Annotated in this window: 80 protein-coding genes and 4 pseudogenes (1 of these 84 cut by a window edge); 44 read left to right on the top strand and 40 right to left on the bottom strand. The window is 40.3% G+C overall.

Annotated features, from left to right (window positions below; all coding sequences use genetic code 11):
* From H6G74_RS09280 to H6G74_RS09295, 4 genes are all read right to left on the bottom strand, one after another.
* On the bottom strand, positions 1-532 hold the 5' portion of the coding sequence (locus H6G74_RS09280; RefSeq protein WP_190967388.1) for a hypothetical protein. 122 nt of this gene lie to the left of the window's left edge; only the first 532 of its 654 coding nucleotides appear in the window; the start codon lies at positions 530-532; its stop codon lies off the left edge, out of view.
* 260 nt (positions 533-792) lie between these two features.
* Positions 793-1,122 carry an MgPME-cyclase complex family protein gene (locus tag H6G74_RS09285; RefSeq protein WP_190967389.1) on the bottom strand — a complete coding sequence of 110 codons (330 nt, stop codon included), beginning with the start codon at positions 1,120-1,122 and terminating at the stop codon, positions 793-795.
* Between the two features lie 62 nt (positions 1,123-1,184).
* Positions 1,185-1,904 carry an ester cyclase gene (locus tag H6G74_RS09290; RefSeq protein WP_190967390.1) on the bottom strand — a complete coding sequence of 240 codons (720 nt, stop codon included), beginning with the start codon at positions 1,902-1,904 and terminating at the stop codon, positions 1,185-1,187.
* Between the two features lie 188 nt (positions 1,905-2,092).
* Positions 2,093-2,815: a pyridoxine 5'-phosphate synthase gene (locus H6G74_RS09295; RefSeq protein WP_190690908.1), complete on the bottom strand. Its 723-nt coding sequence runs from the start codon at positions 2,813-2,815 to the stop codon at positions 2,093-2,095.
* A gap of 603 nt (positions 2,816-3,418) precedes the next feature.
* Between H6G74_RS09295 and hisC the strand changes: the two genes are divergently transcribed.
* The 7 genes from hisC (at position 3,419) to H6G74_RS09330 (ending at position 8,133) form a co-directional block, all read left to right on the top strand.
* The gene (hisC, locus tag H6G74_RS09300; protein WP_190967461.1) at positions 3,419-4,480 is read left to right on the top strand and encodes a histidinol-phosphate transaminase; all 1,062 of its coding nucleotides are present in this window, start codon (positions 3,419-3,421) and stop codon (positions 4,478-4,480) included.
* Between the two features lie 123 nt (positions 4,481-4,603).
* Positions 4,604-5,344: a class I SAM-dependent methyltransferase gene (locus H6G74_RS09305; RefSeq protein ID WP_190967391.1), complete on the top strand. Its 741-nt coding sequence runs from the start codon at positions 4,604-4,606 to the stop codon at positions 5,342-5,344.
* Positions 5,345-5,357: 13 nt separating this feature from the next.
* Complete coding sequence (locus tag H6G74_RS09310; protein WP_190967392.1) at positions 5,358-5,786, top strand: GNAT family N-acetyltransferase; 429 nt, start codon at positions 5,358-5,360, stop codon at positions 5,784-5,786.
* A gap of 1 nt (position 5,787) precedes the next feature.
* Entirely contained in the window at positions 5,788-6,252 is a 465-nt protein-coding gene (locus tag H6G74_RS09315; RefSeq protein ID WP_190967393.1) for a cupin domain-containing protein, read from the top strand.
* A gap of 77 nt (positions 6,253-6,329) precedes the next feature.
* Positions 6,330-6,929, top strand: coding sequence for a hypothetical protein (locus H6G74_RS09320; RefSeq protein WP_190967394.1), 600 nt, complete (start codon positions 6,330-6,332; stop codon positions 6,927-6,929).
* 176 nt (positions 6,930-7,105) lie between these two features.
* Positions 7,106-7,249, top strand: a complete 144-nt coding sequence (locus tag H6G74_RS09325) for a hypothetical protein (RefSeq protein ID WP_190967395.1) — start codon at positions 7,106-7,108, stop codon at positions 7,247-7,249.
* Between the two features lie 113 nt (positions 7,250-7,362).
* Positions 7,363-8,133 carry a pentapeptide repeat-containing protein gene (locus tag H6G74_RS09330; RefSeq protein WP_190967396.1) on the top strand — a complete coding sequence of 257 codons (771 nt, stop codon included), beginning with the start codon at positions 7,363-7,365 and terminating at the stop codon, positions 8,131-8,133.
* On the opposite strand, the gene H6G74_RS09335 is transcribed toward H6G74_RS09330, so the two are convergent.
* The 3 genes from H6G74_RS09335 to H6G74_RS09345 all read right to left on the bottom strand — a co-directional run bounded on the left by H6G74_RS09335 (position 8,122) and on the right by H6G74_RS09345 (position 10,722).
* Positions 8,122-9,873, bottom strand: a complete 1,752-nt coding sequence (locus H6G74_RS09335) for an FAD-dependent oxidoreductase (RefSeq protein WP_190967397.1) — start codon at positions 9,871-9,873, stop codon at positions 8,122-8,124. The genes H6G74_RS09330 and H6G74_RS09335 overlap by 12 nt on opposite strands.
* 109 nt (positions 9,874-9,982) lie before the next feature.
* Complete coding sequence (locus H6G74_RS09340; RefSeq protein WP_190967398.1) at positions 9,983-10,378, bottom strand: type II toxin-antitoxin system VapC family toxin; 396 nt, start codon at positions 10,376-10,378, stop codon at positions 9,983-9,985.
* A complete protein-coding gene (locus H6G74_RS09345) occupies positions 10,378-10,722 on the bottom strand; it encodes a ribbon-helix-helix domain-containing protein (RefSeq protein WP_190967399.1) in 345 nt (114 codons plus the stop codon). The genes H6G74_RS09340 and H6G74_RS09345 overlap by 1 nt, the downstream gene beginning before the upstream one ends.
* Positions 10,723-10,786: 64 nt before the next feature.
* Here H6G74_RS09345 and H6G74_RS09350 point away from each other — a divergent pair.
* A pseudogene (locus H6G74_RS09350) lies at positions 10,787-10,972 on the top strand (IS630 family transposase); the annotation flags it as partial.
* A 121-nt stretch (positions 10,973-11,093) separates the two neighbouring features.
* On the opposite strand, the gene vapC reads toward H6G74_RS09350, so the two are convergent.
* Together vapC and H6G74_RS09360 are read right to left on the bottom strand one after the other, a co-directional pair.
* A complete protein-coding gene (vapC, locus tag H6G74_RS09355) occupies positions 11,094-11,504 on the bottom strand; it encodes a type II toxin-antitoxin system VapC family toxin (RefSeq protein WP_190967400.1) in 411 nt (136 codons plus the stop codon).
* Positions 11,501-11,701, bottom strand: a complete 201-nt coding sequence (locus tag H6G74_RS09360; protein WP_190967401.1) for a type II toxin-antitoxin system VapB family antitoxin — start codon at positions 11,699-11,701, stop codon at positions 11,501-11,503. The genes vapC and H6G74_RS09360 overlap by 4 nt, the downstream gene beginning before the upstream one ends.
* A 340-nt stretch (positions 11,702-12,041) precedes the next feature.
* Between H6G74_RS09360 and gatB the strand changes: the two genes are divergently transcribed.
* The gene (gatB, locus tag H6G74_RS09365) at positions 12,042-13,517 is read left to right on the top strand and encodes an Asp-tRNA(Asn)/Glu-tRNA(Gln) amidotransferase subunit GatB (protein WP_190967402.1); all 1,476 of its coding nucleotides are present in this window, start codon (positions 12,042-12,044) and stop codon (positions 13,515-13,517) included.
* A 942-nt stretch (positions 13,518-14,459) separates the two neighbouring features.
* Here gatB and H6G74_RS09370 read toward each other — a convergent pair.
* The 3 genes from H6G74_RS09370 to H6G74_RS09380 form a co-directional block, all read right to left on the bottom strand.
* Positions 14,460-18,677, bottom strand: a complete 4,218-nt coding sequence (locus tag H6G74_RS09370) for a chemotaxis protein CheB (protein WP_190967403.1) — start codon at positions 18,675-18,677, stop codon at positions 14,460-14,462.
* Positions 18,678-18,759: 82 nt separating this feature from the next.
* Positions 18,760-19,014 carry an RNA recognition motif domain-containing protein gene (locus H6G74_RS09375; protein ID WP_190967404.1) on the bottom strand — a complete coding sequence of 85 codons (255 nt, stop codon included), beginning with the start codon at positions 19,012-19,014 and terminating at the stop codon, positions 18,760-18,762.
* Positions 19,015-19,278: 264 nt separating this feature from the next.
* Positions 19,279-19,833, bottom strand: a complete 555-nt coding sequence (locus H6G74_RS09380; RefSeq protein WP_190967405.1) for a pentapeptide repeat-containing protein — start codon at positions 19,831-19,833, stop codon at positions 19,279-19,281.
* Positions 19,834-20,493: 660 nt separating this feature from the next.
* On the opposite strand from H6G74_RS09380, the gene H6G74_RS09385 reads away from it, so the two are divergent.
* Both H6G74_RS09385 and argJ read left to right on the top strand, forming a co-directional pair.
* Positions 20,494-20,787, top strand: coding sequence for a hypothetical protein (locus tag H6G74_RS09385; RefSeq protein WP_190967464.1), 294 nt, complete (start codon positions 20,494-20,496; stop codon positions 20,785-20,787).
* 103 nt (positions 20,788-20,890) lie between these two features.
* Positions 20,891-22,201 carry a bifunctional ornithine acetyltransferase/N-acetylglutamate synthase gene (argJ, locus tag H6G74_RS09390; protein ID WP_190967406.1) on the top strand — a complete coding sequence of 437 codons (1,311 nt, stop codon included), beginning with the start codon at positions 20,891-20,893 and terminating at the stop codon, positions 22,199-22,201.
* A 302-nt stretch (positions 22,202-22,503) separates the two neighbouring features.
* On the opposite strand, the gene ndhO is transcribed toward argJ, so the two are convergent.
* The 4 genes from ndhO to H6G74_RS09410 all read right to left on the bottom strand — a co-directional run bounded on the left by ndhO (position 22,504) and on the right by H6G74_RS09410 (position 26,433).
* Positions 22,504-22,719: an NAD(P)H-quinone oxidoreductase subunit O gene (gene ndhO / locus H6G74_RS09395; protein WP_062289749.1), complete on the bottom strand. Its 216-nt coding sequence runs from the start codon at positions 22,717-22,719 to the stop codon at positions 22,504-22,506.
* Positions 22,720-23,084: 365 nt separating this feature from the next.
* On the bottom strand, positions 23,085-25,379 hold the full coding sequence (gene glgB / locus H6G74_RS09400) for a 1,4-alpha-glucan branching enzyme (protein WP_190967407.1): 2,295 nt from the start codon (positions 25,377-25,379) through the stop codon (positions 23,085-23,087).
* A gap of 265 nt (positions 25,380-25,644) precedes the next feature.
* A complete protein-coding gene (locus H6G74_RS09405) occupies positions 25,645-25,917 on the bottom strand; it encodes a hypothetical protein (RefSeq protein ID WP_390849420.1) in 273 nt (90 codons plus the stop codon).
* Positions 25,918-26,223: 306 nt separating this feature from the next.
* Positions 26,224-26,433: a hypothetical protein gene (locus H6G74_RS09410; protein WP_190967409.1), complete on the bottom strand. Its 210-nt coding sequence runs from the start codon at positions 26,431-26,433 to the stop codon at positions 26,224-26,226.
* A gap of 492 nt (positions 26,434-26,925) precedes the next feature.
* On the opposite strand from H6G74_RS09410, the gene H6G74_RS09415 reads away from it, so the two are divergent.
* The 5 genes from H6G74_RS09415 to H6G74_RS09435 all read left to right on the top strand — a co-directional run bounded on the left by H6G74_RS09415 (position 26,926) and on the right by H6G74_RS09435 (position 32,358).
* Positions 26,926-27,543, top strand: a complete 618-nt coding sequence (locus tag H6G74_RS09415; RefSeq protein WP_190967410.1) for a hypothetical protein — start codon at positions 26,926-26,928, stop codon at positions 27,541-27,543.
* Between the two features lie 59 nt (positions 27,544-27,602).
* A complete protein-coding gene (locus H6G74_RS09420) occupies positions 27,603-29,441 on the top strand; it encodes a peptidoglycan D,D-transpeptidase FtsI family protein (protein WP_190967411.1) in 1,839 nt (612 codons plus the stop codon).
* 256 nt (positions 29,442-29,697) lie between these two features.
* Positions 29,698-30,264, top strand: a complete 567-nt coding sequence (locus H6G74_RS09425; protein ID WP_190967412.1) for a Uma2 family endonuclease — start codon at positions 29,698-29,700, stop codon at positions 30,262-30,264.
* Between the two features lie 171 nt (positions 30,265-30,435).
* On the top strand, positions 30,436-31,533 hold the full coding sequence (locus H6G74_RS09430) for an iron-containing redox enzyme family protein (protein WP_190967413.1): 1,098 nt from the start codon (positions 30,436-30,438) through the stop codon (positions 31,531-31,533).
* Between the two features lie 129 nt (positions 31,534-31,662).
* The gene (locus tag H6G74_RS09435; RefSeq protein ID WP_190967414.1) at positions 31,663-32,358 is read left to right on the top strand and encodes an SAM-dependent methyltransferase; all 696 of its coding nucleotides are present in this window, start codon (positions 31,663-31,665) and stop codon (positions 32,356-32,358) included.
* A 174-nt stretch (positions 32,359-32,532) separates the two neighbouring features.
* On the opposite strand, the gene H6G74_RS09440 is transcribed toward H6G74_RS09435, so the two are convergent.
* A complete protein-coding gene (locus tag H6G74_RS09440) occupies positions 32,533-33,930 on the bottom strand; it encodes an AAA-like domain-containing protein (RefSeq protein WP_190967415.1) in 1,398 nt (465 codons plus the stop codon).
* A gap of 1,199 nt (positions 33,931-35,129) precedes the next feature.
* On the opposite strand from H6G74_RS09440, the gene H6G74_RS09445 reads away from it, so the two are divergent.
* The 8 genes from H6G74_RS09445 to H6G74_RS09480 all read left to right on the top strand — a co-directional run bounded on the left by H6G74_RS09445 (position 35,130) and on the right by H6G74_RS09480 (position 49,555).
* Positions 35,130-38,156, top strand: a complete 3,027-nt coding sequence (locus H6G74_RS09445) for a cysteine peptidase family C39 domain-containing protein (protein WP_190967416.1) — start codon at positions 35,130-35,132, stop codon at positions 38,154-38,156.
* 1,202 nt (positions 38,157-39,358) lie between these two features.
* On the top strand, positions 39,359-39,814 hold the full coding sequence (locus tag H6G74_RS09450; RefSeq protein ID WP_190967417.1) for a HetP family heterocyst commitment protein: 456 nt from the start codon (positions 39,359-39,361) through the stop codon (positions 39,812-39,814).
* A 979-nt stretch (positions 39,815-40,793) separates the two neighbouring features.
* Positions 40,794-41,528: a peptidylprolyl isomerase gene (locus tag H6G74_RS09455; protein ID WP_190967418.1), complete on the top strand. Its 735-nt coding sequence runs from the start codon at positions 40,794-40,796 to the stop codon at positions 41,526-41,528.
* Between the two features lie 941 nt (positions 41,529-42,469).
* Positions 42,470-43,069, top strand: coding sequence for a helix-turn-helix domain-containing protein (locus H6G74_RS09460; protein ID WP_190967419.1), 600 nt, complete (start codon positions 42,470-42,472; stop codon positions 43,067-43,069).
* Positions 43,070-43,084: 15 nt separating this feature from the next.
* Positions 43,085-43,249, top strand: coding sequence for a hypothetical protein (locus H6G74_RS09465; RefSeq protein ID WP_190967420.1), 165 nt, complete (start codon positions 43,085-43,087; stop codon positions 43,247-43,249).
* Positions 43,250-43,441: 192 nt separating this feature from the next.
* Positions 43,442-46,504, top strand: coding sequence for a peptidase domain-containing ABC transporter (locus H6G74_RS09470; protein WP_190967421.1), 3,063 nt, complete (start codon positions 43,442-43,444; stop codon positions 46,502-46,504).
* 371 nt (positions 46,505-46,875) lie between these two features.
* Entirely contained in the window at positions 46,876-48,426 is a 1,551-nt protein-coding gene (locus H6G74_RS09475) for an HlyD family efflux transporter periplasmic adaptor subunit (protein WP_190967422.1), read from the top strand.
* A 352-nt stretch (positions 48,427-48,778) separates the two neighbouring features.
* Positions 48,779-49,555, top strand: coding sequence for a peptidylprolyl isomerase (locus tag H6G74_RS09480; protein WP_190967423.1), 777 nt, complete (start codon positions 48,779-48,781; stop codon positions 49,553-49,555).
* A gap of 66 nt (positions 49,556-49,621) precedes the next feature.
* Here the strand turns inward: H6G74_RS09480 and H6G74_RS09485 are convergent, their stop codons facing one another.
* The 7 genes from H6G74_RS09485 to H6G74_RS09515 form a co-directional block, all read right to left on the bottom strand.
* On the bottom strand, positions 49,622-50,728 hold the full coding sequence (locus H6G74_RS09485) for a T3SS effector HopA1 family protein (protein WP_190967424.1): 1,107 nt from the start codon (positions 50,726-50,728) through the stop codon (positions 49,622-49,624).
* 269 nt (positions 50,729-50,997) lie between these two features.
* A complete protein-coding gene (locus H6G74_RS09490) occupies positions 50,998-52,170 on the bottom strand; it encodes a phosphotransferase (RefSeq protein WP_190967425.1) in 1,173 nt (390 codons plus the stop codon).
* A gap of 420 nt (positions 52,171-52,590) precedes the next feature.
* Positions 52,591-52,848, bottom strand: coding sequence for a hypothetical protein (locus H6G74_RS09495; RefSeq protein WP_190967462.1), 258 nt, complete (start codon positions 52,846-52,848; stop codon positions 52,591-52,593).
* Positions 52,849-53,082: 234 nt separating this feature from the next.
* On the bottom strand, positions 53,083-53,325 hold the full coding sequence (locus tag H6G74_RS09500) for a hypothetical protein (RefSeq protein ID WP_190967426.1): 243 nt from the start codon (positions 53,323-53,325) through the stop codon (positions 53,083-53,085).
* Positions 53,326-53,434: 109 nt separating this feature from the next.
* Positions 53,435-53,692 (bottom strand): hypothetical protein, encoded by a 258-nt coding sequence (locus tag H6G74_RS09505; protein WP_190967427.1) that lies wholly within the window; start codon positions 53,690-53,692, stop codon positions 53,435-53,437.
* Positions 53,693-53,804: 112 nt separating this feature from the next.
* Positions 53,805-54,056: a hypothetical protein gene (locus H6G74_RS09510; protein WP_190967428.1), complete on the bottom strand. Its 252-nt coding sequence runs from the start codon at positions 54,054-54,056 to the stop codon at positions 53,805-53,807.
* Between the two features lie 584 nt (positions 54,057-54,640).
* On the bottom strand, positions 54,641-54,925 hold the full coding sequence (locus tag H6G74_RS09515) for a hypothetical protein (RefSeq protein WP_062295178.1): 285 nt from the start codon (positions 54,923-54,925) through the stop codon (positions 54,641-54,643).
* Between the two features lie 198 nt (positions 54,926-55,123).
* Here H6G74_RS09515 and H6G74_RS31485 point away from each other — a divergent pair, with 198 nt between their 5' ends.
* Entirely contained in the window at positions 55,124-55,246 is a 123-nt protein-coding gene (locus H6G74_RS31485) for a hypothetical protein (protein ID WP_277927139.1), read from the top strand.
* Here the strand turns inward: H6G74_RS31485 and H6G74_RS09520 are convergent.
* Complete coding sequence (locus H6G74_RS09520; RefSeq protein WP_190967429.1) at positions 55,229-56,551, bottom strand: dihydroorotase; 1,323 nt, start codon at positions 56,549-56,551, stop codon at positions 55,229-55,231. The two genes, H6G74_RS31485 and H6G74_RS09520, sit on opposite strands and share 18 nt — an antisense overlap.
* Before the next feature lie 112 nt (positions 56,552-56,663).
* Positions 56,664-58,013 carry a histidine phosphatase family protein gene (locus tag H6G74_RS09525; RefSeq protein ID WP_190967430.1) on the bottom strand — a complete coding sequence of 450 codons (1,350 nt, stop codon included), beginning with the start codon at positions 58,011-58,013 and terminating at the stop codon, positions 56,664-56,666.
* A gap of 197 nt (positions 58,014-58,210) precedes the next feature.
* Between H6G74_RS09525 and H6G74_RS09530 the strand changes: the two genes are divergently transcribed.
* Positions 58,211-58,780: a DUF3611 family protein gene (locus tag H6G74_RS09530; protein ID WP_190967431.1), complete on the top strand. Its 570-nt coding sequence runs from the start codon at positions 58,211-58,213 to the stop codon at positions 58,778-58,780.
* Between the two features lie 111 nt (positions 58,781-58,891).
* On the opposite strand, the gene H6G74_RS09535 is transcribed toward H6G74_RS09530, so the two are convergent.
* Positions 58,892-60,418: a slipin family protein gene (locus tag H6G74_RS09535; RefSeq protein ID WP_190967432.1), complete on the bottom strand. Its 1,527-nt coding sequence runs from the start codon at positions 60,416-60,418 to the stop codon at positions 58,892-58,894.
* A 208-nt stretch (positions 60,419-60,626) separates the two neighbouring features.
* On the opposite strand from H6G74_RS09535, the pseudogene H6G74_RS31805 reads away from it, so the two are divergent.
* Positions 60,627-60,725 (top strand): annotated as a pseudogene (locus tag H6G74_RS31805) (DUF3891 family protein); the annotation flags it as partial.
* Between the two features lie 1,046 nt (positions 60,726-61,771).
* Positions 61,772-65,653, top strand: coding sequence for a PAS domain S-box protein (locus H6G74_RS09540; protein WP_190967433.1), 3,882 nt, complete (start codon positions 61,772-61,774; stop codon positions 65,651-65,653).
* A gap of 109 nt (positions 65,654-65,762) precedes the next feature.
* Here the strand turns inward: H6G74_RS09540 and H6G74_RS09545 are convergent, their stop codons facing one another.
* Positions 65,763-66,758: a heme-dependent oxidative N-demethylase family protein gene (locus H6G74_RS09545; RefSeq protein WP_190967434.1), complete on the bottom strand. Its 996-nt coding sequence runs from the start codon at positions 66,756-66,758 to the stop codon at positions 65,763-65,765.
* 317 nt (positions 66,759-67,075) lie between these two features.
* Positions 67,076-68,596, bottom strand: a complete 1,521-nt coding sequence (gene purH / locus H6G74_RS09550; protein ID WP_190967435.1) for a bifunctional phosphoribosylaminoimidazolecarboxamide formyltransferase/IMP cyclohydrolase — start codon at positions 68,594-68,596, stop codon at positions 67,076-67,078.
* Positions 68,597-68,822: 226 nt separating this feature from the next.
* Here purH and H6G74_RS09555 point away from each other — a divergent pair, with 226 nt between their 5' ends.
* Complete coding sequence (locus tag H6G74_RS09555; RefSeq protein ID WP_190967436.1) at positions 68,823-69,185, top strand: VOC family protein; 363 nt, start codon at positions 68,823-68,825, stop codon at positions 69,183-69,185.
* Positions 69,186-69,261: 76 nt separating this feature from the next.
* On the opposite strand, the gene H6G74_RS09560 is transcribed toward H6G74_RS09555, so the two are convergent.
* Positions 69,262-70,188 carry a DMT family transporter gene (locus H6G74_RS09560; protein WP_190967437.1) on the bottom strand — a complete coding sequence of 309 codons (927 nt, stop codon included), beginning with the start codon at positions 70,186-70,188 and terminating at the stop codon, positions 69,262-69,264.
* A 186-nt stretch (positions 70,189-70,374) separates the two neighbouring features.
* On the opposite strand from H6G74_RS09560, the pseudogene H6G74_RS09565 reads away from it, so the two are divergent.
* Positions 70,375-70,533: pseudogene (locus H6G74_RS09565) on the top strand (IS630 family transposase); the annotation flags it as partial.
* A 69-nt stretch (positions 70,534-70,602) separates the two neighbouring features.
* Here the strand turns inward: H6G74_RS09565 and H6G74_RS09570 are convergent.
* A complete protein-coding gene (locus H6G74_RS09570; protein ID WP_190967438.1) occupies positions 70,603-70,986 on the bottom strand; it encodes a response regulator in 384 nt (127 codons plus the stop codon).
* A 542-nt stretch (positions 70,987-71,528) separates the two neighbouring features.
* On the opposite strand from H6G74_RS09570, the gene kaiC reads away from it, so the two are divergent.
* The 4 genes from kaiC (at position 71,529) to H6G74_RS09590 (ending at position 77,167) form a co-directional block, all read left to right on the top strand.
* Positions 71,529-73,241 (top strand): circadian clock protein KaiC, encoded by a 1,713-nt coding sequence (gene kaiC / locus H6G74_RS09575; RefSeq protein WP_190967439.1) that lies wholly within the window; start codon positions 71,529-71,531, stop codon positions 73,239-73,241.
* 15 nt (positions 73,242-73,256) lie between these two features.
* Positions 73,257-73,583, top strand: a complete 327-nt coding sequence (locus tag H6G74_RS09580) for a circadian clock KaiB family protein (protein WP_242051193.1) — start codon at positions 73,257-73,259, stop codon at positions 73,581-73,583.
* A gap of 13 nt (positions 73,584-73,596) precedes the next feature.
* Positions 73,597-73,956 carry a circadian clock KaiB family protein gene (locus H6G74_RS09585; protein WP_190967440.1) on the top strand — a complete coding sequence of 120 codons (360 nt, stop codon included), beginning with the start codon at positions 73,597-73,599 and terminating at the stop codon, positions 73,954-73,956.
* Positions 73,957-74,221: 265 nt separating this feature from the next.
* Positions 74,222-77,167 carry a PAS domain S-box protein gene (locus tag H6G74_RS09590; RefSeq protein WP_190967441.1) on the top strand — a complete coding sequence of 982 codons (2,946 nt, stop codon included), beginning with the start codon at positions 74,222-74,224 and terminating at the stop codon, positions 77,165-77,167.
* 139 nt (positions 77,168-77,306) lie between these two features.
* On the opposite strand, the gene H6G74_RS09595 is transcribed toward H6G74_RS09590, so the two are convergent.
* The gene (locus H6G74_RS09595; RefSeq protein WP_190967442.1) at positions 77,307-77,510 is read right to left on the bottom strand and encodes a hypothetical protein; all 204 of its coding nucleotides are present in this window, start codon (positions 77,508-77,510) and stop codon (positions 77,307-77,309) included.
* A 469-nt stretch (positions 77,511-77,979) separates the two neighbouring features.
* Between H6G74_RS09595 and H6G74_RS09600 the strand changes: the two genes are divergently transcribed.
* The 3 genes from H6G74_RS09600 to H6G74_RS09610 all read left to right on the top strand — a co-directional run bounded on the left by H6G74_RS09600 (position 77,980) and on the right by H6G74_RS09610 (position 83,757).
* Complete coding sequence (locus tag H6G74_RS09600) at positions 77,980-80,898, top strand: zinc-dependent metalloprotease (RefSeq protein WP_190967443.1); 2,919 nt, start codon at positions 77,980-77,982, stop codon at positions 80,896-80,898.
* A 171-nt stretch (positions 80,899-81,069) separates the two neighbouring features.
* Complete coding sequence (gene gntT / locus H6G74_RS09605; protein ID WP_190967444.1) at positions 81,070-82,428, top strand: guanitoxin biosynthesis MATE family efflux transporter GntT; 1,359 nt, start codon at positions 81,070-81,072, stop codon at positions 82,426-82,428.
* A 66-nt stretch (positions 82,429-82,494) separates the two neighbouring features.
* Positions 82,495-83,757 (top strand): lipid-A-disaccharide synthase, encoded by a 1,263-nt coding sequence (locus tag H6G74_RS09610; RefSeq protein WP_190967445.1) that lies wholly within the window; start codon positions 82,495-82,497, stop codon positions 83,755-83,757.
* A gap of 121 nt (positions 83,758-83,878) precedes the next feature.
* On the opposite strand, the gene H6G74_RS09615 is transcribed toward H6G74_RS09610, so the two are convergent.
* Complete coding sequence (locus H6G74_RS09615; RefSeq protein WP_190967446.1) at positions 83,879-84,841, bottom strand: class I SAM-dependent methyltransferase; 963 nt, start codon at positions 84,839-84,841, stop codon at positions 83,879-83,881.
* 262 nt (positions 84,842-85,103) lie between these two features.
* Positions 85,104-85,487 (bottom strand): hypothetical protein, encoded by a 384-nt coding sequence (locus tag H6G74_RS09620; RefSeq protein ID WP_190591502.1) that lies wholly within the window; start codon positions 85,485-85,487, stop codon positions 85,104-85,106.
* A 730-nt stretch (positions 85,488-86,217) separates the two neighbouring features.
* Here H6G74_RS09620 and H6G74_RS09625 point away from each other — a divergent pair.
* From H6G74_RS09625 to H6G74_RS09635, 3 genes are all read left to right on the top strand, one after another.
* Positions 86,218-86,895, top strand: a complete 678-nt coding sequence (locus tag H6G74_RS09625) for a M23 family metallopeptidase (RefSeq protein WP_190967447.1) — start codon at positions 86,218-86,220, stop codon at positions 86,893-86,895.
* Between the two features lie 449 nt (positions 86,896-87,344).
* Positions 87,345-89,558, top strand: coding sequence for an alpha-glucan family phosphorylase (gene glgP / locus H6G74_RS09630; protein WP_190967448.1), 2,214 nt, complete (start codon positions 87,345-87,347; stop codon positions 89,556-89,558).
* An 83-nt stretch (positions 89,559-89,641) separates the two neighbouring features.
* Positions 89,642-90,433 carry a Tab2/Atab2 family RNA-binding protein gene (locus tag H6G74_RS09635; RefSeq protein ID WP_190967449.1) on the top strand — a complete coding sequence of 264 codons (792 nt, stop codon included), beginning with the start codon at positions 89,642-89,644 and terminating at the stop codon, positions 90,431-90,433.
* A 107-nt stretch (positions 90,434-90,540) separates the two neighbouring features.
* Here H6G74_RS09635 and H6G74_RS09640 read toward each other — a convergent pair whose 3' ends face one another.
* Positions 90,541-90,822, bottom strand: a complete 282-nt coding sequence (locus tag H6G74_RS09640; RefSeq protein WP_190967450.1) for a DUF2470 domain-containing protein — start codon at positions 90,820-90,822, stop codon at positions 90,541-90,543.
* A 193-nt stretch (positions 90,823-91,015) separates the two neighbouring features.
* Here H6G74_RS09640 and H6G74_RS09645 point away from each other — a divergent pair, with 193 nt between their 5' ends.
* Positions 91,016-91,774 (top strand): metallophosphoesterase family protein, encoded by a 759-nt coding sequence (locus H6G74_RS09645; RefSeq protein ID WP_190967451.1) that lies wholly within the window; start codon positions 91,016-91,018, stop codon positions 91,772-91,774.
* Between the two features lie 32 nt (positions 91,775-91,806).
* Here the strand turns inward: H6G74_RS09645 and H6G74_RS09650 are convergent, their stop codons facing one another.
* Positions 91,807-92,658: a M48 family metallopeptidase gene (locus H6G74_RS09650; protein ID WP_190967452.1), complete on the bottom strand. Its 852-nt coding sequence runs from the start codon at positions 92,656-92,658 to the stop codon at positions 91,807-91,809.
* Positions 92,659-93,190: 532 nt separating this feature from the next.
* Between H6G74_RS09650 and H6G74_RS09655 the strand changes: the two genes are divergently transcribed.
* The gene (locus tag H6G74_RS09655; protein WP_190594538.1) at positions 93,191-93,724 is read left to right on the top strand and encodes a DUF4330 domain-containing protein; all 534 of its coding nucleotides are present in this window, start codon (positions 93,191-93,193) and stop codon (positions 93,722-93,724) included.
* A 130-nt stretch (positions 93,725-93,854) separates the two neighbouring features.
* Here H6G74_RS09655 and H6G74_RS09660 read toward each other — a convergent pair whose 3' ends face one another.
* A complete protein-coding gene (locus tag H6G74_RS09660) occupies positions 93,855-94,757 on the bottom strand; it encodes an alpha/beta fold hydrolase (RefSeq protein ID WP_190967453.1) in 903 nt (300 codons plus the stop codon).
* Positions 94,758-95,305: 548 nt separating this feature from the next.
* Here H6G74_RS09660 and H6G74_RS09665 point away from each other — a divergent pair.
* Both H6G74_RS09665 and H6G74_RS09670 read left to right on the top strand, forming a co-directional pair.
* Positions 95,306-95,899: a hypothetical protein gene (locus H6G74_RS09665; protein WP_190967454.1), complete on the top strand. Its 594-nt coding sequence runs from the start codon at positions 95,306-95,308 to the stop codon at positions 95,897-95,899.
* 108 nt (positions 95,900-96,007) lie between these two features.
* Complete coding sequence (locus H6G74_RS09670; protein WP_190967455.1) at positions 96,008-96,787, top strand: hypothetical protein; 780 nt, start codon at positions 96,008-96,010, stop codon at positions 96,785-96,787.
* Position 96,788: 1 nt separating this feature from the next.
* Here H6G74_RS09670 and ftsE read toward each other — a convergent pair whose 3' ends face one another.
* The 3 genes and pseudogenes from ftsE to H6G74_RS31890 form a co-directional block, all read right to left on the bottom strand.
* Positions 96,789-97,526, bottom strand: coding sequence for a cell division ATP-binding protein FtsE (gene ftsE / locus H6G74_RS09675; protein ID WP_190967456.1), 738 nt, complete (start codon positions 97,524-97,526; stop codon positions 96,789-96,791).
* Between the two features lie 298 nt (positions 97,527-97,824).
* Entirely contained in the window at positions 97,825-98,577 is a 753-nt protein-coding gene (locus H6G74_RS09680) for a WecB/TagA/CpsF family glycosyltransferase (protein ID WP_190594543.1), read from the bottom strand.
* A 213-nt stretch (positions 98,578-98,790) separates the two neighbouring features.
* Positions 98,791-98,898, bottom strand: a pseudogene (locus tag H6G74_RS31890) (IS982 family transposase); the annotation flags it as partial.

A 98,898-nucleotide genomic window follows, 5' to 3' on the forward strand; every position in this document is an offset into this window, starting at 1 on the left:
GAGTTGCTAATAAATAAGGGCGTTGTCCGTAAGAGGCAAAACCAACATTACCACCCACAACTTGCTGGACGCTGTTCGCTAGCTCTGGACGGTTGTAGTAATCTACGAGTACGGCGTAGCCTTGTCCTAATGGTTGGGGGTTATAGCTAACTGTTGGTGTTGTTGCTGCTTGTTGAGCCACTTCGGCAGGCTTGGTTGTGATAATGGCAGATAAACCAACAATATTATTGATGTACCTAGCCCAACGATTTGCATCATCAATTTTGTTAAAACCACCAATTCGCGTGACTGTATCGGTGAGGTATTGACAGTTAGTAGTGGCAATTTCGTTGGGTAAAGCACTCCGCAATTGCCTTTGATACTCAGGCGTGGGTGTTATTACTAGTAATAAATATTCTCCAGGATTTGGCGGTTGGCAGACAGGCAGTTTTTGTTGCGCGTTAACAGAAATTGTAGTATTGATTAAACCTGCGATCGCAATTACCAATCCACCAGATATAACCTGAACTCTCTGCACGAAGTTGGGACGCATAAGCTGGATTTTTAAAAAAATTCTATTTTAGTAGTTTGTCAATAGTCAATGGTCATTTGTCTTTTGTCATTGGTCATTTGTAAATTAATCTTGTCTTACAGTCAGACAATCTAACATACTGTATAGCAGGTTACAGGTTAAAGGTTACAGATGACAGAGTTAAAAGTTTTTTGCTGTCTTTGATTTACTGATTTCCTAAACAACTTGGCTACTGCCATATCAAAACTAATGACTAATGACCAATGACTATTGACTCTTGCTTAAGAAACACTCGCAAGAGAAGCCAAAGGATCGGGAATTGTTACAGATGGTGCATTAAAATTACCAGTAACTACATACTCTAAGCGCAGTTTCAGCCAAGTGATAAACTGGGGATTCGTCGAAATAACCGCAGCTGCGGGTGTAGGACACTTAGCTTTAACTGCTGCCATTTCTGGCGCTTCTAAAAAGGCTGGTTGTTGTACTAACCAAAAGTCAATTTGCTTTTCATTTTCGTGATAATGGCGAGTGCGTTCTTTCAGCACTTCTTCTAAAGGTTCTTCGTGGACTAGAAAGCGTTGGCTGGCTAAAACGTAATAATATGTTTGCATTTTCATCCTTGGGTTACTAACGGTTTAAACAGGGTACAGAATTAACTCTGTACCCTATTTAACTAACTCTTCCGAAATCTTTGGAACCAAGAACTGAAGGGACAACGACTTCCTTTAGTTTCACTATTTGTTTGTTTACCACCAGCTGTCAGTTTTTCTAAAAACAGGGTGTTGTCAAAATAGTGTTCTACGGAAATAATCTTTAAATCATCGGTGACACGAGCTATACTCGTCCCGACAATTTCAACTGTCTCTCCAGTGGGCGCATAACCTTTGTATTCGCCTCTAAAATGTCCCCAGTGTCGCCACTTGAATGCTACATTTGGTGGCCCTGAGTACACTTCCAGCACTTCCCAAGGAAAACCTTGGGGAAATGTTGTGTGGAAGATTTTAGCTGATGATTCAAAGCTTTCTTCGGAAGCTTTGTAATGTTCAGAATCAGCCATGAATAAATTGTAAGTACCTTGGTTGCCTAGTTCTGCGGCGGTATATTCAGGGCCACCATTGGTACTAACGTGAAACTTGTCACTCACAACCGATAACCACTGCTGGGGGTTAGATTTGAATGATACCTCCATCTCGAAGGTTCTTACCAAGTTCTGCACGATCGCCTCTAACGATCCTTCAACATGATTACATAAACTTTCTTTGGCAAGATTTTCTTTTGAACGAGAATAATCAGGAGGTGTTTGATAACGCCACTCCGCATCAGTGCTGGCGGCGATAACTTTATCCCTATCCTGTACCCAAAGCGGTAAGTCTTGAGATTGTGTTGAGGTCATAAAAGTCTAAATTGAAAATTTAACCAACAAAGCTGAAGGTTGAAGGATAAAGGCTGAAAATACTTATTTCACACTTCACACTTCATACTTTTTTCTGGATTTCGCAGTTACAACCCCTCTAGTATCAGTTATCAGTTGTCAGTGACCAGTTATCAATAACAAACTGATAACTGTTAACTGTTAACTGTTCACTGATTTCCTTGTATGGCTTGTTTCATCTCCCGGACTGCTCTTTCTATCCCGACTAGGGCTGCCCGACTGATGATAGTATGACCGATGTTGAGTTCTTCCATTCCGGGTAGGGCGGCGACTGGATGAACGTTCCAGTACGTGAGTCCATGACCAGCATTTACCCGCAGTCCGGCTTTAATTGCTTGCTCGCACCCTGTAGCCAAAATCGCTAGTTCTTTGTGTCGGCTGGTTTCATCATGGGCTTCAGCATACTGGCCAGTGTGCAGTTCAATAAATTTTGCCTGCACCTTGACAGATGCTTCAATTTGTGCAGGTTCAGCATCGATAAACAAACTGACAGGAATGCCAGCACTCTGCAATTTATCGACAATCTCTCCTATTCTAGCAATTTGTCCAACAATATCGAGTCCGCCTTCGGTGGTGACTTCTTCGCGCTTTTCTGGAACTAGAGTGACATAATCTGGTTTAATGTCAAGTGCGATCGCCAGCATTTCTTCAGTAGCAGCCATCTCCAAATTAAGATGTGTTCTCACTGTTTGCCGCAGTAAACGCACATCTCGGTCTTGAATATGCCGCCTGTCTTCCCGCAAATGTACTGTAATTCCATCTGCACCCCCTAACTCTGCCAGCACAGCCGCCGCCACAGGGTCTGGTTCCACTGTCCGCCGCGCTTGTCGGATGGTGGCGATATGGTCAATGTTAACTCCAAGTGTAGGCAACCCTAGTCTCCCGATTCACAGTCCTCCGAACTTGATTTTAGCGGAAATCGGAGTTGTAAAGTGAGGCAGTGATGCGGAGGGCAGAGGAGAAATTACAATAATTTCCCCTTTTCCACCTTGTCTCCCTTGTCCTTTTGCCCTATCGGAAAAATTCTTCAAAAATCATTCTATAAGTATAAAAATATACGTTATTATACATTCGGCACGATAAAGGCGATCGCCTCATGGGGTACTAAGGGGGGTAATTCTACTTGTGTATACACTGTAGGGAGAAAAAATCCTCATTCACGAGTATTCAAGCTTGATTAATGCAGAAAAAATCCTCATTCATCTGGTTCAGACATTCATTCACAAGCTAAAATACTTGTCTACACAAATCTTGCACCTAGCCCCGACGAATGGAATTCACACGCCAGATGCTTCATGACTGCTGTTAGCGCAGCGTTAGCGACGCAGAAGCGTCACCCACCCTAAGAGTAGTCCGCGTAGGCGGACTAACAGAAAATTAAGGGTTTTGTCTGTGTGCAAGATGAACCGAGACTTCAGCCGCTTGGTGCAAGATGTGAATCTACCAATTTCTGCCCTGTTACCTTTCTCGCAGCTATGTCCAATTTCTTTCGCGCCAATGTTGATGCAATGGCTAGTTACGTTCCTGGTGAACAGCCGAAACGCGGTAGCCAAGTAATTAAACTCAACAGTAACGAAAATCCCTACCCTCCCTCACCAACTGCTTTAGCTGCACTACAAAATATTGATGGTGAGTGGTTGCGGCGTTACCCAGAACCTTTTGGCGACCAGTTTCGCCACGCTGCTAGTCAGGTTTTAGGAGTGCCGAGTGATTGGATTATTGTTGGTAATGGCAGTGATGAGATTTTAAATGTCTTAATACGAGCCTGTACAGAACCAGGACGGAAGGTAGTTTATCCGACACCGACTTATGTCTTGTATCGTACACTCACAGAGATGCAGGCGGCAGATGTTGTGGAAATTCCGTACGGTGAAGACTATAAGTTACCTGCTGCGGAATTAATTGCTGTGGATGGGGCTGTGACATTTATTGCTTCACCTAACAGTCCCTCTGGTCATGTTGTTCCTAGCGCAGACTTAGAAAAACTCGCCAGTCAGTTATCTGGAGTGTTAGTCATTGATGAAGCTTACGTAGATTTTGCGGAAGTTGATGCTTTAGATTTGGTCAAGAGATATGAGAATGTGATAATTATCCGCACCTTATCTAAAGGGTACTCGTTAGCGGGTTTGCGCTTGGGCTTTGGGATTGCTCAACCCAAGATATTGCAGGGATTATTTAAAGTTAAGGATAGTTATAACATTGATGCGATCGCCTGTACAGTTGCCACAGCAGCCATCACCGACCAAGCTTATAAAAATGCTTGCGTAGCCAAAATCAAAGCATCACGCACCCAACTCACCAGAGAATTTCAACAATTAGGCTTCCAGGTTTGGGAGTCGCACACCAATTTTTTACTTGTCCAGCCACCCCAAGGAAACGCCGTATATCTCTATCAAAAACTCAAAGAACAACAAATTCTCGTCCGCTACTTTCCCCATCCTGGACTGTTAGATAAACTCCGCATCACCATTGGTACAAATGAGCAAAATCAAATATTAGTCAATGCCATTAAGGCATTACTTTCAAAAACAATTTAGATATAACTGTAGTCGCATAGGATATCTTGAAAGCATGAATCACAGGACTAGTAAGATTTTACTTCCTGCCTCCTGCCTCCTGCCTCCTGCGATAAGATAAATTGCTGAAACTCAGTTCGATATATGAGTGAATGGTATAAAGAAGACCTCGCCTTTATCCATGATGATGGTTTTCGGGATTATGCGCTCAAATCAGCCCCCGGTATTTTAGAAATTTTACGGCAAAACAACATTAACTCAGGTTTAGTCGTAGACTTGGGTTGCGGGAGTGGGTTATGGGCAAATGAGCTGGTCAAGTCTAATTATCGGGTATTGGGAGTTGATATTTCAGAATCAATGATTGCGATCGCTCAAAAAAGAGTACCCCAGGCCAAATTTTATGTTGGTTCAGTCTTTAAAATTGCCATTCCCCCATGTCATGTTGTTACTTCCATTAGTGAATGTTTAAGTTACTTGTTTGATGCTGACAACAACCGCCAGACTTTAATTCAGCTTTTTCAGCGCATATATCAAGCTTTAGTTCCTGGTGGGGTTTTGATTTTTGATATTGTAGAAGCGGGACAAATTGCCGTCGGGAATAAGGCGAAAAATTTTACGGAAGGACAAGACTGGGTTGTTTTAGTTGAGAAAGAAGAAGTGCGATCGCAAAATATTTTAACCCGCCGCATCATCACTTTTCGCCAAGTCGGACAATACTACAGACGCGATGAAGAAATCCATCATGTCCAGTTATACCGAGCCACACAAATAGCCACAGACTTACGCAAGATTGGCTTTCGTGTCCAAACAACTCGCAATTATGGTAATTTCTATTTACCAAAAGGAAACGTGGCATTTATAGCACGTAAACCCTTTCCTGATTAAAGATAATTTTCCCATGACTTACAAATTTGTTGACACCCTCACAGAAAAGCAAATTCATCAATTAGTCGAGTTATATCAAAAAGAATTTTGGAGTCAGCAACGGACACATTCAAATGTTGTCAAAATGCTTAAAAATTCCAATATTATTGTAGGATTAATAGATAATGATGAACAATTAATTGGATTTACACGAGTTCTCACTGATTTTGTTTATCGAGCCACCATTTACGATGTCATCATTAAACCAGCCTACAGAAACCAAGGACTTGGTGCCAAGTTAATGGATGCAATTGTCCATCATCCCCAATTACATCAAGTCGAACAAATTGCACTTTACTGTTTGCCAGAAATGATGCCATTTTATCAACGTTGGGGTTTCACAACAGAAGTTGGTAATCTAAACTTAATGTATCGATATCACCACTCACATCAGGATAAATGACATGATTATTAATCCAGATAATGTTCCTAGCCGCACAACTTCAATTTATCCAGAAAAATTCCGACATCGCGTTGCTGGTAGAGTCAAAAAAGCATTAGGAAATGCCGCCGGATTAAAAAATTATGGCGTAAATTTAGTCACCCTAGCCCCAGGAAGTAGTTCTTCCTTAAGACATTGGCATACTCGGCAAGATGAGTTTATTTATATTATTGAAGGTGAAGTAACACTAGTCACCAACGAAGGAAAACAAATTCTCACACCAGGAATGATGGCAGGTTTTCCCGCAGGCGAAGAAGATGGACATCAGCTAGTAAATCGCTCTGAGAACATCGTAGTTTATTTAGAAGTTGGTGATAGAACACCTGATGATGAAGCTTACTATCCAGAGGATGATTTAATTGCTAAAAATGGTGTGAATGGTGAGCGAATTTTTACCACAAAAGATGGAACTTTGTATAAAAGTTAATAATGTAGCCATCTTATTTGATATGTAAACAAAGGAGACAAGGAAGAGAGACATTTATAAATTATCAGAAAACTCTCATGGCTTATAGTGATTTCAGCTTAACTAAGTTTAAAAAAGACTTCAATATTCATATTGATGAACAAAATGATTTGTTTTTTCATATTGAACCTAGCCAAATCAGCGAGCAACTAACAACTACCCTAGCTGAAACAACAGAGTTAGCATTAGCAATTAATACAGAAAAAGCTCGCTCGGAAATGATTATCACACCAATATTATTAGAAGTCAGACGCAGTGCTAATTATCAGATAAGCTTGTTTTCGGGAACAGATTTTAATGTTGATGCTGAAAAGGGTTTGAATGGTTATTGTGATTTTGTCATCAGCCGTTCCAAAGAACAGTTAACCATTAATGCACCTGTGGTCATTATTGTTGAAGCTAAGAATGAAAATATTAAAGGTGGATTAGGTCAATGTATGGCAGCAATGTTAGCAGCACAGATATTTAATGAACGGGAAGATAATAATATTAAAACGATTTATGGTGCAGTCACCACAGGAGATATTTGGAAATTTCTAAAGCTAGAAGGTAATAATTTATTGGTTGATTTAAATAACTATTATATTAAAGAGTTAAATAAAATTTTAGGGATTTTAATTCAAGGTGTTCAAGGTTAAAAGCAAGCGATCGCCTCGCTAGTGATTCTCCACCTATTATGTGATCAACATCACACAAAAACCAGATATAAATCATTGAGACTTAAGTAAGTCTAACATAGCCTTTGGGGTAATCATAATCTATACTTACTGTAAGTATAAGTTTCGATTATCTTGTGGATGTGGGGGAGAGGGTCATGCTAGAAAAACTCTTACTTGCAACTCTTTTAACTTTAGTTTTACGCTTAATTGCAGAGATAGGCTGGTCAGTTCCCAGTAATACAAGTCAAAAAGTAGATTTTTATCAGCCTGGAGATTTTGCTGTTATGCAAATTAATTAACTCATCTAGGCATCTACTGAGGGCAAATTGGTCAAACTCTTCATATCATAGGCTGAAGTATAAATTTATAGCCTAATTGTGAGTTTGAGCAGTAAATATTGCCACACCCAAGTATGAAAAGCCCAATTTTAGCCACAATTATATTTGTCGCCGCCATCAGTGCTGCTTCAACTGCCCAAGCAGCCAATCCCGAACATTTGACACAGTTATTAGCCACCAAACAATGTCAAAACTGTGATTTGACTGGTGCAGGTTTAGTTTTAACTGATTTATCTGGGGCAAATTTGAGTGGTGCAAATCTCACTGGTGCAAATCTCAGCCGCGCTAATTTAGCTGGTGCTGATTTACGTGGTGCAAATTTAGCTGGTGCAGGCTTGTTTGGTGCGAACTTAACAGAGGCGAAATTCAATGGGGCGAATCTTGCTGGTGCAGATTTAAGAAACTCTTATTTAGGGAATGCGGAATTTACTAAGGCTTACCTCCAGGGAACTAATTTTCAAGGTGCTATTGGTATCCCATTACAAATTGCTACCCCAGAAGAGTTTTATGCTTGGGGAATAGCAGAAGGGCAGAAAGGCAATCATCCGCAAGCAATTAGTTACTTTAGTCAAGCGATCGCCGCTAAACCAGAATACGCAGGTGCTTACTTGGCAAGGGGTATCGCTAAATACCAAATGTTTGACCGCCAAGGTGCTTTCGCTGATGCCCAAATTGCCGAAAAGCTCTTTGCTACCCAACAAAATGGCGATGGAACCCAAACAGCCCAAGCGTTTATCAAAGAATTGCAAACGCCTTATAAAGAAAATGTGACTACAGGTAAAGCAAGTTTCTTTGATTTTGTTGGTAGTGTTGGCTCAATTCTGCTTCAGTTCTTACCCTTTTAATCGATCAACTAATAACCAATTACCAGAGAAATTGAGCCTTCCCCACACAGTAATCAATTGTTCATTTACAGTAATTTGTAGCTGTTCGTTTATTTGCGATCGCAAAGTTACTAGTTTCCACGTCTGACCTTGATACGCTGATGGTTCAGTCACTAGCAGTTGATAGTTCTGCTGATCTATACGTTGGAAAATACCTGTCAAACAGTCACAATTTTGGGTTGATACTTCCTCAAGCAAAGATATTTTAGGGCAATTACCGCTTACAGGATAATCTTCGGGATGATCTAAATAATCTAGTTGCGTCGATAACCATTGTGAATGATTGGGAGAAAAATCTAAATTGAATAAAGGTGCGATCGCCGCAGGTGCTTGTTTATCCTGTAATAATGCTTCCTGTAAAGCCCTAATTGGTAAATCTCGCGGCTGTACACTCAACTCGACGCACATAGCAGCCGCCATACCAGCAGCTTGACCGATACCCATCACTACAGGTTGTAATCTTGTTGCACCATTAGCTATGTGCGATACAGAAATATTTTTTTCACACACTAATAAACCGTCTGTAGTCGCCGGAACTAGACAACGGTAAGGGATAGTAAACGGCGTTCCCGTCCAGCGTCCGCCCCAACGAATTGATTTTGGTTGTAGTGGTAAATCAAACCCTGGATAATGATGGTCGTTAGCATAGTTACCAATTGCAACTGCATCTGTAAATAAAGATGCAACTTTACCCCCAGCCACAGGTAAAATATCTTGTTCTCGAATTGTTGTGAGTCCTACTAAACGGCGACTTTCACGGTAATAGGGATGTAGCGCAAAAGCTGTGTCATTCCCAGGGAAAACCTTGTCAGCCAAACCATAGCGGCGACCTAACTGATTTTGGATGAAATGAGCGAAATTTTGACTATGCCAGCGACATTCCTGGAGAAAGTCAGCTTTATATGCTTCTGACTCTACCAAACGCCCGACACCTTCAGCATAATCATTACCTTTGATCGGCCAGTTAATCATAAAGCGATCGCCCGGCAAGCGTCCATAATTTAAAAACTTCTCAGCACCATAGTTTTCCCAAGCCCCCGCAAACATCGCCGCATTATAATTAGGCGCAACCGGAATTTCTGGTGCAACAGCATCACCAAAGTCTTGCATCACTACTACCCAAGTTGGTGACTGCACAGGATATTTCTCTGTTAGGGCATTATAACTAACTGGGGCGCTGGGTTCTCCCCATTCACTTTGCAACTCCCAACCCCAAAGGTAAGGAACTTCCGCCAACGCCAATAAATCACCCAATTCTGTACCATCAAGAATCACCTTGGCATGAACAGTAAAATCAGCAAACCGCACCCCAGTAACACAATTTCCCTCTTGTAAAACCTCTAGTGGGACTTGTCCAGCCATCCATTGCAGATTTGCCAACTCCTTTACCCAATCAGCAAAAATCGCCGCCCCCACAGCAGGATCATAACTAAAAAAACTCACCCAACTATTATCTAATCCTCCAGCTTGGCGATGTCTTAGTTCTCGTAAAAACGCCCCCCATAACCCAGTTTGCCAAGCAATTAATTCATTCCCATCGGGTGCAGAAACTCCGGCTGAAGTTAGCATTCCCCCCAACCAAGCAAACTCACTCACCAAAAGCGTTTTAACACCCCTTCTCGCTGCTTGAATCGCCGCCGCCGTTCCACCAGTTCCCCCGCCTACAACTAAGATATCTGTTGTATATATTTGATGAGTCATAGTTTATATTTGGATGTTGTTATAATTATTTTTTGCTACAAAGGGTAAAAGAGCAAGAAAATAAATCCTAAACAACATCAATATAAGTAAAAATATTGTTAATTTATTTCTAATTTTCTAACCAGTTTTCTAACTGTAAATTAGGAATATTAATAAAATCTTTGATGTTATTAGTTACAAGAATATCATCACGAGAACGAGCAACAGCAGCAATCAAAGCATCTACTTCGCCTGTAGGCTTCCCAATTGTTTTGAGTTCGCTTTGAATTTTACCAAATTCACAAGCTGCCTCTATGTCGAACGGTTCTATTATTAATAATTCCAGAAACTGCTGCAAAGTTTCTTGATTCTTGGTTAATTTTTGAGAATAATAAACACCTTTATAAAGTTCTGCAACTATAATTGTGGATAGATAACATTGACTAAAGTAGAGATTAAATTTCCTCACGGCTTGGGTATCTGCTTTGAGCAAAGCAATGCAAATGTTAGTGTCTAACAGATACATTAGCCGTTATCCTGATTATCAATTGAGTCTAGGCTTCTACCTTGGTAGGTATGACGTTGCTGGTCAATTTCTGCAAATATTTCTGTTAAGTCTGGTTGATTTTTCCAAGCCCCAAATAGTTTATTTAATTTAGCTAATTTCTCTTCTGCTGTTAACTCTAATTTCGGTTCAGCTATCGGCTTTTCAACATTTTGCAATTGATGTAAGCGTTTTTGCTTCCACTCGCGCAGTGCTTCACGAATTACCTCACTGCTACTAGCATATTCCCCTGAATCTACAGCATTACGAACCAAAGCTGCCATTTCTGGGGTCAGAGCTACACTGATTTTTTCGACGTTAGGCATAACGATACGTTCTTTTTGCTCTATAGTAGCAATTTTTCTTACTATAGAGCATATTGGCTACTTGCGATTTGCACCAAACGCACCACAGCAGAATCCTGTAGAAGATATTTGGTTGCACGCCAAACGATTCATCAGAGAGGTTTATTTTTTCTGTCATTCTTTTACTGTAGTTAAAGCATTATTTGAACTAGCAATTCACGGTCAAATTTTTGACTTCCCTAAACTCCATACCTATGGTCTTTTTTCATAAATGATTTAGGATTGCTATAGTTTATATTTGTATGTCGTTATAATTATTTTCTGTTTTGCCAGATAAGCGATCGCACTGAGGAAATTTTTCATGAGGATTTACTGGGAGCGATTGATGTTATCTAAGCATCAACGGGGAATAGAATAATTGGAATATGTGTCCGAAAAGTGTAAAAATCATTATCAGTAGTCAGGATGCTGTAGCTTCGACGATGAGCAACTGCACAAATCAAAAAATCAGTATTTGAACCCTGGATACCATTGCTGCGACAAGTATTGAAAAACTCTGCGGCGAGTTCGTAGTCTTCAGCTATGAGTTCTAAATCTCTTAAAGCTTGCAGGTAATCTCGCAGACGGGTAAACTGTTCAAAATTGCGGATTCCAGAAAGAATTTCTTGGCGAATTGCGCCCAGCATTGCAACTTGGTCATTAATGATTAAATTCTGCAATATTGCGATCGCTCTTGAAGAATCAGGTGGCGTTCTTCGACGCAGAGCCAGTGACCAAACAGAGGTATCAACAATTACACTCATGTTTGCTGACGTTGATGTTTATAGTCGTAGCCTGCATCATAATCAATAGTACCAAAGAGTTCTAACACTTTGAGCCGCTTGCGACGTTGAATATATTCGCGCAGTGCGGTTTCCACCAGAGAATCAATGCTCACTTGGTCGTCAAGTGCCAACGCCTCTTGTAGTAAGGCTTCGTTGATGTTGAGCGGTGTAGCCACAATTACTTCTGATCCAACAACTGACTAAATCGATAGTAGCGCACCCTGCTATGAGCGATCGCACTTTTCATGAGGATTTAGTGAGAGCGATCGCTTTATTTGGGGTTAAGATACTTTCATAGTTGAAAGGGTGCTGTTTTGTTGATGTCATTTGTTGGGTTGCGCTGCGCTTCACCCAACCTACATATGAGTCCATTTTTTGCTCTATAGTAGCAATTTTTCCTACCATATAGTATGTTTGCAGCCACAAGCCACAGAGCGTCTACGCACCACACAAAGAAGTTGTCAAGGCAAAGCTAAAATAGTAATTTACGTGTAAATTGGTCGAACTTTAAATCTTATGACTTCTGCTACTCCAGTCAAAACTGAGTACGAAGCGATTATTGGTCTAGAAACCCATTGTCAGCTCAGTACGAATACCAAAATTTTCTCTAGTAGCTCTACGGCGTTCGGTGCTGATCCAAATACTAACATTGACCCCGTGTGTATGGGATTACCAGGGGTTTTACCCGTACTCAACGAAAAAGTGCTAGAGTACGCGGTGAAAGCAGGTTTAGCGTTGAATTGCCAAATCGCTAAATATAGCAAATTTGACCGTAAACAGTATTTTTATCCTGATTTACCGAAAAACTACCAAATTTCTCAATATGACCTACCCATTGCGGAACATGGTTGGATTGAAATTGAGATGGTAGATGCTGAGGGTAATCCTGTGCGGAAGCGCATTGGAATTACCCGCCTGCACATGGAAGAAGATGCAGGGAAGTTGGTACATGCGGGGAGCGATCGCCTGTCTGGTTCCAGCTATTCTTTAGTAGACTACAATCGTGCAGGTGTACCCTTAGTAGAAATTGTTTCGGAACCGGATATTCGTTCGGGACAAGAAGCCGCAGAATACGCCCAAGAACTCCGCCGGATTATGCGTTATCTCGGTGTGAGTGATGGAAATATGCAAGAAGGATCATTGCGTTGCGACGTGAATATTTCTGTGCGTCCCGTCGGACAAAAAGAATTCGGGACAAAGGTAGAAATTAAAAATATGAACTCCTTCAACGCCATTCAACGGGCGATTGAATACGAAATTGAACGTCAAATTGCAGCTGTGGAAGCTGGAGAACGCATCATCCAAGAAACGCGGTTGTGGGAAGAAGGCACACAACGCACAATTAGTATGCGGACAAAGGAAGGTTCTAGCGATTATCGCTACTTCCCCGAACCAGATTTAGCACCCATTGAAGTTTCTGATAATCAATTAGAGAACTGGCGTAGCGAACTACCAGAACTCCCCGCCCAAAAGCGTCATCGCTACGAAACTGAATTAGGACTTTCGGCTTATGATGCAAGAGTCTTGACAGAAGAGCGTTACGTATCAGAATATTTTGAAGCAGCGATCGCATCTGGCGCAAGCCCCAAAGCCGCAGCTAACTGGATTACTCAAGATATCGCCGCATATCTCAACAAGCAAAAACTCAGCATTTCTGATATTGCTTTAACTCCAGCGAACTTGGCTGAAGTTATCACCCGCATCGAGACTGGCAAAATTAGCAACGCCCAAGCTAAAGAAAAATTGCCAGATTTACTCCAAGGTGTGACTCCAGAAAAAGCCTTTGCTGGTCAAGAGTTAATCACTGACCCCAGTGTACTAGAACCGATTGTCGATGAAGTGATTGCGGCTAACCCCAAAGAACTAGAAAAATATCGCAACGGTAACACCAATCTCAAAGGCTTCTTTGTGGGACAAGTGCTGAAAAAGACTAGCAAACGTGCTGATCCGAAATTAACTAACGAACTGGTAGAGAAGAAGCTCAATGCCTAATATGACCGGGAGTCAATACCCCCATATCAAGCATTCTGCCACGTTTTAGTTCAGTAATTTCTTTACAGGATATTTACTAAAAATACCATCTACTCAGTAATAGCCCTCACAATTAAAAGGCTATTCTATGGTTAGTAGATTCACCCTAATGCTTCGGAGAGTTGCCTCAGCTGCTCTCCTTATTTATTAATGAGAAAGTTATGTTTCTCTCACATAAGAAATCTTGATTTGGAATAGCTATATTGATGGCAGTGATAACAGTATTGATTGCTCAAAGTCTGGAATTGATTGGGTTTATCCTCGATACTGATCACGCAGCACCCAAAAGTTTGCAATCAGCATAACAGTTAGCTATGGGGTTGTTTTTCCCAAAACTCTTATTTAACCTAGAAAATAAATAATATTTTATCCAAGCTCATCAAACGGCCAATGTGCATTTTGAAATGTGACACAGGCTAGTAATAAAATTTACCATTTTCATTTAAAATTTTATATCTCAGTAATCTAAGGGTAAATTCTTAACAATATTTATACAAAAAAACAAATAATGGGTGATACTCCTCATGGCAAAAATGATATGCTGTGTTAAGTAGATGCACCCTGATGATCTGGAGAGCTGCTCAAGTGGCTCTCCTTTTTCAATCAAAAAGCTGAGTGCTGAGAAAGCGAACATACCGCCATCAAAGGCGTTTAATAATAAGAAGAAGGACTAAATTAAACTTAATATCGTGTCCGGTAAAAGACTTATCATAAAGACCACAGGGAGCAGGAGGAGAAAGAGTTTCGTCTTTCTGCACAAATATGCGTCAGTCATAACAGATTTGCCGGACATGATATAGCGTTAATCAGATATGTTAGGACAATTTGAAAGCTTGAATGCCAGTAATAGTAAGACTTTTTCTCCTGCCTCCTGCCTTCTGCCTCCTGCTATAGTTACTATCTTCAAGTATTTTTAGTTTGTCTAGCTAAGTTAGCAACCATAAATACCAATTGGGTTAGCTCGACAGGTTTAGGAATGTACATTTGAAAGCCTGCTTTCCTAGATTCTTGGATATCAATACTATTGGCATACCCTGTCATTGCTACTGCGGGAATTTGTCCCCCAGCCTCAGCACTAAGAGAACGCACTCGCCGAATCAAAGTATAGCCATCTTGGTTCGGCATTCCAATGTCAGACAATAGCAAGTCATACATCTGTGGTTGGCTTGTGAGTATTGAGAATGCTTCATCAGCAGATGTGACAGCAGTTACTTCAGCCCCGTAATCTTTTAGTATCATCTTCGTTAATTCACGTATATCGGCATCGTCATCTACGACCAGTACGTGCAAACCTTCCAGGGAAGGAATGTTATCAACGGATATTTCCGCATCGTCGGCAATATCTATCACCTCTGGATCAGCAGAGCTAACATCCTCCTCAAGATTACTGTTCAGTGGTAGCTTAACGATGATAGTTGTCCCTAAGCCTACACCTGGACTTTCTGCCTGAACTGTGCCGCCATGAAGTTCGACTAGATAACGGACAAGGGACAGCCCTATGCCCAGTCCTTGATTAGCACGAGTTTTGCTACTGTCAGCCTGGCGAAACCGATCAAAAACATAAGGGAGAAAGTCATTAGGTATGCCAATACCTGTGTCACTAACTCGAATCTGGGCTTGGGAATTAACTTCCTCCAGTGTGATCACCACACTTCCCTCAGCAGGTGTAAACTTGATGGCATTAGAAAGCAAATTCCAGATTACCTGCTGCAATCGCGCCCCATCGCCCAGTACTTTTCTAATCATGGGTTGCAGGTGGCATTCAATTTGAATATTTTTTGCTTCTGCCGATAATCTGACTATCTCAAGGGCTGCCTCAATCACAAAGCGGAGATCAATTGGATAAATATTCAGATGCAGTTTGCCAGTGGTAATCCGCGAGATATCGAGAAGATCCTCAATCATTTGGACTTGTGCTTTAGCACTACGCTGGATCATGTCAATTGCACGATTCATTTGAGCAGTATCAAAGTTTTGCTTCTGGAGTAGATCAGACCATCCCAGAATATTGTGGAGGGGGTTGCGAAGTTCGTGGGATAAAAGAGATAAAAACTCATCCTTAGTTCGGTTAGATGCCTCCGCTTCTAAGCGGGCTGACTGCTCTTGAGCTAATAACTGGGCGCGTTCTTCCTCAAACAACTTCTGCTGTGTAATGTCATGAAGTGCCAGCAAAATCATCTGCTGATTTCCTGGTTGTAAAATTTTATAGCCATTGAGCAATATAGTCTTTTGCCCAATTTTTTCAAAATCACAGCAAACCTCAAAACCTTCAATTTGAGTGTTATGAGTGAGAATTTCTTCCAGGATAGATTGCACTTGGGGAATATTCCAGTGACCATTTCCTAGCTCAAAAATTAATTGCTGTTCTGTCTGGGCGGGCGTTACCTGAAACATTCGATAAAAAGCCCGATTGCTTTTGATAACTTGTAAGTCAGCATTGAGAACTACTAAAGGTTCTGGCATAGTTTCTACCACAGCCTCAGCATAATCAAGGGCTTGTTGAAGCTTCTGTGTACTGCGTTTGAGGGCATCAATATCCATGAACACCATCACTACGCCATCAATTTGATTTTCTGTAGTTCTGTAAGGTCGAATTCGCAGATTGTACCAACGTCCCTCAGTGTCTTGCGCCTCTAATTCTTTGAGATTTAAGGTATCAATTACCTCTATAATCAACGACTCTAAATTAGGAACCTCAATAGTGGAGCGGATATCACTTAGTGGTCTTCCTACATCTGTGGGAATCAAATTCAGTAAACGCTGTGCGGTTGGTGTGAAACGCCGAATCCGTAAATCGTTGGTCAGTATGAGAATGGGAATATTCACACTACTGAGTAAATTCAACAGGTCATTATTGACATTGTGTAATTCGAGATTGCGACTTTGCAGTTCTTGATTAGTTGTATGTAATTCTTCGTTGGTTGCTTGTACCTCTTCTTTGGCGGTTTGCAACTCTTCATTAGTACTTTGTAGTTCCTCATTGCTGGAGAGGATTTCTTCATTTGCTACTTTCAGGTGTTGAGTGGTGGCTTCATGCTCCTGACTAATCAATTGCAAATATTCTTGAGTAGCGGCAAGTTCTTGTTTGGTGGTTGCCAGTTCTTGTTGGAGTTGGAGTATTTCCTCTGTACCCACTTGTTCTACATTTTCAGGTTTGATACTTAGTTGTGGATTTGTTAGGGCGGGTATATCTTCAAATAAAACAAGAAAGCCGCGAGTTTCCACTGAATCAGGCTGAAACGGAATTACCTCAACGTTGACTTTCCTAGATGGCTCACTTCCTTCTATCTGTATCTGTTCCTTTCTCACAGAAATATTCTGCCGTTTGGCCTGATGAATCGCAGTACGCAACTCTTCCAGCAGTCCTTTTCGGGCCATTTTGAACAAATTAAAACTGGGAACACCAGGGGCTGGTCTGAGATAGGGGCTGGTTTCTCCCCGAAATTGCAGAATATCCATATTGTCATTAATCATTACGCCCACTGGGACATAACGATTTAAAAGAATTTGGTCAGCTTGTTTATTTAAGTAAGTAATATCCCAAGTCTTATGACTCATGGTCTTATCAGCAGCTATTTTCGCTACAGGATAGTTGCTGGTTGCAAAGTTAAAGTTAAGTGGAGTGGGTATTAATTTTTTGGTATAAATATTGTTTTTTCTGTCTGCTAAAGTAAATAAATTGGAAAATTCTCCTGCACTCTCGGCAACACCTAACATCAAAAACCCAGTGGGCTTGAGACTGTAATGAAAAATGGGCATTACCTGCTTTTGCAAAACAGATTCAAAGTAAATCAGGACATTACGACAACTAATAAGATCCAGATTGGAAAACGGCGGTTCGCTGATCAGGTTTTGTTTAGCAAAAACACAAAGTTCCCGAATCGGCTTGCTGATTTGATAGCCGCTTTCTACTTGATTAAAGAAGCGTCTTAGCCGTTCTGCTGAGACATCAACTATTTGGCTTGGTTTGTAGATACCTAAGCGGGCTTTTTCAATCGCTGTCTCATTAATATCTGTGGCAAAAATTTGAATAGCAGGTTTGGGAAGCACATTTTCCAAAAATTCCATTAAAGAAATAGCAATGGAATAAACTTCCTCCCCAGTTGCACAGCCTGGTATCCAGATCCGAATCGGCTCATCAACTGATTTCCCCTGAGATATTACCGGAAAGACTCGCTCTTTCAAAGCTTGATAAGCGTCTGGATCACGAAAAAAACTGGTGACACTGATTAAGATTTCGTAGTACAGTGCTTGCACTTCATCTGGATGATTTTGCAGATATTCTACGTAATCTTCTAGACTTTCCAAGTTATACAGCATTATCCGCCGAGCAATTCGGCGCTTTACAGTCGTTTGTTTATAATGCGTAAAGTCAACACCAGTAGCGGTGAACAGCATTGCAAAGATTGCCGGCAAAGCAGTCTCACTTTTAGGCAGTGGCTCAACTGTTTGTGAAGAAATCAGACGGGTAACGTTGGGATGGCGAGCAATCTTGGCTAATTCTTCAGCAATTTTGTGCGGTGGTAGAATAAAGTCAACATCACCAGTAGCGATCGCAGTATTTGGCATATCACTGAATTGTGCCGATTCTTCACACTGAGCAAAGGTGATGCCGCCGGCGGCCTTAATTGCTTCTGATCCCTGTGCGCCGTCTCCATCACTCCCAGATAGGACAACACTGATGGCTTTGCTTCCTATTTCTGCCGCCAACGAAGCAAAAAAAGCATCAGCAGGCATATATTTCCCATGAATTTTCTCACGGGGCATGAGTTGCAATACCCCTTTAAGCAGCGTCATCTTCCTGTTCGGGGGAATGACATATACTTGGTTCGGCTCAACAAGCATCCCATTCTGCACTTCACGGACAGGCATCTGGGTTGTTTTCGCCAGAATCTCCGTCAGCAGGCTCTTCTGATTTGGATCTAAGTGCTGAATCAGTACAAACGCCATCCCAGTATCGATAGGTAAGCGATTCAGTAGCTGTGTAAATGCTTCTAATCCTCCCGCAGATGCGGCAATTCCGACTATAGGAAATAATTCATTACTTTTATCTTGCTGCTTCTGTGTCAATTGTTCAACAGCAGTAGAATCTGATGACGCAGAAGATTGGTTAGAGTTCATTGTATTAACGAATACAATACTAGAAAATTTAACTTTCTAGTGTATTCAATAGTTATATTTCTAGTGTAGCAAAGTTTTTCTCCTAACTTACATCTGCAATGGTTTTAGCTCTATTAACTTTCAGGCTATAACCCATCCACTCAGTGCCTCTTAACCCATGAATTGCTGCAATTTCTTCAGTGTCTGTTTCCATCTCTACAACTGCAAAGCCTCTCTTTTCACCCGTTTTCTGGTTAGTAGAAACTACAACTCTCTTAATAGAGCCATACTTTAAAAAAACTTGCCTAATATCATTATCTTCCACTTCATGCGATAAATTCCCAATGTAAACTGACATCAAATCTCTCCTATTTAAATAATGTTATTGAGGTAAATAATGCCACTTTTTCAAAACCAAATGCTGATGAAAATAACGGTTCCATCTAGAGCATTGACATACTGTTGATTATTGCTTTAATAAATGCAGAGATAAACAACATTATTTATTAGATGGCGATTATCTACAATTTGCTCCCTGATTAGTGAGTTGAAAGTGCTGAGTGCTGAGTGCTGAGTAAACATACTAGTCGTTCTTTCATGCTTGGCTATGCAATAAAGTCACTTAGTAGTGAACTGTTCCGTCAGGCATCTTTGTACCAGTCATTTCTGTTCTCCGCATATTTGCCCCATCAATATCTGCCCCATCTAAATCTGCCCCATCTAAATCTGCTCCATCTAAATCTGCCTGACTTAGCTTTGCTCCCTTTAAGTTAGCTCCACTCAAATCCGCTCCCCTCAAATCCGCTCCGGTTAGGTCTGTTTCAGCTAAGTTTACCCCGCTCAATTTAGCTCCACCTAGCTTGACATAGCTTAAGTCTGCTCCACTTAAATTTGCATTAGTCAAATCTGCTCCACTCAAGTCTGCACCCACCATTTCTGCACTAATTAGGCAGGCTTCAATCATTCGTGCATCAGCCAGGTTTGCCTGATTCAACTTAGCCTGACTAATATGTGCATCAGTTAAATCTGCCCCTCTTAAGTCTGCACTAATTAAGTGTGCGCCTATCAGGTGTACTCCAATCAGATTTGCGTTAGTCAGGCAAACCTGAATTAAGTTGACGTTACTAAAATCCCGTTCTCCTGCCGCATATCGGCTCAAAAATTCTTGAGTTTCCATAAAAAAAATAAATCTTTTGTTTTTTATCTATTAAGTAAATCTTATCTCTAAAAAAATAAGTTTACTGTTAACTAATGTAAATATTTCTCAGTTATGAGCAAGAGTTCTATAGCAATTCACCAAATGATTGAGACAAATATATAGACACAACCCAGATGCAGAAAGCATTTCCAATCCAAAATGGTATGGGCAGTTCTGTCTCATGGTAATTATTGGTAATCAATTAATTACTAAAAACCTCAAAAACTTTCACCAACATAATCTTCAAGAAAATGTTATGTTGGAATTAATGAGAAATATGTTCGGCGATGTGATAAGCCTGTGTCGCCTTCCCGGATCTAAATATTTTCAAGGTAATTAATTCGGGAAATTTTTACGTAAGTTTATGTCAATAATTAGACTAAAGAAAAAAATCTATGTAGGCGTATGCCATTAATTTTCATATATCAGGAATTTTATTATTAACAATGCTTCTGTTTTTACTGCCTAAGTCCCATTCATAGATGTTTTAAGAGTTCTTCTAGTTGACAGTAACTCGGACTGTGTTGAGTTAATTAGAATATTCCTTCAAGAGTTTTCAGTATCCGTAGAAATAGCAACTTCCGGATCAAGAGCCTTATCAATATTAGCAAATGGGCAAAATGATCAAGGAGACGAAGAATGCAGATTTTATCAAATAAATCGAGACAATTACTAAATCATACTATAACTGATGATAGCCAAGGAAATACAACTACATACACCTGGAATCAGATGTGGAGTCACCATATTTGTCCTTGCTGTTCATACGGTTTACTCCGTCATATGAGTAATAGTGGCATTTACTGGCGTTGTAGCCATTGTTATCAACAAATGCCAGATTGGGACTTGGGACATATCCACGCGCATAATCTAGTACAACAAGGCAAAAGTCAAAAGTTAAATGTTAAGAGAGAAACAACCAGCACCGCCTGAGCTAGAAAAATAAATCTTACTCAGCACTTAGCACTCAGCACTCAGCACTAGTTAATTGGTATAATCGCCAGTCAGGCCGCTAATTTTGTGGGGGAACGGAAAAATGGCAGACTGGCAAGAAATTACTGGTGGTGTGACTGCTCCTAAAGGATATCGAGCCGCAGGAATCACCGCAGGATTAAAACCATCGGGATTGCCAGATTTAGCTTTGATAATATCTGATGTAGAGGCGATCGCAGCTGGTGTATTTACCACATCTCAAGTTAAAGCGGCTTGTGTAGATTATTGTCGTCAACGCTTGCAAGCTAAAACCAGCGCCCGTGCTATTCTCTGCAACGCCGGACAAGCCAACGCCGCCACAGGTAGTCAAGGTGTGCGTGATGCCCAAGAAAGTGCAGAGTTGTTAGCGAAGGAATTGAATATTTCTCCCGAATTGATTTTGCTGGCTTCTACTGGTGTAATTGGTCAACGCATCAAGATGGATGCCCTACGCAGTGGGATTCCTAAGTTAGTAGCAGAACTGTCCGAAACAGGTTCCGATGCGGCGGCTGGGGCAATTATCACCACAGATTTAGTCACAAAATCCATTGCCCTAGAAACAACATTACATGATCGCCCAGTCCGTATTGGTGGGATTGCCAAAGGTTCCGGGATGATTCACCCCAACATGGCAACAATGCTGGCATTTGTCACCTGTGATGCAGCTGTTTCCCCCCACCTTTGGCAGCAAATGTTGAGTAGAGCCGCAGATAAAAGCTTTAATTCCATTACAGTAGATGGCGACACCAGCACCAACGATAGTTTAATCGCCTTGGCAAATGGTCAATCCCGCACCCCAGCCATTACCGAGATGAGTGCAGAAGCCGAAAAATTAGAGGCGATGCTAACAGCAGTATGCCAGCATTTAGCCAAAGCGATCGCACGGGATGGTGAAGGTGCAACCTGTCTGGTAGAAGTGCAAGTCACTGGTACTCATGATGACCTCGCCGCCAGACAAATCGCCAAAACCATTGCGGGTTCATCCCTAGTTAAATCAGCAATTTTCGGTCGTGACCCCAACTGGGGACGCATCGCCGCCGCCGCCGGACGTGCAGGTGTACCCTTTGAGCAAGAAAACTTGCAGATTAAGTTAGGAGATTTCTTGTTGTTAAAAAATGGTCAACCTCTGCAATTTGACCGCGCCGCCGCCAGTGCATATTTAAAACAAGCAGCCACCGATTATCCAGTTGTGGATGTAGTAGCTACTAATAATAGTAATGATTTATCAGGCGATCGTAGCAATATCAAAACGCAACGCTTAGATAATCCTGTAATTATTGCTGTTAGCGTTGGTAATGGTCATGGTACAGGTAAAGCTTGGGGTTGCGATTTAAGTTACGACTACGTGAAAATTAATGCCGAGTATACAACTTAACTGATAATAGAATTCAGGAGTCAGAAGTCAGAAGTCAGAAGTAAGGGATTTCCAAGAAATAAATTATCTAAATCTTGTGAGGTGGACATCTTGTCCGCCCCACAAGAAAAATTGTATGTTTTTTTATTTGGAAGTCCCTAATTATAAAAGGTGGGCATTGCCCACCTTTTATAATTAGCAGTCGAAGTATAAGTCAGGACATTTAAAAAGCACTAATTCAGGCATAGTAAGACTTTTACCTCCGGTTGGTGAGCGTAGCCGAACTACTGCCTCCTGCCTTCTGCCTCCTGTCTTCATAATGCCTACTTAAATTGTTCTAATTGGTCTAAGCGTAACCAAATATTGGGTGTTGGGACTTGTCCGAATTTCACAAAGGCATAATCACCTTTAATATCCACAACTTCACCTTGAGTCTCAAATAAATAAGCCGGAAAACGAGTATCGCTGGCTGTGGCTTCAACGCTATTTTCTAGCTTTTCGCGGATAGCGCGAACAATGTCTCCTTTTTTGACTGGCATATATTCCCCTCTGAAGTTAGCAGATTATCTCATAGAGGATTTTAGCTTGCGACATGATACTAAATCTCAGAGCGATCGCTTTGAGGTATTTAACTTATCCATGACATCTCAAACTATTTCTCTATTGAAAACAAGTAATCCCAGGACTTACCCACAAAGATTTTCTGTAGAGATTGGGTGAAGGGGTAAAAGGGTCTAGGGTGTAAGGGTTGTTGATACATACACCCCTTCACCCTTACACCCTTTTACCCTAAATCAAGGTTTTTGGGGCAGAACGTAAAAACCTACACCTGTCAGACCCTTGCACCCAGTCCCAACTGACAATCTGTGAAATCAAACAGTTGAAACTTTAACCACCGACAAAATTAAGCACCTAAAGCCGCCGCCGTTTTTTCCTTATCTAACTTGAACATCAACACACCCAAAGGTGGTAGACACAAATCTAAAGAATAAGGACGATTGTGCATTGACCAATCATCTGTCCATTTACCGCCCAAGTTGCCCATATTACTGCCGCCATACTGACGGGCATCACTATTAAACAATTCAGTATAAAATCCTTTGACTGGTACACCAATGCGGTAATGAGAATGGGGTTGGGGTGTAAAGTTACAAATCACTACCACAAAATCATCAGAATCTTTATCACGGCGGATAAAAGAAACTACACTGTGACGATTGTCGCTACAATCAATCCACTCAAACCCTTCTCTGGCAAAATCTTGGGTGTATAAAGATGGTTCAGAACGGTAGAGTTGGTTGAGTTCTTTAAAGAATTGCTTTAATTGTTGATGTGGCTCAAATTGTAGCAATTGCCATTCCAAATCAGCCCAAACATTCCACTCACTCCATTGCCCAAATTCCATGCTCATAAACATGGTTTTCTTACCTGGGTGAGCAAACATATAGGTAAACAAACAACGCACATTCGCCATTTTCTGCCATCTATCACCAGGCATTTTACCAATCATATTGCTCTTACCATGCACCACTTCATCGTGGGACAAGGCCAACATGAAGTTCTCGCTGTGGTTATACCACATACTAAAGGTGATGTTATTTTGGTGGAATTGGCGGAACCAAGGATCCATGCTGAAGTAATCCAACATGTCGTGCATCCAACCCATATTCCATTTCAAGTTAAAGCCCAAACCACCTGTGTAGGTAGGCCAAGAAACCATCGGCCAAGACGTTGATTCTTCCGCAATGGAAAGCACACCTGGGAAGTAACTAAAAATTAGGTGATTTACTTGACGTAAAAAATCCGCCGCTTCTAAGTTTTCTCTCCCACCGTATTGGTTAGTTACCCATTCACCTTCTTTACGGCAATAGTCAAGATACAACATCGAAGCTACAGCATCTACACGAATGCCATCGATGTGATATCTATCGAACCAAAACAAAGCATTTGCTACTAAGAAATTTCTAACTTCGTTGCGGTTGTAATTAAATACCAGCGTACCCCATTCTTTATGTTCACCTTTGCGGGGGTCTGCGTGTTCGTATAAGTGAGTACCATCAAAGAAAGCTAAACCATGTCCATCTTTGGGGAAGTGGCCAGGAACCCAATCGACAATTACGCCAATACCGTTTTGATGACATTGGTCAACAAAATACATGAAATCTTCGGGAGTGCCAAACCGAGAAGTAGGTGCATAATAGCCAGTAACTTGATAACCCCAAGACCCATCAAAAGGATGCTCGGCAATGGGTAATAGTTCTACATGGGTATAGCCTAAATCTTTGACGTAGGGAATCAAGCGGTCTGCCAATTCCCGATAAGTTAAAAATCGCGCCCCTGGTTTTAATTCCGAAACAATCACTACAGGCTCAGTTTCACCATTGGGTAATTTTGGCGCTTCGGCACTAGAAGCATGTAACCAAGAACCTATATGTACTTCGTAAACAGAGACTGGTTGAGTCAGGGGGTCAGTGTGACGACGCTTTTCCATCCAGCCTTCGTCATTCCATTGATAGGAATTTAAGTTAGTGACAATAGAAGCTGTTTTGGGACGGGGTTCTTGCTGAAAAGCGAAGGGGTCAGATTTTTCATAAATGTGTCCTTCTATATTTTTGATTTCATATTTGTAATGTTCCCCTACCCCGATTTCGGGAATGAATAATTCCCAAACGCCTGTGATGCCTTTACGCATTTGATGTTTGCGTCCATCCCAAAGGTTAAAATCTCCCAATACAGAAACGTTCCGCGCATTGGGAGCCCAAACCGCAAAATAAACACCCTTGACTCCATCGATTTCGGTGGGGTGCGCTCCGAGTTTTTCATAAATTCGGTGATGATTACCTTCCGCAAACAAGTGCAAGTCAAAGTCTGTTATGCGCGGAGAACGGAAAGCGTAGGGGTCATAAGTAACTCGCTCATGCTCTCCTTCTTGAATGCGTAACTGGTAGTTGGCAAGTTCTGGGGTTTCAATCGTACATTCAAAAAAATGGGGATGATGTACGGGTTGCATGGGGTATTCTTGACGTTCTTCGGGAACAACTACCCAGGCTGCACTGGCATTTGGTAGATAAGCACGTACAGCCCACACTTGTTTACCATTTTGTTCTACTGCATGAGAACCAAGTATTTCAAACGGGTCGTGATGCTGATTCCAAACTATACGGTTAACCTGTTCCTGAGCGATCGTGGCTATGGACATGAAGCTACCTATGTTGAATAAAGTGATTAACTAAATCGGCTTTTTTAATATCTATAATCTATTCTTTACATTTATTTGCAATTTATTGCCACCGTTATAGTACATCAGATGGGGACATAGGGGATAAGGGGTGATTAGGTTCTCAAGTTTTTATACCAGTTAGATAGTAAGCGTAGCGGTCGAAGGTCAAAAGGCAAAAGTTAAAAGTCAAAAATGAAAAATACTTTTGACTTCTCCAGCTTTGTCGGAGCGCCTTCTGCCATAACTACAAATCTAAAAAGGGGAATAACTTCAGCAAAGCATTACGTATCCGCAGTAGAAAGAGGGTTTGTCGTAGATTGGTGCTTAATTCTGGTAGCGGAACTTTTTGGAGTTGTGCTTGTAGTTCTGCATACTCAGCAGCACTGATTGGTTTGCCATCTATAGGCGATCGCGCATCTATAATGATTTCTGTTCGTAATATTTCTTCTGGGATGTCTTCTGGGGGTGGTAAAGCCATAACTGCTGATCCCCAATGGCTGATTAACCATACACCCATGCTAGAGAAAAGACTCAATACCCCCAATATGATTCGCTTGTGAGATTTTACTTTCCTCATCGCATCACCTTCAAGTCATACTGATTGAGCCAAAAATTTAAATGGACACTTGGTTGTGGCATTAACCTACATTACCAGTGTCCATTGACTGTTGCTTTAGCTTAACAGATGTATAAGTTGGGCTTGAGTTGGGTAGCCAATTTCTCAAGAATACTCTGATTCTTTTTTGCTAACCAAGCACTCAAGCCATTTTCGTAAACTCCTAGACCAAGTGCTTGTCTGGAAACAAAACTTCAGACTCAAGAACTAAGGTGTTGTAGTAGGGGTTGCGGTAGGAGTAGCAGTAGTAGCAGGAGTAGCAATAGGAGAAACTGTAGGAGCCGTAGTCCCAGTATCGGAGGGTTCACCTGTAGCGGCTGGTGAGGTTGTTGGATTAGGTGTATTACCACCCTCACATGCTCCTAAAACTGCCGCCAAACTTAACATGAGAGCTAAACCAAAGATTTTTGTTTTCATAACTCCTCTTTCACCAAATTATGGCCATCAAATGTTTGTGCCTTTTGACTAAGATAACCTAATTTATTGCGAATTGTTGCAATACCTATCTAGAAGATATTGAAAAACTTACTTAGGGCTGATTCTTGATGTTTGAGTTATGATGCCGCAGACTGATGACGATATCAAACGATGAGTAGGAGATCGCAATCATTGGCTTGTTTTTTGTCTTGTCTTGCCATACTCAGATGCACTACTTAAAATGTCAAGTGATCCAATGGCTAATTTTTGATGATATCTATTTAATTGATCAACTACTGATGGAGACAGGGAAAAAGAAACAAGAAACCAATAGTTGTGCGACTCCTCAACGGATTGTCATATCTCAAAAACATTTCAAAGATAGTTGACAGTTAACGCTATACTCATTCAAATCCCAGAAAAAGCTATTTTAACCTGAGCAAAATTCAATAAACAGACTAAAATACAGTATTTCCTATCCCAGAAAATTTTATGGCTGCTGTTCGTAAATCGGCTGTGTCTGCAACTAATACTTGGTTTGGACGCAATTCTAAACCAACTGTGCCAAGAAGGCGCTCCCCTGTTCGGGGTTCCGTCATCAGCAGTGTATCTCCACTATCAGAGCCATCTCCAGTGGTATCGCCGAAACATCGGCGACGAAATGCCAAAAGTTTATCGGTTCCTACAACCAAAGGATCACCAGAACTAACGGCATCCAAAGTCTCTCATGTGCCGACTGCGGAAGTTTTACCAAATTGGCTGTTACGGTTGTACACTGTTCATCGTTACTCATCTGTGGTGACGTTTTTATTAGTTGCAGTGGCGCTGGTTGTTTATGGTTGGACAGTTTATTCTCAAGAACGGTGGAATCAAGAGTTCCGCCGTTTACAAAATCTCCAACGTAACGAGCGACAATTAACCACAACCAACGCTATGTTAAAAAACAAAATGGCGGAAGAAGCAGAAAAACCAAGTGCAGGATTAGTATCCCCCACGCCAGATAAAACTATTTTCTTACCTTCAGCACCTGATTCAGCTAATTCTGCGCCATCAAATACAAGACCAAATTCTCCAGTACAACAGTCAACCTCTTCACCGTTGGGATATTAAAGGCAAGAGTCATTGGTCATTTTTCAAAGACAAATGACAAATAACAAAGGACGAAGCCGATGCAGAAGTCATCCAGTAGATTAAAATTTAGAAATTCTCGCAACCAAGCAGTTACAGGGCGGCAGAAAGTTTCCCGACAAAGGTTAATGGGGAAATTCACTTCCAACATTCCAGAACCTGTACAAAGTAGCAAAGTCAGGCTGTTAATTGTCTGGGCTATTTTAATATTCTCAGCATTAGGTTTAGCTTTTAACTTATATAATTTACAAATTCTCCAAGGCAAAAAACTCACCCAGAAGGCACGCAATCAACAAATTGTGAGTTTGCGGCCGTTTATGCCGCGTCGGTTGGTAATTGATCGCAATAATAATGTTTTGGCAGTTGACCGCCCTGTATATACTGTTTATGCCCATCCTAAACTTTTTGATAAGTCCAATGAAGAAATCGCCCAGAAATTAGCACCAATTATTGCTAAAGATCCGGCGGAGTTAGTGAAAACTTTTCAAAGTCGCAAAAGTGGAATTATCTTGATGCCGGCACTACCCGAAGAAGTAGCCGCTCGCGCGATTGCTCTGCGTTTAAATGGCTTAGAATTCATTTCCAAATACTCACGCTTATATCCGCAAGCTGATGTCACATCTGATGTGGTGGGCTACGTAGATTTGGAACGTCGTGGTCAAGCTGGTGTGGAATATAGTCAAGAAAAACTGCTAGAACGTTCTGTGCAGAAGGTACGGTTAATGCAGTCTGGAAGAGGTGAATTAAAGCCAGATGATGCACCGGAGGGCTTTCTCCATGCGGATGATTTGAAATTGCAACTCACCATTGATACACGCTTACAAAGGGCGGCTCGCTTGGCGCTAAAAGCCCAGGTAGACAAGTACCGCGCTAAACGTGGGGCTGTCATTGTCATGGATGCGTTGGATGGTTCTTTACTCGCACTGGTGTCTCAGCCGACTTATGACCCCAATGACTATGGTAAAGCGAAAATTGACTTATTTAAAAACTGGACAGTAGCGGATCTTTACGAACCAGGTTCAACATTCAAACCATTAAATGTAGCGATCGCATTAGAAAATGGTGTCATTCAACCCAATGATACTTTTAATGACCCAGGCTCGATTAGAGTCGCTGACCGTGTAATTAAAAATGCTCAAAATAATGCTTATGGGCGAATTAATATTGCTCAAATTCTGCAAAATTCCAGCAACATCGGGATGGTGCAAATCATCCAAAAAATGCGCCCCTCAATCTACTACACTTGGTTAGAACGTCTAGGCTTAGGGCAACCATTAGAAACTGATTTGCCTTTTGGAGTTAGCGGTTCGCTGAAAACTCAACCAAGATTTATTGCCTCACCCATTGAACCAGCAACCGCCTCCTTTGGACAAGGTTTTTCGCTCACTCCTCTCCAACTAGTACAACTGCACGGCGCTTTAGCTAATGGCGGTAAATTAGTCACACCCCATGTAGTCCGTGGACTGGTTGATAGCAGTGGCAAAATGCACTATTCACCCACGCTTCCTGCACCAAGACAAATTTTTTCCGCGAAAACCACTCAGCAAGTTGTGGAAATGATGGAAACAGTTGTTTCTGAAGGTACTGGTAGACCTTCTAAAATTTCTGGATATCGCATTGGTGGTAAAACAGGTACAGCCCAAAAAGCTAGTCCGAATGGTGGCTATATCCCTGGTGCAAGAATCACCAGCTTTGTCGCAGTTTTGCCTGTGGAATCTCCCCGTTATGTAATTTTGGCCATTGTCGATGAACCAAAGGGTGAAAGCGCCTACGGTTCTACTGTCGCTGCCCCAATTGTCAAATCAGTGATGGAAACCCTAATTCCCCTAGAACACCTACCACCAGAACAGTTCAATTCTCCAGCCGAAACACCAAGATGAGAGTTTTACAATGGTAGTATTGCGGTGGGTGAACGAAATTTTGTGTGGGATTTCTAGCTAATACCATTTTGGATTTTAGATTTTAGATTTTGGATTGAAAAAGTTTCTACTGGTAAGCTTTTGAGCAATCCATTTGTCGCAATCATTGTTCAATTTGGTATAAGTATCCAAAAAATTACCCTCCATACTCCCCACACTTCCCACACTCCCCACACCTTTTTTCTCTCACCCTATTGCGGTGGTAGCAAACAAACCAATGACTCAAACCAACTTCAATCCAGTGCGTTGGACAAGCGCCGATTTGCAACTGTTTCCTGAGAATGAATGGAAACGTTACGAAATTTTAGATGGAGAATTGTTTGTGACTCGCGCTCCACACTTGGGACATCAACGCACCATTGGCAAAATTCATTCACGGTTATTAAATTGGTCGGAAGAAACTGATATTGGAGAACCAATTATCAATCCAGGGGTAGTTTTTTCTGATGTAGATGATGTAACTCCTGATGTTGTGTGGGTGAAGAAAGAACGTCTCAATGACATTGTTGACGAATCTGGACATTTTATTGCTGCACCTGACTTAGTAATAGAAGTGTTATCTTTGGGTAGCCAAAATGAGCGTCGTGATCAAGAATTAAAACTACGTTTATATTCCCTAAAAGGTGTTTTGGAATATTGGATTGTTAATTGGCGACTCCAGCAAATTGAAGTCTATCGTCGGGATGAAGGGTTTCTTAAGTTGATAGGTACATTTCTGGCAGCAGATGAAATTACATCGCCACTATTACCAGGTTTTGCCTGCCAAGTTGCCCGATTTTTTTAGATTTTCACTGGCCAATCTATCACCTGTTACCTATCTCTGGCTGTAGTTATGTGTCTCTAGAGTTAATATTTCTTTATAACTCACGAAAGAGGTTAAGAAAGCTAAACTGTGGAACTTTAGATATTAGAGATGGAAATATTTTCACTCTTGAGCAAAGTTATCTAAGATTCCATGCAAAGCAATTTATTGACATTACCTAACTTCCAGACTGAAGCTAAGATAGCTAAAGATTATTACCAAGCCGAACAGATATTTTTAGAATTACTAACAATAGATGATTTAGATAATCAATTACATCAAGTATCACCGAAAGTTAGAGAATTTGAACAAACGCTTTTTGCGGCAATTGTAGCAGCTTATCAAAATGGTAGTGAGGATCATCGCGCTCATTTATTTCTGCAAAGAATTTTATATTGGATTAATCGCTTGAAGTTATTTTGGTATGACGATTTACGCCATTATACAAATGAGCGATCGCTTTATTTAAGTTGTTGCCGTAATCAAATTGAACTTGCTTGGCAAGCTTGGGAATTAGCGCAAATTGATGTGCCAGCATTACAAAAATTAGATGTCAAACAAGCATTAATTGCACGCACTACGGCTGATTTAAATCCGCCATTATCACCAGAAAGTCGCTACATTCGTGAACAAATGAGTGAAATTGGCTATCGTCATTTACTGGCGATCGCTTCATTTGATGGTTTAGTAGAAGGTAGTCGTTTATCGCGGATTTTAGGCGGTACAGCCAACGAAGTGCAATGTACTTTGGTGCGAGTGTTTTTAGAAGAATACGGCAATGGGCGGTTATCTCGCAAGCATTCAACATTTTTTGCCCAAATGTTAGCCGAGTTTGAGATGAATACCGAACCAGAAGGTTACTTTGATTTAGTACCTTGGGAAGTGTTAGCTTGCGCGAATCAAAACTTTTTAACCACCGAACGCAAACGTTATTTCCTCCGTTACAGTGGCGCGTTAACTTATTTTGAAGTAGCAGGGCCAGCAGCTTACAAAAATTATTTAACAGCAGCACAAAGATTGAAACTTTCAGATGCAGCAATGGGTTATTGGGAACTGCATATCCGTGAAGATGAACGCCACGGCCAATGGATGTTAGATAGTGTAGCTTTACCTTTAGCCGAGCAGTATCCTCATGATGCTTGGGAATTATTACTAGGATACGACCAAGAGAAACTTATGAGCGATCGCGCTGCTGGTGCTGTTGTCAAATCTATTCGTGTAGCCGAACAAGCAACTTTACCTACAAAATAACTTACCAAGCAAAAAATAGCATTTTTTTGCTAACTTGATTCTGCTGTATTGACAAATTACTCATTACAGCGCAATTCGATATGACCTTATACAAATCAAAACTCTACTTTCAGGAAGTATTACCATCAAATGAAAGACATATTTTTCTGCCCAGAAGAATCTAATTTCTATTCCAACTGCTTAGAAAATTTTGTGATGAGAGATTGCCAAAATCCGACCTCGATTGTGGAATTTGGTTCTGGTGATGGCAGCCCAGTAATCAACTCACTACTGCGAAATAAGTTTGAGGGATTAATTCAAGGCTATGAACTGAATAAATCTGCTTGGAAAGCGGCAAACTTAACCATAGATGAATATAATCTGACTAGTAAATATGTTATTCATAATTCTTGTTTATTTGATGCTGATAAACCTCAAGCCAATTATCTTGTAGCTAATCCACCATACCTACCTGCTCCAGATGATGATATCTATATGCCGTTATTATTTGGCGGTATAGATGGAGCAGCGATTACCAATGAGTTGTTATCTTTAGATTATGAAAATGTTTTGGTTTTAATTTCTAGCTATTCCAATCCTATTAGTACTATTAAAACAGCCCAAGAAAATGGTTATAGTGTAAATAAATTTGTGGTTTTGCCGTTACAGTTTGGTTATTATAGTTCTGAACCAAAAGTAAAAAAACATATAGAAGAATTAAAGAAAAATCATAAGGCATTTTACTCTGGAGATTATTATTTCTTGGCTGGAGTGCTATTTAAAAAATCCCAGGTATCAAATATTGATTTAGTTAATGAATTAACTCAAGTGATGACAAGTTTATAGATTGGTAATAGACAATGGTGTGTTATGACTTCAGCCTAACGCACCACTTGGTAAATGTTATTGTTGTTTAGGAATTTAAAGTGCTGTGAAAATTGATTTCACAGAGTTGATACTTGCTCAATGAGATGGTAACTAGGTAAGAATTGATTGCAGAAGTTTGATATCAAAAAAGTATTAGACAAGAACAGATAGTTGTTTTTGAAAGTAAGCACAGTAGAGTTTGCATCGCGGTAAGATGCGATCGCCATCAAAACAAATCAATCCTAGATTTTCGAGCTTATAAGCATCCACAGGATCAATCACTAGACCAACTTTGGCTTCGACAAGTTCAGCATATATCTTGATCAGATGAGGATAGGCTTGCAATTTTAACCAGTGTCGCCACAAGTGATGGCGGTAGATACCACCATTAACTATTGCTTCTTGAATCAATTCTTTAAGAGTCATCTTGCCAGAAACAAGATGAAATAAGGCTAGTTGAATTAAGGCTGGATGACCCCCAACCAAAGACATTAATTCCGCAGATTCTTGACCGACTCTCCAGTTTAACTCGTATTTATTCGCTAATTCTTCTACTTGTGACTGTGTAAATTCGCTTAGATATAAAGGCAGTCCGATATTAAATGGTGAACGGTTAATATCTAAAGAGATATATTGTTCCGTGGAGTATACCACTACTAATCTTAATTTCTGCCAACTATAATTTTGTCTGGCTTCTTCACACCAAGAACACAATAAAGCGAAAAATTCCTGAGCAATGTGAGGATATTCAAAAAAGCGATCAATATCACTTAAAACCAGCAATATGGGATTATTTATCTGTTTAAAAAGATATTTTTGCAAGTAAAAACTACAAACTAACTTATAACCAACTTCTTCATTCCACATTTCATCTAGGTTAGGCTCAATGTCTAATTGTTGAGCAATTTGCCAACAAAGACAACGCAAAAGCTTGTTTAAATTGGTTAAACAAGAATCATCGATTTGATAACAGTTGATATTAACAGTGTGATATCCTTGTCCTTGGGCAAAGGCTAAAATACGTAGTACTAAAGAAGTTTTTCCCATCTGTCTGGGAGAGCGAATCCGAATTACGCAGCCTGGTCGAGTAATTTCTCGATAAGCTAGTTTTTCTATAGGTGGACGCTCGATATATAAGGACGAGTCTAACGCTACAGGGCCATCGGGATAAGACCAACGACTTTCGATTTCGTAAGTCGAGAATCGGGGCGATTGTTCTAGTTTTGGATAGGAATTTCTAGGCAGAAATTCCAAGATTTCGCTTTCATTCTCTACACTCGAAACAGTGTAATCTGCTTCATTTAATTTGAGGTTAAATGCACTAAAACATAGTTTGAGAGTTTTTTGATCTACAGCTTTACTCAAAGACCACAACCGACTGAGAGTTTTTGTCGAGATATTCATCTGTGTGCTGAGTTCCTGTAGAGTTAGGCGATCGCCTTTTTTCCTAGCCATCTCCCAAGACACAATCGCTTCTTGCAAACGTTGTAGTCCAGTAGGAGTTAGTATAACGCCTCGTCTTCTCTTGCTTTTAGTTTGTTTCACTTGCATAGGCTTTGTTCCAACAACTTTTTGTGGACACAAAATCTACTTTCATCTTCTTACATCAATACTTTTTTGCTTCGTGCATTCTCCTGTGGGCTTTCCCGGAGGATAAGCGCAAAAATCTGAATAGAAGCACGCAAATTACAACTTTTGCAAGAAGTTTTGTGTAGAATCTGATGATCCAACTACTCCAAGAATTTAAACAGCGTCAAACGTTCCGAATTTCAAGTTTTAACAACTGTAGAAACCACCAACAAAAGAATTGTATAAAAAAAGGAATTTGAATACTGTAATTTTACTGAAAATACCCGTAAAAAATATTACGAAATTATGAAGTCGCTGACTGTGACTTAACAGATTGTTATTTCAGCGAATGAAATTTGTTGCAGAATAAGCTCGAAAGCTTCGGTTCAGAAACAATGAGTAATTTAGTCAACCTAAAATGTCTAAAGTACTGTAAATTCTGACTTTTCAGCTATTTCAGGCTTTATTCAGCCCCAAATTTTGTTATTTTAAGTGACTTCACTGATATTCTACTCTAATTCATCCGTTTGTGTGATATTTTGAGCTTTCTATTTACTGGTCTATGTTAACGTTTGATTTTTTTGAATCAATCCTCTAAATCAACTTACAACATACTAACATCATAATAAATGCTTTAAGTAATCACACTAGATTTTATCAATGCTATTGATTAATGATGCGATCGCTCTGATGAAGTTGATGTATTCTAAGCAACTCCACTCATCAAAGCATCGGAATCAGCGATATGGTGCATAAACAAGCGATCGCCAAAAAAAACAGTAACTTTAGTTACATTTCAAAAACTGTAGCTGACTTAATATTCCTGTCTTGGACAGTACTGTGTTTCCTGCACAAATCTGAGCTTTAGAGAATGTCATTTTATTTTCCGGGTGTTGCACAAATTAACAGAAAATGTAAGTAACACTCAGGAAAAATTGAATAATCGCTGACATATTTCGGGAATAAATCACAATAATTTTCACTTGTATCTGCTCAATTACTAATAGCAAATAGCCTATGTTGAAAATCAACTAAAAATTAATCAAAGGCAAAATATTGCTACACTAATGATTGATAATCTGCTATATCTAGCCGAAAAATCATCATTTATTTACATAATATTTATCATAAAATCACATCATAAAACATTAAAAACATCCACAAAGAACAGCAAATAAATCATGAACCCCGCTTCTTCGTTCAAAGTTCAGGAAGAACTAAAAATTAGTAAACAAAAGCAATCTAATATTTTAGCAGCCATCATTATTAAACTTTTGAACTTAGTGCATGGGGATACAGATTTAGCAGCAGAATTGATGCCGTTGTGGACAATTCAGGAGTTTCAACTAGGTGATAATTTAACTAGATACACTGAGAATACAGCTACAACAGATAACAGCGATTTTTTTTACTTGGTATGTCAAGGTAGAGTGCGTTTATTGAGTTTTGATGAGACTTTGGGAAGGGAAGTTTCTCCACAGTTATTATTAGCAGAACAGACATTTGGCGCAGATCATTTGTTTTGCGATCGCCCTTTATCATACCGTGCCATCGGTGCTAGTCCGGGTTTTGTAGCCCAAATTACAATTGCCGATTTACAACTGTGGTTGCAACGCTTACCAAATCTCGAAAAGCACTGGCAAAAGTTAGCAGTAGAGCGTCAAGCACTAATTTTCTTTAAAAGTTATACAGAATTGCGATCGCTCAACAGTGCAAGTTTACGGCAATTCTTACCTTATATAATTACTCACAAAATTCCGGCTGGCGCATCTTTAAATACAGCCACACCAGCCAATACAGGACGTTTTTGGTTAGCCGGAGGAACAACTTCACTCTTAGTTGGTGATAGCTGGGGATATCCTGATGTGACATCTCCCGATGCAATTGCGGAGACAGATTTGTTAGTGTACCAGCTACCGATTGAACAGTGGGAATCAGCCCAAGTATTTACTAGTCAAAATCTACAACCAAAAGTTGCAGTTATTGATCATTCCGCAATCACCCAAATTCCCCTTCCCAAACCGGAATCTTCCCAAGCAGAAATTACCCCAGTCGCAGAAATTGATTTTCCCCAACAGCCAAAAGCTAAACCACGGCGGAAATATCCCTTGATTTTGCAACAAAGTTCATCAGATTGTGGTGCGGCTTGTTTAGCAATGATTAGCCAATATTGGGGTAAACGCTTCCGCCTCAATACTTTACGCAACTTAGCAGCCATAGACTGTACAGGCGCATCTTTAGCAGGTTTAGCCACAGCCGCTCAAACCTTGGGTTACACAACGTTACAAGTGCGGGCGAGTTTAACTAAGCTAGAGTCGCAAACTAGTCCTTGGATTGCTCATTGGCAAGGCAATCATTATATAGTGGTTTGGCAAATTCAAGGCGATCGCATTTTAATTGCTGACCCAGCGAAGGGACAAAAATGGCTGTCGCGCCAAGACTTTGAAGCAAATTGGACAGGATACGCACTTTTATTAGATCCAACAGCCAACTTTCACAGCCGCAACAGCGAGAAACTTTCCTTACATCGTTATTGGCAGACATTACAGCGCGATCGCCAACTTATTCAATACATTATTCTGGTTTCTCTGGTCATGCAAGTATTTGGGTTAGCGACTCCCTTACTAACCCAAGTTGTTCTCGATCAAATACTATTACTGAAAAACTTTTCCACATTAAATGCTTTTGTACTCGGCTTTTTATGCTTGGGTGTCTGGGGTATTGTTTTAAATGCACAGCGACAATATCTGCTCGATTATTTTGCCAGTCGCATCGATGTTAATTTAATTGGTGATTTCGTCAAACATACCTTACAGCTACCATTACAGTTTTTTACCACCCGCCAAGTCGAAGACATTCTCAGCCGCATTCCCGAAAATCGCAAAATTCAACAGTTCTTTACCCGTCGCGCTATTACTAGCCCAATTGATGCGGTGATGATTTTTGTCTATTTTGGGGTGATGGCTAATCTCAATTTGCGACTAACTTTATTAGTTGTCAGTGGAATTGTCCCCGTTGTGATGTTGACTGTGGGCGCAAGTTCATTCCTCAAGCAGGTATCGCGGGAAGTTTGGCAAACATCCGCCAGCCAAAATTCTGCCACAGGGGAAATCATCATGGGAATTGTCACAGTCAAAACCGCCGCCGCCGAAGCTTCAGTGCAGACATATTGGCAAAAGCGGTTACTGAAAATGCTCAAGGCGCGGTTACGGGGACAGAAGTTAGCCAATGTCTTACAAATGTTGCGGAATTTAGTTAGTCACATTGCAACAACAGTTGTTTTATGGTGTGGGTTGCAACTAGTCATCACTGGGGATATGTCACTGGGTAAATTAGTGGCGTTCAATATGCTGATGAGTAATGTGATTCATCCTGTGTTGGCGTTGGTAGAGTTATGGGATGAATTACCCACAGTATTCACAGCCGTAGAGCGAGTTAACGATGTCTTAGATTTTCAGCCAGAAGAAAATTCCCAAAAACCTTTACAGGTAATGCCGACAATTCGCGGTGAAGTGCAGTTTGAGAATGTATTTTTCCGCTATCATCCTGATGACCAGCGTCATACTTTGCAAAATGTCTCTTTTCGCGTCAAACCAGGACAAACTATCGGGATAATTGGTCAGAGTGGTGGCGGTAAAAGCACTTTAGTCAATTTACTGGCTGGTTTATATCGTCCCGAAAGTGGGCGGATTTTAATTGATGGCATCGATATTAGTACGGTATCGCCGCAATCGTTACGCAGTCAAATAGGTTTTGTCCCACAGGATAACTTTTTGTTTTCCGGCACGATTTTAGAGAATATTACTCTGTATAATCCAGATTTGCATCCTGAACAAGCGATCGCCGCCGCCAAATTAGCCGAAGCTCACAGTTTCATCCGCGAACTACCTTTAGGCTACAACACCCCAGTCGGGGAAAGAGGTTTGCGGCTGTCTGGTGGTCAAAAACAAAAAATTGCGATCGCTCGTGCTTTAATTAGTAACCCCAAAATTTTAATTCTAGACGAAGCTACTAGCAGTCTCGACTCTGAATCGGAGCGTTGTTTGTACCAAAAATTAGCTCATTTGAGCCAGCACCACACTACCTTTATCATCTCCCATCGGCTTTCTAGTCTGCGCCACACCGACCATATCCTAGTTCTCGACCAAGGTATGTTAGTTGAACAAGGCACCCATCAAAATTTGATGGTAACCAAAGGTCTTGATTAATTTAGGACTTACACAACTGGCATATTTTTTTGTAGGGTGTGTGACGCAACGAGAAGATTTGAACGTAGTTAAGAGAATAGTAGGTTGGGTGTAGCGATAGCGTAACCCAACAAAGTATGCGTGAACGTTGGGTTCCGTTCTTCCACCCAACCTACACCAGTCTAAGTTGTTGCCTTCACTGAACTGTATTGGGCTATAAAAACCAAGTCCGCCTACGCGGATTCACATCAAATCAATGGTTTTGAACCCGCGTGGTGCGCCAAGCGCAGCGCAAGCACAATAGGCTAGGCAAGCTTTGTTTGTATAGCTCCAGACTAATTGTACTGCCCCATACCCCTACACCAATCCCTACAGACAATTGTGGTACATAATTCCTATTCATAATTCCCGGATGAAATTTATATTTTGTTAAAAATATTTTTAACAACGCCAAATACATAAAATTACTTTGTTTTTGATATTGCTATAGAAATTACGATATTTAGTGATTGTTTATTAGACAAGTTAATGGTAAATTTCTATATGAATTTGAACCAAAGAAAAGTTTCTCATGAACAATAAATGAGGGGTCAAACCCCTCAGTAAACAGCGAATCCGTGACAATACTAAAACTCAGATCATACAAATGGAGACATCAAAAAAATTCCGTATTTTTTACTGGTAAAGTTTTAATTGAGAAGATGACATTTAGAAAAAAACGTAGTATAAATACTAAAGTAGCTATTAATTTTTTTGCTAAATACCGTTGATGTTCTCAGGGAAAACTATAGCCTTCTCACCAAATTTTGCTAGAAAAACTAAAGCGAAAGATTATACGGTAAAATTATCAGGGCAGTAGATTAAACTAAGTATTGAGAAGCCAAACAGAGAAAAAACTGCGTCTACCAAGAGCCAAACCAGACTTTTATAGTCATTAAAATGACATTACCAAAGGTTGAAAAGTAACTAACTACTAAATGAAATACAGTTAACTTTCTACTCCAAGGTCAAGCTCATGGACATCATCATCAGAACACATGCAGTTCTAACCTCAGTACAAAGAATGAAGCAGCTTTCACGGCTCTATTTAGTCATTCTCCACAGGTTTTTAACTAAAACTAAACATAAATATTAGAGGGTAGTTGTTACAACATACAACTACAACAACTATTGATTAATTATTGACTACCTGTACCACCTAATTCCCCAGTGCAATTAACACTATGAATCACAACATAACTAGCGTCAGTAACTTTAATAAAGGTATCAATCCCCAACAATTTGACCAAATAGTAGAAGCAATTCTAGCTGGTAAGTATTCTTGGGCATGTGTGTTAATGCTACGTGTGGCTGGTTACAACCCATTACATTACATTCCTTATCGCACTTATAACAGATTGCTCAAAGAAAATTCTTCCCCAAATAGAACGCAACAACAAGAAGTATCATCTGCGGAGAAATCTGTAGCAACTCATTGCTTGGGCAAAATTAAAGACTTAACTTACCTTGAGGTAGTAGGTAAGCAAAAAACTGAAATTCGTGGGGGTAATATGGAGCAATGGTTAGCCCAAGAAATGCCAGAATATCAATCCCAAACGTCCGCATCAAATAGCGATAACACTCAAGAATTTTCCTTAAAATTGAGTAGTGCTAATAATATTTTGGATTTTAGATTTTAGGTGTAGGGTGGGTATTTTCATTCCCGCTTTCAGTTAGTTGCCCACCTTATAAGCCTAAGAGTTACGCAATAAGACGAAAAATTAAAGTTCTGGGGAAGGATGAAGGGGTATAGGGGTGTCAGGAGGTAGGTGTTCATACACTCTTCAACCCTCATACCCTTATACCCATTCTTAACAGACAATCTTTATGCGTAAGTCCTAAATGTGAAACTTTGACAAACAGCAAATAACTTGATGATATTAATTATTGAAATTTATGTAAAATTATCACTTTAATTATACTGTTTTCAATTAACTAACCCATCTTTGAGACAATTTTCCAAGGTGGGTTTTGTTGTCATAGATTCAGGCTTCTAGAGTATGGAAAGTCTAATTTAGCCTTGGTATAAAGAGAGCAATTAGGGATAAAAGTTTCTACCAAAATGTGCCAAAATGGCAAATTTTAACTCTCAATATCATTTAAATTATACATAGAGCAGATGAGTCAATAAGCTCATCAACAATGATAAAATCATTGAATATCTGACTATGAAATACATTTAACTGATTGTTTTTGCTGAAGCAGTCAGTATCCCAAAGAGTACATAACTCTGAAACCAAGACAGACAATTAAACTGTTGCTATTGGTGGTTTTGTTTCTCAGGAAGCCTGAGCATCAATAAGTTAAAAAGTTGGATTTCCGCAACTTTTACTTTTAATGCCCTCTAGTCAGTTTCTCTATGGTGGAGGAAACTTAGTAGAGCCTTCCATACTTTTGTAGTTAGAGAAATAGACAACCTAACAGTTAACAGTTGTTGTAAATGAGAGAGCATATAACTACTACACTTTTGTTTTGATGCTCTAAATCCTAGTTCTACCAAACAGGATAATCTCTGCTGTAATAACACATAATGGATACATTATTGGCTGGAAGCTAAAAGCCCAAATAGCTTCCAGTTTTTTATGTAAGCTGGTATGTTTTTAAGTTGTACTAATACCAATGAGTGATTTGTCAAAAATTTTGCTTGAATCAGAGGAAGTGATGCAATTCCTCAAAAAAGAAATGAGGTTGAAGGAAGTATATCAACAGATTTTATTTCACAAAATTATCCGGCAAGCAGCCGAAGCTAGAGATATTACTGTCACACCGTCAGAAATTGAAACAGAAGCAGAAAAGCAGCGCCGGGAAAGACATTTAGAAAGAGCCGCCGATACACTGGAATGGTTAGCTGATCAATTAATTACGCCTGAAGATTGGGAAAGGGGAATTTGCGATCGCTTATTATCTCACAAACTCGCACAAGTATTATTTGCAGATGAAGTAGAGCATTTTTTTCAGCAAAATCGCGCCGAATTTGAGCAAGTTATTTTGTATCAAATGATCATTGACTCAGAAACATTAGCACAAGAGCTATACTATCAAATCGAAGATGGTGAAATTAGTTTTTATCATGCCGCCAAAATTTATGATATTGATATTCATCGTCGGCGTAAATGTGGATATGAAGGTATAGTTAATCGTTTTGCGCTCCAACCAGATATAGCCACTGTTGTATTTCGAGCAGCACCACAACATGTAACATTACCTTACAAAACCGAGCAAGGTTATCATCTTTTTTTGGTTGAAGAACTTATCTCGGCTGAATTAACCAAAGAAAGATATCAAGAGATTATGAATAAAATGTTTCTCCATTGGCTGAATACAGAACTGCAATATATTCTTAATACCAAATGACTTAGCGTAACCCAACAAAATCCTGAAGATGTTGGGTTTCACTGCGTTACACCCAACCTTGTACCAAAAGATATGAATTTTTCTCATAGAGATAGTTATAGTATTTTTATGTGTAATTTCTAAAAGTCCGCAACTTTTTAGATAAGTATATTCATTACTGAGATATATTAAACACTGCCATATTTTTTAATGTACTTTTTGTCCTGAATATTGGTTATTTTATTTGACATAAATCTAATTATTAAATTTTTGATAAAGAAAATATATTTTTTTCATTAAGTTCACCTTTTTTTCATAAAACCTATTGACTATATTTAGAAAAATTCTTAAAAGAATAACAGTTAGGCTAACTTAACAAAGTGAGGAACTACAGGTTTTCGGCAAAATTTCTCTTCTAGCTTACTTTCCTATACTCATCAAGCAATTTTGTGAAACTAATACCAGCGTTACACCAAACTATAGGAAAGTTTGCCAAAGTATTTAGTCTTACTAGTTCATAGTTTATTGTATTTAGGTGTTTACCAGAAACTGCTGTTCATTGAGGCAAACAACAGCTATGCTGGCTAAATATTTTGTCAAGTTTATAAACTACTACTGCTCAATGCTCTGCGCTCACAATTTGGGAGCGCAGTTTTTAACACAATTTTTCTCTACAGGTAGAATACTTACTACTAGAAATACTTGTAATTTGATGATTCTAGTAGCAGCTATTCAGACAAAACCCTAAATTGTCCCAACAAATGCAATATGAAAAGTTCCCCTGATTATTCGCCAATATCAAGGGGTAAACATTTAACGTCGGCTAAAAGTTTTCATTTTTTATCAGTCAGAAGTCAGTCTTTAAAATCAACAGGTTTTCAAGAGTACATTTATCTCTTCATCATTGACAAATTCTGACTTCATATCAAACACACAACTGTCAACAATAACTGGTAGTAATTATGTCAAACTATTCTAGCCAATACCAAGGTTTGGAAAATTACGATCCGCAAGATAGTAAATTTTTGACACCTTTTCAAAGAAAGGCTTTGTTGAAAAACTTGCAAAGTAACTTACAGCCAGAATATCTCCGCAGAATTGAAATTATGTTGCTGGCGGATATGGGTAAATCTCAAACTCAAATATGTGAGATTGTAGGTTGTTCTCAAGAAATGGCACGTTACTGGATTGGCATAGCAGAAGCAGGTTTAGCACATAAATGGAATGAGCGACCAATTGGGAGACCAAAAATTGTCAATGCTCAATATATCGACAGATTGAAAGAATTAGTCAGTCATAGCCCGCGTGATTATGGCTACGCATTTACTTATTGGACAGCCCAATGGTTAAGCAAACATTTAGCAAATGAATTGGGTATTTCGATTAGCGATCGCCATGTTAATCGTCTACTCAAACAAATGGGACTTTCGACTAAACCTAAAAGTTCCAATCAACAAAAAATAGAAGAAACAAAAGATAACAGTATTACCATTAGTGACCTACAAACTCACAGTGAGCCGACTTTTCCTTGGTCATTTAATTTAATGCAGACGAATCAATAAGGTTCATTTAAGGTGATGAAGGTCTATCTATTAGACCAAGAGCAAGATTTGGGGGATTCTCCACGCCACATGCTTCAAGTCGGCAAAGCCGCCCAACGCAGTGGCTCCCCCACGCCCCCGATTGGGGGACGCAACCGTCCCCCAAACCCCCTCCAAAATTATTTTTTCATTTTTTGTTGAGTCATTATTTATGGATTTGGTTGTGATTTAGTTTTCTGATTTGAACCGCATTGGAGCTGGAGGCTAGTTTGTTATCTATACTAAGTTGCTTTCAGAAATAGCATTCCTATTCCCTTGTTTCACCCACAGCAGAGACGTTGTATATAACGTCTCTACAAATACGACTTGCTATTAATTTCTGGAGATTAGTAAATGCCATTAGGATTTTCTCAAGAACAGTTAACGCAACAAATTACTCATACTTTGGGCGAGACATTATCAAGTCAAGATATGGAAAGATGCTTGACAGAAGTGCAAATTGTCGAACCGCCTGTTGCTAAACAATTTTGGCAAGCAACAACGGCAAATCCGGGGATTTATATGATTGTCGCCGGGAAAGTGAGACTGTTGGATAATGCCAATAACTTAATTACTACCCTGACAACAGGGAGTGCATTTGGCGAATCAACTTTGTTTCCCGAAGAAGAGTTTCGTTCTTACGTGGCGAGGGCTTCTGTTAACCTCAAATTGGGCTATTTACCGGAAGCACTGTTGCAGGCGATGATGCAGCAATATCCTAGTATGAGCGATCGCCTGCAAAAAAGAGCAGAACTTTGGAATTTACTTTTATTATGTTGCCAAAGTGCGCCCATCACCCTCAATGGCTCTGTAGAAGAGATGCTTCAGGCTTTATCTCTCTTCCGGCGACACAATTTAGATGCTGGCGCACCTCCAGCCAAATTATTTCAAGATACTAGACTTTGGCTATTGCGTCGTGGCAAATTACTCCACGCTGACGGACGAATATTAACATCCGGCAATATCTATATATATCCCCAAGAAGGCAGTTGGCAAGCTATACAACCAACCATTGTCTATAGTCTACATAATGCTGATTGGCAAACGGCTGTGGCACATTGGCCGCAGTTGGCTGATTTGGCGGGGGAAGAAGGCAGGAGGCAGGGTGCAGGGGGCAGGAGAGAAGAAGAAGGCAGGAGGCAACAGGAGGTAGGGGGCAGGGGAGAAGGAATTTCTCAGTCCCTATCACCGCCGAAGCCCAAGAAGCTGCGTCAAGCTTATTTTCCTAACCCGACGGTGCGGGCAACTCATGTGTGGGGAAGGTTGACGAAGCGATATCCCTTTTTTGAACAACAAAGTGCCGCAGATTGTGGTGCAGCTTGCTTGGTGATGGTGAGTCGCTATTGGGGTAAGCGTTTAAGTATTAATCGACTGCGAGAGTTAGCGAATGTGAGTCGTGGTGGTGCTTCCCTGAGAGGTTTGACGGCGGCGGCTGAGAGTGTGGGTTTTGCGACTCGTCCGGTGAAAGCGAGTTTGGATAAATTAGCACAACAAACTCTACCTGCGATCGCTCATTGGGAAGGTAAACATTATGTTGTAGTCTATGAAATTACCAAAAAAAGGGTAATTATTGGTGATCCGGCAATTGGGCAACGCAATCTGACAGTCGGCGAATTTAAAGCTGGGTGGACTGGTTACGCCTTATTACTCCAACCCACAACCTTACTCAAAGAAACTGAAGAAGAAAATCTGCAATTTTGGCAGTTTTTTGATTTAGTTAAACCCCATTGGCGAGTGCTGTTAGAAGTGTTCATTGCTTCGGTATTTATTCAAGTATTTGGATTAGTGACACCTTTATTTACACAACTACTTTTAGATAGAGTCATTGTTCAAGGAAGCAACCTGACATTAAATGCTGTGGGTTTAGGGTTGCTGATTTTCGGATTATTCCGCGTCGCTATTAATGGACTGCGACAATATCTTTTAGATCACACAGCCAATCGGATAAGCTTATCTTTATTGGTAGGTTTTATCAAACATACATTTCGTTTACCTCTGGCATTTTTTGAATCGCGTTACGTTGGTGATATTGTTTCTCGCGTCCAAGAAAATCAAAAAATTCAGCGTTTTTTGACTGGAGAAGCTTTATCAATCACTTTAGATTTACTGACAGTATTTATTTATGTCGGGTTGATGTTTTGGTACAGCCCATCAATGGCTTTACTCAGCTTATGTATTGTCCCACCGTTTATGTTGTTGGCGCTGGTGGCTACACCATTTTTAAGACGAATTAGCCGTGAAGTATTTACCGCCACTGCCAACGAAAACAGTTATTTAATTCAATCTCTCACGGGGATTCGTTCAATTCGGTCGATGTCTATTGAGCAAACAGTTCGTTGGCATTGGGAAGAATTGTTGAATAATTTGATTAAAAAGACATTTAGCGGGCAAATTGTCGGCAATCAATTGCAAATTTTCAGTGCCACAATTGAAACAGTTGTCAGTACAGGTTTATTGTGGTTTGGGGCATCTTTGGTAATTCAACATCAACTGACAATCGGGCAACTAGTGGCTTTTAACATGCTTTTGGGTAATATTATTCGCCCTTTCCAAAGATTAGTGGTGTTGTGGAATCAAGTCCAGGAAGTGATGATTGCAACTGAGCGTATTAATGATGTTTTAGAAGCCGAACCAGAAGAAGATTTACAACACCATACCCGGCAGACTTTACCAAGATTGCAAGGACATATTAAGTTTGAAAATGTCACTTTTCGCTATCATCCAGATAGTGATATTAATGTCTTAGAAAATCTCAGTTTTGAAATTAAACCCCAACAAACCGTGGCTGTAGTAGGGCGGAGTGGTTCGGGCAAAACTACCTTATCAAAATTAATTTTGGGGTTATATCCGCCGACAGATGGTAAAGTTTTAATTGACGCTCACGATGTGACTAGTATATCTTTGCGATCGCTGCGTTCTCAAATTGGGGTTGTTGACCAAGACACCTTTTTATTCGGCGGGACAATCCGCGAAAATATCAGCATTGCTCACCCCGAAGCTAACTTAGAAGAAATTATCCAAGCGGCGCGTTTAGCAGGTGCAGATGACTTCATTAAACAGTTACCAATGGGTTACGAAACTCAAATTGGTGAAGGTGGCGGAATGTTATCTGGTGGACAGCGCCAAAGAATTGCGATCGCTCGTGCTTTACTCGGCAATCCGCGTTTATTATTATTAGATGAAGCCACCAGTCACCTCGACGCTGAATCTGAACGCATCATTCAAAATAACCTGACAACCATCCTCAAAGGACGCACAAGTTTAATCATTGCTCATCGCCTGTCCACCGTGCGTCACGCAGACTTAATTCTGGTATTGGATCGTGGTTTATTAGTTGAAAGTGGCACTCACGACGAATTAATTGCCAGAAAAGGTCATTATTTTTATCTCAACCAGCAACAACTGGCGCAAATATAGAACTTATTTCGTGTTCAGTGAAAGACTGATCATTAAGTCTGTAAGGGTTTAGGGGTATAAGGGAAAGAATAAAAACGACCATGACATAGTTAGAAATTAGTACTCTTTTCCTACACCCCGCACCCCTATATCCTTACACCCAATCGAAGTAATTCCTGACCTTCATAAGTCCAAAATCATACGATGTGTAACTTACCTTTGAAACCCCTCTCTAAACCTCTCCCCGACACGGAGAGAGGCTTTGAATCTTGCTCCCCTTCCCTTGTAAGGAAGGGGTTGGGGGTTAGGTTTGAGATAAAGTTGCACACGGCGTTAAAACAAATTGAGCATCTGGGAAATTTGCACATGAACAGTAAACTGTTGAATTACCTATGCCAAATTCTTATCCCGATTTCTCATCCATACTTACTCAACCAAAGCAGAATGAACTTCGTCAGTTTGATGATTCTGATGTAGTTGTTGATAAATCAATCCAGACAACTGAAATTAATGATTGGTATTACGGTACAGAAGAACTTCTAGATGCTTTACCCAAGCTTTGGACACGTTCAATGCTGTACTTGCTAGTGGCTTTTGCAGCCATTGTTATCCCTTGGACAATGCTCGCCAAAGTAGACGAAACAGGCTCTGCTAGAGGGCGTTTAGAACCAAAAGGTGCAACGCAAAAATTGGGTGTTCCGGTTACAGGTGCAGTCAAAGCCGTCAATGTTCAAGAAGGCGCGACGGTGAAAGCTGGACAGGTTTTGATGCAGTTAGATTCCGATGTGTTGCAAACAGATTTGCAACAAACACAAACGAAGTTAGAAGGGTTAAATACTCGGCTATCACAGTTGGAATTACTCAAAAATCAACTGATGCTGGCGATTAATATTCAAGAACAACAAAACCAAGCCCAAGCCTTAGAAAAAGTTGCCCAAGTTAACCAAGCACAACAAAATCTCGATGCCAAAATCAGTAGTTATAACCTGCAAAGACTAGAAAAACTCGCCACTGTTGAACAGGCTAGACAGAAAATTAATTCCACACAGATTGACCAAAAATTAGCTCACAGTCGTTTTAATCGAGATGTAGCAGAAGTTGATCGCTATCGTCAACTTTTAAACGAAGGTGCGATCGCGCAAGTTAAAGTAGTGGAATTAGAAAAAATTGCCGAAGAAAGTCAACGCTTGCGAGAACAAGCCAGCGCCGAACTCACACAATCAGAATTAAGCTTACAGGAGGAAGTTAGTCGTTATCAATCCATCATGAGTCAAGCTTGGGCAGATATTCAGCAAGCTAAACTGCGCCTAAAAGAACAACGCAGTAGCTATCAAAGCGTAGTGCAAGCCGGGAGACTGGCGTTGCTGAAAAGCCAAGAACAACTCAAAGATATGCAGAATCAAATCACTACCCTGCAATCGGAAATTGCCCAAACCAAGAGTCAGATTACCTCACTCAAACTGCAATTACAGCAGCGTGTAGTGCGATCGCCAATTGATGGCACAATCTTTGAATTACCTGTCACCAAACCAGGACCCGTAGTCGAAGCGGGACAAATCGTCGCCCAAATTGCACCTAAGAATAGTGAGTTAATTATCAAAGCCCAAATGCCCAGTCAACAAAGTGGCTTCTTGAAAGTTGGTATGCCTGTCAAAGTCAAATTTGATGCCTATCCCTTCCAAGATTATGGAGTTGTCCAAGGGCGCGTTCATTGGATTTCGCCAAGCTCGAAAGTCCAAACCGATAGCGAAGGCAAAGCCACTATCGAAACCTATGAATTGGATATTGTTTTAGATAAAACCTATATCCAAGCTGGTGATAAACGCATTGTTTTAACACCAGGTCAAACAGCAAATGCTGAAGTAATTATTCGTCAGCGTCGCATCATCGACTTTATCTTAGATCCATTTAAGAAATTGCAAAAAGGCGGATTAGAACTGTAATGATTATGGCTACTTTGTTTTGAAACGTGAATAAAATTGACAAGGGAGACAAGGAGGATAAGGGAGATAAGGTAGAGAGAGCTATAAAATCATGTATCTTGATTTTTAATAGGGTAGGCTTTGATAGTCTGCCCTAATTTTACTTTTTATTTTATGCGTGACAATTAGATCCCCGACTTCTTGAAGAAGTCGGGGATCTGAATTTTTATGTCTAACATAAAATATTAATTAGCAGGCGAAACTTCCACTAGATAGAGATAATAAAAGCCCTTACCAGCCAATATATATAGATATGAAATTAACCTCGATGCACCCTACAAAACACTAATCAAAATTAGTGGAGGAATTAATTATGGCAAAGCTGTTAAATATTGCTGTGGAAGACATTATTGAATACATCAAATTGTCTTGTCAAGTTCCTAGTATATTAGATGCGATCGCTACTCAAAAAATTATTGCCGAAACAGTCGAAAAAGTCGGGATTACCGTCGAAGTTGAAGAACTCCAACAAGCCGCAGATAGTATGCGTGTTGCCAATAAACTCCTCAGAGCGGAAGACACTTGGGCTTGGCTAGAAAGATATCATCTGTCTTTAGATGATTTTGAAGAAATCGCTAAAGCCAACATTTTATCTACCAAATTAGCGAATCATTTGTTTGCTGAGAAGGTCGAGCCTTATTTTTATGCCCGTCAATTTGAATATTATGTCGCAGCAATTTATGAAGTCATTTTTGATGATGAAGACTTAGCATTAGAGATATTTTATGCACTGCAAGAAGGTGAAATTAGTTTTCAAGAAGTTGCCCGTCAATATATCGAAAACCCCGAAATTCGTCGGGCTGGAGGTTATCAAGGAATCCGCACCCGCGCCGACTTAAGACCAGAACTCGCCGCCGCCGTATTTGCTGCTACTCCACCACAAATTATCAAACCAATTATCACACCCAAAGGAGTACATATAATTGCTGTTGAGGAAATCATTAAACCGGAATTAAATGAGCAATTACGTTTGCAAATTATCGGCGAGTTTTTTAGTAATTGGTTACAGCAACAAGTTGCAAATTTAGAAATAGTGACAAAGCTACCAAATAATTCTCCACCATCTCAAAATTTACCAAGACCTGCTTAATTACTCAATTTTTAAATCCCCGACTTCTTGGAGAAGTCGGGGATTTTTCGAGGACTACTAGGAAAATTATGATAAAGATAAAGGCATATAGATATCCGCAGAATTAGCATTCAAATAAGGGCGTTGTAATTCTACTTGGAATAGGGAAAATTGTTCGAGAATTGCTGCTAGGCGATGGGCTGGTGTGTCATTACCTTGCTCCCAAGCATTCAGCAAACCATTAGCAATAATTTGACAACGATGTGTCCCAAAACTTTCTTGTTCGGCAAATCTGCGGTTTGGTTCTTCCGCGATCGCTAACCCCGGTGCCATAAACTTAGTAAATAAAGGTACTTCCGGCTGAAAATAAGACTGACATTCGACATACACCCTTTCTAACACTGGGTGAATTGTCTCATAATCTTTTTTATCAAAGTAAAATACTGCGGAATCGTAACGTTCGTAATCGGAAGGATTGTATAAGGCTTTCAATGAGAAAGGAATCTCTAGAAAATTGAGTTGTGTAGTTAAAGTCTGCATAACTGCAACCGCACCTTCGGGAGTGACATTAAAGTAAACACGCACCAATCTTTCTCGATTTGTGGCAGTTCCAGCGTTCGCCACCGCCATATAAAATCCATTCTGTACCAAATTTTTGGGCATTTTGACTGCAACATACTTACCCACAGTTGCAGACTGATGTTGGGGTAATAAATGACGACTGCGCTCAATATGCAGAGTTAAACCATCTTTTTGAACTGCCAAAGTATGATCAAGGTTTTCTTTGACTACCTGCCAATTGTAATACCAATAGCCATCGCCTTGATTACTTTCGTGCAGGCGATCGTAAAAGGCCACATCAACACCAAGCAAAGTATTATTTTCTAGATTTTGGTTTAAAGCTACAGTGTTAGTCTCTGTATCAACCGCTAGAGAACTTTTTAAAGAGCCATTGTAATAAATGCCATAAAGAAAACCTCGCAATTGCATACTTAAGAATTTCTTTTTTAACGCCGCAGGTAATTGCTGAAAGCGGGAAATTGCTGATTCTGGCAGTTGCAATGGTTTGTAATTTGGATGCTTAATACAATAATCAGACTCAATTTCAATCTGAGAAATAATATCTTGTAGTGATATCTGCAATGACTCAGGAATTTCTGCAAGTTGAGTGGCGATGGAATCTAACATTTGCATAAAAGCTTACCTGTGATTGAAGAATTCGGGAGTTAGGAAGCAGTTCTGATGAAGAAATTTACAACCATGAATCAAAGAGGTATTTAAACTACTCCCAACTCCCCTTATTTCTCTATAGATGGTTAATTCTAATCGGACTTACGCAGGTGTAAGTTGGCTGGAGGAACGGAACCCAACATTCACGCATACTTTGTTGGGTTACGCTATCGCTACACTCAACCTACTATTCTCTTAACTGGGAGGGAGAGGTCTGTCGAATTGAATTCACGTTAATAAACGCTTGACGGTAAGAGTTCTAAAGCTTCAACACCAAAAATTGTTTTCATTGATGCTTGGGGATTACATAGCAAACTCTTAGCAACTTGCAGCATACAAATTCCAATATTACCGAAGGTTTTTTCATGCTGGAGTCCGGCTTGAATAGCGATAATTAAGGCTAAACCGCAAAACTGCACTACTCTTTCTAAAAAATCTGGACGACGCTGCAAAATTTCTGGGAATTGAGTTAAATAAGTTGACATCAGCGCCGCAATCGAAGGCTGAAGTAATTCTAATGGTGTTGTAGCGAGACGCAATGACTCTTCAATAGCCATCGACTTACTAGTTGTCATACTATACAACCAAAATTGCAAATAGCTGGAAATGAGCATTCCTAAATCATGGGCTGGATCTCCCCAAGCGCCGCGTTCCCAGTCAATCAAGCGAATTATACTTTCACCAGCAAAAGAGTTATTTGCAACTGCTTCTTCCCAACTTAAAGATAAAAGAAGATTGTTCAGTTTTAGGTCATGATGAGTCAGACAATAGCGGGTGTAAGAACGGCTTAACTCTGCGATCGCCTGCCCCAAACTATCGTAACGTTGATATAAGGCAAAAAATTTCAATCCCTCACTCGGAACTATGCCAAAAATTTCTGGGGTAATTCTATCTAGTCCTAAATTTAGGTTCGGACTTTTAAGTTGAGATACTTGCTCGTTTTTTTGAAAGAATGCTTCATATTCTGGATGTGCGATCGTAGCACGATGAAGTGATGCTAAAGTTGCGCCAATCACTTTCGCAATTTCAGTGGGAAAGACATTTTCTCTGGCATAGAAATCAGCCAAATCTCGATATTTACTCAGATAATTAAAAACAATGATGGAATTTTCTTCATCAAAATGCACTGCTTCTGAACAATAAGCGCGAAGATGATTAATTTCTGGAAAAGTCTGCAAGAACTGATGCACTCTCCATTCTTCAACAAATTCCCCAGCCGTTTTTCCTTCTCGATTCAGGCGCTCTTGTTTCACTAAAAGTTGCCGATTATCTGGTAAAGTCACTAACAAGTTAAAGTTTTTCGCTGGTTTTAACTCAATCTTCGTTAATGACTGTTCTGCTTGAGAACAAAGTCCAACTGTAAGCAAGTATTCCAATACATTTTGAGAGCTTAATAAAAATGCCATAGTCTTAGATGTGGAGAATTTTTGCAAAGATTAACTATGATTTCTATGATCACCGTCTCAATTGTGAGGCAACAATTAAAATAAACTAAACACCGAATAGGTAGATTTAGGCTGAGGAATTTTGAAGGATTTTGCTATTGATGAAATACTGTAGATTGCATAAGTAGATAGGACAAAATTCAAGAATGTATAAGCAAAATTCAGAAGTTGCTGCAATTCCGATTCCCCACCATATATAAATAGAGAATCTAGTTCATTTACTTCAGTCAGGTAGCTGTTTAAGTCAAGAGGACTTAAATCAGTAATGATAATCTTGGCCATTTCATCATTCCCAGAACAGATATAGCTGACTCTCTTGGATTTGATTTTTGCGTTCCAATCCATGAGAGCCATCTAGCAGAGTAGTAAACGACAAACTTATTAGTAATCAGACTTACTAAATGATTTAGCTAGGCTATAAATATGCTGAATAGCATAGACATTCACAAATCCTTCAATCAGTTTATTAAATACACTGATATAGGAATCAGAGCCATAACCGTAGTCATAAGAATTAGAGTTATTTCCTCCGTATGCAGCACTCATGTCAACATCACTCAAATCATTAAGAAAGCTTTCAGAATCGTGGAATAGTTGAGAACCAGCAACATTTAGTTCCGAAAGAGTGATATTAGCCATAATTTTGTCCTCAAAGACTTGGTTGGAATCAGGTTTATTTTTAGGTAATGAAGCGGAATTGCACTTCATTGTTAGAGTGCTGACTCATATTAATTCTCTGTGATGTGGTATTTTATCTCAGCCTTCAGTTGGAGAAATACAGCCTGCATACCTATATGAATACCTGATAGTATCAAATGCAGGCTGATCCATTACATTTTTACAGAGAATTAGTATTTAACTACAAAGCTATTACTAGTAGCCGCCGTGGCTGAAGGATTTAGCTATGCCATAGACATGTTGAATAGCATAGACACCAACAAATCCTTCGATCAATTTATTAAATCCGTAGAAGTCGCTAATATAACTATTGGAGTTACTATCAGCACCATGTGCAGCGATCGCATCAACTTCGCTTAGTTCATTGAGAAAGCTTTCAGAATCTTGGAACAATTGAGAACCAGTAGCATTTAATTCTGAAAGAGTGATATTCGCCATGATTTTATCCTCAAAAGCTTGCTGACATTTGATAATTTGTGCCTGTGGTTAAGCTATCTTTCGCTTAACTATAATGTGAAAGATAGCTTAGGAGTTAACAACGCTATTACTAAGCAGCAGAGATACCGTAGCCGCCTTTGCTGAAGGATTTAGCTATGCCATAGATATGTTGGATAGCATAAACATCAACAAATCCTTCAATCAATTTATTGAATCCGTAAAAGTCGCTAATATAACTATTGGAGTTACTATCAGCACCATGTGCAGCGATCGCATCAACTTCGCTTAGTTCATTGAGAAAGCTTTCAGAATCTTGGAACAATTGAGAACCAGCAGCATTTAATTCTGAAAGAGTGATATTTGCCATGATTTTATCCTCAAAGATTGGCTGATAATTGATAATTTGTCTGGGGAATTAAGCTATCTTTCGCTTAACTATAATGCGAAAGATAGCTTAGTAGTAAATTACAAAGCTATTACTAGACAGCAGAGATACCGTAGCCGCCGTGGCTGAAGGATTTAGCTATGCCATAGACATGTTGAATAGCATAAACATCAACAAATCCTTCAATCAACTTATTTAATCCAAAGCCGTCGTAACCATAGCCATAGCCATAGCCAGAAGCACCAGCGATCGCATCAACATCGCTGAGGTCATTCAAAAAGCTTTCGGAATCTTGGAACAATTGAGAACCAGCAGCATTTAATTCCGAAAGAGTGATATTAGCCATTATTTACTCCTAATACAGTTGCTTGTCATCAAGTAGTTTTTGCAGGCAATTAAGCTTTGTTTTGCTTAACTGTTACTGCCATTTTTATTTAGGTAAACCGTAAAAGTCAACGCTAAAAATGCCATTCAAAAGACATAAATAAATGTCTTACGTCTATTAAGAATATTAGTGAAATATATTGGCTTGTCTGAAATAAGGATAATTTCCATAGAAAGTCATAATTCAGAAATTATAAATGCTAAAGCCTGCTGTATTCCTCATGAGTTATATTTAGATAAATAATTAAAATCTGCTTAGAATGGTAGTAAATAATTTATCAACAAAAAATACCCAACTTATCAAATAAGTTGGGTATTTACAGCAGTTTGTATATTTGTAGAGACTTTATATGTAACGTCTCTACATGATTTTGGGTTTTAAGCTTGTGCTTCATTTACCCACAATACGCTGTAAGTCTATCAATTTTTATCAATTTGCTAATTATTGAAACAGAAAATCGTGCGCTTTCAGACTAATACAAGTCATAGCACACGATCATCAAGAATAAATGAGCTACTAGCATGTTGATATCAATTCATCCAAAATCAATAATCAGTGTAGTAACCTCCATACCGTGATCTTTGACCATAGCGGTTGTTAGGTTGTTGTTGTTGTTGTTGCAAGTTAGAAATTGTTTGTTCTAGTTCTACTGAAACATCCCGCAGAATACTATTAATATTTTGCTGCGTTTTTATGAGGTCGTTCGTGTCAATTGTGATAAAACTTGAGCTTGCACCTGCTTCCACCTTTGTGGCTTCTCCAGCAGTTAGTTCAGTAATATACTGTTCGTCACTACTAGGATAAAGGTCTGATATAGTTATCCTTGCCATTTATTTACCTCCACAAATATGGTGATATTAATTAACGCTGCACAACATCTAAAATGTCTCTCTTATATTCTGTATACACATTAAAAAAATTCAATATTTTCGAGCTGATTTTTTAGACACAATTCAAGGAGTTCCGTCTATAAAAGCTCAAAATTAATTGTGGTGTAAGTTGTTAAGTCTAGAATATAGCAGTCCTGTTTGGTATGTGAACAAAGAAGACAAGGTAGACAAGGGGATAAGGCAGAGAGATGTTTATTTGAACACCTACCCATCCGCACGATCGCCAAAATTGCCAAAATTAATTTAACACCAAATTTGTAACACCCTACCTTGTAATTCTTGTCCCAACCAAGGTGTATTACTCGAAAGTGTATGTAAATTTTTCCTTTCCACTTTCCAGGTTTGCGAAGGGTCAAACAAAGTTAACTCAGCTTTTTGATTAGCAGTTAATGTACTTAATTCCTGTCCCAAACATTTTGCGGGATTAGTGCTTAAAGCTTGCCACAATTCTAAAGCTGTAAATTCTCCAGTTACCACCAGATTTTGCCACAACAAAGGTAGAGCTAATTCTAAACCAATTGCGCCTGCTGGAGCTTCGGCAAAAGCTTGGACTTTTTCTTCATAAGTATAAGCTGCGTGGTCAATGGCGATCGCATCAATTACCCCAGTGCGGACACCCTCACGCAAAGCCTTTAAATCGCTAAGATTCCCCAAAGGCGGATCTAAATGCAAACTGGTGTCGTAACTTTTAACATCTCGGCTTTGCTCGATGTTAACCCTGAGCGCAGCAGAAGGGTTAATAGATGTGGTATCCAATAACAAGTGCATCCAAGTAGTGCTGGCGGTGATGGGTAAACCAGCAGCCTTAGCCGCCGCAATTAATTCCACACTCCGCGCTGTAGAGACGCGCATAATATGAACTTGCAAATTACCAGTCGCTGCCACTAATTCTAACAAAGAGGCGATCGCAGTTGTTTCAGCACTGGCGGGAACTGGTGGTAAACCAAAACGCAACGCATCTACCCCTTCACGCATCACACCATTCGAGGTAAGCTGGCGATCGCAAGGCCAAAAAGCCACAGTTTTACCCAACGGCTGTACATATTCCAGCACTCGCCGCACCAACCCCAAATTATCCAACGGATGACTATCAGTAAAACCTACTACTCCCGCAGCCGCTAAATCAGCCAACTCCGTCATCTGCTTTCCCGCCACATCTAAAGTAATCGCACCCCAAATATTAAGTAGGGGAGCAGGGGAGCAGGGGAGCAGGGGAGATGCACTTCTCATCTTCTGCAACTGCGCCACCAGCGCCGGATGATCAATAGAGGGAGATGTATCAGGTAAAATGCCAATTCTGGTAAAGCCACCAGCCGCAGCCGCTTGCAACAAAGAAGATAAAGTTTCTCTGTCTTCAAACCCTGGTTCGCCAGAGTGACTATATAAATCTATTAACCCAGTTCCTAGAATTAATCCCCGACAGTCTCTAACTAGAGTATCAGTACCAATTTCCGAAATTTTTGCAGCTACAGCTTGAATATGACCATCAGCTATCAGGACATCGGCTATTTGGTCAGTGCCAGAAACCGGATCAATTACTCGTACTTGTTGTAAAAGTTCAGTCATAAAAATCATACTTTGGGAGTGACAAGTCAGGAGTTAAGAGTTATGAGTACTTAGGTTTGACTATTCACACCTAATTTATTACTTCACTTCTTACTCTTCACTCCTCCCTGTTTTATAATGCTCCAGCTGCGGTTTTATCGAGAACACCACCACCCAAATGAGCCGTGATATTCATTGCTTGTAATACCGGAAAACCATCGAGTCCGTTGGGATAGTCAATCACGCTCACCGCGCCATTACCTTGACGGAAATTCCAAAAGTTTTCGGCAGTTAAACCGAGAATATGACACAGCAAGGTTTTATTAGTTGCATCGTGAGCCACTACTAATCCTGTTGTGAGTTGATTATCTAATGCTGTTTGCACAATAGATTGCCACGCAGCAACGCTACGTTCCCACACTTGTTGTAAATTTTCACCTTCTGGCATTTGTACCTCAGCCGGTACAGTCCGCCAACGGTGCAATTCTCCCGGAAATTCTTGTTCAATTTCCTTCTCTAATTTCCCTTCCCAAAGGCCATGACTAATTTCTCTTAAACCATCTTGCAGGTCTAACTGAATGCTGGGATGTTGATGCAATATAATCTCGGCTGTTTCTTTCGGACGTTGCATAGAACTACTTACAGCAAAGTCAATGGCTACATCCTTGAGAAATTCGCCTGCTTTTTGGGCTTGATTTCTGCCGTTGTCATTCAAAGGAACATCAATTTGTCCTTGAAATCTGGTTTGACGGTTCCACTCAGTTTCACCGTGACGCACTAATAACAAGCGCACTCCTCGATGACCGGGACGCAATGAAGGTAACGCCTCCCCCATGTGCTGTGTTTGGTTCATCGATTCTAGTTGGACTGGTTCACCCAAACCGCCAGCGAAATTCAATACAGTCACACCACAGTTAGATTGCTGGATGGAATGATAACGGCTGGGAGGAATACCCAGTGCTGTGCTAATTAAGGCGCGGTTAATCCCGTTATGCCCAACTATTAAAATAGTTTTACCTTGATGCTGTGGCAAAATATCTTGCCAAAACTGCTGTGCTTGTTCGTACAAAGCCACAACCGGAAAATGCTCTCTTGTTCCCTCAGCATCTTGAATTTGCATCACCAATTGGTCAGGCTTTTCATGCCAAATGCGATAGTCTTCAGCAAACTTCTGCTCAACATCCGCAGTTAGCATCGTCTCCCACAAAGGCAAATCAATTTCCAATAACTTATCAGAAGTTTGGACAGCAGCATACTCTTGAGTATTGGCTAACTCGCTTTGAATAATCTCGGCGGTGAGTTTAGCTCGTTGCAGAGGACTGCAATAAATTGCCTGAAATGAAATATTGCTGAGGGCTTTGCCTACTTTACTGGCATCATTACGACCTTTTTCTGTTAGTGTTGACGCATCCGTGCGCCCTTGAATACGCCGCTCGGCGTTGTAGCTACTCTGCCCATGACGCACAATGATGACACGAGTCATCGGCTTTGCCCTCCTCTATCTAAAGGATTAATTTTACTCTAAAGTGTTTGCAGAATAATTTATTTAGATAGATTGGATACTGATTCAGAATTACGCACAAAAGTTCTATCTGTAGGTGGGGGTATCCAATTATCAAGCCAAAATATGCTTGAAGTTGGGGGAGGTTCCTGAGAAATGCCAACTGATGGAAATTCAATATGCAAACAGAAACAGACGCGAGAACTATAACAGCATCGCTTCACACAATTGGTAACACTATTCGTTTGACAGGCTGGATTACTTTTTGGGTACAACTAGGACTGGCTGTGGTGTCTGGCATAGCTGTATTGTTTGCTTCAACTGGGCGTGGCTTTGCTGACCAACCAAATGCAGGTTTGGGAGTCGGGATATTTTGGGCGATCTGTGGGATTGTAGCTTTATTGTTTAGTGTGTATTGGGATTTTCGTTATACACGTCTGGGTCAAAGGTTAGAAAATCCGAATCATGCTTTACACCCTAGCAAAGCAGACACGATCGCCACTATCAGATTAGGCATAATTGTTAGTTTAGTCGGAATACTATTAACCCTCTTAGGTGCTGGCTCAACTTTAGGCGTTTTAGTTGCCAAATCTATCTCCCAACCACCAGGGGTAGCAATTACAGACCCCAATAAAATTATTCGGGCGTTGGATGTGTTTGTCGCCGTAGCTAATATTAACGGCATTACTGCTCACTTTGTTGGTGCGATCGCTTCTTTGTGGTTGTTGGAACGGGTGCATAAGCACTAGAAAGGAATCAAGTCAAAAGTTAAAAGTTAAAAGTTAAAAGTTAAAAGTCAAAAATTCTCTAAGTTTGTAGGGTGAAGGTGTTCAAAACCTTTACACCCTTCGCCACACCTTTTATTGCCGATTAATCCGAATCAATTCTGTCAAAATGCTATCCAAGCTACCGTTAACTTGAATTTTTTCAATTTTCTCGGCAATTCGCTCTAGTACTTCTAATTCTTTCAACCGCAAAGCCACAGGGTTATCTTCCATAACTCTGGCGGTATTTAACATACTACGAGTTGCAGCAGTTTCTTCACGCCGACGCACTACGTTAGCTTGGGCGGCTTTTTCCGCTTCTACTACTTTGCTCAAGATGGTTTTAATTTCTCCAGGCAGGATAATATCTTTTACCCCGACTGAATCAACTTCAATTCCATAGTCGGCAGTTTTTTGACGGATGTATTCAAAAATACTTCTATCAATTGCGCCTTTATCTTCTAGTAACGCATCTAAGGTTCTTTCACCAACTGCGCCACGCAAAGCAAACTGAGCTTCTTTATATAAGTAGCTGACAATATCTGATAAACCATTTTTGGCTCTCAGGGGGTCGATAATGCGGAAACCAGCAGTTAAATTCAAACGCAATGGTACTTTGTCTTTAGACAAAATATCTTGGCCAGAAACTTCTAGAGTTTGCTGACGCAGGTCAAAGACTTCGGTTTGCAAAGAGCGCCCGAATAGCCACCAGACGTGCTTTCCTGGTTGCAGTTGAGTTTGAAACTCTTGATTGATATACAGTAACCCAAGGTGTTGTGTGGGTACTTCGCAGATATGTAAAAAACTGCGACTCAAAGCCAGAGTTTCTGGTAAACCCGAAACTAACTCAGCAATTAAACGCGGTGGTAATGTCGCCTCGGTGTTGATGTCAACTACTTCTATTTCTACACCTTGCCAAAATAGTTTGCGGCTACATGGTTTGAGGATAGCAATTACTTTACCTTGATAACGTGCGATCGCTACTTGTTGGTTTTGTAATTGCACCACCTCACAATAAGCCGCCACAAACTCAGGATGTCGCTCAATCAGCACATCCTCTAAAGGAAAATCGGGATTTGGCACAATGCGGCTGAGAGTCCGCACCGTCACATCTCTATCAACAGCCCAGAAAGCATACTCTCCAGGTTCTAGCGGCTGTATAAAGTTATTCTGCACATACAGCAAACCAATCTCATACTCAGAAATCAGAAATTTCTTGATTCCGTTCAAAGCAATTCCGCGTAATTGTTGAACAAACTCCGCAGCTAGAACTAAACTTTGATTCAAGTTAAACAGATGAGTTTCTACCTCAATAAAACCACGCCAAAAAGCCCGGAGTTGATTAGGCGGAATACTCACCCAAGTTTGTCCCCAGTGGACTAAAGCCGCTTGACCGAAACCAGTTCTCACAACTATAAGATGTTCCTGTAACTCAGAACTGTGATTTCGCAGCAATAGTTCTAGATTATCAATCTTCGCCTCTGGTTGATTAAGGTCATAGGTTTTAACTTGCCAATGCTTACCAAAATAAGTGTAAGTACCGGGCTGCAAAATTTTCTTATAATCACTGCGGTGATATAAAATACCAATTTCGTTGGGTTTAATATAAAAAGTTTTCCACATAGTAATTTGCATAGATAAACGCAGATTGAATAAAAACATTTAGTAGTTCAACTTGTGTGCTGATGTATAAAATTGCTTAGAACACACCTTGATTGAGCTAATAAGTTTTTAACATCTGTAATATATATATTACATTGTAATTTTAAACTCCGCAAATGTAATCATGACGTTAATGCAAAACTCAGCACTTTTTTAGGGAGATTGATCGGTGATTGTTAAACCTACACAAAATGGTTGGGAAGTAATTTATCATCGCGCTCATGCTTTACTTGCAGCACAGTAGCGGCGGAAAAATTCACCACCAAGGTGATATGAAACATTAGCTGCAATTTCTCATCATGATGATTTAGTGTCTAACCTTGGCCATTTGAAGACGAAAAATTCACTGTCAATATCGAAGCTTGTGAATTATCCCAAGTCAAATTTGCTACTCCCTCGGAACTGATTCAAGCTCTCCAACAAGCTCCCAAGTACTAGAGTGGACTTTTGTAGCTAGTTAAAATCATCAAAAAATACAAATGAAAAAGCGTCCGGGAGTGTTGCCGTGTTTCCACCCCAGACGCTCTTTCTTTTCAACTTGCTCCTCACACACAAATATAAAATAGCATTTGTTTTTTGAATTAGTAAATCTGTTGTGTGACAGTTTTACGCATTGCACAAAGTATGCTAATATATACAACCCAAATAAAAAGCGCCTGATGGTGTTACCGTGTTTCCACCCCAGGCGCTTTTTATTTTCAACTTGCTCCTCACACACAACTAGAAGTTATCACTTGTTTTTGGAAATGACAAGTATATTATGTAACACTTTATTAAGTCTTTAAATCACCGACCTTCGGTCGAGGGAACAGGTGAAGAAGCACCTTGTGCAGGGAGCAGGGAGCAGGGGAGAAAAACCACATCACTTGCGGGTGGGGCTTCAACCAAGGGAGACTCATGAGCAAGGGAGCTTTCACCCACAAGGGGTGAGGTTTTTACCTTTCCCCCTGCCTCTTATAAATCAATCACAAAAGCTGTTTTTTATTTGTTTCCTCAACCTCAAGCGGGTTTGAAGCTCCGATCAGCCGATTGTGTTGGGCGAGGCTTAAATCCCTGTCCAAAGCCTTTACTGTTCTCGGTGGGTGAACGAAATTTTGTGTGGGATTTCTAGCTAAGTATCCAAAAAATTACCCTCCATACTCCCCACACTCCCCACACCTTTTTTCTCTCACCCGTTCTCGGTTAGCCGTGATTTATGCAATTGATACACATACAACCTAAATATTTAGATAAGATATAACTCAGGATGGTTGCCGAAGCAGAATAAAAATTTTAAGTCTTAGACACAGGTGACTGCCAAGGATTAATCGCAGTATGTCAAAAATCCAGTGCTTCTTTTTGCAGCGTTACTTTGTTTCTGTGTTCTCGGTGTTAATGGCGCTGCTACTAGGCTTAACGCTGGATAACTTGTTAAAGCTGGAAGTCTCGCCAATTTTTTTTGTCGCTGTAGTCTTTAGTAGTTGGTATGGGGGATTAGTTTCTGGCTTATGGGCTACTGTGTTGGCGGTTGTAGTCAATAACTACTTTTTCATTTCGCCCATCTATTCTCTACTACCCAAAACTAGGGCTGATGTATTACAGCTAATTGTGTTTGGGTTTACAGCACTATTTATTAGTTCTTTAAATTCAGAGTTATATATTGCCAAGCAGAAATCTGAGTCTAAATTGGCAAAATTGAAGGTGAACTATCGCCGTCTCTTGGAAACAGCTTATGAAGGTATATGGATATTTGACCAAGATGGACAGACAGAATCTGTCAATTCCCGACTAGCTGCAATGCTTGGTTATAGTGTAGAGCAGATGAGCGATCGCTCAATTTTCGATTTTTTAGAACATGATGCTCAAAGCGAAATTCGGCAATGGCTAGAACAAAATCAGCAACAGCACCAGGAAACAAAACGACAATTTGAATTTTGCTTACGCCGCCAAGACGCATCGGAACTTTGGGTAATAGCTTCTCTTAGCTCAATTTTAGATGAGCAAGACAAATTCTCTGGTATGGTTGCAATGCTAACTGATATTACCGAGCGCAAGCATTCCGAAGCGATTTTAGCGCAAGAACAAGCCAAGCGCGATCGCGAAGGACAACTCCTACGTGCCATGCTCGATATTTTGCCTGTAGGAGTGGTAATTTCTGATGCTCAAGGCAAGTTTATCGAAGTTAATCCAGCTATCAAAATGATTTGGGGAGAAAATGCCCCTTTTTTGGACAACCCCAGTCAATATCATGAATATAAAGGATGGTGGGCAGATACAGGTATACCAATTGCCGCCCACGAATGGACACTAGCTAGAGTTTTAGCTAACGGTGAGACAGTCATTGGTGAAGAGATTGATATTGAAAGTTTTGATGGACAACGCAAAACCATCCTTAATTCTGTTATACCTATCCGCGATGAAACTGGAGCAATTATTCATGCTGTCGCCGTGAATGTAGATATTACCGAACGCAAGCATTCCGAAGCCAAATTGCGCCAAAGTGAAGCACTTGCCAAAGCCAGGGCTGAAGAACTTGAAACCATCATGGAAACTGTACCGGCCGCAGTTTGGATTGCTCAAGATCCCCAATGTCATCAAATGACGGTCAACCGTAGTGCTTATAAATTAATGCGCCTACAACCAGGCTCAATTATGACAGCAACTCCGGCGAGTGGAGAATATCCTTTTCCCTTTAAAATTCAAAAAAATGGTCAAGATGTCCCCCTCCATGAATTACCAATGCAGCAAGCTGGTTTAACTGGTCAGGAGACGGAAGGAGAATTTGAATTTGTTTTTAGTGAAGATGATGTGCAATTTATTTACGGCAAAGCTGCGCCTTTGCGCGATCATACTGGTACAATCAGGGGGGTCATTGGAGCTTTTATAGATATAACCGGGCGCAAACAAACTGAAGAAGCATTACGGCAAAAGCAAGAATGGTTAGATTTAGCCCAATCTGTTGGTAGAATTGGCAGCTTTGAGTGGCATATTCCCAGTAACGTTAATATTTGGTCAAAAGAATTAGAAGCCATTTACGGTTTACAACCCGGTGAGTTTGGTGGAACTTACGAAGACTGGAAAAAATGGGTTCATCCGGATGATTTAGACCAAGCACACGCATATATACTCAATGCCTTAAAAACAGGCGAATTCTTCACAGACTTTCGCGTGATTTGGCAGGATGGCAGCATCCATTGGCTTCATGCCAGAGCTAAAGTTTACTACGATCGCGAAGGTAAAGCTTTACGGATGGTGGGAGTTAATGTTGATATTAGCGATCGCAAGCAAACAGAAGAAGCTCTCCAGCAAAGTGAGTCACGATTGCGGCAGCTATTACAATCAAGTATCATCGGCATTATTGAAGCCGAACCAGACAAAATTACCTTTGCTAACGATGCCTTTTTACAAATGCTTGGTTATACCCAAGAAGATGTCTTAGCTGGGAAACTGCGTTGGCAAAATATGACACCGCCAGTATATAGAGAACTTGATCAAGCCAAGGTAGAAGAAGTATTTGTTTCTGGTGTTTGTACTCCATTTGAGAAAGAATATATCCGTAAGGATGGCTCCCGTGTGCCGATTTTATTAGGTGCGACTTTATTGACGCGCAACCCCTTTCGATGGGTTTGTTTTGTGCTTGACCTCAGTAAACGTAAACAAACCGAAGCAGCCTTGCAACAAAGCGAATTGATGTTTCGCACATTGGCTGACACAATGGCGCAAATGTTTTGGATTACCCGACCAGATGGCTACCATGAGTATTTTAATCAACGTTGGTATGACTACACAGGCACAACGTTAGAACAAACTCAAGGTGAAGGCTGGTTAAATATTTTACATCCTGATGATGTGCAATTTACTATCGATTGCTGGCTAGATTGCTTGCAGACAGGGAAAAAGTATGAGATTGAATATCGTATGCGTCGCGCTGCGGATGGCGAATATCGCTGGCATTTAGGATTAGCATTTCCCTTAAGAAATCAAGACGGGCAGATTATCAAATGGTTTGGTTCATGTACTGATATTCATGAACAAAAAATGATGGTGGAAGAACGAGCGCAAGCATTAGAACGAGAACGTGCAGCCCGGATAGAACTTGAAAAAGCCAACCGGATGAAAGATGACTTTTTAGCAATAGTTTCTCACGAATTGCGATCGCCACTGAATCCGATTCTTGGTTGGGCAAAACTGCTCAAAAGTCGCAGATTAGATGCAGCCAAGACAACCCAAGCCTTAGATACTATCGAGCGTAATGCTAAATTACAAGCAAGATTAATTGATGATTTACTTGATGTTTCACGGATTTTGCGCGGTAAGCTGAGTTTGAATCTCTGTACAGTTGACTTAGTAAGCTGCTTAGAAGCTGCAACAGATACTGTGCGTTTAGCCGCCGAAAGCAAATCAATTCAGCTACAAACAGATTTTGCCGTCAATGCGGTAAAAATAGCAGGTGATCCCAACCGCCTACAACAAATTATTTGGAACCTACTCACCAATGCAGTGAAGTTTACACCAGAAGGCGGCAGAGTGGAAGTCCGACTAGAAATAGTTGGTAATTCTGCCCAAATTCAAGTTACAGATACAGGTAAAGGTATTAGTGCAGAGTTTCTCCCATTTGTGTTTGACCGCTTCCGCCAAGCCGATGAGGTCACAACGCGGAAATTTGGTGGACTAGGATTAGGATTAGCCATTGTGCGCCATCTTGTCGAACTCCACGATGGTACTGTGCAAGTCACAAGTCCCGGAGAAAACTTAGGCGCAACTTTTATCGTGCAGTTACCATTAATTGTGGCTGCGGCTGAAACATTGCCCAACTATCCTTTAATTGAAAATGTCCCAAATCTTCAAGGTGTGCAGATAGTCATCGTAGATGATGATGTTGATACTTTGAACTTACTAACTTTTATTTTGGAACAGTATGGTGCGACAATCCAAGCGGTAAACTCAGCCCCAGATGCAATACAAGCGATCGCTCAAACCCAACCAGATTTACTGTTGAGTGATATTGGTATGCCCACAATCGACGGCTATATGCTGATTGAACAGGTAAGAAAGACTACTCCAGCCAGTATATTACCTGCGATCGCTTTAACTGCTTTTGCTGGCGAAGCAAACGCCCAAAAAATTATCTCCGCAGGCTTTCAGCGACATCTCACCAAACCCATCGAACCAGCAGAATTAGCAGCAGTCATAGCCAGCTTGATTTATAGCAGGTGATAGGTTGTAGGTTACAGGTTACAGAAATGTAGCGACTGTTGGGTGGAGCGATAGCGCAACCCAACATTTGCCAGTTTTAATTTTAGCTTTGCTATACTCAGCACTTGATTCAATCTTCGTTGAGCCAACGTAAAATACTAGCTTTACTATCTACTAAACCTTTGTAAATAAGTGACTCTGCTGACATAGACTCAATTGCAGCACATAACTTATTCCGTAAAAGCGAATCTTGTTTCAGCAAAGCGCAATCTTTAAAATAAGTGCGAATAGTAAATAACGCTGCTTGATACTGTGGTAGTCCCCAAATAACTTGTCTTTCAATTCGCAAATAAAGCTGGGGATGCTGGGGATCAAAGTTTCTACCTTGCCACTGATTAACTAATACACCAGATGGTGGTTCAGGATGATGATTCAGGCACATATCGGTACTCAAACCCCAAGCAAAGCGCACCATTGGTTGACGGGTAATCATAGTATGAACGATCGCATCTGCACGGCGATTAATTTTTTCCATACCCGCCACGGGTTTATGTATAGTGGCAAAATCTTGACCAATTTTTTCTTCGGCTGACCAATGGTTGGGATAACACAAATGAACTGCACTCAGCCAATTACCACCATCGTTACCACAGCAAATAACTGTAAAATCTTCTTGTACTTGGGCAGCTAAAGCATCAAGGCTAGAAGTGTAAGCTGGAACCTGTGAACTACCTTCAACTTTTTGTAACTGCCAGTCTGCATCTAAATAAAGTATTTCTTGGGTGAGTTGACTAGAAAATCTCCAGCTATTGGTGGTTAATTGTTCATAGCTAAAGTATTGGGGATGTTCTTGGGTGAGGCGCTCAATAATTAAACGAGCGATCGCACCTGCCACAGCCTTAGAATAATTGTAAGTCTGGTAATATTTACTCAACCGTTCTGCACGCGCTAACAGTTTAGCCTGACGGTAATCAGCAAAATTCTCATCAATTTGAAATACTTGCTTATCAGCTTGGCCATTACCAAAACAGGAACCAAGCAGCGTCATCCCTGGCTTGACTTCATAGCGTCCATTCATCAGGGGGAAGTAGCAAGCCGGACTATTTACAGCTACGACTTTCTGCATTTCCACAAGCCACTTATTTCAAAAAGTGCTATTTCTTCTTGATGGTTACATAAAATCAGGGTAAATACTAAAAAGCGTCTGGGAGTGTTGCCGTGTTTCCACCCCAGACGCTCTTTAATTTCAACTTGCTCCTCACACAACTAGAGAATAACACTACCGTTAAATAAGGGCAAGTGTTATGAGTGACACTTTTATAACTGCACTATCTGGATTGAGTTAGCACCCAAGATTTTTAGTTGTATCTGGGTGTAACATTACACCCTTGCACCCTTAAACCCTTACACCCATTCTCAACAATATTTATGCGTCAGTCCCAATTAATGTAAAAAGTGACGTACTCCTGTCAAAACCATTACTAAACCCAGTTCATTAGCGGCTTTGATGGAATCTTGGTCGCGTAAACTACCTCCTGGTTGGACAATGGCAGTAATGCCTGCGGCGGCGGCGGCTCTGATAGTATCATCAAAGGGGAAAAATCCGTCACTGGCGAGAGTTGCGCCTTTAGCTTTGTCACCGGCTTGTTCGAGGGCGATTTTAGCAGAACCAACGCGGTTCATTTGACCTGCACCAACACCAAGAGTAGTGCGATCGCTTGTGAGTACAATGGCATTAGATTTAACATGCTTGCAGACTTTCCATGCAAACAGCAATTCGCCTAACTGGTCGGCGGTGGGTTGCAGTTCCGTCACCACTTGCCATTTACTTGTATCAGCCACAATATCATCGGCAGCTTGCACTAAGAAACCGCCAGCAATTTGTTTAACTAAAGTTTTCGGGCCACTACTCAAATCGGCTAATGTCAAAACTCGCACATTGGTTTTTTTGGAGAGAATTTTTTGTGCTTCTGCGTCACAGTCAGGCGCAACCACACATTCTAAAAATGTTTTAGTTAATTCGCTGGCTGTCGCTGCATCAATGGGACGGTTTAAAGCCACAATTCCCCCAAAGGCGGAAGTCGAATCAGCATTAAAAGCTTTTTGGTAAGCTTCAACAATGGTATCGCCCAACGCCGTACCACAGGGATTGGTATGTTTAATAATGGTTGCGGCTGGTGTGTCGGTAAACTCAGCAATAATCCGCCGCGCTGCTTCTAAGTCAACTAAGTTATTGTAGCTGAGTTCTTTACCTTGCAATTTCTTTGCTGCTGCCCATCCTGTAGGCGTAGTACCAGCTTGATACCAAGCCGCACTTTGATGGGGGTTCTCGCCGTAACGCAGAGATTGTAATTCTGTACCGCTAAGAGTGTGCTGTGGTGTACCTGCAAGATAAGATGCGATCGCCTGATCATAACTCGCCGTATGTAAAAATCCTTTTAAGGCTGCTTTTTGGCGAAATTCTAAGGAAGCTTCCCCGTTATTTTGCCGTAACTCTTGCAGATATTCATCATACTGCGCCGGATCACATAATACCGTCAAATGAGCAAAATTCTTGGATGAAGCCCGCAACATCGCCGGGCCGCCAATATCAATTTGTTCTACAGCTTCGGCTAATGTCACTCCTGGTTTAGCAATAGTCTCCTCGAAGGGATAAAGATTTACCACCACCAAATCAATTGGGCGAATTTGGTTATTTTCTAAATCTGTAATATCTTGGGGTTCATCCCGCCTTGCCAAAATTCCGCCATGAATGCGCGGGTGTAGCGTTTTTACCCGTCCACCCAAAATTTCCGGCGAACCAGTGTAATCAGAAACCTTAGTTACTGGTATTCCCGCATCCTTGAGGGCTTTAGCTGTTCCCCCACTGCTGATAATATCAAATGCAAATTCTTCTACCAAGCTACGGGCTAGGTCAATTAAACCAGTTTTGTTAGATACACTCAGCAGTGCTAGACGCGCCATGTCTCAATTCCTCAGATGCGAAAGACTCCAATTTTTGCATAACCCTTGGTTCACTTCAATAGTACTGGCGCAGTGATACGAAAAATCGAGGGTTTTAAACTCGCACTTCGACAAGCTCAGTGACCACCTGCAACTACATAAATCCTATCGAAATGAGGAGGTCACAATCAAGTTTCATCAGTCATTCTAGAAATAAACCTAAAAACAACAGCAGAGGTAAAAGATTATGACTATCTCTTTAAATCACACTATAGTTCCTACTCATGATAAACAAGCATCTACCCAGTTCTTTGCTGATATTTTTGGTTTAAAAGTAGAAGCTGCTGGTCATTTTGCGGCGGTGCGAGTTAATGACACACTAACACTCGATTTTGATGACAGAAACTCTTTTGAATCTCATCATTATGCTTTTCATGTTAGTGATGAGGAATTTGACACTATCTTTGCTAGAGTCAAACAAGCTGGTTTGGAGTATACTAGTGACCCTATGCACCAAAACAAAGGCGAAATTAATCATCGCCAAGGTGGACGTGGTTTTTATTTCTATGATCCAAATGGACATAATCTAGAACTATTGACTCGTGACTGAAGAAGGCAGAAGGAAAAAGGGATGAGGATTTTAAGCTAATTCATTTTCTTTAATAGTTTGGTTTATTTGCGCCTATCTACTGAGCTTTTTTTCCTAAAGCGATCGCCATTGAACCAGCGACTACCAACACTGCACCAATCATACCAGTGAGAGTGATATTTTCTGCGGGAATCAACCCAGGTGTGAATATTACTACTAACTCAACAGCAATTAAAGTCACAATTGGCGCTAAAGTCAACACAGCACTAACGCGGGATGCTTCCCAATGTTCTAATGATTCGGCAAACGCACCATAAGCAATTAAAGTATTGAAAGCACAAAAAATTAACATTCCCAACTGTAAATTATTTAATTTTAAAATAGTGTCTGGTTTAGCTAATGGTGTCAATAATAAAGCCGCACCGCCATAAATCATCATCATGATATGGGGCGAAGATAATGATTGTAATAACTGCTTTTGTGCTAAAGCATAAATAGCCCAAACTGCTGCACCTAAAACTATCAAACCACTACCAAAAATATATGTGCTGTGTGCGGTAATTAAATTCGTGATTTGGTCGCGGAAAAATATGATATAACCACAAATTAATACACCAACCCCAAGCCATTGGTTGAGTGTGTAACGTTCGTGAAAAATCACTAACCCACCAAAGCCTAATAACAAAGTTGCTAATTGAATTAATACTTCTGCGTTGGCTGGGGATGTCAACGCTAAACCCTGCATAAAAAAGAAGTAATTAGCCCCTAACATAATTGTAGCGATCGCCAACAACTTCCAACTAGCAGCAGATAATTGACGTAACTTCGGTAACTCACCACGCATTCCTAAATATGCACTTAGTAAAATAAACGACACTAAAAACCGAAACCAAATCACCGTATAGACATCAAGTGCTTGCAGGATCACCGCCAGCGCAATTGGTAAAATTCCCCATAGGAAAACAGTAAGTAGAGATAATGCCAGGCCTAAACGCCAGCGTCCAGAGTTTTGATGTAATGACATGCAGTTATGGTATCAAATCTTCACCTGTTCATGCAGACTAAGTGCTGACATCCCAGCAGAAATATTTTTATACATCAGTGCAGTAAATACTATTCATTTTCTGTAATATTTTTAGCTTGGAAAAGTTCGTAAGCTAATCAGCACTGAAGTTGCATAATAATAAGATGAAGCCGTTTCAAAGCAGCGATGCCGCCCCCAGCCAAAAACTTTTTAACGCCAGAACAAGTTAGCTCCTTACAGGAAGCTCTAAAAGAGAGCGAGCAACCCCACGTCAGAGAAAGAATTCTAATTATTCTGCTCCAGAACGATGGGAAACCACAACATGAAATTGCTAAATTTTTAGGCTTCGTAATTCATAATTCGTAATTAAGAAAGTTAGATGGTTGGTATCAATCCAAAATCCAAAATCCAAAATTATTTGACTGAACTCCAGTTAAGAATCTTACAGATGTTATCAACTAAATCTAGGGGGAGACAAGGCTTAGTAATTACCCCTGCTACCCCTAAGTCCATAAATTGCTTTTGTTCGCTACTTTGAGCTTTAGCAGTGAGCATAATAGTAGGGATTTTGCAAGTTGCAACACTTGCTTGTAGCTTTTTCAAAGTTGTCGGCCCATCCATGTAAGGCATCATTACATCTAGCAAAATAGCATCAGGTTGCTCAGATTCTGCAATCTCTATTCCTTCGTTACCTGAAGATGCTGTTAAGATATCCCAACCAGCAACCGATTCTAACGAAATTTGCACAATTTCCCGCACGCTATCTTCATCATCAATTACTAAGATTCGCTTTGTCATATTGATTCATCCTTCTTGCTGTACAGATGCTTTTTGCTGTCAAACATTGAGTTATTGATTAGCAAACTTTTTTGCGATTGTTATTTCAAGCAATATGACTAAGGACTTTTCCTGACAAACTTATCATTTAAAACACTAACAAAGAGTTGTGAGGATATTGTGAGGAAGGAAAATATTGGATGTCTACGATTTCTCAGGTCTCAACATAAGCTAATATTCAAGATTATTTATAACTTTTTGTTTATTAGTAATATAAGTTTATTAAAGAAGATAATTTTTAACAGACAATCCATTTATTTGTGCAGTAGTGACATCTGAATTGATAGGATCGTCTTTGATAAAAATCTACTAAATCTTACCATGTCATATTTCAAATAAACCATTGCTATCGCTCAAAATTTTTACTTCTTCACAAAATCCTCACAAAATTTATATAAGATTGTATACCGAAATAGAAGCGAGATGGTTTTTAGCATGTATTTTTCTGATAAATCTTAGTCCCTACTGTTGTTATTTCTCTACATTCAGCATTTAGGTGAAATATGAATCAACCTAAAATCGATACACAACAAAAACCCACTGTGCTTGCCAAATGCCCAACAGGAATTCAAGGCTTAGATGAGATTACCTATGGAGGATTGCCACAAGGAAGACCAGTACTGCTGTGTGGTAAAGCTGGTTGTGGCAAAACGCTGATGGCAATGGAATTTTTGGTACGTGGTGCTACCCTATTTGATGAACCAGGCGTATTTATGGCCTTTGAAGAAACGGCTGAAGAGTTAACCCAAAACGTTGCTTCTTTGGGATGGGATGTAGCAGAACTCATCCAAGAAAAAAAACTAGTAATCGACCACGTTCACATTGAACGCAGTCAAATTCAAGAAACAGGCGAATATGATCTAGAAGCATTATTTATTAGATTAGGCTATGAAATTGATGCGATCGCAGCTAAGAGAGTAGTGATCGACACCCTAGAAGTATTATTTGGTGGATTGGATAACGCTGCGATCGTGCGAACTGAATTACGGCGGTTATTTCTGTGGCTCAAAACCAAAGGTGTAACAGCCATCATTACTAGTGAAAGTGGCGACAATAGCCTCACACGTCATGGTTTAGAAGAATATGTTTCAGATTGTGTCATCCGCCTAGATCAGCGAGTCAGTAATGAACTTTCAACTCGGTGGTTACAAATTATTAAATATCGCGGTTCTAGGCACGGCTCAAATGAGTATCCATTTTTAATTAAAGAAGATGGTATTTCCGTTCTACCAATTACCTCTGTCGGCTTAGATTATTCAGTCACAACCGAATGGATACCTAGTGGGATCAAACGCCTAGATACAATGTTAGGAGGACAAGGTTTCTTTCGTGGTAGCAGCATCTTAATTTCTGGTACAGCAGGCACTGGTAAAAGTTCGTTGTCCGCTCATTTTGCTAATGCTACCTGTCAAAGAGGAGAAAAATGCCTTTATTTTGCCTTTGAAGAATCTCCCCATCAGATTATTCGCAACATGCGTTCCATTGGTATTGATTTAGAGACTGCTGTTAATAAAGATTTACTGAAATTCCAAGCTTTACGCCCGACATTCTACGGTTTAGAAATGCACTTAGTAAATATGCTAAGTATAGTTAATGACTTTCAACCTGATGCAGTCATTATCGACCCCATATCTAACCTCACTTATGGGAGTACTGATGTTCAGATGAAATCCTTTATGATGCGCCTAATTGATTATCTAAAAACAAAAAATATCACAACATTATTTACAAATTTGAATGAAGGTAATAGTGCTTTTTTAGAATATACAGAGATAGGAGTTTCTTCCTTAGCAGATACTTGGATACTCCTAAGAACTATAGAGATTAACGGTGAGCGCAACCGCTTAATTCATGTACTTAAATCTCGCGGTATATCACACTCTAATCAAGTACGAGAATTTATTTTAACCGATGAAGGAATAGAGTTATTAGATGTGTATTTAGGGACAGAAGGAGTACTCACAGGTACAGCAAGAATTATCCAAGAAGCAAAAGACAGGGCTGCTGCTGTAGAGCGCCAACAAAAAATTGAGCAAAAACAGCACGATATTGAACGTAAACGTTTACTAATGGAAGCACAGGTTAAGGCTATAGAATCTCAATTTGAAATTGAAAAGCAAGAGATTGAAAGATTAATTTATATCGAAGAAATACAAGAAAAAATTTTATTAGATGAGCAAAAACAAAGATTACATTTGCGCCAAGCTGAAACATAAGTAGAGATTTTTAATATGGATTACTATATGAATCTCCATCCTCAATTTAGTGAAACAGAAGCAGTTTGGGAGTTACGGTTATATGTAGCTGGACAAACTCCTAAATCTTTAAAAGCATTTGCTAATCTGAAAAAAATTTGTGAAGAATACCTGGAAGGACAATATCGTATTGAAGTAATTGACCTCCTGGAAAATCCCCAATTAGCCAAGGGGGATCAAATATTAGCTATTCCCACTTTAGTGAGAAAATTACCGGAACCTGTAAAGCAAATAATTGGAGACTTATCCAATACTGAAAAAGTATTGGTAGGACTAGATTTACGTCAAGTAAACATCAGCTAAGGAGAAATTAGCTATGAATAATTCACGACAAAATAATGATAGTTCTGATGAACTAATTATAGAATCTACAGAAGATTTTGAAAAAGCACTGGCAAATTTAGAAATGCCAAAATATGTTTTACGTTTGTATGTAGCTGGCAATACCATCAGATCGATGCGTGCTATTCAAATGCTGAAAAAAATTTGTGAAAAATATTTAGAAGGACGCTATGAGATGGAAATTATTGATATATACCAACAGCCTGGGATTCTAGAAAAAGATCATATATTTGCTGTACCTACTTTAATCAAAGAACTGCCACCACCCCTACAAAAGTTAATTGGCGATTTGACAAATGTTGAAAAGGTAGTTATTGCTTTAGATATTGCTTGATATTAGGTGATAACTTAAAATTATCTGTAAATATTAGCTTCAAGCTATATTTATGGACTAAAAATACACAGGAAATTATTTTTAATGTCAAGAGACTTCTTGTATAAATAACCTAAGTTACTAGTTAGGTTAACCGGGACAAAGAGAGTTCTAATTAATTGAGTTCATCATATAATTAATTACGTAGATTGCTTCTCGCCGGAAGGGAGTATTACGCACTACAAATTACGAATTACGAATTACGAATTGGCTTAGGGTGATTGCAGTGAAAACACGCCAAGAACTTGAACTTGAAAATATATCTCTACGTAATCAAATACAAATATTAGAAGAGACTTTTAGAGCTATTAGAGTGGGTGAGGTAGATGCTTTAGTTGTATCTATCACTCAAGGAGAAAAAATCTTCACTTTGCAAGATGCTGATTATCCTTACCGTGCTTTTTTACAAGAGATGCAAGAAGGTGCTGTGACTACAGATGATCATGGCACAATTCTTTACTGTAATCACCCTTTTGCAGTCATGCTCAAAAAGCCATTGGAGAAAGTAATCGGTTCTAACATTGAGGACTATATAGCATCACAAGAAAAACAGATATTTCAAGGATTATTCCAGCAATCAAGTCAAGGATGTAGTCGAGGAGAGATTTACTTAATAGCTGACGATGAAACTCAAATACCTGTTTATCTGTCTTTTAAGCCATTGCAAATAGACGAAGTAACTGTTACTTGCATAGTAGTAACTAACTTAACCGAGCAAAAACGTAATGCAGAAATTGTGGCGGCTGAAAGACTAGCCAATTCTATTCTGGAACAAGCAGGCGAAGCAATTATTGTCTGCGATCGCAGTTGGAAAATTATTCGTGCTAATCAAGCAGCACAGCAACTGTGTGGCAAGAATCCATTATTTCAACAATTTGATACGTCATTTCCACTGCAATGTCAGCATTGTAGTTGCTATCAAAGCATAGAAGATTGTTTATGGGTTAATCAATCAGAAAATCACCAGCAAAAACAAGAAGTATTTTCACTCTTTAGTTTGATGCAAGGGCAATCTTTTAAAGGGGTAGAAGTATTATTAAACCGCGAAGATGGTGTCCAATTTAATTTACTATTGAGTGCTTCTCCTTTATTAAACTTAGAAAAGCAAATTATTGGTAGTGTAGTCACGCTGACGAATATCACAGACCGCAGACAGACAGAAGAAAAAATAGCAAAACTTGTAATTCGTGAACAAGCTGCACGAGCAGAAGCGGAAGCGAGTAAAAATAGTTTATCTAATATATTAGAGAGTATTAATGATGCTTTCATAGCTGTCGATACTAATTGGTGCTATACCTATGTTAATCAAAAAGCCGCAGAAATTTTTGGCAGAAAACCGCAAGATTTAATTGGTAAAAATATTTGGCAAGAATCTCCTGAATTACTTGGTCGTAATTCTTACAATGATTTGTTACAAGCTTTAAGAGAGAAAAGTTTTATTCAAGTAGAAAAATTTTATCCATCGAGCAAACGCTGGTTTGAAAAGCGCATTTATCCTTATTTAGAAGGCATATCAATTTTTTTAAAAGATATAACTAAAGAAAAACAGACTGAAATTTCTTTGCAAGAAAGCGAGGAACATTTAAGGTTAGCCTTAGAAGCTTCTCAAATGGGAACGTGGGATTGGAATATTCTTACTGACAATCTCAAATGGTCAAGCCGTCAAGAAGAATTGTTTGGTATAACTCCGGGTAAATTTGCAGGTAACTACGAAGCTTTTCTTGCATGTCTTCATCCTGAAGATAGAGGAAGAGTTGACCAAAAAATAGTTGATGCTAAAGATAAAAAATCTGAATATTATGTGGAATACAGAGTCATTTGGACTGATAGTAGCATTCACTGGATTGCGGCTAAAGGAAAATGTATTTACGACGATCAAGGAACAGCAATACGAATGATTGGTACTTGTTTAGATATTACCCAACGAAAGGAAGTGGAAGTAGTTTTGCAACAAGCAAAAGCAGAATTAGAAATTAAAGTTGCAGAACGAACTGCTGAATTATCTCAAGCCAATACACACTTGCATAGATTAATTAATATTCTGACAGCAACTATTAATCAACAAACAAAAATTGAAGCTCAACTGCGTGAAGCAGAACGCCGTTGGCGTAGCTTATTAGAAAATGTGCAGTTGCTAGTTATAGGACTGGATAAGACGGGTAAAGTTGAATATGTAAATCCTTTCTTTCTAGGATTGAGTGGGTATACCCAGGAAGAAATTTTAGGTAAAGAGTGGATTGCCAATTTTATCCCGCAGCATCAGCAAGATAGTACGCAAAAGGTTTTTGGAGAAATAATAGAGCAAGAATTACATTCTCACTACCAGAATTCAATTATTACTAAATCTCAAGAAGAACGTGTAATTGCCTGGAACAATACGCTATTACGAGATTCACAAGGTGCAATAGTAGGTACGATGAGCATTGGTGAAGATATTACACAACGCTACGCTTTAGAAAAAATCAAGAATGAGTTTATCTCGGTTGTTAGTCACGAATTACGTACTCCTATGACCTCTATACAAGGAGGTTTAAACTTGTTGAAAACTGGTTTAGTAAAACTGGATTCTGAACAGGGCAAACGCATCATTCAAATTGTCTCAGAAAGCTCTGAACGCCTAGTCAGGCTAGTAAATGACATTCTGGATTTAGAAAGGTTGCAATCCGGAAGAATTACTTTAAATAAACAACAAGTTAATGCTGCTAACTTGTTAACAGAAGCCACAGAATTGATGAAAATAATGGCTAATAATGCTGGGATAAATTTATCAGTTTTACCTCAATCTATAGAATTAATAGTTGACAAAGACCGGATTATTCAGGTACTAACAAATTTGCTGAGTAATGCAATTAAATTTTCGCCGCAAGGCTCTACTGTATCAATGATGGTAGAAGAAATCAAAGTAAAAGATGGTCACAATTCACATGTATTATTTAAGGTACAAGACCAAGGTAGAGGAATTCCTGCTGACAAAATAGAGTCTATTTTTGAGCGTTTTCAGCAAGTGGATGCCTCTGATTCACGTAAGCAAGGTGGCACAGGTCTAGGTCTGGCTATTTGCCGCAATATTGTCGAGCAACATGAAGGTCAAATCTGGGTTGAAAGTACAATAGGAAAAGGTAGTATTTTTTACATTAAATTGCCTTTAAACTTAATCACTAACTCGCCTTAATTTAATAGCTTATCTAGCAGTGTTTGCAATTCATCTACACTTCTTAGCAAATCAGTAGATTAGCTAAGTAAGGTTAACGGTTTATCTTTCTGTTACCCCTGTTTTTTTTACAGGGGTTTTTTTGAAAAAGCACAACAATTTACGGCGTTGCATAAATGCGGGATGAACTGAGGACTTTTGTGTAAAGCAGAATCTTGATTCTTTGCGTCTTTGCGCCTTTGCGTGAGACAAAAACCATCCCACTAATCAGCAACACCCAATTTACATTCGTTTTTAATATAGCAGTAGCCAAGTTGGTTAGGACGTGGATAAATAATAAAACTAAAGCCTTTAACCCTGTCACCTGTCCCCTGCTATATTTACTAATCTACATCTTAAAAATTGATTAATTTTTTATTATTGAGTTTAATTTCCAGAGTCCCAAGATAGAAGTATAAAGTAGTATGTATAGCTTATTGACGAAAGTACTGAGTTAAAGCTAAATTTCAGGCAGTAAGAATTTATTTTTAGGTTTAAAAATTATTATTTATCAGGAAAATTATATTTTTGAAAATTATTCGCCAAAATTGTGTAATTTCTGCCAGTATCTTGAATTTGTCGGTGACACAATCATACTTACTATTAATTCGCTCAGGAATTGTTAGGAACAATACTCTACAACTAGATAATACTCCGAAAAATTGAAGCCAAAAGTCTGTCTGTAAATTTCAGACAACTCCAGGTCTTTTTAGGTTGCTTTTACTGATGGCAGCCAAAAATTTCATTTGTCAAAATTAAAAATTAACTCGTAAATCTTATCAGGGCGGAACTAAATGAATAAAGTAACTTTTTATGTAATTTTGCTGCACGGATTCTTATTAGGGATAGCAACTGCTAATGCTGAGTCGCCACGTAGTCACAAAGACACGAAAGCTGTACGTGTTAACCAGATTGCAGAAGTTACACCTAACAAAAATAGCACAAACCCTGCCTGGAAAAAACTACCATCACCGCAAGTTTGGGTAATTAATCAAAATAAAAAAGTCGAAAATCAGCCTTTTACGTGGGTAGTTAAGAATCTCAAACAAGCAGACAAACAGCCATTTTTAGAAGTTGGTAAACCCAGCAATCAGCCAGAAAAAAAGCCGACTTCACAGGCAAAACCAGCAACTAAAGATGATTTACAAGCCTTTGATGAAGTAGTTAAAGATACCGAAAAAAAAGAGGGACTATTCACCATCTATCGCAGTGCTAAAAAGAATAAAATTTATCTGGAAATTAAGCCAGAACAGTTAAATAATAATTTCTTAGCCACAGCCACACTTGAATCGGGAATTGGGGAACGTGGTATTTACAGTGGTATACCTTTGCAAGATTTTTTATTTTATTGGCAGAGGGTGGATGACAAATTACACTTTGTGGTGCGTAATGTTAATTTTCGCACACGGGAAGGAGATCCCCAAGCGCGATCGCTTGCCCGTTCGTTTAGCGATTCAATTCTCTACATGCTACCCATTAAAAGCATTCATCCCCAACGCAAAACTATCCTTGTTGACCTGAGTGATTTGCTACTTTCCGACTTAGCAGGATTATCTGCAAGTTTAGGTGTGACTGCCACCACAGACCAATCATACTTCGGTAATGCCAAAGCTTTTCCCCACAACATCGAAATTGAGTCGGTGTTAAATTTCTCTAGTAGTGCTAGTAGCATTCGAGATAATCAACGACTGAATTTCGCCTCTCTAGCTGATGACCGTGGCTTTACCTTGCGTGTCCACTACAGCCTCTCACAATTACCTAATAATAATTATCGCCCACGTTTAGCAGATGAACGAGTTGGTTATTTCATCACCGCTTACCAAGATTTAACTAAAGATAGTGGCGATCCCTTTGTGCGTTATATTAATCGCTGGAATTTAGAAAAAGCCGACCCCACAGCCGCGATTTCCCGTCCCAAAAAACCGATTGTTTTCTGGATTGATAATGCAGTTCCTTTAGAATACCGTGATGCCATTAAAGAAGGCATCTTAATGTGGAATCAAGCCTTCCTCAAAGCCGGATTTAAAGATGCCATCGAAGCCAAACAAATGCCAGATAACGCCACGTGGGACCCGGCAGATATTCGCTACAACACAATTCGCTGGATAAACACCGTCGATGGTTATTTTGCAATGGGGCCATCCCGCGTTAACCCCCTCACAGGAGAAATTTTAGATGCAGACATTTTAGTTGATGCGAGTTTTGTGCGGGCATTAAAAAGTGAATACCGCAAAATTGTTCAACCGAACCAAAACCAAAATCGTACATCTTTATCAGCTTGGATGCAAAATCGCTTTCTTTGCAGTGGCGACAATTCCCAGCCCAAAGAAAATGGCTTACTCAGAAATTTATCGAAACTTGCTGGGGAATATGATTTGTGTTATGGCATGGAAGCCGCTAATCAATTTGCCTTTGGTTCTTTGGCAATGACACTGTTAAAAGATGGGACACCCAGCCAAGAACAACAAAAAGAATATATCAATCAATATTTACGGTTAATTATTGCCCACGAAGTTGGTCATACACTGGGTTTGCGCCATAACTTTCGCGGTAGTACCCTGCTACCACCCCAAGAGATGAATAATAAAGATGTCACCCACCGTAAAGGTTTGACATCTTCGGTGATGGATTACATTCCCCCGAATATTGCACCCCAAGGCACAAAACAGGGTGATTATTTTCCCAGTGCGGTGGGGGTTTATGATGAATGGGCAATTCAATATGGTTATATCTCTACTAGGGCAAGTACTCCTATTGCCGAAAAACCATTGTTGCAGGAAATTGCCAACCAATCCTCTAAACCAGAGTTGAGTTATTCCACAGACGAGGATGTTTATGACCTCGACCCCACCGCCGATGCTTGGGACAATAGTAACAACGTGCTGGTTTATGCCCAATGGCAGTTAGATAACTCGCGGGTGATGTGGGAACGTCTCAACCGGGGTTATCCGACTGCTGGGGAAAGCTACAGCGATGTCAGCGAAAGATTTAGTACGGTGTTGGGCAATTATTTTCAGCAAATTTATTATGTGAGTAAATATATTGGCGGACAATCTTTTTACCGCATTAAAGGTGCTGATGTGGACTCTAGTAAACTGAGTGGACAAAATCGTTTACCATTTCAACCAGTCCCCGTAGAAGAACAAAGGCAAGCTTTAAAAACCCTACAAAAGTATGTGTTTGCCGAAGATGCCTTAAAATTTTCTCCAGATTTACTGAATAAACTAGCACCTTCCCGGTGGCGGCACTGGGGCAGCTATCCCCGCGTCGGACGTTTAGATTATCCGATTCATGAATTGGTTTTGTTCTTGCAGAGTGCAGTTTTGCGCGATTTACTTTCAAGCGATCGCCTCTACCGTCTCAAGGATTTGGAACTTAAAGCTCAATCGGGACAAGCACTGACTTTACCAGAGTTATTTGATACTCTCCAATCAGGAATTTGGACAGAAGTCATCACACCGAAAAAACCAGCTTTGCAAATATCCAGTATGCGACGAGGTTTGCAGAGAGAATACCTGGATATTTTAATTAGTATGGTGTTGCGGAAAGATAATGTCCCTGAAGATGCGCGGACTTTAGCTTGGTACAAACTCAAGCAATTAGATGAAAAACTTGCTCAAGTAAGTTCTCAAGATGAATATAGCAAAGCTCATATTCTCGAAACACGCGATCGCATTACCAAAGCCTTGAATGCACCATTGCAAGGAAATTAACTGGGGGCTTATCCAGGCTCGTTGTACAACAAGATCCCCGACTTCTCAAAGAAGTCGGGGATCTGAGGCACTTTAATCAAGGAACATTCTTTCACCAGAAACGATATGATATGTCATTTCTCCATGAAATAGTACAGACTGGAAGATAAATTCCAGTACAGACAACAATCTATGACAATTGCGGTCTCACCCAAGTACAACTTCCTGCCTCGCTTTTACAAACTGGCCAGCATTAGTATGCTATCTAACATGATGGTTCCCTTAGCTGGTTTGGTGGATATTGCCTTTTTGGGACATTTGGCAGATATCCGTCACTTGGCGGGAGTGATTTTAGCAACAATTATTTTTGACTACCTTTACCGGGTGTTGAAATTTCTGCGTTCTAGCGTCAATGCACTGACTGCACAAGCTGTTGGACTGGATGACCACAAAGCTGTACTCTTGGCAGGTATACGCAGTGGCTTGATAGCCTTGGGAATTGGCTTATTAATTTTGTTGTTACAATACCCCTTACAAAAAATTGGCTTTACGATTCTGAGCGGTTCCCCAGAAATTGAAATTGCTGGGGCTGATTATTTCCAAGCCAGAATTTGGGGAGCGCCAGCCGTATTGCTGAATTTTGTCTTTATTGGCTGGTTTATGGGGCAAGAAAAGAATAGCATCGTCCTCGCCATGTCGGTAATTGGTAACGGTGCGAATGTGGTGCTGGACTATTTGATGATTTCGCTTTGGGGTTGGGAAAGTATGGGGGCTGGACTAGCCACAGCCATTAGTCAATATTTGGCATTATTAACTGGCATTATATATGCCTGCTTTACTATTCCCTGGCAAACCTTACCCGCCGCTTTCCAAGAAGTGTTTGATTGGGTGGCTCTCAAAGATACGGTGGCGCTGAAGAGTAATATTCTCATCCGCTTTATTGTGCTGATTTCCACTTATGCCATCTTCACCAATTTGAGTGCAGCAATGGGAACGGAAATCTTAGCCGAGAACGGTTTGCTATTACAAATTGCTTTATTAAGTCAGTTCACAGTCCAAGGTGTGGGGATGACCACTCAAACCCTGACTGGTAACTTTTATAGCAAAGGTGCAAAAGAACAAATGACTGCATTACTGACTGTTTCTGTATTGACCAGTTTAGTGATTGCTTTGGGTTTTGCTGTTGTTTCAGTGCTGTTTCCCGATACAGTGTTTGGGCTATTAACTAATCACGCCGAAGTCAACAAACATATCAGTAATTATACAATTTGGTTGCTGCCATTGTTGGGATTAACCGCCATTGCCTTTATGTTAGAAGGTTATTTCATTGGTTTAAAAGAAGGTGCAACCTTACGTAATTCAGTCTTAATTGCTTTTAGTTGTGGCTTTGTGCCTGTAGCGATCGCAGCTTGGTATATTCACAATAACTCCTTACTGTGGATGTCGCTGGTAGCTTATATGGCAATTAATCTGACAGTCTTAGCAGTCCAAATACCCCGGACACTTGGTAGCCCAACACTCGAAAATCAACAACCACTACCATCTAGTTAGTTGAAGTAGAGAATTGCACTCACACATACCACTAATATTTTTGCCTTTTGCCTTTTGCCATAAATCATGACTCCAGTAGATATTCTCATTCTTTCTAATGGCCCTGGAGAAGTCACAACCTGGGTGCGTCCAGTCGTCAAAGCATTACGCCAACAACTAGGAGATGACCGTTCTTTAGTCAGAATTTCTGTAGTATTATCACCTTGTCCCAATGCTAGTGGTAAAGAAGCGGCGATCGCACTATCCTATCCAGAAGTTGATCGAGTTCAGGGAGTAGAACATTTTTGGCAATTTTTACTCTGGGGAAAAACTTCTGACAATTGGGACTGGAGAACTCGCGGCGTTGTCGTTTTCCTCGGTGGGGATCAAATTTTCCCGGTAATCATTGGTAAAAAACTCGGATATCGCACCGTAGTCTACGCCGAATGGGAAGCCCGTTGGCATAATTTAATCGACCGCTTCGGCGTAATGAAATCACAAGTCGCCCAAAAAGTCTCCCCCAAATACGCCCATAAATTCACAGTCGTCGGCGACTTAATGCTAGAAGCCCAAAACTCCCTAATTCCCACTCTCCACTCCCCACTCCCCACTCCCCCCTCCCTCATTATCGGTATTCTCCCCGGTTCAAAAGCCGCAAAACTCACCCAAGGAGTTCCATTAACTTTAGCTATTGCTGAATATATCTACGCCAAACTCCCCCAAACCAAGTTTATTATTCCGGTTGCACCAACTTTAGATTTACAAACCTTAGCCAGCTTTGCTGATCCTCAAAAAAATTCTTTTGTCGAAACTTTTAAATTTTCTGGCGGTTCTTTAATAATTCCAGAACAAAATTATGAGTATCCACTACTGAAAACCAACCAAGGATTAAACGTCGAACTATACCAAGAAAATCCCGCATACAGCATCTTGTCCCAATGTAGTATCTGCTTAACTACAGTCGGCGCAAACACAGCCGAACTTGGTTCTTTAGGTGTACCAATGATTGTGTTATTGCCGACTCAACAGCTTGATGCTATGCGTTCTTGGGATGGTTTACCAGGATTATTAGCAAATTTACCAGGAGTAGGGACAACATTTGCCAAATTAATTAACTGGCTATTTTTACGACGCAAGGGTTTATTAGCCTGGCCAAATATCTGGGCGCAGTCAGAAATAGTTCCCGAATTAGTAGGGAAACTCCAAGCACAAGAAGTTGGCGAAATGGTCTTAGAATTGTTAACTTATCCCGAAAAGTTACAGGAGATGCGTAACAAGCTAAGACAAGTTCGCGGCGAAAGTGGCGCAGCCGAAAAAATCGCTCAAATTGTCTGTGAGGAAATTGAATGAAGAATTCAGGAGTCACACAATTTTGGATTTTAGATATGGTATTAGAACCCGCGCAGGCGGGTTTAGTTTGTATAGCCCCAGACTTCAGTCTGAGGGCTGAAGTTAGATGCACTCTTATGATTTAACTAGGAAAATTTCTTCTTCGAGAAAGTGTTTGTTTTAATATTTTTGGTATCCAGAAAAGATAATCATATACTTGTTGAGCTTGACTGTACAAAGAAAATAATTTTGTTTCACTCAATAAAGTATATGGTTGAATTATTTGTAACAAAATTGAAAATTTATCTGTTGTTTTAGTTTGAGCTACACCACTAACATTATAAGATTGCAAATGTGGTGGTAAGCGCCAATTAATTGTATTATCTGGCTGGTGGATTACAGGCTCAACATTTCCCCGCCATGCAACTCCCATAATTTGCATAGTTTGATAAACCATTGTCTGCCAACCTTTAGCTTTCAAATAGTCTAATCCTTTGCCGACATCAGGAGCAGTCAAATCATGAAATAAAATGAGAGCATCTGCTTCGGCAAATTGTTCACAGATGATTGCATCATCAAGTGGTGCTGGCGCTTCATGATGACCATCGATAAATATTAATGACCATTTTCGTTGTAATTTATTAGCTGTTTCTGCTACTGTTTGTGGGCTATATCCGGGGATTAGATTCACCGATTCTCTCACACCTGCTTGCTTGAGTGAATCTGTCACACTTTCATAAAATAATTGTTCAGATAACATCGGATCAATGACATCTAGTTCTACTCCACCTAAAGCTAAGTGACAAGCTGACCACCCCATCCAACAACCTATTTCTAAAGCCTTTTTACCTTGAAATTTTAAAGCGGTGTTGTAGAGAATATGCGCTTCATCGCGGCTGACAAATCCCACATCAGACCGTCGCTGATCAACATACCAATTATGAGGAATATCTCGTCGTAAATATAACCAAGAAGAATCATATTTATTTCCTAAAACCATGTTAGGAAAACATAAATCTGGCTGAACCATCTCCAGCCCTGGTGATACATAATCACCCTGGGGAAATGAAATAGATTTAATATCGTTGACCGTTATTTTGTTCATTTAGTATTCTCATCTCATATTTGAATTTACCCAGCTTTTACTGCTTTTAGTCGAGAATAATTTTCTCAACTAGCATAGTTACGAGACACAATTAGGGTGCGATCGCAAAATTACTAATTCTGTCTTCCAGCCGGATGAGTGACATAGATAAATTTCCTGAGATTCCCATCAAAGTCAGAATTCTCAAGCACCAATTGAAAATACCAAATTTCCCAAATTAACGGTTCGATTTTTAAGCTTGACTAAAGAAATGAGCTAAAAATTAATCTGACTGGCCATCCCGTCGCCCTAGTTCATAAATCCCAGAACCAATACAAGCCAGTATCCCCATACTAATTGCCCAACTGCGCCCTAAGCTGAGTTCTACGCCCCAGTTAAATAAAGCACCTATCCCCAAAAACGGCACAATGCTAAATAGTGAGGCGTAAAAAGCATTTTGGGATTCTCTGGCTTTACGAGTCTTTTCAAATTCCGTCTGGCTAGTGTAGAGCGATCGCTCGGCAAAGTTGAACCAACGGTTTAACTGCTCAATCACCCATTCACTACAGGGGAAAAAACCTAAGTACAACGCTAAAGACCACAGACTAGCGCCAGCGATCGCAACGGTATCAATTTCAAACGAGAAAGGCAATATATCAGTCAACATGGCTTGGGTGCGTCCTGCAAATGGTCATCTTGGCCTTTTTTCAAGCTCCATCGACCTATTCAGCAATTTTAAGCATAAATGCTTGCACTATTTCAACTATCTAGGGCAGAAAGTCACCCTTCTCAGCACAAGGGAAACACTCAACCTCTATCTCCCTTGTCTCTCTAAAATTCCTGATTCTTGGGCATTACTTAAGTATATACATAAGTATGGCTATAGTTGCCATAAATTTAAACTGCCATTTTTGATGATACTGCAACTAAGCGCATATTGTAAAAATTATATTTATCAATTAAAAAATCTGCAAAATGATAAATTCCAACTATTTTTTTAATCGCAAAGTCTGATAACATAAACAGTGCAATTCAAGAGCTAACAGATTGAGTCTCTAAGAGGATGTTTGGAAAGTCTAAATTATTACTCACTGGGCGATTGGAAATCGCGTCCACATAGACAAAACCCACCTACGTGGGTTTGAAAACCTTGATTTTGTGCTAGTCCACCTACGTGGACTTTGCTTGTGTAGTAGCGAATTTTATTCGCCCAATACTTTTCAAATAACCTCTAGGCAATGTTAGAAAATCAATTGTACAAAATTATGTTGTCACATGAATAGATAGTATAAAAAATACCAATTTAAAAAATCAATTTCCCTGGAATAATTAAAGGCTAGAAATAGCTAAATTTTCAAAAAATTATAGATAATACTGTGATAATAAGGAATCAAATAATGGGTCAAAGACCAAATAAATTATTGCTTTCTGGAGCAACATTATTAGTATTGGGTTTGAGTGTTGTTGGTGTTAGCACTTTCGGGTCAAATGTCGAAACAGTTACAGCCAGAGAAGTGCAACCAAGAACAGCCGCCAGAAACAATGGTTGGTTAGCGGCTTCTTTCCCTGTAGAAAACTTTCAAGCATACACATCACCCTTTGGTTATCGCCGTTCTGCGACTGGTGGAGCGAATTGGGAATTTCACGGAGGCTTAGATATAGCCGCACCACAAGGCAGTTATATTCGGAATTGGTGGGTAGGTAAAGTAGTAAAAGTAGGCGATCGCACCGCTTGTGGGACTCACATCGTTATAAAATCTGGTGAGTGGGAACATACCTACTGTCATCTAGAAGGCCATGTCGAAACTGCTGATGGTCGTCGCTATTTAATAGATAGGGCTGGCGGAATTTTAATTTGGGAAGGTCAAGTCATTCCCACCGGAGTCAGAATTGGTCGTGTAGGGATGACAGGACGCACCACCGGGCCGCACCTCCACTGGGGTTTGAAATATGCCAATAACTATGTAGATCCTGCATTGGTGCTAAGAGAAATGTTTACTCAGCAACAAATTGCCAGCAGAGAATCAAGAATCGTCATTCAAGAGTCCAAAAATCAGCGCGACTCTGGTTATTAAAAGACTTTTGAGAATTGGCGATGCGATCGCTCTTGCTGTATCAGTGTAAGGGAAACAGTGGGTGCGATCGCATCATCACATATTTTGAAACTAATTCAATTCTGAATTCCATCTCCTGACTCCTGAATTCTGTTTAATAATTTATTTATCTCTCTTTGGCTTTTCTTAAGCATTACAAATTGATAGTAAACAAAACTTAATAATACAGAAATTATTGTAAACAAAAGTGATGCAAATTGATGGGCAGAATGTATTAAATCCAGGGATAATACTAAAAACGTAAGAGCAAAAAGAATCATTAATTTTGACAGAGCATAGATGAGAAAAGCTGCTGCGACTTCAGGGGAGAATTCACGAATGAAGACTCCGGACGAATCAACCTGAAGGTGATTTTGTGGCAGCAAATGATAGATGAAATCGCAAAAAGTTAACAGAGAGTTTAGACTTGTATGGCTAACAGCAGTGCAATGACAGCATCGGTACGTTTAAGCGAAAAGATGCCCTTTCCCCTCAAACGTTTAGCAGATTTAGCTTATAACTATTGGTGGAGTTGGAGTAGCGATCGCATATCCTTATTTCAAAGCATTGATCCCCAAGAATGGGAACTTTGTGGGCATAACCCAGTGGCAATTTTAGAGTCAGCCAGTTACGAACGTCTGACTCATTTGGCAGAAGATCCCCTTTACCTGAAGCAGATTTCTGCCTTAGTCCGCGAATTTGACCAGTACATGGCACAGAAAGATACTTGGGTGAATCGAGTTGCACCACAAGTTTCGGCTGAACATCCCATTGCTTATTTTTGCGCCGAATTTGGCATCCATGAATCTCTACCTGTTTACTCTGGCGGCTTGGGTATTTTAGCCGGGGATCATCTGAAATCATCATCCGATTTAGGCGTACCGATGGTGGGTGTAGGCTTACTGTATCGCCAAGGGTACTTTCGCCAACGCTTAAACCGCCACGGTTGGCAAGAAGATTACTATTTGGATAACCCCTTCCACAAAATGCCCCTAGAGTTAATTAAAAACGAGCAAGGGGAACCACTCACCATCCAGATAGAAATTCGCCAACGCCAAGTAAAAGTACAAATTTGGCGAGTACAAGTCGGGCGTGTAACTCTATATTTACTAGATAGCGATCGCCCAGACAACGATCCCATTGACCGTTGGCTAACAGGCCACTTGTATGGCGGTAACTTAGAAACCCGCATTGCCCAAGAAGTCGTCTTAGGTATTGGTGGAGTCAGGGCTTTAACTGCCTTGGGAATCAAACCCTCCGTACATCACCTCAACGAAGGACACGCCGCCTTTTGTACCCTAGAAATTGCCCGTCAAGAAATTGAACGCACCGGGAAATCCTTCTACGACATAGAAGCCAGCGTCAAGAAAAGTTGTGTCTTTACCACCCACACACCTGTTCCCGCCGGTCATGATGTCTTCTCCCCCGACTTAATTGACTCTTATTTTGCCCAGTACTGGCCGCAATTAGGGCTATCCCGCGAACAATTTTTAGCCTTGGGTGCTAGACGACTGGGTGATCCTTGGGAACCCTTTGGGATGACAGTTTTAGCATTGCGGATGTGTCGTGCTTGCAACGGCGTAAGTGAATTACACGGCAAAGTCTCCCGCAAAATGTGGACTGTTCTCTACCCACAACATAACGAAGATACAGTCCCCATTGGTTACATTACCAACGGTGTTCATGCACCCACTTGGACTGCACCTTTACTCGCAGACTTATATGACCAATATTTAGGTAAAGATTGGAAAACTCGCGCCATCGATCCCCAAATGTGGGCGAAAGTTGACGACATTCCCAACGAAGAACTCTGGGCTAGGCACCAAATTCTTAAAGAAAGACTCATTGCCTACACTCGTTATAAAGTCAAAAAGTCACGAGAACAGCGCGGTGAAGATTATCAAAGCATTCAAGCTGTAGATAGTTTACTTGACCCCAATGTATTAACCATTGGCTTTGCACGACGCTTTAGCCCTTATAAACGTGGTGATTTAATTTTACGCGATGCCGAACGGGCTGTGAAGATTTTTGGCAATGCCCAACATCCAGTCCAGATTATTTTTGCTGGCAAAGCACATCCAGCCGATGAAGAAGGTAAACGCATTATCCAACGTTTGATGGAGTGGTGTCGTAATTCCGGCATTATCCACCGTGTTGCCTTCATTGAAGATTACGACATTTACACCGGACAAAAACTAGTCCAAGGTGTTGATGTTTGGTTAAATAACCCCCGTCGTCCCCTAGAAGCATCCGGGACAAGCGGTCAAAAAGTCTGCTTTAATGGCGGGTTAAATTGCAGCGTCCTTGATGGTTGGTGGTGTGAAGGCTACCAAGCTGACGCAAATGGCAAAGGAATTAACGGTTGGGCTATTGGTGAAGATGCTCACACAAGCGACCAAGAATTGCAAGACCGCATCGATTCCCAGTCACTGTATCAGCTTTTAGAATCTGAGATTGTTCCCCTATATTACGACCAAGATGCTCAAGGTATTCCTCATCGCTGGATACAGATGATGAAAGCATCCATTAAGACCAATGCACCACTGTTTAATACAGATCGAATGATTGCTGACTACGTTTCTCAGGTGTATGTCCCAGAAATTGCTGCCCGTGTTGAACCAATTTTGGCGAAGGTTCTGTTTTAAAGTCTTAAAAGAATTGTAATTTTCCTGGTTCAATAGAGGGGTGGGTTATCCACCCCTTTTTTTATGAAAAAATGTTTTAAATCATGAAAATTTGGCAAGCTGATTTTTATCGGAGTTCGCAACAAGATATATCTGGACAAATTTTATGGGAATTGTTGATATGTGATGCAAATCGCAGTTTTGAGTATACAGCTACTTGTTTGCAGTCAGAAGCAAATTCAAATTGGCTGACTACTCAAATTCAACAAGCCGCAGGTGTAAAGTTACCAGATGTAATTCAAGTTTTCCGTCCCCAGTCGTTGAGTTTAATGGAAACAGCCGGACGCAATTTAGGTGTTGCAGTAGAAGCAACTCGCCGGACTTTAGCATTAAAACAGTGGTTAAAAGAAAGACATTCTGATTTTAGTTTAGAAAAACCCGCACCTTTACCATTACCGGAAAATCTCTGGGGTGAACAGTGGCGCTTTGCGACTTTAGCGGCTGGTGATTTGGAAATAGAATTTAGCGATCGCCCCATTCCGATTTTATCTATGCCAGAATTTCTTAAACCGATAAATCTGGGTTTAGCTTCCACAGTACCCGTTCCTGGTGTAGTCATTTATGGCGGGAAACAATCTATGCGTTTGGCACGTTGGTTAGCCACAACACATCCTGTAGCCTTAAACTACATCCCAGGTGCGCCCGATGGCTTAATTTTAGAAGCGGGTTTAGTTGATAGATGGGTATTAGCCACCTTTGAAGATGCAGAAGTCACCGCCGCCGCTAAAATTTACCAACAACGCCAACAACAAAGCCAGGGATTGCACTTTTTATTAGTTCAACCCGATGATTCTGGTATGACTTACAGTGGTTTTTGGTTATTACAAACCGAGTAGGAAATTATCTTGATGGTTCAAAAAATCCAAGCTAATTCCTCTCCCTTGTCTTCCTTGTCTCCCTTCTCTCCCTTCTCTCCCTTCTAAATAACTGAAAACTCAACATCTCACCCCTTCACCCGCGCCTGCTTAATCATTGCAATCAAAGTTTGATGAGCATCTTCCGCATCCGCTAAAATATGGTCAAATTGGATACGCACTGGGATAGATTCTTCATTCACCTGTGCAGTTAAATCCATTCCCTGCGAATCGATTGCTAACATCTTGGCTGATGTTGCCTCAGTGACATCACCAAAAATCTTGGCATACAACAGCACAGCATCACTATGATCTTCGTTCATGTGATTGCAGATGCGTGTGCTAATTTCAGGAGAAAATTGTTCAGACATTGGGCAAACTAAAATTAAAGTTACAGCCTAAATTTTAAGTTAGGGTGTGTAAGCAAATTGATGATTTTTGGTGCAGATAAAACTTTAAATAAAATTTAAATTTACTCAAGTAATATTTATCTTTATTTACGGAATAACCTGCGGTTATAGTGTAGCAAAAATATTAAACTAATTTCATTTCAGCTAAATGCAAATGAGCGGAACTAGGAAACGTCGCATAGTTATTGGAGATGTGCATGGTCATTATGAAGGCTTAATGACTTTGTTAGAGGCGATCGCACCCACATCAGAAGATCAAGTTTATTTTCTCGGTGACTTAATTGATCGTGGCCCCCACAGCTACAATGTCGTGAATTTTGTCCGACAGAGCAATTATCCCTGTCTGCTAGGTAATCACGAGCAGATGTTACTGAATATTCTCACCCAAAAAAATATTCCCGCCCCAGCTATGCAAGCTTGGTTATATAGCGGTGGACAAGCCACTCTCAGCAGTTACCAAGCATCCACTATTCCCCAAGACCATTTAGAGTGGTTTCAGTCTTTACCTACTTATTTAGATTTGGGCGATATTTGGTTAACTCACGCCGGATTAGACCCAAATCTGCCTCTAGCCGAACAAACTGCCGAGCAGTTCTGCTGGATTAGAGATGAATTTCACAGCATGGAAAAGCCTTATTTTCCTGATAAGCTGATTATTGTTGGGCATACTATAACTTTTACTTTACCAAACGTCCCGCCGGGTAAACTAGCCGAAGGCAGAGGATGGTTAGATATCGATACCGGAGCCTATCATCCCCGTAGTGGTTGGTTAACTGGATTTGATGTTACCAATCATTTAATTTATCAAGTGAATGTATTTCAAAATACCCAGCGTACCTTGCCGCTAGAAAATGGGGTGGTGACAGTGGAACCTTCCCAAATCAAAGCTCGCCGCCAACCGCAGCGAGCATAAATTTTAGTTGTAGATTTGGCACAGTGAAAAAACTAAAGTAATGGTCGAATTCTAGCTCGATAAGCAGCATTATCTAGACCGTCACGCCCACTACTGGGTTGAGCATTAATTGCTCGTTTAAGATTAGTGATGCGATCGCTAGTAGCCGGGTGCGTACTCAAGAAGGTCGGCCCAGAACCTTTACTTAGAAGCTTTTGCATAAAGGAAACCATACCAGATTGAGCATAACCAGCTCTTGCTAAAGTCCTTAAACCTCTTTTATCTGCATCAAACTCATCTTGACGACTACGAGGACGGTTGAGGGCTAAGTCCACACCAATTCCTACTGCTTGATTACGATCTAAACCGGCTACTGTAGCTAACCCACTCGCCACAGCCCTTTGCTGCATTTGTTTAACCAAGTGTTTCCCCCCAATGTGACCAATTTCATGAGCTATCACACTGGCTAGTTCCGCTTCATTTTCTGCGGTTTTGAGTAAACCTGTGTTGAGATAAACAAAACCCCCAGTTGTGGCAAAAGCATTCACAGCATTATCTTCTACCACCTGAAAGGTAAAAGGAAGATTGGGGCGATCGCTATTGGCTGCTAATCGTTGACCAATTTCCTGCACATAACGATTCACTTCTGCATTGCGGTACAGACGAACTTGACCGAGTAATTCATCATTCATCTGTTTGCCAAGTTCTACTTCTTGGCGAGAGGATATATTAGACAGCTGAAGTATTTGCGCTCCTTGGAACAACAGTGGTAATAAATCTACAGCCCGTCCAGGTAAGGGTGTACTCAAACATAAACTGAGGGCGACTACCACCGACATTATTGGATATAACCAACTACGCCGCCAACGACGATAATTTGCCATCAAACCTTTCCAAGCCATCATAAGCATTTCTGATAATAATTTCGGGACAAGCAACAATCACAAGACAAAATACAAGACGGATTTACTGCGCTTGAAGTTGCATTTTAATCTTATGACTACGGATGCGATCGCCCAAATCATCCCTAGAAGGATTTATCTATACCCTTACACCCCTATACCTCTTCACCCTGACCCAAACCCTTGATTTTTGTAAGTCCTAATTTAAAGGATGTACCGACTTTACGCCGATTTTTTCAACTCGTGATACACTGTCGCCAGACTCAAAGACCTAGTACAGGTTGGCGTAAATAAACAGACCATAAGAAATTGCTAAAAGGCTTGTAGTATCGTTATTCTTTCTTTTTCCTTTTGCCCTTCGGGTTCACCATTTGCTTTATGCCGGGAAACCCGTCCACCGCAATGGCTCACCTTTTTCCTTTTGCCTTGTTGTACTAGCCATCTTTCAGTCATACCTCTGTCGGGAAATTGTCATGTTCCTGATTAACTTTGTTGCTACAATCAAATACTTTGTTTGTATTTAGGAAAAGTTTTTATGGCTATTTTTGATTCCAAAGGTCGCTTGTTCGGTAAAGTCAATATTCTCGATGTAGGCGCTGCACTTGTAATTCTGCTAGTTATAGTTGGTATCTTCTTTTTTCCGGGAACCTCTGGTTCTGTTGCTCAAGTTGGTTCAAAAACCGTACCCATTGAGGTAGATTTAGCCGTGCGGGGTTTGAATGTCCGCGACCCAGAACGCTTATTTGAAAGTGGATTTAAGAAAGGTGGTAAAACAAACGTCATTATCCGTAATCAGCCTTACGGTCAAATTGGAATTAAATCTATTGAAGTACTAGAGAGAACAATCACAGCTACCCAACCAGATGGTTCAGTTAAGGAAGTCAAAGATCCTCGAAAGAACAATTACAGTACAGATATGCTGTTAACTTTGGAAGGTAAGGCGCAAGTCACGGAAAATGGCCCAGTTTTAGGTAACAGCAAAGTCAAAATTGGTATGCCTTTTGAATTAGAAGGTTATAACTACAACTTCAATGCCACTGTAATTGATGTCCGTGTAGAAAATAAATAATTGAAGTGTGAAATTATTTCCAGTGCTGAGTGCTGAGTGCTGAGTGGTTAGTAGTGAAACGCATCTCCACATTATTAGCGCCACAGGCGCTATCCTAACTCAGCACTCAGCACTTTCAACTCAGCACTCTTCATTGACTATTAACTAAAGGCAAAAATTGGCGAATTAATCCAATGGTGACGGCTGGTAGTTCCAACTGGGGTGTTAATCCCACATCTTCTAATTGTTGAAACACACGAATTGCTTGGGGGTTTTTCTCTGCTAAACGACGACCAATTTCGGGGCCAGTAAATTGGGATTTCTCCCCCCAAATAATCGCAGTCGGAGTGGTCAGCTTTTCAATGTCCAGGGATAAATCAAAACACAAATCACCACGCACAAAAGAAAGTGCAGCATATTCCGCATTAGGCTGTTGGGCCGATTGAAGATAAGCCTCAACAATTTCTTGATAGACTCGATTAGCTTGGGCAAATTGTCTTTGCTCTAAAAAACTGCGAATGCCTGCTTCGGTCGCAATACCAGTAATGTATAGCAAGCGGTCAATTATCGGTACGCTGACTAACTGAGCAAAAAAACTGCGGGAGTAGTCTTCACCAAAATCAGATAGTCCAGCTGGTGTGGTGAGAATTAAAGATTTGAATAATTCAGGATGAGCGATCGCAACTCGAATTGTCAACGCAGCAGTCAAAGAAGAAGCAATCACCGTAACTGCTTCTGTACAATTTTGCTGCAAAAATTCCCGAATCATCGTTAAATAATCGTCAATTTGGTAATTTCGCGCTGGATGTTCTGATTTACCCCATCCAATTAAATCTGGTGCGAGAATGTGATATTCACTAGCAAAAGCTGGGTAAACCTTCGACCACTCATAAGCCGAAGATCCACCACCAAAACCATGTAGAAATACTAAAGTTTCCTTTGTCGGTTCAGAGATCGCACTCCCTTGCCAAAATGACCCTGTGGTAGTGTAATATACTATTCTCCCTAAAGAAGTTGTAATTGAGCGTTGTTCAAATCCCTGTGGTTGAAACATATATATGTGCCGTTCCTTTGGTATGTGTTCAAGCCGCAAATTCTCTGGTTAAGACTGTCATGAGTCATTTGTCTTCACAAATAACCAATGACCAAAAACCAATTTTACACGTGCTTATGCGAAGTATATGTGTGTTAGATGATTAATTGCTGGTAGCAATCTTTTCACCCCAAACACGCCGTACTTTTAGGGGATTTCCCGCAAATTATCCATTGCTATTGTTTAGCAGACCTGAAATTTTTCTACCTCTAGCCTCCGTCAGATTAAGGGGATGTAAAATCACTGGCTTACGTGTGAAGATTCAGTAATTTTTTTGTCCCTAAATAGCAGAGTATTTGCCTGAAAATACTGTTATACAAGGGTTTTATGAAGTAGCCTGTATTACTTTGGTTATATAAAAGACATTGGTTTTTTATGGTAATCTATCAGAAAACTCACGTAAAGTTTTGAGCGTCCAGAATAGTTGAAATACCTAAGATTAGCAACGATTCTGGATTTAGGAAAAACACCTTTAGATATAATTACTTATCTAAATCGTTCTCTAGGTAATGGTAAGGCGGGGCGTTGTGGTAAAGCAGGCTACTCTTCAATCGGATAAAGCACCAGCGTTGGCAGATTTTAAAGACGTATTAGAAAACTGTGACGTGCATATAGCTTCTGCTTGGCGGGGACAGTTGGCAGACACTCTAGAAACCTCCAAAGTAGGTGTTCCTATTTGTGTATGTTTAAACTTAGAAGATTTAAAGTGTTTTGAATTGGTCGAAACACAATATGAACGCTGGGGTGTCGTTTTCCGTAACTCAATTGCCATACAACCTTCTAACCCCGCATTTCCTAGCCATTCTGGTCTGATAGTATTAATGGGTTCGCCCAAAGGCGGGTTTCTGGAAGCTAGTTTTGTACATCCAGTCAATTATGTTAGTGCTTATGTAACTAGTTCCCAACGGCTGGTAATGTCTGCTTATGATAGCGATCGCCAACTGCTCAGTCAAACCGTACTTCCTGGCGCTAATCTCGCTAATTCCGATTCAGCAGTACCCCCCAACATCTTATTATCTGTGACAGCCAACAATATTCACTCTGTTACCTTCTGTGCCTTTGACGGTCAATTCACCATTGACGACTTTCGTTTTTGTATTTAAGGCCAGCTCTCAAGACTATCAAGAATGAGTAATATTAACTTCTTCATGCACCTAATCCCTGGTAAAAGATATATTAGAAAATCTCGTTAACAAAATTAGGTAAATACTGTGGCAAAGGCTTCGTTTTCTTTGCAGCAACTACTTAACCAGATACCCAACTGGTCGCTTCCAGCGTTGTTGCCAGGAAGTTCCAAGCAGCAAAATTTCAAGCCTTTTTCTGGTTCTGGAAGTGTCCTCGGCTTCCTGACAATAGTCGTGGCAATGCTTTTATGGAACTGGAAACTGCTATTAGCTTTGATAGTTGGTGTGGGAGTAATGTTAATTACCTACTCCACCCAACAATGGAACTGGCAACAACGTTGGGTAGAAATTCAAACATTCCTCAACGGGCCAAATCGTCGGTTAGTTTTAGCTGTTGCTATTGGTGGTCTGGCAACTATTAACACTTATATGGCCGCGGCTATCTGGGTTGACTCTCATAGCCCTTGGATAGCAACTGGCACAATTTTGCAAGGTTTGGGAACTTTATTAACTTTAGTTTTGCTACTTTGGCAACTTCTCAGCCGTAATCGCAATCAAGAACAAGATGCCTTTGAGCAATTGTTACTCAATTTAACAGAATCAGATTCCTTAAAGCGGTTGCTGGCTATACGTCGAATTACCAAATTTATCACGCGCCAACCAGTGAATGCGGCGTTACAGCAAGAAGTCATCCAATGTTTGCAACTGCTTTTGACTAAGGAGGAAGAAGTCATCATTCGAGAGGCAGCTTTTGAGAGTTTACAAATTTTAGACAAACTATCGAATCTACCATCCAGCACAGCCACTCCCCTTAAACCAGTCAAGTTAAAAGTCCAAACTCAAAAATCTCAAATTTTGAACTATTAACTTATTTCCGATACAATCTGCCATTACGGACTTGTACCACAGGATGATTGCACCGCCGCACAAGTTGTTCGTCGTGGGTGGTCACAATTACTGTAGCCCCAAAAGAATTTAACTTTTGCAAAATTTGGATGACTTGCCAAGAATTATCAGGGTCGAGGTTTCCTGTGGGTTCATCAGCCAAAATTAATGGCGGTGTTCCCACAATGGCGCGTGCAACACTCACCCGTTGTTGTTCTCCCCCCGAAAGTTGATCAGGAAAACAGTTAGCTTTGGAAAGTAAACCCACTAGCTTTAACGTTGGTTCTAAACGTCTTTGAATTTCTTTGCGAGTGAAACCTTGTGCTTGCAGTACAAATGTCACATTCTCTGCTACAGTTCTTTGGGGAATCAGTTTGTAATCTTGAAATACAATGCCAATGCGTCGCCGCAACAGTGATAAGCGATCGCCCCGCAAATCTGTTACATTGCACTCATTGACAATCACCTCTCCCTGAGTAGCCGATTCTTCGCCATACAAGAGTTTCAAAAGAGTTGATTTACCAGAACCGCTAGGGCCAGTAATAAACAAAAATTCTTTCTGTTTCACCTCTAAACTCACATCCAACAATCCGTGACAGCCATTGTTGTATGTTTTAGTTACAGAGCGTAACTGCACAATGGGAGCATTACTACTACTTTGTGGCGAAGATGTACTATCCTTTGCGGGAATATGCTGATCAGTTTTAACAACGGTTCTCATTGGCAGAATATATACACTTGCTTAGAACTAAAAGCTCGAAAAACTTCAATTTAAGATTCTCTTAAAAATAATGATTCCCAGGACAACCCCAGGAATCTCAAGTTCAAAAGCAAAAATTAAATTTTTTGGAAGTTTTCAGTACTATCCGCAAGTCATCAATTAGGGAGTGTGGGGAGAGAGGGAAGTGTGGGGGGAAAGATTTCTTCTCCATCCTCCCACCCCTCCCACACCTCCCACACCCCTGGATTTCTCACAAGAGAGAAATCCAGGTTTCCGACTCCCTACTCCCTACTCTTCCCTAGAACGCACTTTTGGCTGTCAAGCGGTAAACAAATGCTTTCACAGCAAATTCTGGCAAAGCTAACATCCGTCGCCAACGCCAAGGTTCTTTATATAAGCGATATAGCCATTCCAAATTATTATTGCCTAACCAAGCAGGAGCGCGGGTTTTGCTTCCTGACCAAATATCAAAACTACCACCAACACCAATCCAAATTGCTTGGGGACATAAATGACGATTTTGGGCAATCCATAATTCTTGACGTGGTACTCCCAAACCAACCAAAATAACTTGAGGCTGTAATTGAGTTAGTGTTTGGTGTAATATCTCTTCTTCTTCGGGAGAATGATAGCCAGAATGAGTACCGACTATGTTTAAATCTGGGGCTTGCTGCTTCCAAAAATCTGCGGCTTTGGTTGCTATTCCTGGTGCGCCGCCGTAAAAAAAGACTTTTGTACCTTTTTGCTTTTGTCCTAGTTCTCGCAATAATGTTTCTGCTAGTTCAATTCCTGGACAACGTTGAACCTTTTGCCAAAATAGCCACTGCAAATACAAAACTACACCAGCACCATCGGGTATCACCAACTCAGCATCGTGAATTACCTTGGCTAGTGCGCTGTCGCGTTCTGCTTGCATGGTCATTTCTGCATTCAGCGTCACTACATGAGTACCTCTGCTGTGTTGCAGGCATTCTAGCAACCAGCCTGGATAGTTACTCATAACATGAACTGGTATTCCCAGCACCGAAAATACTTTAGGCGGTTTAGACATAGCCTATTCTAATTAGCCTCACATCACACCAGATTGTCTCGAACGATAGTTTATCAAATATTTTAATCAATCGCCTGGGCAATTTTGGGCAAATAGTAGTGAGAAAGTTACAGGGTTAAAAGTCCTTCAGGGCTTGATGTGGGCAGATATTTACGCAAGCAGGTTGTAATGTATACCAAAATTTTTTATGATTAAAATTTCTAATGAAACGCCTTATGTGAATGAAGCCAGAGGATGCTGTTCAAAAGTAAGCACATCAATACCAAAACGCTGACGCAGAAAAAGGCGTAGAGTATGACTGGTGATTTTAGCGGCAACATG

Source organism: Nostoc spongiaeforme FACHB-130 (assembly GCF_014698475.1).
Lineage (GTDB): Bacteria > Cyanobacteriota > Cyanobacteriia > Cyanobacteriales > Nostocaceae > Nostoc_B > Nostoc_B spongiaeforme.

Bases quoted from the DNA above. Each gene is read 5' to 3' on its own strand.
- H6G74_RS09285 (WP_190967389.1), bottom strand. From the start codon at position 1,122: ATGCAAACATATTATTACGTTTTAGCCAGCCAACGCTTTCTAGTCCAC.
- H6G74_RS09290 (WP_190967390.1), bottom strand. From the start codon at position 1,904: ATGACCTCAACACAATCTCAAGACTTACCGCTTTGGGTACAGGATAGG.
- hisC (WP_190967461.1), top strand. From the start codon at position 3,419: ATGTCCAATTTCTTTCGCGCCAATGTTGATGCAATGGCTAGTTACGTT.
- H6G74_RS09305 (WP_190967391.1), top strand. From the start codon at position 4,604: ATGAGTGAATGGTATAAAGAAGACCTCGCCTTTATCCATGATGATGGT.
- H6G74_RS09310 (WP_190967392.1), top strand. From the start codon at position 5,358: ATGACTTACAAATTTGTTGACACCCTCACAGAAAAGCAAATTCATCAA.
- H6G74_RS09315 (WP_190967393.1), top strand. From the start codon at position 5,788: ATGATTATTAATCCAGATAATGTTCCTAGCCGCACAACTTCAATTTAT.
- H6G74_RS09320 (WP_190967394.1), top strand. From the start codon at position 6,330: ATGGCTTATAGTGATTTCAGCTTAACTAAGTTTAAAAAAGACTTCAAT.
- H6G74_RS09325 (WP_190967395.1), top strand. From the start codon at position 7,106: ATGCTAGAAAAACTCTTACTTGCAACTCTTTTAACTTTAGTTTTACGC.
- H6G74_RS09330 (WP_190967396.1), top strand. From the start codon at position 7,363: ATGAAAAGCCCAATTTTAGCCACAATTATATTTGTCGCCGCCATCAGT.
- H6G74_RS09335 (WP_190967397.1), bottom strand. From the start codon at position 9,873: ATGACTCATCAAATATATACAACAGATATCTTAGTTGTAGGCGGGGGA.
- H6G74_RS09340 (WP_190967398.1), bottom strand. From the start codon at position 10,378: ATGTATCTGTTAGACACTAACATTTGCATTGCTTTGCTCAAAGCAGAT.
- H6G74_RS09345 (WP_190967399.1), bottom strand. From the start codon at position 10,722: ATGCCTAACGTCGAAAAAATCAGTGTAGCTCTGACCCCAGAAATGGCA.
- vapC (WP_190967400.1), bottom strand. From the start codon at position 11,504: ATGAGTGTAATTGTTGATACCTCTGTTTGGTCACTGGCTCTGCGTCGA.
- gatB (WP_190967402.1), top strand. From the start codon at position 12,042: ATGACTTCTGCTACTCCAGTCAAAACTGAGTACGAAGCGATTATTGGT.
- H6G74_RS09370 (WP_190967403.1), bottom strand. From the start codon at position 18,677: ATGAACTCTAACCAATCTTCTGCGTCATCAGATTCTACTGCTGTTGAA.
- H6G74_RS09375 (WP_190967404.1), bottom strand. From the start codon at position 19,014: ATGTCAGTTTACATTGGGAATTTATCGCATGAAGTGGAAGATAATGAT.
- H6G74_RS09380 (WP_190967405.1), bottom strand. From the start codon at position 19,833: ATGGAAACTCAAGAATTTTTGAGCCGATATGCGGCAGGAGAACGGGAT.
- H6G74_RS09385 (WP_190967464.1), top strand. From the start codon at position 20,494: ATGCAGATTTTATCAAATAAATCGAGACAATTACTAAATCATACTATA.
- argJ (WP_190967406.1), top strand. From the start codon at position 20,891: ATGGCAGACTGGCAAGAAATTACTGGTGGTGTGACTGCTCCTAAAGGA.
- ndhO (WP_062289749.1), bottom strand. From the start codon at position 22,719: ATGCCAGTCAAAAAAGGAGACATTGTTCGCGCTATCCGCGAAAAGCTA.
- glgB (WP_190967407.1), bottom strand. From the start codon at position 25,379: ATGTCCATAGCCACGATCGCTCAGGAACAGGTTAACCGTATAGTTTGG.
- H6G74_RS09405 (WP_390849420.1), bottom strand. From the start codon at position 25,917: ATGGGTGTATGGTTAATCAGCCATTGGGGATCAGCAGTTATGGCTTTA.
- H6G74_RS09410 (WP_190967409.1), bottom strand. From the start codon at position 26,433: ATGAAAACAAAAATCTTTGGTTTAGCTCTCATGTTAAGTTTGGCGGCA.
- H6G74_RS09415 (WP_190967410.1), top strand. From the start codon at position 26,926: ATGGCTGCTGTTCGTAAATCGGCTGTGTCTGCAACTAATACTTGGTTT.
- H6G74_RS09420 (WP_190967411.1), top strand. From the start codon at position 27,603: ATGCAGAAGTCATCCAGTAGATTAAAATTTAGAAATTCTCGCAACCAA.
- H6G74_RS09425 (WP_190967412.1), top strand. From the start codon at position 29,698: ATGACTCAAACCAACTTCAATCCAGTGCGTTGGACAAGCGCCGATTTG.
- H6G74_RS09430 (WP_190967413.1), top strand. From the start codon at position 30,436: ATGCAAAGCAATTTATTGACATTACCTAACTTCCAGACTGAAGCTAAG.
- H6G74_RS09435 (WP_190967414.1), top strand. From the start codon at position 31,663: ATGAAAGACATATTTTTCTGCCCAGAAGAATCTAATTTCTATTCCAAC.
- H6G74_RS09440 (WP_190967415.1), bottom strand. From the start codon at position 33,930: ATGCAAGTGAAACAAACTAAAAGCAAGAGAAGACGAGGCGTTATACTA.
- H6G74_RS09445 (WP_190967416.1), top strand. From the start codon at position 35,130: ATGAACCCCGCTTCTTCGTTCAAAGTTCAGGAAGAACTAAAAATTAGT.
- H6G74_RS09450 (WP_190967417.1), top strand. From the start codon at position 39,359: ATGAATCACAACATAACTAGCGTCAGTAACTTTAATAAAGGTATCAAT.
- H6G74_RS09455 (WP_190967418.1), top strand. From the start codon at position 40,794: ATGAGTGATTTGTCAAAAATTTTGCTTGAATCAGAGGAAGTGATGCAA.
- H6G74_RS09460 (WP_190967419.1), top strand. From the start codon at position 42,470: ATGTCAAACTATTCTAGCCAATACCAAGGTTTGGAAAATTACGATCCG.
- H6G74_RS09465 (WP_190967420.1), top strand. From the start codon at position 43,085: ATGAAGGTCTATCTATTAGACCAAGAGCAAGATTTGGGGGATTCTCCA.
- H6G74_RS09470 (WP_190967421.1), top strand. From the start codon at position 43,442: ATGCCATTAGGATTTTCTCAAGAACAGTTAACGCAACAAATTACTCAT.
- H6G74_RS09475 (WP_190967422.1), top strand. From the start codon at position 46,876: ATGCCAAATTCTTATCCCGATTTCTCATCCATACTTACTCAACCAAAG.
- H6G74_RS09480 (WP_190967423.1), top strand. From the start codon at position 48,779: ATGGCAAAGCTGTTAAATATTGCTGTGGAAGACATTATTGAATACATC.
- H6G74_RS09485 (WP_190967424.1), bottom strand. From the start codon at position 50,728: ATGCAAATGTTAGATTCCATCGCCACTCAACTTGCAGAAATTCCTGAG.
- H6G74_RS09490 (WP_190967425.1), bottom strand. From the start codon at position 52,170: ATGGCATTTTTATTAAGCTCTCAAAATGTATTGGAATACTTGCTTACA.
- H6G74_RS09495 (WP_190967462.1), bottom strand. From the start codon at position 52,848: ATGGCTAATATCACTCTTTCGGAACTAAATGTTGCTGGTTCTCAACTA.
- H6G74_RS09500 (WP_190967426.1), bottom strand. From the start codon at position 53,325: ATGGCGAATATCACTCTTTCAGAATTAAATGCTACTGGTTCTCAATTG.
- H6G74_RS09505 (WP_190967427.1), bottom strand. From the start codon at position 53,692: ATGGCAAATATCACTCTTTCAGAATTAAATGCTGCTGGTTCTCAATTG.
- H6G74_RS09510 (WP_190967428.1), bottom strand. From the start codon at position 54,056: ATGGCTAATATCACTCTTTCGGAATTAAATGCTGCTGGTTCTCAATTG.
- H6G74_RS09515 (WP_062295178.1), bottom strand. From the start codon at position 54,925: ATGGCAAGGATAACTATATCAGACCTTTATCCTAGTAGTGACGAACAG.
- H6G74_RS09520 (WP_190967429.1), bottom strand. From the start codon at position 56,551: ATGACTGAACTTTTACAACAAGTACGAGTAATTGATCCGGTTTCTGGC.
- H6G74_RS09525 (WP_190967430.1), bottom strand. From the start codon at position 58,013: ATGACTCGTGTCATCATTGTGCGTCATGGGCAGAGTAGCTACAACGCC.
- H6G74_RS09530 (WP_190967431.1), top strand. From the start codon at position 58,211: ATGCAAACAGAAACAGACGCGAGAACTATAACAGCATCGCTTCACACA.
- H6G74_RS09535 (WP_190967432.1), bottom strand. From the start codon at position 60,418: ATGTGGAAAACTTTTTATATTAAACCCAACGAAATTGGTATTTTATAT.
- H6G74_RS09540 (WP_190967433.1), top strand. From the start codon at position 61,772: ATGTCAAAAATCCAGTGCTTCTTTTTGCAGCGTTACTTTGTTTCTGTG.
- H6G74_RS09545 (WP_190967434.1), bottom strand. From the start codon at position 66,758: ATGCAGAAAGTCGTAGCTGTAAATAGTCCGGCTTGCTACTTCCCCCTG.
- purH (WP_190967435.1), bottom strand. From the start codon at position 68,596: ATGGCGCGTCTAGCACTGCTGAGTGTATCTAACAAAACTGGTTTAATT.
- H6G74_RS09555 (WP_190967436.1), top strand. From the start codon at position 68,823: ATGACTATCTCTTTAAATCACACTATAGTTCCTACTCATGATAAACAA.
- H6G74_RS09560 (WP_190967437.1), bottom strand. From the start codon at position 70,188: ATGTCATTACATCAAAACTCTGGACGCTGGCGTTTAGGCCTGGCATTA.
- H6G74_RS09570 (WP_190967438.1), bottom strand. From the start codon at position 70,986: ATGACAAAGCGAATCTTAGTAATTGATGATGAAGATAGCGTGCGGGAA.
- kaiC (WP_190967439.1), top strand. From the start codon at position 71,529: ATGAATCAACCTAAAATCGATACACAACAAAAACCCACTGTGCTTGCC.
- H6G74_RS09580 (WP_242051193.1), top strand. From the start codon at position 73,257: ATGGATTACTATATGAATCTCCATCCTCAATTTAGTGAAACAGAAGCA.
- H6G74_RS09585 (WP_190967440.1), top strand. From the start codon at position 73,597: ATGAATAATTCACGACAAAATAATGATAGTTCTGATGAACTAATTATA.
- H6G74_RS09600 (WP_190967443.1), top strand. From the start codon at position 77,980: ATGAATAAAGTAACTTTTTATGTAATTTTGCTGCACGGATTCTTATTA.
- gntT (WP_190967444.1), top strand. From the start codon at position 81,070: ATGACAATTGCGGTCTCACCCAAGTACAACTTCCTGCCTCGCTTTTAC.
- H6G74_RS09610 (WP_190967445.1), top strand. From the start codon at position 82,495: ATGACTCCAGTAGATATTCTCATTCTTTCTAATGGCCCTGGAGAAGTC.
- H6G74_RS09615 (WP_190967446.1), bottom strand. From the start codon at position 84,841: ATGAACAAAATAACGGTCAACGATATTAAATCTATTTCATTTCCCCAG.
- H6G74_RS09620 (WP_190591502.1), bottom strand. From the start codon at position 85,487: ATGTTGACTGATATATTGCCTTTCTCGTTTGAAATTGATACCGTTGCG.
- H6G74_RS09625 (WP_190967447.1), top strand. From the start codon at position 86,218: ATGGGTCAAAGACCAAATAAATTATTGCTTTCTGGAGCAACATTATTA.
- glgP (WP_190967448.1), top strand. From the start codon at position 87,345: ATGGCTAACAGCAGTGCAATGACAGCATCGGTACGTTTAAGCGAAAAG.
- H6G74_RS09635 (WP_190967449.1), top strand. From the start codon at position 89,642: ATGAAAATTTGGCAAGCTGATTTTTATCGGAGTTCGCAACAAGATATA.
- H6G74_RS09640 (WP_190967450.1), bottom strand. From the start codon at position 90,822: ATGTCTGAACAATTTTCTCCTGAAATTAGCACACGCATCTGCAATCAC.
- H6G74_RS09645 (WP_190967451.1), top strand. From the start codon at position 91,016: ATGAGCGGAACTAGGAAACGTCGCATAGTTATTGGAGATGTGCATGGT.
- H6G74_RS09650 (WP_190967452.1), bottom strand. From the start codon at position 92,658: ATGATGGCTTGGAAAGGTTTGATGGCAAATTATCGTCGTTGGCGGCGT.
- H6G74_RS09655 (WP_190594538.1), top strand. From the start codon at position 93,191: ATGGCTATTTTTGATTCCAAAGGTCGCTTGTTCGGTAAAGTCAATATT.
- H6G74_RS09660 (WP_190967453.1), bottom strand. From the start codon at position 94,757: ATGTTTCAACCACAGGGATTTGAACAACGCTCAATTACAACTTCTTTA.
- H6G74_RS09665 (WP_190967454.1), top strand. From the start codon at position 95,306: ATGGTAAGGCGGGGCGTTGTGGTAAAGCAGGCTACTCTTCAATCGGAT.
- ftsE (WP_190967456.1), bottom strand. From the start codon at position 97,526: ATGAGAACCGTTGTTAAAACTGATCAGCATATTCCCGCAAAGGATAGT.
- H6G74_RS09680 (WP_190594543.1), bottom strand. From the start codon at position 98,577: ATGTCTAAACCGCCTAAAGTATTTTCGGTGCTGGGAATACCAGTTCAT.